At 41.0% G+C, this 114,809-nt stretch carries 115 protein-coding genes, 2 tRNA genes, 3 pseudogenes, 1 riboswitch and 2 other annotated features (1 of these 123 running past the window's edge); of the genes and pseudogenes, 88 read left to right on the top strand and 32 right to left on the bottom strand.

Going from position 1 to position 114,809, the window contains the following annotated elements; all coding sequences use genetic code 11:
* A protein-coding gene (gene birA / locus N8L33_RS02765) for a bifunctional biotin--[acetyl-CoA-carboxylase] ligase/biotin operon repressor BirA (RefSeq protein WP_153193023.1) crosses the window boundary here: on the bottom strand, positions 1-552 show its 5' portion. The gene continues 384 nt to the left of window position 1, outside the view; the window shows 552 of its 936 coding nt (coding positions 1-552); the start codon lies at positions 550-552; the stop codon falls past the left edge of the window.
* A gap of 283 nt (positions 553-835) precedes the next feature.
* Here birA and N8L33_RS02760 point away from each other — a divergent pair, with 283 nt between their 5' ends.
* The 10 genes and pseudogenes from N8L33_RS02760 to pnuC all read left to right on the top strand — a co-directional run.
* Positions 836-2,029 (top strand): O-antigen ligase family protein, encoded by a 1,194-nt coding sequence (locus N8L33_RS02760; RefSeq protein WP_023946034.1) that lies wholly within the window; start codon positions 836-838, stop codon positions 2,027-2,029.
* Positions 2,030-2,173: 144 nt separating this feature from the next.
* Complete coding sequence (locus N8L33_RS02755; protein WP_153193025.1) at positions 2,174-2,617, top strand: MarR family winged helix-turn-helix transcriptional regulator; 444 nt, start codon at positions 2,174-2,176, stop codon at positions 2,615-2,617.
* Between the two features lie 31 nt (positions 2,618-2,648).
* A pseudogene (locus tag N8L33_RS02750) lies at positions 2,649-2,843 on the top strand (nuclear transport factor 2 family protein); the annotation flags it as partial.
* Positions 2,844-2,857: 14 nt separating this feature from the next.
* Complete coding sequence (locus N8L33_RS02745) at positions 2,858-3,586, top strand: ATP-binding cassette domain-containing protein (RefSeq protein WP_060805822.1); 729 nt, start codon at positions 2,858-2,860, stop codon at positions 3,584-3,586.
* Positions 3,579-5,099 (top strand): ABC transporter permease/substrate-binding protein, encoded by a 1,521-nt coding sequence (locus N8L33_RS02740; protein ID WP_203176719.1) that lies wholly within the window; start codon positions 3,579-3,581, stop codon positions 5,097-5,099. Before N8L33_RS02745 ends, N8L33_RS02740 begins: the two co-directional genes overlap by 8 nt.
* Before the next feature lie 339 nt (positions 5,100-5,438).
* Positions 5,439-6,041 (top strand): ECF transporter S component, encoded by a 603-nt coding sequence (locus N8L33_RS02735; protein ID WP_101786471.1) that lies wholly within the window; start codon positions 5,439-5,441, stop codon positions 6,039-6,041.
* The gene (locus tag N8L33_RS02730) at positions 6,041-6,832 is read left to right on the top strand and encodes an energy-coupling factor transporter transmembrane component T (protein WP_180948053.1); all 792 of its coding nucleotides are present in this window, start codon (positions 6,041-6,043) and stop codon (positions 6,830-6,832) included. The genes N8L33_RS02735 and N8L33_RS02730 overlap by 1 nt, the downstream gene beginning before the upstream one ends.
* Positions 6,808-7,644 carry an ABC transporter ATP-binding protein gene (locus tag N8L33_RS02725; protein ID WP_020901625.1) on the top strand — a complete coding sequence of 279 codons (837 nt, stop codon included), beginning with the start codon at positions 6,808-6,810 and terminating at the stop codon, positions 7,642-7,644. Before N8L33_RS02730 ends, N8L33_RS02725 begins: the two co-directional genes overlap by 25 nt.
* On the top strand, positions 7,631-8,431 hold the full coding sequence (locus tag N8L33_RS02720; RefSeq protein WP_101786469.1) for an energy-coupling factor ABC transporter ATP-binding protein: 801 nt from the start codon (positions 7,631-7,633) through the stop codon (positions 8,429-8,431). Before N8L33_RS02725 ends, N8L33_RS02720 begins: the two co-directional genes overlap by 14 nt.
* Before the next feature lie 320 nt (positions 8,432-8,751).
* Positions 8,752-8,955, top strand: a pseudogene (gene pnuC, locus N8L33_RS02715) (nicotinamide riboside transporter PnuC); the annotation flags it as partial.
* Positions 8,956-9,121: 166 nt separating this feature from the next.
* On the opposite strand, the gene N8L33_RS02710 reads toward pnuC, so the two are convergent.
* On the bottom strand, positions 9,122-9,658 hold the full coding sequence (locus N8L33_RS02710) for a TetR/AcrR family transcriptional regulator (RefSeq protein WP_031237576.1): 537 nt from the start codon (positions 9,656-9,658) through the stop codon (positions 9,122-9,124).
* Between the two features lie 132 nt (positions 9,659-9,790).
* On the opposite strand from N8L33_RS02710, the gene N8L33_RS02705 reads away from it, so the two are divergent.
* Positions 9,791-10,681, top strand: a complete 891-nt coding sequence (locus tag N8L33_RS02705) for a cation diffusion facilitator family transporter (RefSeq protein WP_020901629.1) — start codon at positions 9,791-9,793, stop codon at positions 10,679-10,681.
* 140 nt (positions 10,682-10,821) lie between these two features.
* Here N8L33_RS02705 and galR read toward each other — a convergent pair whose 3' ends face one another.
* Entirely contained in the window at positions 10,822-11,826 is a 1,005-nt protein-coding gene (gene galR, locus N8L33_RS02700) for a DNA-binding transcriptional regulator GalR (RefSeq protein WP_261058330.1), read from the bottom strand.
* Between the two features lie 164 nt (positions 11,827-11,990).
* Between galR and N8L33_RS02695 the strand changes: the two genes are divergently transcribed.
* The 4 genes from N8L33_RS02695 to N8L33_RS02680 all read left to right on the top strand — a co-directional run bounded on the left by N8L33_RS02695 (position 11,991) and on the right by N8L33_RS02680 (position 15,798).
* Positions 11,991-13,169, top strand: coding sequence for a galactokinase (locus tag N8L33_RS02695; RefSeq protein WP_261058329.1), 1,179 nt, complete (start codon positions 11,991-11,993; stop codon positions 13,167-13,169).
* 11 nt (positions 13,170-13,180) lie between these two features.
* The gene (locus tag N8L33_RS02690; protein WP_261058328.1) at positions 13,181-13,840 is read left to right on the top strand and encodes an HAD family hydrolase; all 660 of its coding nucleotides are present in this window, start codon (positions 13,181-13,183) and stop codon (positions 13,838-13,840) included.
* A complete protein-coding gene (locus N8L33_RS02685; RefSeq protein ID WP_261058326.1) occupies positions 13,837-15,324 on the top strand; it encodes a UDP-glucose--hexose-1-phosphate uridylyltransferase in 1,488 nt (495 codons plus the stop codon). The genes N8L33_RS02690 and N8L33_RS02685 overlap by 4 nt, the downstream gene beginning before the upstream one ends.
* A 69-nt stretch (positions 15,325-15,393) precedes the next feature.
* A complete protein-coding gene (locus N8L33_RS02680) occupies positions 15,394-15,798 on the top strand; it encodes a PaaI family thioesterase (RefSeq protein ID WP_000651223.1) in 405 nt (134 codons plus the stop codon).
* Positions 15,799-15,830: 32 nt separating this feature from the next.
* On the opposite strand, the gene N8L33_RS02675 is transcribed toward N8L33_RS02680, so the two are convergent.
* From N8L33_RS02675 to N8L33_RS02660, 4 genes are all read right to left on the bottom strand, one after another.
* A complete protein-coding gene (locus tag N8L33_RS02675; RefSeq protein ID WP_261058325.1) occupies positions 15,831-17,093 on the bottom strand; it encodes a nucleobase:cation symporter-2 family protein in 1,263 nt (420 codons plus the stop codon).
* Positions 17,093-17,674 carry a xanthine phosphoribosyltransferase gene (locus N8L33_RS02670; protein WP_261058324.1) on the bottom strand — a complete coding sequence of 194 codons (582 nt, stop codon included), beginning with the start codon at positions 17,672-17,674 and terminating at the stop codon, positions 17,093-17,095. The genes N8L33_RS02675 and N8L33_RS02670 overlap by 1 nt, the downstream gene beginning before the upstream one ends.
* 129 nt (positions 17,675-17,803) lie before the next feature.
* Positions 17,804-17,899: riboswitch (purine riboswitch) on the bottom strand.
* 217 nt (positions 17,900-18,116) lie between these two features.
* Positions 18,117-18,503 (bottom strand): bleomycin resistance protein, encoded by a 387-nt coding sequence (locus tag N8L33_RS02665; RefSeq protein WP_000386233.1) that lies wholly within the window; start codon positions 18,501-18,503, stop codon positions 18,117-18,119.
* Positions 18,504-18,514: 11 nt separating this feature from the next.
* Positions 18,515-19,342 (bottom strand): exodeoxyribonuclease III, encoded by an 828-nt coding sequence (locus tag N8L33_RS02660; protein ID WP_261058323.1) that lies wholly within the window; start codon positions 19,340-19,342, stop codon positions 18,515-18,517.
* A 220-nt stretch (positions 19,343-19,562) separates the two neighbouring features.
* Here N8L33_RS02660 and N8L33_RS02655 point away from each other — a divergent pair, with 220 nt between their 5' ends.
* From N8L33_RS02655 to trpA, 17 genes are all read left to right on the top strand, one after another.
* Entirely contained in the window at positions 19,563-20,462 is a 900-nt protein-coding gene (locus tag N8L33_RS02655; RefSeq protein WP_000066796.1) for a CPBP family intramembrane glutamic endopeptidase, read from the top strand.
* The gene (locus tag N8L33_RS02650; RefSeq protein ID WP_000006509.1) at positions 20,446-20,733 is read left to right on the top strand and encodes an autorepressor SdpR family transcription factor; all 288 of its coding nucleotides are present in this window, start codon (positions 20,446-20,448) and stop codon (positions 20,731-20,733) included. Before N8L33_RS02655 ends, N8L33_RS02650 begins: the two co-directional genes overlap by 17 nt.
* Positions 20,714-21,355 carry an SdpI family protein gene (locus N8L33_RS02645; protein ID WP_000694118.1) on the top strand — a complete coding sequence of 214 codons (642 nt, stop codon included), beginning with the start codon at positions 20,714-20,716 and terminating at the stop codon, positions 21,353-21,355. The genes N8L33_RS02650 and N8L33_RS02645 overlap by 20 nt, the downstream gene beginning before the upstream one ends.
* 126 nt (positions 21,356-21,481) lie before the next feature.
* On the top strand, positions 21,482-21,937 hold the full coding sequence (locus N8L33_RS02640; protein WP_000675332.1) for a DUF3290 family protein: 456 nt from the start codon (positions 21,482-21,484) through the stop codon (positions 21,935-21,937).
* Positions 21,934-22,569, top strand: a complete 636-nt coding sequence (locus tag N8L33_RS02635) for a DUF421 domain-containing protein (RefSeq protein WP_261058322.1) — start codon at positions 21,934-21,936, stop codon at positions 22,567-22,569. Before N8L33_RS02640 ends, N8L33_RS02635 begins: the two co-directional genes overlap by 4 nt.
* A gap of 159 nt (positions 22,570-22,728) precedes the next feature.
* A complete protein-coding gene (locus N8L33_RS02630) occupies positions 22,729-24,474 on the top strand; it encodes an ABC transporter ATP-binding protein (RefSeq protein WP_261058321.1) in 1,746 nt (581 codons plus the stop codon).
* A complete protein-coding gene (locus N8L33_RS02625; RefSeq protein WP_261058320.1) occupies positions 24,464-26,206 on the top strand; it encodes an ABC transporter ATP-binding protein in 1,743 nt (580 codons plus the stop codon). Before N8L33_RS02630 ends, N8L33_RS02625 begins: the two co-directional genes overlap by 11 nt.
* A 183-nt stretch (positions 26,207-26,389) precedes the next feature.
* Positions 26,390-27,082, top strand: a complete 693-nt coding sequence (locus N8L33_RS02620; RefSeq protein WP_223340538.1) for a sugar transferase — start codon at positions 26,390-26,392, stop codon at positions 27,080-27,082.
* 42 nt (positions 27,083-27,124) lie between these two features.
* The gene (locus N8L33_RS02615) at positions 27,125-28,354 is read left to right on the top strand and encodes a DegT/DnrJ/EryC1/StrS family aminotransferase (protein ID WP_261058319.1); all 1,230 of its coding nucleotides are present in this window, start codon (positions 27,125-27,127) and stop codon (positions 28,352-28,354) included.
* A gap of 40 nt (positions 28,355-28,394) precedes the next feature.
* Positions 28,395-28,620 (top strand) — a binding site (T-box leader).
* A gap of 66 nt (positions 28,621-28,686) precedes the next feature.
* Complete coding sequence (gene trpB, locus N8L33_RS02610; RefSeq protein ID WP_033676443.1) at positions 28,687-29,865, top strand: tryptophan synthase subunit beta; 1,179 nt, start codon at positions 28,687-28,689, stop codon at positions 29,863-29,865.
* Positions 29,862-30,087 (top strand) — a binding site (T-box leader). (Overlaps the previous gene by 4 nt.)
* 374 nt (positions 30,088-30,461) lie before the next feature.
* Positions 30,462-31,823, top strand: coding sequence for an anthranilate synthase component I (gene trpE, locus N8L33_RS02605; protein WP_261058318.1), 1,362 nt, complete (start codon positions 30,462-30,464; stop codon positions 31,821-31,823).
* Positions 31,820-32,386: an aminodeoxychorismate/anthranilate synthase component II gene (locus N8L33_RS02600; protein WP_261058317.1), complete on the top strand. Its 567-nt coding sequence runs from the start codon at positions 31,820-31,822 to the stop codon at positions 32,384-32,386. The genes trpE and N8L33_RS02600 overlap by 4 nt, the downstream gene beginning before the upstream one ends.
* 10 nt (positions 32,387-32,396) lie before the next feature.
* Positions 32,397-33,401: an anthranilate phosphoribosyltransferase gene (gene trpD / locus N8L33_RS02595; RefSeq protein ID WP_033676450.1), complete on the top strand. Its 1,005-nt coding sequence runs from the start codon at positions 32,397-32,399 to the stop codon at positions 33,399-33,401.
* On the top strand, positions 33,398-34,165 hold the full coding sequence (gene trpC, locus N8L33_RS02590; RefSeq protein ID WP_261058316.1) for an indole-3-glycerol phosphate synthase TrpC: 768 nt from the start codon (positions 33,398-33,400) through the stop codon (positions 34,163-34,165). Before trpD ends, trpC begins: the two co-directional genes overlap by 4 nt.
* Positions 34,152-34,751 (top strand): phosphoribosylanthranilate isomerase, encoded by a 600-nt coding sequence (locus N8L33_RS02585; RefSeq protein WP_261058315.1) that lies wholly within the window; start codon positions 34,152-34,154, stop codon positions 34,749-34,751. The genes trpC and N8L33_RS02585 overlap by 14 nt, the downstream gene beginning before the upstream one ends.
* A complete protein-coding gene (gene trpB / locus N8L33_RS02580) occupies positions 34,729-35,952 on the top strand; it encodes a tryptophan synthase subunit beta (RefSeq protein ID WP_261058314.1) in 1,224 nt (407 codons plus the stop codon). The genes N8L33_RS02585 and trpB (N8L33_RS02580) overlap by 23 nt, the downstream gene beginning before the upstream one ends.
* Positions 35,945-36,721, top strand: coding sequence for a tryptophan synthase subunit alpha (trpA, locus tag N8L33_RS02575; protein ID WP_261058313.1), 777 nt, complete (start codon positions 35,945-35,947; stop codon positions 36,719-36,721). The genes trpB (N8L33_RS02580) and trpA overlap by 8 nt, the downstream gene beginning before the upstream one ends.
* Here the strand turns inward: trpA and N8L33_RS02570 are convergent.
* Entirely contained in the window at positions 36,693-37,352 is a 660-nt protein-coding gene (locus N8L33_RS02570) for a prepilin peptidase (protein ID WP_061588674.1), read from the bottom strand. The genes trpA and N8L33_RS02570 overlap by 29 nt on opposite strands.
* A gap of 69 nt (positions 37,353-37,421) precedes the next feature.
* Here N8L33_RS02570 and N8L33_RS02565 point away from each other — a divergent pair, with 69 nt between their 5' ends.
* Complete coding sequence (locus N8L33_RS02565) at positions 37,422-37,877, top strand: GNAT family N-acetyltransferase (RefSeq protein WP_061588673.1); 456 nt, start codon at positions 37,422-37,424, stop codon at positions 37,875-37,877.
* A 48-nt stretch (positions 37,878-37,925) separates the two neighbouring features.
* Here N8L33_RS02565 and N8L33_RS02560 read toward each other — a convergent pair whose 3' ends face one another.
* The gene (locus N8L33_RS02560) at positions 37,926-39,071 is read right to left on the bottom strand and encodes a low temperature requirement protein A (RefSeq protein ID WP_261058312.1); all 1,146 of its coding nucleotides are present in this window, start codon (positions 39,069-39,071) and stop codon (positions 37,926-37,928) included.
* Between the two features lie 802 nt (positions 39,072-39,873).
* Between N8L33_RS02560 and N8L33_RS02555 the strand changes: the two genes are divergently transcribed.
* Together N8L33_RS02555 and N8L33_RS02550 are read left to right on the top strand one after the other, a co-directional pair.
* On the top strand, positions 39,874-41,163 hold the full coding sequence (locus N8L33_RS02555; RefSeq protein WP_084927218.1) for a hypothetical protein: 1,290 nt from the start codon (positions 39,874-39,876) through the stop codon (positions 41,161-41,163).
* Between the two features lie 9 nt (positions 41,164-41,172).
* On the top strand, positions 41,173-42,261 hold the full coding sequence (locus N8L33_RS02550; RefSeq protein ID WP_004256071.1) for an AI-2E family transporter: 1,089 nt from the start codon (positions 41,173-41,175) through the stop codon (positions 42,259-42,261).
* Positions 42,262-42,401: 140 nt separating this feature from the next.
* Here the strand turns inward: N8L33_RS02550 and N8L33_RS02545 are convergent.
* The 4 genes from N8L33_RS02545 to N8L33_RS02530 form a co-directional block, all read right to left on the bottom strand.
* Positions 42,402-42,474: transfer RNA gene (locus N8L33_RS02545), tRNA-Lys, on the bottom strand.
* Between the two features lie 62 nt (positions 42,475-42,536).
* Complete coding sequence (locus N8L33_RS02540) at positions 42,537-43,052, bottom strand: DUF308 domain-containing protein (protein WP_153193055.1); 516 nt, start codon at positions 43,050-43,052, stop codon at positions 42,537-42,539.
* Between the two features lie 346 nt (positions 43,053-43,398).
* Positions 43,399-43,471 (bottom strand) — tRNA-Lys (locus tag N8L33_RS02535).
* A 264-nt stretch (positions 43,472-43,735) separates the two neighbouring features.
* A complete protein-coding gene (locus N8L33_RS02530) occupies positions 43,736-45,007 on the bottom strand; it encodes a replication-associated recombination protein A (protein ID WP_153193067.1) in 1,272 nt (423 codons plus the stop codon).
* 115 nt (positions 45,008-45,122) lie between these two features.
* Here N8L33_RS02530 and N8L33_RS02525 point away from each other — a divergent pair, with 115 nt between their 5' ends.
* The 8 genes from N8L33_RS02525 (at position 45,123) to N8L33_RS02490 (ending at position 52,412) form a co-directional block, all read left to right on the top strand.
* On the top strand, positions 45,123-45,593 hold the full coding sequence (locus tag N8L33_RS02525; RefSeq protein WP_084927215.1) for a DUF3013 family protein: 471 nt from the start codon (positions 45,123-45,125) through the stop codon (positions 45,591-45,593).
* 18 nt (positions 45,594-45,611) lie between these two features.
* On the top strand, positions 45,612-46,679 hold the full coding sequence (locus N8L33_RS02520) for a M50 family metallopeptidase (protein ID WP_261058310.1): 1,068 nt from the start codon (positions 45,612-45,614) through the stop codon (positions 46,677-46,679).
* A gap of 1 nt (position 46,680) precedes the next feature.
* Entirely contained in the window at positions 46,681-47,109 is a 429-nt protein-coding gene (locus tag N8L33_RS02515; protein WP_261058306.1) for an NUDIX hydrolase, read from the top strand.
* A 136-nt stretch (positions 47,110-47,245) separates the two neighbouring features.
* Complete coding sequence (prmA, locus tag N8L33_RS02510; RefSeq protein WP_261058337.1) at positions 47,246-48,196, top strand: 50S ribosomal protein L11 methyltransferase; 951 nt, start codon at positions 47,246-47,248, stop codon at positions 48,194-48,196.
* Position 48,197: 1 nt separating this feature from the next.
* Positions 48,198-48,941, top strand: a complete 744-nt coding sequence (locus tag N8L33_RS02505) for a 16S rRNA (uracil(1498)-N(3))-methyltransferase (RefSeq protein WP_261058305.1) — start codon at positions 48,198-48,200, stop codon at positions 48,939-48,941.
* Positions 48,942-48,951: 10 nt separating this feature from the next.
* Positions 48,952-50,748, top strand: a complete 1,797-nt coding sequence (gene pepF, locus N8L33_RS02500; RefSeq protein WP_261058302.1) for an oligoendopeptidase F — start codon at positions 48,952-48,954, stop codon at positions 50,746-50,748.
* Positions 50,749-50,776: 28 nt separating this feature from the next.
* Positions 50,777-51,559 carry a deoxyribonuclease gene (locus tag N8L33_RS02495; protein ID WP_261058301.1) on the top strand — a complete coding sequence of 261 codons (783 nt, stop codon included), beginning with the start codon at positions 50,777-50,779 and terminating at the stop codon, positions 51,557-51,559.
* Between the two features lie 61 nt (positions 51,560-51,620).
* Complete coding sequence (locus tag N8L33_RS02490; RefSeq protein ID WP_261058300.1) at positions 51,621-52,412, top strand: DUF2785 domain-containing protein; 792 nt, start codon at positions 51,621-51,623, stop codon at positions 52,410-52,412.
* 107 nt (positions 52,413-52,519) lie between these two features.
* Here N8L33_RS02490 and N8L33_RS02485 read toward each other — a convergent pair whose 3' ends face one another.
* On the bottom strand, positions 52,520-53,284 hold the full coding sequence (locus tag N8L33_RS02485) for a (S)-acetoin forming diacetyl reductase (RefSeq protein ID WP_000048147.1): 765 nt from the start codon (positions 53,282-53,284) through the stop codon (positions 52,520-52,522).
* 255 nt (positions 53,285-53,539) lie between these two features.
* Between N8L33_RS02485 and N8L33_RS02480 the strand changes: the two genes are divergently transcribed.
* Positions 53,540-54,208: an MIP/aquaporin family protein gene (locus tag N8L33_RS02480; RefSeq protein WP_261058298.1), complete on the top strand. Its 669-nt coding sequence runs from the start codon at positions 53,540-53,542 to the stop codon at positions 54,206-54,208.
* A gap of 214 nt (positions 54,209-54,422) precedes the next feature.
* On the opposite strand, the gene queF is transcribed toward N8L33_RS02480, so the two are convergent.
* The 7 genes from queF to N8L33_RS02445 all read right to left on the bottom strand — a co-directional run bounded on the left by queF (position 54,423) and on the right by N8L33_RS02445 (position 57,971).
* A complete protein-coding gene (queF, locus tag N8L33_RS02475) occupies positions 54,423-54,914 on the bottom strand; it encodes a preQ(1) synthase (RefSeq protein ID WP_261058297.1) in 492 nt (163 codons plus the stop codon).
* An 18-nt stretch (positions 54,915-54,932) separates the two neighbouring features.
* Positions 54,933-55,649, bottom strand: coding sequence for a 7-carboxy-7-deazaguanine synthase QueE (queE, locus tag N8L33_RS02470; RefSeq protein ID WP_261058295.1), 717 nt, complete (start codon positions 55,647-55,649; stop codon positions 54,933-54,935).
* A complete protein-coding gene (queD, locus tag N8L33_RS02465; RefSeq protein WP_000464573.1) occupies positions 55,642-56,085 on the bottom strand; it encodes a 6-carboxytetrahydropterin synthase QueD in 444 nt (147 codons plus the stop codon). Before queD ends, queE begins: the two co-directional genes overlap by 8 nt.
* Positions 56,085-56,738: a 7-cyano-7-deazaguanine synthase QueC gene (gene queC / locus N8L33_RS02460; RefSeq protein ID WP_261058294.1), complete on the bottom strand. Its 654-nt coding sequence runs from the start codon at positions 56,736-56,738 to the stop codon at positions 56,085-56,087. The genes queD and queC overlap by 1 nt, the downstream gene beginning before the upstream one ends.
* A gap of 201 nt (positions 56,739-56,939) precedes the next feature.
* The gene (gene trxA / locus N8L33_RS02455) at positions 56,940-57,254 is read right to left on the bottom strand and encodes a thioredoxin (RefSeq protein ID WP_001029581.1); all 315 of its coding nucleotides are present in this window, start codon (positions 57,252-57,254) and stop codon (positions 56,940-56,942) included.
* Between the two features lie 15 nt (positions 57,255-57,269).
* Complete coding sequence (locus tag N8L33_RS02450; RefSeq protein ID WP_000570255.1) at positions 57,270-57,491, bottom strand: DUF4649 family protein; 222 nt, start codon at positions 57,489-57,491, stop codon at positions 57,270-57,272.
* 99 nt (positions 57,492-57,590) lie between these two features.
* The gene (locus N8L33_RS02445; protein WP_261058292.1) at positions 57,591-57,971 is read right to left on the bottom strand and encodes a MarR family winged helix-turn-helix transcriptional regulator; all 381 of its coding nucleotides are present in this window, start codon (positions 57,969-57,971) and stop codon (positions 57,591-57,593) included.
* A 282-nt stretch (positions 57,972-58,253) separates the two neighbouring features.
* Here N8L33_RS02445 and N8L33_RS02440 point away from each other — a divergent pair, with 282 nt between their 5' ends.
* A complete protein-coding gene (locus tag N8L33_RS02440; RefSeq protein WP_000781322.1) occupies positions 58,254-58,628 on the top strand; it encodes a CidA/LrgA family protein in 375 nt (124 codons plus the stop codon).
* Positions 58,625-59,320: an LrgB family protein gene (locus N8L33_RS02435; protein ID WP_001288952.1), complete on the top strand. Its 696-nt coding sequence runs from the start codon at positions 58,625-58,627 to the stop codon at positions 59,318-59,320. The genes N8L33_RS02440 and N8L33_RS02435 overlap by 4 nt, the downstream gene beginning before the upstream one ends.
* Before the next feature lie 51 nt (positions 59,321-59,371).
* Here the strand turns inward: N8L33_RS02435 and gggC are convergent, their stop codons facing one another.
* The 5 genes from gggC to N8L33_RS02410 form a co-directional block, all read right to left on the bottom strand.
* Positions 59,372-60,919, bottom strand: a complete 1,548-nt coding sequence (gene gggC, locus N8L33_RS02430) for a streptosactin export ABC transporter GggC (protein WP_023943807.1) — start codon at positions 60,917-60,919, stop codon at positions 59,372-59,374.
* Between the two features lie 274 nt (positions 60,920-61,193).
* Complete coding sequence (locus N8L33_RS02425; RefSeq protein WP_023943805.1) at positions 61,194-62,276, bottom strand: N-acetylmuramoyl-L-alanine amidase family protein; 1,083 nt, start codon at positions 62,274-62,276, stop codon at positions 61,194-61,196.
* Positions 62,277-62,288: 12 nt separating this feature from the next.
* Complete coding sequence (locus tag N8L33_RS02420) at positions 62,289-63,401, bottom strand: caspase family protein (RefSeq protein WP_261058336.1); 1,113 nt, start codon at positions 63,399-63,401, stop codon at positions 62,289-62,291.
* A gap of 501 nt (positions 63,402-63,902) precedes the next feature.
* On the bottom strand, positions 63,903-65,051 hold the full coding sequence (locus tag N8L33_RS02415; RefSeq protein ID WP_261058290.1) for an N-acetylmuramoyl-L-alanine amidase family protein: 1,149 nt from the start codon (positions 65,049-65,051) through the stop codon (positions 63,903-63,905).
* A gap of 12 nt (positions 65,052-65,063) precedes the next feature.
* The gene (locus N8L33_RS02410) at positions 65,064-66,176 is read right to left on the bottom strand and encodes a caspase family protein (RefSeq protein ID WP_261058335.1); all 1,113 of its coding nucleotides are present in this window, start codon (positions 66,174-66,176) and stop codon (positions 65,064-65,066) included.
* Positions 66,177-66,400: 224 nt separating this feature from the next.
* Here N8L33_RS02410 and N8L33_RS02405 point away from each other — a divergent pair, with 224 nt between their 5' ends.
* Positions 66,401-67,255 (top strand): helix-turn-helix domain-containing protein, encoded by an 855-nt coding sequence (locus tag N8L33_RS02405; RefSeq protein ID WP_261058289.1) that lies wholly within the window; start codon positions 66,401-66,403, stop codon positions 67,253-67,255.
* A gap of 105 nt (positions 67,256-67,360) precedes the next feature.
* On the opposite strand, the gene N8L33_RS02400 is transcribed toward N8L33_RS02405, so the two are convergent.
* The 3 genes from N8L33_RS02400 to N8L33_RS02390 are packed head-to-tail and all read right to left on the bottom strand — an operon-like array spanning position 67,361 to position 69,209.
* On the bottom strand, positions 67,361-68,128 hold the full coding sequence (locus tag N8L33_RS02400) for a hypothetical protein (RefSeq protein ID WP_261058288.1): 768 nt from the start codon (positions 68,126-68,128) through the stop codon (positions 67,361-67,363).
* A gap of 15 nt (positions 68,129-68,143) precedes the next feature.
* Positions 68,144-68,839, bottom strand: coding sequence for an ABC transporter ATP-binding protein (locus N8L33_RS02395; RefSeq protein WP_261058287.1), 696 nt, complete (start codon positions 68,837-68,839; stop codon positions 68,144-68,146).
* Between the two features lie 4 nt (positions 68,840-68,843).
* Positions 68,844-69,209, bottom strand: a complete 366-nt coding sequence (locus N8L33_RS02390) for a GntR family transcriptional regulator (protein WP_000119149.1) — start codon at positions 69,207-69,209, stop codon at positions 68,844-68,846.
* 139 nt (positions 69,210-69,348) lie between these two features.
* Between N8L33_RS02390 and nrdR the strand changes: the two genes are divergently transcribed.
* The 16 genes from nrdR (at position 69,349) to recG (ending at position 85,188) form a co-directional block, all read left to right on the top strand.
* Entirely contained in the window at positions 69,349-69,822 is a 474-nt protein-coding gene (nrdR, locus tag N8L33_RS02385) for a transcriptional regulator NrdR (RefSeq protein ID WP_001203672.1), read from the top strand.
* Positions 69,823-70,992 carry a replication initiation and membrane attachment family protein gene (locus N8L33_RS02380; RefSeq protein WP_261058286.1) on the top strand — a complete coding sequence of 390 codons (1,170 nt, stop codon included), beginning with the start codon at positions 69,823-69,825 and terminating at the stop codon, positions 70,990-70,992.
* Positions 70,993-71,889, top strand: a complete 897-nt coding sequence (dnaI, locus tag N8L33_RS02375) for a primosomal protein DnaI (RefSeq protein ID WP_261058282.1) — start codon at positions 70,993-70,995, stop codon at positions 71,887-71,889.
* Positions 71,886-72,599, top strand: coding sequence for an NADPH-dependent oxidoreductase (locus N8L33_RS02370; RefSeq protein ID WP_261058280.1), 714 nt, complete (start codon positions 71,886-71,888; stop codon positions 72,597-72,599). Before dnaI ends, N8L33_RS02370 begins: the two co-directional genes overlap by 4 nt.
* A 13-nt stretch (positions 72,600-72,612) precedes the next feature.
* Complete coding sequence (gene der, locus N8L33_RS02365) at positions 72,613-73,923, top strand: ribosome biogenesis GTPase Der (RefSeq protein ID WP_001207696.1); 1,311 nt, start codon at positions 72,613-72,615, stop codon at positions 73,921-73,923.
* 85 nt (positions 73,924-74,008) lie between these two features.
* Positions 74,009-74,344, top strand: coding sequence for a hypothetical protein (locus tag N8L33_RS02360; RefSeq protein ID WP_033677744.1), 336 nt, complete (start codon positions 74,009-74,011; stop codon positions 74,342-74,344).
* A 128-nt stretch (positions 74,345-74,472) separates the two neighbouring features.
* Positions 74,473-75,264: a hypothetical protein gene (locus N8L33_RS02355; RefSeq protein ID WP_261058279.1), complete on the top strand. Its 792-nt coding sequence runs from the start codon at positions 74,473-74,475 to the stop codon at positions 75,262-75,264.
* Complete coding sequence (locus N8L33_RS02350) at positions 75,257-75,898, top strand: hypothetical protein (RefSeq protein ID WP_261058332.1); 642 nt, start codon at positions 75,257-75,259, stop codon at positions 75,896-75,898. Before N8L33_RS02355 ends, N8L33_RS02350 begins: the two co-directional genes overlap by 8 nt.
* Before the next feature lie 3 nt (positions 75,899-75,901).
* Positions 75,902-76,552, top strand: coding sequence for an ABC transporter ATP-binding protein (locus N8L33_RS02345; RefSeq protein ID WP_261058278.1), 651 nt, complete (start codon positions 75,902-75,904; stop codon positions 76,550-76,552).
* Between the two features lie 10 nt (positions 76,553-76,562).
* Complete coding sequence (locus tag N8L33_RS02340; protein ID WP_261058277.1) at positions 76,563-76,850, top strand: hypothetical protein; 288 nt, start codon at positions 76,563-76,565, stop codon at positions 76,848-76,850.
* A 145-nt stretch (positions 76,851-76,995) separates the two neighbouring features.
* Positions 76,996-79,509 (top strand): preprotein translocase subunit SecA, encoded by a 2,514-nt coding sequence (gene secA, locus N8L33_RS02335; RefSeq protein WP_261058275.1) that lies wholly within the window; start codon positions 76,996-76,998, stop codon positions 79,507-79,509.
* A gap of 80 nt (positions 79,510-79,589) precedes the next feature.
* The gene (locus N8L33_RS02330) at positions 79,590-80,621 is read left to right on the top strand and encodes a 3-deoxy-7-phosphoheptulonate synthase (protein ID WP_261058273.1); all 1,032 of its coding nucleotides are present in this window, start codon (positions 79,590-79,592) and stop codon (positions 80,619-80,621) included.
* Position 80,622: 1 nt separating this feature from the next.
* Positions 80,623-81,654, top strand: a complete 1,032-nt coding sequence (locus N8L33_RS02325; RefSeq protein WP_000864042.1) for a 3-deoxy-7-phosphoheptulonate synthase — start codon at positions 80,623-80,625, stop codon at positions 81,652-81,654.
* Between the two features lie 44 nt (positions 81,655-81,698).
* Entirely contained in the window at positions 81,699-82,061 is a 363-nt protein-coding gene (gene acpS, locus N8L33_RS02320) for a holo-ACP synthase (RefSeq protein WP_261058271.1), read from the top strand.
* Positions 82,051-83,154: an alanine racemase gene (gene alr, locus N8L33_RS02315; RefSeq protein WP_261058269.1), complete on the top strand. Its 1,104-nt coding sequence runs from the start codon at positions 82,051-82,053 to the stop codon at positions 83,152-83,154. The genes acpS and alr overlap by 11 nt, the downstream gene beginning before the upstream one ends.
* An 18-nt stretch (positions 83,155-83,172) precedes the next feature.
* The gene (gene recG, locus N8L33_RS02310) at positions 83,173-85,188 is read left to right on the top strand and encodes an ATP-dependent DNA helicase RecG (RefSeq protein ID WP_261058267.1); all 2,016 of its coding nucleotides are present in this window, start codon (positions 83,173-83,175) and stop codon (positions 85,186-85,188) included.
* 558 nt (positions 85,189-85,746) lie between these two features.
* On the opposite strand, the pseudogene N8L33_RS02305 reads toward recG, so the two are convergent.
* Together N8L33_RS02305 and N8L33_RS02300 are read right to left on the bottom strand one after the other, a co-directional pair.
* A pseudogene (locus N8L33_RS02305) lies at positions 85,747-86,223 on the bottom strand (Rpn family recombination-promoting nuclease/putative transposase); the annotation flags it as partial.
* Positions 86,216-87,145, bottom strand: coding sequence for an Rpn family recombination-promoting nuclease/putative transposase (locus N8L33_RS02300; protein WP_261058263.1), 930 nt, complete (start codon positions 87,143-87,145; stop codon positions 86,216-86,218). The gene N8L33_RS02300 and the pseudogene N8L33_RS02305, both read right to left, overlap by 8 nt.
* Before the next feature lie 394 nt (positions 87,146-87,539).
* On the opposite strand from N8L33_RS02300, the gene N8L33_RS02295 reads away from it, so the two are divergent.
* The 11 genes from N8L33_RS02295 (at position 87,540) to N8L33_RS02245 (ending at position 97,705) form a co-directional block, all read left to right on the top strand.
* On the top strand, positions 87,540-88,238 hold the full coding sequence (locus N8L33_RS02295; protein ID WP_001135679.1) for an N-acetylmannosamine-6-phosphate 2-epimerase: 699 nt from the start codon (positions 87,540-87,542) through the stop codon (positions 88,236-88,238).
* A 24-nt stretch (positions 88,239-88,262) separates the two neighbouring features.
* Positions 88,263-88,715: a YhcH/YjgK/YiaL family protein gene (locus N8L33_RS02290; RefSeq protein ID WP_223330393.1), complete on the top strand. Its 453-nt coding sequence runs from the start codon at positions 88,263-88,265 to the stop codon at positions 88,713-88,715.
* An 18-nt stretch (positions 88,716-88,733) separates the two neighbouring features.
* Complete coding sequence (locus N8L33_RS02285) at positions 88,734-90,071, top strand: ABC transporter substrate-binding protein (RefSeq protein ID WP_223330392.1); 1,338 nt, start codon at positions 88,734-88,736, stop codon at positions 90,069-90,071.
* Between the two features lie 78 nt (positions 90,072-90,149).
* On the top strand, positions 90,150-91,034 hold the full coding sequence (locus N8L33_RS02280; RefSeq protein ID WP_000237988.1) for a carbohydrate ABC transporter permease: 885 nt from the start codon (positions 90,150-90,152) through the stop codon (positions 91,032-91,034).
* A complete protein-coding gene (locus tag N8L33_RS02275) occupies positions 91,034-91,867 on the top strand; it encodes a carbohydrate ABC transporter permease (protein WP_000730332.1) in 834 nt (277 codons plus the stop codon). The genes N8L33_RS02280 and N8L33_RS02275 overlap by 1 nt, the downstream gene beginning before the upstream one ends.
* A 16-nt stretch (positions 91,868-91,883) precedes the next feature.
* The gene (gene nanB, locus N8L33_RS02270) at positions 91,884-93,977 is read left to right on the top strand and encodes a neuraminidase NanB (protein ID WP_101782322.1); all 2,094 of its coding nucleotides are present in this window, start codon (positions 91,884-91,886) and stop codon (positions 93,975-93,977) included.
* A gap of 12 nt (positions 93,978-93,989) precedes the next feature.
* Positions 93,990-95,093 (top strand): Gfo/Idh/MocA family protein, encoded by a 1,104-nt coding sequence (locus tag N8L33_RS02265; protein WP_000241736.1) that lies wholly within the window; start codon positions 93,990-93,992, stop codon positions 95,091-95,093.
* 68 nt (positions 95,094-95,161) lie between these two features.
* A complete protein-coding gene (locus N8L33_RS02260) occupies positions 95,162-96,079 on the top strand; it encodes a dihydrodipicolinate synthase family protein (protein WP_261058261.1) in 918 nt (305 codons plus the stop codon).
* Between the two features lie 17 nt (positions 96,080-96,096).
* On the top strand, positions 96,097-96,981 hold the full coding sequence (locus tag N8L33_RS02255; protein ID WP_261058255.1) for an ROK family protein: 885 nt from the start codon (positions 96,097-96,099) through the stop codon (positions 96,979-96,981).
* Positions 96,982-97,077: 96 nt separating this feature from the next.
* Positions 97,078-97,365, top strand: coding sequence for a type II toxin-antitoxin system RelB/ParD family antitoxin (relB, locus tag N8L33_RS02250; protein ID WP_261058254.1), 288 nt, complete (start codon positions 97,078-97,080; stop codon positions 97,363-97,365).
* The gene (locus N8L33_RS02245; RefSeq protein WP_261058253.1) at positions 97,355-97,705 is read left to right on the top strand and encodes a type II toxin-antitoxin system RelE/ParE family toxin; all 351 of its coding nucleotides are present in this window, start codon (positions 97,355-97,357) and stop codon (positions 97,703-97,705) included. The genes relB and N8L33_RS02245 overlap by 11 nt, the downstream gene beginning before the upstream one ends.
* 61 nt (positions 97,706-97,766) lie before the next feature.
* Here the strand turns inward: N8L33_RS02245 and N8L33_RS02240 are convergent, their stop codons facing one another.
* Complete coding sequence (locus N8L33_RS02240; protein ID WP_261058252.1) at positions 97,767-98,618, bottom strand: MurR/RpiR family transcriptional regulator; 852 nt, start codon at positions 98,616-98,618, stop codon at positions 97,767-97,769.
* Positions 98,619-98,811: 193 nt separating this feature from the next.
* Here N8L33_RS02240 and pbp2b point away from each other — a divergent pair, with 193 nt between their 5' ends.
* From pbp2b to ileS, 14 genes are all read left to right on the top strand, one after another.
* Positions 98,812-100,869: a penicillin-binding protein PBP2B gene (pbp2b, locus tag N8L33_RS02235; RefSeq protein ID WP_261058251.1), complete on the top strand. Its 2,058-nt coding sequence runs from the start codon at positions 98,812-98,814 to the stop codon at positions 100,867-100,869.
* Between the two features lie 10 nt (positions 100,870-100,879).
* The gene (recR, locus tag N8L33_RS02230) at positions 100,880-101,476 is read left to right on the top strand and encodes a recombination mediator RecR (RefSeq protein ID WP_000966748.1); all 597 of its coding nucleotides are present in this window, start codon (positions 100,880-100,882) and stop codon (positions 101,474-101,476) included.
* A gap of 175 nt (positions 101,477-101,651) precedes the next feature.
* Positions 101,652-102,695: a D-alanine--D-alanine ligase gene (locus tag N8L33_RS02225; protein ID WP_061087706.1), complete on the top strand. Its 1,044-nt coding sequence runs from the start codon at positions 101,652-101,654 to the stop codon at positions 102,693-102,695.
* A gap of 84 nt (positions 102,696-102,779) precedes the next feature.
* Positions 102,780-104,153, top strand: coding sequence for a UDP-N-acetylmuramoyl-tripeptide--D-alanyl-D-alanine ligase (locus N8L33_RS02220; RefSeq protein WP_261058250.1), 1,374 nt, complete (start codon positions 102,780-102,782; stop codon positions 104,151-104,153).
* Positions 104,140-104,751 (top strand): NUDIX hydrolase N-terminal domain-containing protein, encoded by a 612-nt coding sequence (locus N8L33_RS02215; protein ID WP_261058249.1) that lies wholly within the window; start codon positions 104,140-104,142, stop codon positions 104,749-104,751. The genes N8L33_RS02220 and N8L33_RS02215 overlap by 14 nt, the downstream gene beginning before the upstream one ends.
* Positions 104,752-104,841: 90 nt before the next feature.
* The gene (locus N8L33_RS02210; protein ID WP_261058248.1) at positions 104,842-105,546 is read left to right on the top strand and encodes a YwaF family protein; all 705 of its coding nucleotides are present in this window, start codon (positions 104,842-104,844) and stop codon (positions 105,544-105,546) included.
* Positions 105,547-105,764: 218 nt separating this feature from the next.
* Positions 105,765-107,138: a cell division protein FtsA gene (gene ftsA, locus N8L33_RS02205; RefSeq protein ID WP_000090384.1), complete on the top strand. Its 1,374-nt coding sequence runs from the start codon at positions 105,765-105,767 to the stop codon at positions 107,136-107,138.
* Positions 107,139-107,154: 16 nt separating this feature from the next.
* Positions 107,155-108,414, top strand: coding sequence for a cell division protein FtsZ (gene ftsZ, locus N8L33_RS02200; protein ID WP_000144273.1), 1,260 nt, complete (start codon positions 107,155-107,157; stop codon positions 108,412-108,414).
* Between the two features lie 4 nt (positions 108,415-108,418).
* Positions 108,419-109,090: a YggS family pyridoxal phosphate-dependent enzyme gene (locus N8L33_RS02195; protein WP_261058246.1), complete on the top strand. Its 672-nt coding sequence runs from the start codon at positions 108,419-108,421 to the stop codon at positions 109,088-109,090.
* A 9-nt stretch (positions 109,091-109,099) separates the two neighbouring features.
* Complete coding sequence (locus tag N8L33_RS02190) at positions 109,100-109,639, top strand: cell division protein SepF (protein WP_261058244.1); 540 nt, start codon at positions 109,100-109,102, stop codon at positions 109,637-109,639.
* Positions 109,639-109,902: a YggT family protein gene (locus tag N8L33_RS02185; protein WP_153195717.1), complete on the top strand. Its 264-nt coding sequence runs from the start codon at positions 109,639-109,641 to the stop codon at positions 109,900-109,902. Before N8L33_RS02190 ends, N8L33_RS02185 begins: the two co-directional genes overlap by 1 nt.
* A complete protein-coding gene (locus tag N8L33_RS02180) occupies positions 109,899-110,684 on the top strand; it encodes a YlmH family RNA-binding protein (protein WP_050203631.1) in 786 nt (261 codons plus the stop codon). Before N8L33_RS02185 ends, N8L33_RS02180 begins: the two co-directional genes overlap by 4 nt.
* Before the next feature lie 8 nt (positions 110,685-110,692).
* The gene (locus N8L33_RS02175; RefSeq protein ID WP_307877694.1) at positions 110,693-111,574 is read left to right on the top strand and encodes a DivIVA domain-containing protein; all 882 of its coding nucleotides are present in this window, start codon (positions 110,693-110,695) and stop codon (positions 111,572-111,574) included.
* Between the two features lie 252 nt (positions 111,575-111,826).
* On the top strand, positions 111,827-114,619 hold the full coding sequence (gene ileS, locus N8L33_RS02170) for an isoleucine--tRNA ligase (protein ID WP_261058242.1): 2,793 nt from the start codon (positions 111,827-111,829) through the stop codon (positions 114,617-114,619).
* Positions 114,620-114,809 lie beyond the last annotated feature (190 nt).

Here is a 114,809-nt window from a genome sequence, read left to right as displayed (position 1 = left end):
GAGAATTCCTCCAATTTTATGATTGTTTAGGTAGATATCATTGACCCATTTTATGTCGACATCTATTAAAGTTAGGTTCTTAATGGCTTTGTAGACAGCTCCGGCTACAAGTAGTGTGTAGGAGGGTAATTTGTCGTAGGGGAGATTTGGTTTAAGATGGAGCGTCATATAAATGCCACCTTGTGGTGAGTAGAAAGAACGTTGAAATCGACCTCGACCTGCTGTTTGATAGGAAGCTATATAGAGGGTGTTTGCTTCATTCCCTAAATCAATTGCTTCTTTTGCATCGAGTTGTGTTGATCTTGTTTCGGGTTTAAAGCTGACTTTAATTGGAAGATTTTCTTCTAGAATCTCTGGAAGAATAAGGTCTCCATTCACCAGTTTATAGCCTTTGTTTTTGATACTATCAATTTCAATGCCTTCTTGTTCTAGCCGCTTGATGGCTTTCCAAATTGATGTTCGGCTGAGGGATAGTTCTTCTGCGATTTTTTCTCCGCTGATATAATCGGTTTCTTTTGCTAGAATTTGGTAGACAGCTTGGTAGGATTTCATAGTGTTTCCTTTCTTTAGGAATTGTAAATGATTTAAATATAGTTTGGATAGTTCCTTCTAATCTTTATTTTATTACTACTATTTTAACATATGCCTAGTATTTTCGGCACGATTTTTTGGAGTGAATCTAGTCATTAAGCTTGAGTTGTGAAATCTCAGTATTTTTGCTCACTTTTTTACCTAGGGAAACGTTTCCTTTGTTTTCAAATTGCTAAAAAAGTGGTACAATAAAGGGTAGCTTACTATTATCTGAATCAATTGATTTGGAGAGAAAGGATTCATTTTGAAATCAATAGGCTTTATTGAAAAGCTGAAAGGGTTGTCTAGTAAAGAGCTGATTTTATTGGGGATTATCCTGAGTATCTTTTTACCCTTTTATCTTTTTGTAGTTGTATTCTGTTTATATATTATCAGTTTAATTTTCACAGGAGACATGAAAAGTATTCTTCAGAAAATGGGGGAGCATCCGATGCTGCTTCTTTTTCTTGGCTATAGTACTGTTATATCCGTTTTTGCACAAAATTGGATGGGTCTTGTGGCTTCGGTAGGAATTTTTCTATTTACTGTTTTCTTTTTGCATTATCAGTCGATTTTATCACATAAATTCTTTCGATTGATTTTGCAGCTCGTCTTGTTTGGTAGCGTCTTGTCAGCTGCTTTTGCGAGTTTAGAACATTTCCAAATTGTGAAGAAATTCAACTATGCTTTTCTTTCACCCAATATGCAGGTGTGGCATCAGAATCGTGCAGAAGTGACCTTCTTTAATCCTAATTATTATGGAATTATTTGTTGTTTCTGTATCATGATTGCCTTCTATCTGTTTACAACGACCAAGTTGAATTGGTTGAAAGTATTCTGTGTGATTGCAGGCTTTGTGAATCTCTTTGGATTGAACTTTACTCAAAATCGAACTGCCTTTCCTGCTATTATCGCTGGAGCAATCATCTATCTCTTTACGACCATTAAAAACTGGAAGGCCTTTTGGCTTAGTATTGGGGTCTTTGCGATTGGCTTGAGCTTCCTCTTTTCCAGTGATTTGGGAGTTCGGATGGGGACTTTAGATTCTTCTATGGAAGAACGCATTTCTATCTGGGATGCTGGGATGGCCTTGTTTAAGCAAAATCCTTTTTGGGGTGAGGGGCCATTGACCTATATGCACTCTTATCCTAGAATAAATGCTCCTTATCATGAACATGCTCACAGTCTATATATCGATACGATTCTGAGTTACGGAATTGTGGGGACTATTTTATTAGTTTTGTCTTCTGTTGCTCCTGTTCGCTTGATGATGGATATGAGTCAGGAGTCGGGGAAACGCCCGATTATCGGTCTTTATCTATCTTTTCTTACAGTGGTTGCTGTGCATGGAATCTTTGACTTGGCCCTCTTCTGGATTCAGTCAGGTTTCATTTTCTTGCTAGTTATGTGCAGTATTCCATTGGAGCATCGAACTTTGGTATCAGATATGACGGATTAAGTTTATAAGATTGAAATCTTCTACCTTGAGTAGGAGATTTTTTTACTGGGAAAAATTATTTCCAAATCGAAATAGTTGACAGTTGGAACGATGAGTGTTACAATTGTTTTATTCATTTCGATATGGAAATAAATTGGAGGTGTCATGAAAGATAGTCATTTGGTAGCCCATCATATTCGTTTGTTGAATGGGCGGATTTTTCAAAAGTTACTGAGCCAAGACCCTGAAGCTCTTTATAGGAGTGAGCAGGGAAAGATTTTAGCGGTTTTATGGAATAGTGAAACTGGCTGTGCAACTGCGACAGATATTGCTCTGGAAACTGGGCTTGCTAATAATACACTGACGACGATGATTAAAAAACTAGAGGAACAAAATCTTGTAACGATTAGTCCATGTGGAGAAGATAAGCGTAAGAAGTATTTGGTTTTAACAGAGTTGGGGCTGGCCCAAAAAGAAGTGGGGGATCGAGTCAGTCAGAAATTGGATACGATTTTTTACAAAGGATTTTCAAAGGAAGAAATTCGTCAGTTTGAAGGTTTTCAAGAAAGAATTTTGGCTAATTTGAAAGAGAAGGAAAATGAGGTTTAAGATAGATCAAATTAGCTGTTTATAAGCAAAGGTCACTTTTTACTTTGTTTTCCAACTCTTAGGATAAGGAAACTATGTGGTTAGCTCTGGTCAGACTCAGATTGATGGAGTTGCTTATGCCCAGTACGATATCTTCCGTCTAGAAAACGGGAAAATTGTGGAACATTGGGACAATAAGGAAGTCATGCCTAAGGTAGAAGACTTGACCAATCAAGGAAAGTTTTAAATTGAGGACAAAGAATGATTGAATACAAAAATGTAGCCTTGCGCTACAAAGAAAAAGATGTTTTGAGAGATGTCAATTTACGGATTGAGAATGGGGAGTTTATGGTTTTAGTAGGGCCATCTGGGTCAGGTAAGACGACCATGATTAAGATGATTAACCGTCTCTTGGAACCAACTGATGGAAATATTTATATGGATGGAAAGCGCATCAAAGACTATGATGAGCGTGAACTCCGGCTTTCTACTGGATATGTTTTACAGGCTATTGCTCTCTTTCCCAATCTAACAGTTGAGGAAAATATTGCTCTGATCCCTGAAATGAAGGGTTGGACTAAGGAAGAAATTGCTCAAAAAACAGAAGAGCTTTTGGCAAAAGTTGGATTACCAGTAGCTGAGTATGGGCATAGACTTCCGAGTGAATTATCTGGTGGAGAACAGCAACGAGTTGGTATTGTTCGAGCTATGATTGGTCAACCCAAGATTTTGCTCATGGATGAACCCTTTTCAGCCTTGGATGCTATTTCGAGAAAACAGTTGCAGGTTCTTACTAAAGAATTGCATAAAGAGTTTGGGATGACAACTATTTTTGTAACCCATGATACGGATGAGGCCTTGAAGTTGGCGGATCGTATTGCTGTCTTGCAGGATGGAGAGATTCGTCAGGTGGCGAATTCCGAGACTATTTTAAAAGCTCCTGCCACAGAATTTGTAGCAGACTTGTTTGGAGGTAGTGTTCATGACTAATTTAATTGCAACTTTTCAGGATCGTTTTAGTGATTGGTTGACAGCTCTATCTCAACATTTGCAGTTGTCGCTTTTGACCCTGTTACTAGCTATTTTTATTGCAGTCCCCTTAGCGGTATTTCTTCGTTATCATGAAAAGATGGCGGACTGGGTTTTGCAGATTGCAGGGATTTTCCAGACTATCCCGTCTCTTGCCTTGTTGGGACTCTTTATCCCCTTGATGGGAATTGGAACCTTGCCGGCCTTGACAGCATTAGTGATTTATGCGATTTTTCCGATTTTGCAAAATACCATCACTGGACTCAAGGGAATTGATCCAAGTCTGCAGGAGGCTGGGATTGCCTTTGGGATGACTAGGTGGGAGCGTCTCAAGAAGTTTGAAATTCCACTTGCTATGCCCGTTATGATGTCTGGGATTCGGACGGCAGCGGTCTTAATTATCGGTACGGCAACTTTGGCGGCCTTGATTGGGGCGGGAGGACTGGGGTCCTTTATCCTTTTGGGAATTGACCGTAATAATGCCAGTCTGATTTTGATTGGGGCCCTTTCTTCTGCAGTGCTTGCCATTGCCTTTAACTTCCTGCTAAAAGTGATGGAAAAAGCAAAATTGCGGACGATTTTTTCTGGCTTTGCCTTGGTGACTATATTGCTCGGTCTGTCTTATAGCCCAGCTCTATTGGCTCAAAAAGAGAAAGAAAACTTGGTTATTGCTGGGAAATTGGGACCGGAACCAGAAATTTTGGCCAATATGTATAAACTCCTTATTGAAGAAAATACCAGCATGACTGCGACTGTTAAACCAAATTTTGGGAAAACAAGTTTCCTTTATGAAGCTCTGAAAAAAGGTGATATTGACATCTATCCTGAATTTACTGGTACGGTTACTGAAAGTTTGCTTCAACCATCACCCAAGGTGGGTCATGAGCCAGAGCAGGTTTATCAGGTGGCGCGTGATGGCATTGCCAAGCAGGATCATCTAGCCTATCTCAAACCCATGTCTTATCAAAATACCTATGCTGTAGCTGTTCCGAAAAAGATTGCTCAAGAATATGGTTTGAAGACCATTTCGGACTTGAAAAAAGTGGAAGGGCAGTTGAAGGCAGGTTTTACGCTTGAGTTTAACGACCGTGAGGATGGAAATAAGGGCTTGCAATCAATGTATGGTCTCAATCTAAATGTAGCGACTATGGAGCCAGCTCTTCGTTATCAGGCTATTCAGTCAGGTGATATTCAAATCACGGACGCCTATTCGACTGATGCGGAATTGGAGCGTTATGATTTACAGGTCTTGGAAGATGACAAACAACTCTTCCCGCCTTATCAAGGGGCACCACTGATGAAAGAAGCTCTTCTCAAGAAACATCCAGAGTTGGAAAGAGTTCTTAATAAATTGGCTGGTAAGATTACAGAAAGTCAGATGAGCCAACTTAACTATCAAGTGGGTGTCGAAGGCAAGTCAGCAGAACAAGTAGCCAAGGAATTTCTACAAGAACAAGGTTTGTTGAATAAATAACTTAAAAATGCTGAACCCAACTTCCTTAAACGACTAACTAGAAGAATGCTCAGACAATTTCGTCTGGGCTTTTTTGGTGTCAGAATTAATGATTTTCATTTTTAAATGGAAAATAAGAGGAAATTTTCAGGATTTTCTAAAATTTTACTGTAAATACACTTGACTATTCACAAAATTGGTGTATAATGTGTTGTGAACTACTTAACAAATAAGGATTTTCCAGCTCATGTCGACTAAGGATGGAAATCTTGTGTATAGACAGTTCAGTAGATATATAATAGAGCGTTGCGTCCGAAAGTCTATCCAGACACGGCTCTTTAAAAACAAAAGGAGAAGATTATGAAAACAGAACCGATTCATCGTACCAGTATGTGGAAATTTAAGTTAAGTGCTGCCACCATGACTTTGATTCCCGCTGCCGTGGGGATTAACTATGTTGCCAAAGCCTTGGCGGAGGGGTTAAAGTTGCCCGTTTGGCTGGGGTCTTTGGGAACCTTTCTTACCAGCATGTTGGCTGGGCCGGTTGCCGGTGCCATTAGTGGTTTCATCAACAACGTGATCTATGGGCTGACCTTATCGCCAATTTCAACCGTGTATGCGATTACCAGTATCGGAATTGGGATTGCTGTCGGAGTTTTGCACGCCAATGGGTGGTTCTCGTCAGCGCGACGAGTATTTGTTTCTTCTATTATTGTTGCCATCGTTTCAGCTGTCATTTCAACGCCTCTCAATGTCATCTTTTGGGGTGGTCAGACCGGTATCGCTTGGGGTGACTCATTGTTTGCGGTAATGGTTGCCAATCATGTACCAGTGTGGCTGGCCTCATTTACCGATGAGTTTGTCTTGGATATTTTGGATAAAGTCTGCGTGGCCTACCTGGCATTCTTCATCTATCGTCAGCTGCCGAAGCGGATGGAGCACTTCTTTAGAGATGATAAATGATGACTGATAAAACATTGATTTCTGGAGCGCCACGGGTCAAGCTCAAGTGGTACCAGGTGATCGATCCGATTACTAAGCTCTTGTTCATCTTGGACATGACGTTGTTGAGCTTTGCCAGTATGAATTTATTGCTTCAGGCCGGATTAATTCTTGTCGCAACACTGCTATTGTTATTTTCCAAATTGAGTTCTACCACCTTTAAGGCGCTGGGATTCAGCCTGTTTCTGATTTGCACCATGCTGATCATCCAAGGGTTATTTTACAGTCAGAATCAAACTGTGCTGTTTTCTGTGCTTGGGGTGTCGTTCTACAAAGAAGGCCTGATTTACGCCACCACTCTGGGTTGTCGAGTATTGGTGATTATTTTGACCAGTGGCTTTTTTATGGTGACCACGAGTATTTCAGAAAACGCGGCCTATTTGGAACTGTCCGGATTGTCTTATAAAACCGTCTACGTTCTGATGTCGGTGTGTTATATTTTGCCGGAAATGATGCGCAATATGCGGAAAATCCAGCAGGCACAAAAAGTTCGCGGAACCAATCCGCAAAAAACGTTGATTCAGAAATTAAAGTCAGTCCTGCCGGTTCTGATTCCATTGGTGATTAAGACCTTGGATCAATCGATGACGCGGTCGATTTCTCTCCAACTGAGAGGTTTTGATAATCTCAACCGGACTGTCAGAACCTCCCAGCGCGTGTATCGCCTGTCGCGGACGCTGCACATTGGTCTGACTGGATTGGCAATTTTATTGATTGGGTGGAAGATATGGACGAAGATAAACGGATTGTAATTGAAAATTTGACCACCCGTTATCCGGGTACTGAGCAACCACAACTGCGTCAGATTAACGCGGAGGTTCATACCGGCCAGGTGGTTGGGATTATCGGGAATAGCCACTCCGGCAAATCGACTTTGTGCCGTGTACTGGCAGGGGTCATTCCCAAAATTGTGTCTGCTGAGATTGAGGGCGACTGGCACATGTTTGGCCAGCGAGTGTCCGACAATTGGCCCGTTTATAATGCCATGAATGGAGTTGTACTGCAAAATCCAGCTGGCCAACTAAGCGGGTTGGCAGACACGGTTGCCGATGAAATCGCCTTTGACTTGATTAATCAGGGAATGGCTGAAGGACTGATTCAAAAACGGGTTGAAGAAGTTGCCACGCAAATGGGGTTGATTGAACAGCTGAATTTGCGTCCCGAGAGCCTTTCCGGTGGTCAGATCCAGCGGTTGGCAATTGCCACGGCGATTGTGGCTAATCCGGCTGTTTTGATTATGGATGATCCGACCAGTGAGATGGATCCCCTTGGCCGCCGGCAATTTTTCCAATGGCTGGCCCAAGTCAAAGAGACGACTGTCTTCATTGTCACCAGTGAAATTGACGATTTGTGCGAAGTCGCCGACGTTGTGTGGGTGCTGCACGAGGGTCAAATGGTAGCCCAGGGCAGGCCGGGTGAGGTGTTTAATCATTTGGTAGCTGACTGGCAGATTCCAGCCCCGACAATCCAGCAACTTGCTCAAAAAATGGATTGGCACTTGGCTGATGGCCGGTATCCGGTGAATTACGCTGATCTGAAGGAGGTTCGTTATGTCCACAATTGAACTGAGCCACTTGACGTTCACTTATCCGGAACGGTCCTTTAGCTTGGATGTTGAAGACAAACACTTCACCGATCCGATGGTGGCGATTGTCGGTCAAAATGGTGCCGGCAAATCAACGCTCTTCAAATTGTTGACGGGCTTACTGACACCACAAACCGGTGTGATTAAGATCGATGGAGAAAATTTTAATGATCTTAAACCAGTCGAAAAGTTACTGAAGGTTGGGATTACTTTTCAGAATCCTGACGATCAGCTTTTCAATCCGACCGTTCAACGAGAGGTGGAGTGGAGTGTTGCGCAGGTCATGGATGACCACGACACGATTACGAGGCGGGCTTTAGAGGCTCTAAAAAGAGTTGGCTTGGATGATAAAACAGCTGAAAGTCCATATGACCTGTCATTGTCGGAACGCAAGCTGTTGAGCGTTGCCACAGTTTTGGCAGTGGATCCGGCGATTTATTTATTTGATGAGCCGATGATGTCGCTTGATTGGGAAAGCCGGCGCAAGTTGACCGCAATTTTCCATCAGTTGGCTGATTCGGGCCACCAAGTTGTGACCATCACCCATGACATGGATTGGGTCGCCGCCGAGTTTGAGTCGGTATATGTTATGGAACACGGGAAGTTTAGCTTCGCCGGCAATCCACGGGAATTGTTCAGCGATCGCGAACTTGTCCAGCGAGTGGGATTACTACCACCACGGATTATGGACATAGCGGAGTCGCTGGGTGATTCACAGACATATTTATCGGTTAATGATTATTGCCAGAAAAATCGAGATGTATAGAAAAAGTCACCTCTGCGGGTTTTCCAGGTTGAAGGATTAACTTCAGCTTCTGGCAAGAACTCACATGGGTGACTTTTGTGTTTAATAACGTTTCATGATCATCGGGTGCTTCCTCAGATCACTCGGTTTGATTTTACTTTGTTTCATGGTCATAATCATATACCATTTCTTTTGGATTTTTTGTTTGACTAATACAAAATAGGTCTTCATAGGTCTTCGCATTTTTAGCGCCCATTAGGATCATCAGTATAATTTTCTGAATTAGGAGACTGTCCCATCACTATTCGAACTTCGTCTCCCAACTTACGCTGTTCTCATTCAATGGTGTAGGCCAAATCCTCATGACAGCTGTTTACCGTGAACAATGGATATTCTGGGCAGCAACTAATGTCTTTTCAATCTATCTCTGGTGGGGAGAAAGCCTGCAAATCCAAGGGAAATACTTGATTTATCTCATTAACAGTATAGTTGGTTGGTATCAATGGAGCAAGGCTGCTAAGCAGAATACGGATTTACCTAACTAAGAATAGATGTTTGAAAGTACTGTTTTAAGTTTTGGGATAAAACAGACAGAGTTGATAATCAAGGATTTTATATTATGAAAAAGAGGATCGGCGGGTCCTCTTTTGTTGTTGAAAAGATAAAAAACTCAGTAACCAAGAAATAAGGCAACTGAGCTCTATTTGCTATTCAATTTTTAGGAATGAGAAGGTCTAGATAAAATTGGACAACTTCCTGGTCTGTAAAGTCTTGTCCTTTTTTGAGCCACCAGGTCAATGTCTCGACAAAGTTGGACACGACTAAGTGTTGGAGGTAAGAAGTAGGTAGATTAGGGTGAGCTTCTTTTAAATCATTAGCCATCAGGGAATAGACATGGTGTTCTAGCTCTTTATGGAGTTGACGGAGGAAGTAGTCATTTTTGGAAAATAGCAGACTGGTGATATGGTCTTGATTTTTCTGAAAATGCAGAAAGAGGTGGGCGAGATAATCCTCGGTTGAAATGGACTCCTCTCTTTCAAAGAGGTGATGGAAGAGGTAGCGGCAAAGCTCGTCCAGAAGTAGTTCCTTGCTCTCATAGTGACAGTAAAAGGTGGATCGTCCCACATCTGCGAGATCAATGATATCCTGAACTGTAGTGGATTCGTAGCCCTTCTCGTTCAAAAGTTGTAGAAAAGCTTGATAGATGGCTTTTTTTGTTTTGCTGATACGGCGGTCAATATTAGTCATATGGACATTTGAGGCAAATTGTTCAGAACTGAATAAAGCTGACATTTTGCTTCTATCCTTTCTTTGAGTTTTAGTAGATAATAATAATGAACAAGGTGTTCATAAATCTATTATAACAAAGGAATGAGAAAGATGAAGGCAAAATATACTGTTTGGGTAGCTTTTTTCTTAAATTTAAGCTATGCTATTGTTGAGTTTATCGCAGGAGGCATCTTTGGTTCGAGTGCTGTTCTTGCTGATTCTGTCCATGACTTGGGAGATGCTATAGCTATTGGCATATCGGCCTTTTTAGAAACAATCTCAAATAGAGAAGAAGATAGGCAGTACACCTTGGGTTACAAGCGATTTAGTCTTTTAGGGGCACTTGTGACTGCTGTGATTCTTATCACAGGATCCATCCTAGTGATTTTGGAAAATATAACTAAACTTTTTAATCCACAGCCCGTTAATGATGAAGGTATCCTCTGGCTAGGGATCATTGCAGTCAGTATTAATGTGCTAGCTAGTCTAGTAGTTCGCAAGGGAAAGACAAAGAACGAGTCAATTCTCAGCCTGCACTTTTTTGAAGATACTCTTGGTTGGTTGGCTGTCATTCTAATGGCGATTATCCTCCGATTTACAGATTGGTATATTCTTGATCCGCTCTTATCTCTTGTCATTTCCATCTTCATTCTAACAAAAGCCATTCCACGTTTTTGGTCTACACTCAAGATTTTCTTGGACGCTGTGCCGGAAGGAGTAGAGACTGGTGATTTGGAGAAGGATTTGGATGCTCTGACCAATGTCAAAAGTGTCAATCAACTTAGTATTTGGTCCATGGATGGTCTGGAAAATAATGCCATTATCCATCTCTGTTTAGAAGATTGGGAGCAGATGACGGAAACAAAGAATCAAGTGCGTCAGCTCTTAGAAGAAAGAGGTGTGCAGAATATTACAATCGAAGTGGATACCAGCCAAAGCAATCATGCGCAACATAAGCGGAGGGTAACAGCCTTAGAGCAACCCCATGGGCATCAACACTAGAAAAGAGGCTGGGGAAAAGTCTTTAAAAGTGAAAAGCGCATAGTGTCAGGCATTAAAAAAACTTGATACTATGCGTTTTATTGTGGGGACATTTACTTCATTTTATCTTGAAATTTAGTTTTTGCCTAGATTCTAATATCTTAATCATTCCTTGTACTCTCTCTCAATGTCAGTCTGGTTCCCAGCATGGTCAGGCTAGGGATTTTGCGACCGTGGAGTACTTCCTTATTAAGAATATCCATACCTGCCCGGCCCATTTCCTCGGTATAGACCGTGATGCTAGAAAGGGGTGGATAGACCTGCTTGGTCAGACTAGTGTCGTTAAAGGAAATAAGACTGACGCGGTCTGGCAGGCTGATTCCAGCTTCTTGGAGGGCACGGAGGGCACCGATGGCTAAACTATCGCTGGCTGCGAAAAAGGCTGGTGGGAGTTGGTCTCCCAAGCTCTGAATGGCCTCTTTCATTAAGTCATAGCCAGACTGGGCAGTAAAGCTACCTTGAAAGACCAGTTCATCATGATAGATTCCTTTTGTTTGACTGTAGTTCTTAAAGTTTTCCAGACGCTTGTCCTGAATGATTTCTTCTTGGTCTGTTGTTTCCTCAAGCCCTGTTAGAATTCCGATACGGTCCATCCCTTGGCTGAGAAAATAATCAACAACCTGTTTCATGGCAGTATAAAAGTCCGTGATAATGCAGGTGTGTCCCAGCGAGAGGGTATCGCTGTCTAGAAAGACAAGAGGTTTTTGGTATTCTTCAAAGGCAGAAATCTGCGCTCGGCTAAACTTTCCGATGCAAAGAATCCCAATCACTTCCTCGCTTAGGGTAAAAGGATGGTCATTAAAATAGCGCAAGATATCATAGTCCAGTTCTTGGGCTCTTTTTTCTATGCCTAGGCGAATCTGGTAGTAGTAGAGGTCGTCCAGCTCTCCTTGTTCGCTGACCCATTGGATAATGGCAATCTTTTGCTTGGGCTTATGGGACTCGCCTGTCTTGAGGTGCTTGGTGTAGCCCAGCTCTTCAGCAACGGTTAAAATACGGTGTCTGGTTTCTTCTGTGACAGATAGACTCTGGTCGCGATTGAGGACACGAGATACGGTCGCGATAGATACAGAGGCTAGCTGTGCAATGTCTTTTAAGGTAGCCATAAATCCTCCTTCTTTTAGGTTAGTATATCATATTTTTCTGCTTTTTACTGATAGTTTAGTAAAATTTTAGTAAAAAGGATTGACCTTGGCAAAAGCCTTGGATACAATAGAAGAAAACGATTACACGTTAAGGTGATTTAACGGACAGTCAAAGGAGAATTCATATGACACAACATCTTACTGCAGAAGCCCTTCGCAAAGACTTTCTTGCTGTTTTTGGTCAAGAAGCAGACCAAACTTTCTTCTCACCAGGTCGTATCAATCTGATTGGTGAGCACACAGACTACAACGGCGGGCACGTTTTTCCAGCTGCTATTTCTTTGGGAACATACGGTGCAGCTCGCAAGCGTGACGACCAAATCTTGCGTTTCTACTCAGCTAACTTTGAAGATAAGGGGATCATCGAAGTCCCTCTTGCTGACCTCAAATTTGAAAAAGAGCACAGCTGGACCAACTATCCAAAAGGGGTTCTTCATTTCTTGCAAGAAGCTGGACATGTGATTGACAAGGGTTTTGATTTTTATGTTTATGGGAATATTCCAAATGGTGCTGGTTTGTCTTCATCAGCATCCTTGGAACTCTTGACAGGAGTCGTGGCAGAGCATCTCTTTGATTTAAAATTAGAGCGTCTCGATTTGGTTAAAATTGGAAAACAAACAGAAAATAACTTTATCGGAGTCAACTCTGGTATTATGGACCAGTTTGCTATCGGTATGGGGGCTGACCAACGTGCTATTTACTTAGATACTAACACTTTAGAGTATGATTTGGTACCACTTGATTTGAAGGACAATGTCGTTGTTATTATGAACACCAATAAACGTCGTGAACTGGCGGATTCTAAATACAATGAGCGCCGTGCTGAGTGTGAAAAAGCAGTGGAAGAATTGCAAGTTTCCTTGGATATTCAGACCTTGGGTGAGTTGGACGAGTGGGTCTTTGACCAATATAGCTATCTGATTAAAGACGAAAATCGTTTGAAACGTGCTCGCCATGCTGTGCTTGAAAACCAACGTACCCTCAAAGCTCAAGCAGCCCTTCAAGCAGGTGATTTGGAAACCTTTGGTCGCTTGATGAATGCATCTCACGTTTCTTTGGAGCATGACTATGAAGTAACTGGCTTGGAATTGGATACTCTTGTTCACACAGCTTGGGCACAAGAAGGAGTTCTCGGTGCTCGCATGACAGGGGCTGGTTTTGGTGGCTGTGCTATTGCCTTGGTGCAAAAAGATACTGTTGAGGCCTTTAAGGACGTTGTTGGTAAGTACTACGAGGAAGTAGTCGGATATGCTCCAAGCTTCTATATCGCTGAAGTTGCAGGTGGCACTCGCGTTTTAGACTAGGAGAGCAGTAAATGGACGCTGTAATATTTGATTTAGATGGCTTATTAGCTGATACTGAGATCATTTCTCTAAAAGTTTATCAAGAATTGCTTGAGGATTTTGGAATTCCTTTCACAGAAGAAACATATTCTAGAGAATACAGTGGACATAGGGAAGAGGAAAATGTTCAACGATTTTTGGATACCTATGATTTACCTTGGAACTTTGACCAAACCTTGGAAAAAGTTTATGAACTGGAAGCTCGAATATTAGCTAAAGGTGTAAATTTAAAAAAAGGTGCTAAAAATTTGCTTGCTTTTTTGCAAAGAGAAGGTATTCCAATCGCTTTAGCAACTTCAAGTGTTGAATCTAGGGCTAGAATGATTTTGGATAGTAATGGTATACTGTCCCTATTTGACCATCTAGTTTTTGCAAAAGATGTAAAGCGAAGCAAACCTTACCCCGACATATTTTTAAAGGCCTGTAGTGATTTGAATGTTTTACCAGAGAATTGCTTAGTACTAGAGGATAGTGAAGCAGGGATTGAAGCAGCCTATAGAGCTGGGATACCAGTTATTTGTATTCCAGACTTAAAAATGCCAGCACAGTCTTTCTTAAATAAAACAGAACAAGTTTTTCAGGATTTAGATGCTGTCAGAGATTATTTAAAAAGTAGGAAGGAGAATCAATGAGTCAGGGAATTCTAGATGCATTTATCACGGAAGTCATTGCAGAAAGTACCTTTGAGGAAATGGATCGAATCTACCTAACCAATCGTGTCTTGGCACGAGTGGGAGATGGTGTTTTGGAAGTTGAGACCAATCTGGATAAATTGATTGACCTCAAGGACCAGCTGGTTGAGGAAGCCGTTCGATTAGAGACAATTGAAGATAGTCAGACTGCGCGTGAAATCCTTGGTGCTGAACTGATGGACTTGGTGACTCCTTGTCCAAGTCAGGTCAATCGTGACTTCTGGGGGACTTACGCCCAATCTCCTGAGCAGGCGATTGCAGATTTTTACCAACTTAACCAGAAAAATGACTACATTAAACTCAAGGCCATCGCAAAGAATATTGCTTATCGTGTTCCATCTGATTACGGAGAACTTGAGATTACTATCAACCTCTCTAAGCCTGAAAAGGATCCGAAAGAGATTGCGGCGGCTAAGTTGGTGCAAGCTAGCAATTATCCCCAGTGTCAGCTTTGTATTGAAAATGAAGGCTACCATGGTCGGGTAAACCACCCAGCTCGCAGCAATCACCGCATTATCCGTTTTGAAATGGCTGGTCAGGAGTGGGGTTTCCAGTATTCGCCTTATGCTTATTTTAATGAGCACTGTATTTTCTTAGACGGCCAGCATCGTCCTATGGCTATTAGTCGTCAGAGTTTTGAGCGTCTGCTGGCTATCGTAGAGCAGTTTCCGGGCTATTTTGCTGGATCTAATGCTGACCTGCCAATCGTGGGGGGATCTATTCTAACTCATGACCACTATCAGGGAGGCCGTCACATATTTCCTATGGAATTGGCTCCCTTGCAAAAGACTTTCTCTTTTGCTGGCTTTGAACAGGTTAAGGCAGGGATTGTCAAGTGGCCCATGTCAGTGCTACGTTTGACTTCGGATTCTAAAGAGGATTTGATCAACTTGGCTGATAAGATTTTGCGAGAATGGCGGCAATATTCAGACCCAAGTGTGCAAGTCTTGGCAGAAAGTAATGGAACATCACATCATACCATTACACCGATTGCCCGTAAACGCGATGGTCAGTTGGAGTTGGACTTGGTCTTGCGGGACAATCAGACATCGCCAGAGCATCCTGATGGCATCTATCATCCCCACAAGGATGTCCAACATATCAAGAAGGAAAATATTGGCTTGATTGAGGTCATGGGCTTGGCTATTTTGCCACCTCGCTTGAAAGAAGAAGTGGAGCAAGTCGCTAGCTATCTTGTAGGAGAAACTGTTACAGTTGCCGATTATCATCAGGAATGGGCAGACCAGCTTAAAGCCACATATCCAGACCTAGCTGATAAAGAAAAAGCCCTTGAAATCGTCAAGGCCTCTGTAGGCGCTATCTTTGCACGTGTTTTGGAGGACGCAGGGATTTACAAGCAGACAGAACAAGGACAGGCAGCCTTTATACGCTTTGTGGAGCAGGTAGGAATTTTGCTAGACTAGGAGCTTTCTCCTTGCACAGTCCTATAAAAAGTAGTATCATAGTGTCGTTTGAAATATCAGGAGGAAACGATGAAAGATTTTCATTTTGACGCTATATCTGCCTTTGAAAATTACGAAATTGAACAAATGAGAGATGGCCACGTTGTGGTGACGACCAAAGTAGTGGACTCGTCGCTCAACTACTATGGCAATGCCCATGGTGGCTATCTTTTTACCCTTTGTGACCAAATCAGTGGTTTAGTGGTTATCTCGCTGGGGCTTGATGGGGTGACACTCCAGTCCTCTATCAACTACCTCAAGGCAGGAAAACTTGACGACGTGTTGACCATTAAAGGAGAATGCGTCCATCAAGGTCGCACAACCTGTGTAGTGGATGTCGATATCACTAATCAAGAAGGCAGAAATGTCTGCAAAGCAACCTTTACCATGTTTGTCACAGGCCAGCGGTCAGAAGACAGACAGGTGAGGATATAGATAAACAAAAAAGAGGCTCACACCTCTTTTTCTTATTTCTTTTTATGATTTAATACGGCGTTGAGGACAATGGCAAGTAGGCTGGCTACGACGATTCCGTTTGAGAAGAACATTTGGAAGGCTGTCGGCATGCTGACAAAGAGATTACTGTTATTGAGTCCTACACCTGCAGCGATGGATACAGCTGCGATAAGGAAGTTGTGTTCATTGTTGGCAAAGTCAACACGAGCGAGGATTTGCATCCCTTGAATTGATACAAAACCAAACATCACCAGCATGGCACCACCGAGGACAGGGCTCGGAATGATTTGGGCAAGTGCGCCAAACTTAGGAAGGAGTCCAAGGAGAATCAGGAAACCAGCTGCGTAGTAGATTGGCAGGCGTTTCTTGATACCTGACAATTTAACCAACCCAACGTTTTGTGAAAATCCTGTGTAAGGGAAGGTGTTAAAGATTCCTCCGAGAAGTACGGCTAAACCTTCTGCGCGGTAACCGTTGCGAAGGCGTGTGCTGTCGATTGGATCCTTTGTGATATCAGACAAGGCCAGATAAACACCAGTTGACTCAACCATAGAAACCGTTGCGATAATACACATCATGACAATAGATGAGATTTCAAAGGTTGGCATCCCAAAATAGAGTGGAGTTGGGACATGGACAAGCGGTGCTGCCGCAACAGGAGAGAAGTCCACCAAGCCCATAGTAGCAGCAATGGCTGTTCCAACAACTAGACCAATCAAAATGGAGATAGACTTGATAAATCCTTTGGTAAAGATGTTAATCAAGAGGATAATCAGAACAGTAATAGCGGCAAGCAAGAGACTTTGACCAGTTGGCTCTGGAACGTTATTTCCCATATTTCCAATAGCGACAGGAATCAAGGTTAATCCAATCGTGGTAATAACAGAACCTGTTACGATAGATGGGAAGAGATTGGCCACTTTTGAGAAGATGCCTGAAACAAGAACCACGTAAATACCTGATGCGATAAGTGCACCAAACATAGCTCCACTACCATGGCTGTGACCAATCATAATCAAGGGAGCGACTGATTGGAAAGCAACTCCGAGAACGACTGGTAGTCCAATTCCAAAGTATTTGTTGAGTTGGAGTTGGAGGAAGGTTGCTACCCCACACATGAAGATATCTGTAGAAATCAGGTAGGTCAACTGCTCAGTTGAATAACCAAGGGCTGTTGCAATCATGATGGGAACTAGGATAGATCCTGAGTACATGGCTAATAAGTGCTGCAAGCCAAGAATGGCTGCTTGCGAGTGTTTTTCTTGAGTTTGCATTAGAGATCTGCCTCCTTAAATACGACCTGACCATTTTCAAAACGATCCAAACGAGCAAGTGATAGGACGGGGTAACCTGCTTTTTCAAGCAAATCACGACCATCTTGGAAGGATTTTTCAATCACGATACCGATAGCTTCGACTCTAGCACCGGCTTGTTCGATGATTTGAATCAAACCTTTAGCTGCTTGGCCGTTAGCAAGGAAATCGTCAATAATCACGACCTTGTCCTCGGGTGAGAGGAATTTTCCAGCGATGGAAACGGTGCTGGTCACCTGCTTGGTAAAGGAGTAGACTTCGGCAGTTAAGATACCTTCGTTCATGGTAATGTTCTTAGCTTTTTTGGCGAAAATCATGGGAACGTTTAAGGCTTCAGCTGTAAAAACAGCTGGGGCAATTCCCGACGCTTCAATAGTTACGACCTTGGTAATACCAGCAGAAGCAAATTTTTCCGCAAAAACCTTACCAATCTCTCGCATCAAGCTAAAGTCAACTTGGTGGGTTAAAAAGGAATCCACCTTGAGGATGTTATCACCCAAGATATGCCCATCCTTGAGGATGCGCTCTTCTAATAATTTCATAAGACCTCCTAAAGTCTAAAAGCCAATAAATTTCCTTGTTTCTTTTTTCTATCCAGTAAAACGGATAGAAAAAAGACCTACTTAAGCTCTAAGCAAGTCCCCAAAATAGGCATGGCAAAAAAGACCATCCCCTCAAGCTAACTTACTTATTGTTAGGTGTTCCGGCACCTTGTAGAAACGTCGTGCCAATTCACGACATAAACAAGTAAAACGATATTCAATTTTAAATAGGCTTGCGCCAATGTTTTTATTTTACACTAAATAACTTTAGAAATCAAATTTTTTGTCAGTGTTTTGGAATAAAAAACGAACAAATTGAAGAAAGATGGACAAATTCTCAATTATATACTAACATTTAGAAGTATTTTTCATCATAAAAGACATATTATCAAGATTCTTTAAGACCTGACAATATGCCTTTTTCTGATTTGAAAGATTTTCTCTATTCGCTAAATCTTAAAAAATAGCCATCTGGATCCAAAACTGCAAATTCGTGAGGGTAAATAAAGCTATCTCCCACTCGAAATTCTCTTTTGGTCAGCGGACGATGGATAGGATAGTCAGCTTCCAGCAGTTTTTGGTGGAGCTGAGGGACATCTTCAATGCCAAAGGAAATATTGACACCGCGCCCGAAAGGATAGGTTAGTTGGGCTAATTCTTCTGTGCTGCCTTCTTCTAGCATAAGTTGGCAGTCTTCAAGCGAGAGGAAGAGAAATTTCTCCTCTGGCCGCTCGTATTCGACAGAAAATCCCAGCAAGTCGCAGTAGAAGTGGCGTGACTTTTCGAGGTCAGATACTACAAATTCAGGAATGACAGCTTGATAGTCCATTAGCTTTCTCCTTAGAGTTCAATTTCCAAGACAATGGGTGTATGGTCTTGGCGAGCTCCTGAGTCAATCATGTCAGACTTGGTCACCTTGTCAGCGATTCGGTTACTGGTGAGCCAGTAGTCGATTCTCCAGCCTGTATTGTTGATTTTAGAAGTCTTGCTGCGCTGTGCCCACCAAGTGTAGCGTTCTGGAACATCGCCGTGAATGTGGCGGAAAGTATCTGTAAATCCAGTTGCCAAAAGGTTGGTAAATCCAGCACGTTCCTCGTCGGTAAATCCAGGTGAACGGCGGTTGCTAGCAGGATTTGCAAGGTCGATTTCATTGTGGGCTACGTTATAGTCACCGGTCGCAAGGACTGGTTTTTCTTTGTCTAGTTGAGCCAAATACTCCGCATATTTGACATCCCAGATTTGGCGTTCTTCCAAGCGTTTGAGACCGTCGCCAGCGTTTGGTGTGTAAACTTGCGTTACGAAAAATTCATCAAATTCCAGGGTGATGATGCGACCTTCCAAGTCCATGGTAGAAGGGGCACCTATTTCTGGGAAGCTGATAGTTGGTGTGAGTTCTTTCTTATAGAGGAACATGGTTCCAGCATAACCTTTGCGGGCAGGCTCTTGAGAAGAGCGCCACGTGTTTTCGTAGCCTGGGAAGAGTTCCTCTAAAATTTCCAAGTGTTTCTTTGTAGGACCCTTGGCAGAAAGCTTGGTTTCTTGGATAGCGATGACATCAGCATTTTCAGCGACCAAGGTTTGTAGGACTTCTTGGGACAATTTCGCGCGAGCTGAGTCACTAGTTAGGGCTGCGTTAAGGGAATCAATATTCCATGAGATAAGTTTCATAAAGTTACCTTTTTCATTCAGATTATAGATTTTATTATACCAAAAAAAGGTCTATTTCCCCAACGTATGGTTTGAAAAATCACTCTTTAGACTTTATCCTGAGAAAATAAAAATTCCCTAAACTATTTAGAAAAAAATCTAAATAGTTCTTGTATTTAGAATGGAAAGGTGTATAATGTTATTTAGAAAAACATCTAAATAGAAAGTGAAGTGTACAAATATGTCAAATAAGAGAACAATCCTTCTTTTTGTGGTCTTGGCTTATGCCCTTGCTTGGATAATATGGTTGGCACTATGGCTAAGTGGTGTTGGTCTAAATTCTCCATGGAGTCAGCTTGCTAGTATTGTAGCCATGTGGATGCCTGCACTTGCAGTCTTTCTCTTAGGGAAAATCACGAATCAACCTGGTGGAATCAAATCTAAATTAGTTGTGAATCTCAAGAGCAACTGGCGCTTTTACTTACTAGCTATCTGGTTACCAGCAGTCATCAGTTTTTTAGGAGCAGGACTTTATTTTCTTGTATTCCCTAGCAATTTCAGCCTTGGTTTTGAATCTATTCAAGCCATCTTACAAGAAAAAGGTGTCTCTCAATCAACCATTCCCTTATCTTTCTTGGCCTTGATTCAAATCTTAGCTAGTTTGACCTACGCTCCTTTTCTTAATAGTTTCTTTGCATTGGGGGAGGAAATTGGTTGGCGTGGCTATCTTTACCCAGCTCTAAGAGGACGCTTTTCAATAGTCCAGACTCATGTCTTGCTTGCTCTCATTTGGAGTCTATGGCATTTACCAATCAATTTACAAGGCTATAATTATGGAATATCTTATTTTGCTTATCCTGTTTTGGGAGTTGTCGCCATGTTTCTATTTTGTTTTAGCCTAGGAATATTGTTAAGCTGGTTGTTGGAAAAGACAGGCTCTATCTGGGCTTCAGCCCTATTTCATGGGGCAATCAATGCAACTGCAGGTCTTGGGTTACTATTTCAATTACCAGGAGAAAAAGTTTCAATCCTCTTGATTTTAGGCCCATCACCGACCGGAATGCTATCAGTTCTACCTTGCTTATTCCTAGCCCTACTAATATTACAAAGGGAAAGGAGTCATTATGAGTTTTGCAAATAGTTTTAAAGCCTTATCTCATCCAGTTAGGAGAGAGATTTTAAATTTACTCAAAGCAGGTAGATTATCTGCTGGAGAAATTGCCAGTCAATTCGAGTTGACAGGTGCAACTATTTCACACCATCTCACGATTTTGAAAGCAGCGGATTTGATTCATGAAATGAAAGAAAAAAACTTTATTTATTATGAGTTAAATACATCGGTTTTAGAGGATATAATGGTTTGGTTAGCAGATCTGAAAGGAGATCATTTTGATGAAGATAAAAATCAATAAGAAATTGGTATTATTTACGAGCATTCTCATCCTACTACCTTCCCTTGTAGGTTGTGTTTTCTGGAATCAATTACCAGAGGAGATACCCACTCATTTTAATCTACTGGGTCAAGCAGATGGCTACAATCATAAAATGTTTGCTATCTTTGGATTACCTACTCTCATGCTTTTGATGCATTGGTTGCTTCTATTTTTAATGATTAAGGATCCTAAATCTAGCAATATCAGTTCAAAAATACAAGTTTTGATTTACTGGATTATTCCTTTTGTATCTTGTCTATTAATGATTTCTATCTTCGGAGAATCTTTGGGTTATTCCATGATGAGTGGGCTACTAGCTCAGATTTTTATGGGAGTCGTTATGATCGTAATTGGAAATTATCTACCAAAAACACACCGAAATTATATAATCGGTATTCGACTTCCGTGGACCTTGGAGAGTGATAAAAACTGGAGAAAAACACATCGATTAGCTGGAAAAATTTGGGTGTTAGGAGGATTGTTATTGTTTCTAAATTCCTTTGTTCAAATATATGTTTACTGGGTGTTTTTCTTGACACTTCTACTTGTGGTGTTGATGCCTGGTGTTTATTCATATCAATTATCAAAATCAGAATCTTGAAATAGCTACTGGAGTCATTAGTTTGAGAAGTTGGTCTGATAAGTCTATTTACCCAACGTATGGTTTGAAAAATCACCCTCTTTCGTTTATAATAAAGAATGATTTTATGAAAGGGAGTGAAAATAAATGAAATTTTACTCATATGACTATGTGCTTAGCCAAATCAGTCAACAAAATGGAATCATGATTGGCTTTGGGATTGTGCTCCTAGCTATCACAGGATTTTTTGCTTTTAAGGCCTATCGAGATAAAAAGGGGACTAAGTTTCGGGAATTGGTCATGATTTTGGCCTTGACCTTAGTAGCCATGCTTTTGGTGACAATTTCAAAATACCAGACCAATCAAGCCTCTAACAATCAATTTCAAACTTCACTTCATTTTATAGAGGTTGTTTCCAAAGACTTGGGGGTGGATAAATCAGAAGTCTATGTCAATACTTCTGCAGCCACTGATGGAGCGCTTGTCAAGGTAGGTCCAAATTTCTACCGCGCCATGAACGGGAGCCAACCAGACAAGTATCTTTTAGAGAAATTAGAATTGAATCAAACAGACGCTATTGAATTGGTGGAGGTAAACAAATGACACTCAACTATATGGAAATTTTAATCAAACTGGCCTTGGGTCTTTTCTCTCTTGTTTTTGTTATTAATGTGACAGGAAAGGGGAATCTAGCACCTAACTCTGCTACAGACCAAATTCAGAACTATGTTCTTGGTGGTATCATCGGTGGGGTAATTTACAATAGTTCAATCAGTATCCTGCAATACACAGTGATTTTGATGATGTGGACGATTTTGGTTTTGACCCTAAAGTGGCTCAATAACAATGTTCGCTTTGTCAAACGCTTGATTGATGGGAAACCAACTCTCCTCATCAAAAATGGGCAGATTGACCCAGAAGCCTGTCGTTCAGTTGGCTTGTCTGCATCGGATGTAGCCCTCAAACTTCGTAGCCAAGGAATTTTCCAGATGAAACAGGTCAAACGAGCTGTGCAGGAGCAAAATGGCCAACTCATCGTGATCCAAATGGGAGATGAAAATCCTAAGTATCCAGTTGTGACTGACGGTGTGATCCAAGTCGATGTTTTGGAATATATTGGCCGTAGCGAAGAGTGGTTGCTTGATAATCTCAGCAAACAAGGGCATGACAATGTGGCCAATATCTTTATCGCTGAGTATGACAAGGGTGCCGTCACAGTTGTAACCTATGAATAAGAAAAACCTGGGGTCTTGTACTCTTCGAAAATCTCTTCAAACTGCGTCAACGTCGCCTTGCCGTACTCAAGTACAGCCTGCGGCTAGTTTCCTAGTTTGCTCTTTGATTTTCATTGAGTATTGGCCTCAGGTTTCCATTTGCAATCAGAAAGGGATGTTATGTCCATTATTCAAAAACTTTGGTGGTTTTTCAAGTTAGAAAAACGCCGTTATCTAGTCGGGATTGTGGCCCTGGTCTTGGTTTCCGTCCTTAATCTCATTCCCCCCATGGTTATGGGGCGGGTCATTGATGCTATCACATTGGGGCAATTAACCCAGCAGGTCCTCCTTATTGACCTATTTTACTTGCTTCTTGCAGCCTTTGGGATGTACTATCTGCGCTATGTTTGGCGTATGTATATCCTTGGGACTTCCTACCGTCTGGGGCAGATTATGCGGTCTCGCTTGTTTGAACATTTCACAAAAATGTCGCCAGCCTTTTATCAGACCTATCGGACGGGGGACCTGATGGCGCATGCCACCAACGATATCAATGCCTTGACTCGTCTGGCAGGGGGCGGTGTTATGTCTGCCGTGGATGCCTCAATCACAGCTTTAGTGACCTTGTTGACCATGCTCTTTAGCATTTCTTGGCAGATGACCTTGGTTGCCATTCTACCCCTGCCTTTTATGGCTTATGCGACCAGTCGTTTGGGAAGAAAGACCCACAAGGCCTTTGGCGAATCCCAAGCTGCTTTTTCTGAACTCAATAACAAGGTACAGGAGTCTGTATCAGGTATTAAAGTGACCAAGTCTTTCGGGTATCAGGTGGACGAGTTGAAGTCTTTCCAGGCAGTCAATGAATTGACCTTCCAAAAGAACCTCCAAACCATGAAATATGATAGTCTCTTTGACCCCATGGTTCTCTTGTTTGTTGGTTCATCCTATGTTTTAACCCTCTTGGTCGGCTCCTTGATGGTTCAGAAAGGGCAAATCACGGTTGGAAATCTGGTCACCTTTATCAGCTACTTGGATATGTTGGTCTGGCCTCTTATGGCTATTGGCTTCCTCTTTAATATCACCCAGCGAGGAAAGGTTTCTTACCAGCGTATTGAGGAACTTTTGTCTCAGGAATCTCCAGTAAAAGACCCTGAATTTCCTCTGGATGGTATTGAAAATGGGCGCTTGGAGTATGCCATTGACAACTTTGCCTTTGAAAATGAGGAAACATTGACGGATATTCACTTTAGTTTAGAAAAAGGGCAAACTCTGGGCTTAGTCGGTCAGACAGGCTCTGGAAAAACGTCCTTGATTAAACTCCTCTTGCGTGAATATGATGTGGATAGGGGTGCTATTTACCTAAACGGTCATGATATTCGGGACTATCGTCTGACAGAGCTTCGCAGTCTCATGGGCTATGTTCCTCAGGACCAGTTCCTCTTTGCGACTTCGATTTTAGACAATATTCGTTTTGGAAATCCTGATTTGCCTCTTTCAGCAGTCGAGGAAGCGACCAAGTTAGCCCAAGTTTATCAAGATATTGTAGCCATGCCCCAAGGATTTGATACGTTGATTGGTGAAAAGGGAGTCAGTCTCTCAGGTGGTCAAAAGCAACGTCTGGCCATGAGTCGGGCCATGATTTTAGACCCTGATATCTTGATTTTAGATGATTCCTTGTCGGCCGTGGATGCCAAGACAGAGTATGCCATTATTGACAATCTAAAGGAAACGCGAAAGGACAAGACAACCATCATCACGGCCCATCGCCTCAGTGCTGTTGTCCATGCAGATTTGATTTTAGTTCTGCAAAATGGTCAAATTATCGAACGGGGTCCGCATGAAGACCTGCTAGCCATGGATGGCTGGTATGCCCAGACCTACCAGTCTCAGCAGTTGGAAATGAAAGGAGAAGAAGATGCAGAATAAACAAGAACAATGGGCTGTATTGAAGCGCTTGATGTCCTATCTCAAGCCCTATGGACTCCTGACCTTTTTGGCACTCAGTTTTCTCCTAGCGACTACGGTCATTAAAAGCGTCATTCCCCTTGTGGCTTCCCACTTTATCGACCAGTATCTCAGCAATCTCAATCAACTCGCTGTGGCCGTTTTGCTGGTCTACTATGGCCTTTATATCCTACAAACTATGGTTCAGTATGTCGGTAATCTTCTCTTTGCACGGGTGTCCTACAGTATTGTTAGAGATATTCGTCGGGATGCCTTTGCCAATATGGAAAAACTGGGCATGTCCTATTTTGACAAGACGCCAGCAGGCTCTATCGTCTCTCGTTTGACAAATGATACCGAGACCATCAGCGATATGTTTTCAGGGATTTTGTCCAGCTTTATCTCAGCAGTTTTTATTTTTCTGACAACCCTTTATACCATGTTGGTGTTGGATTTTCGTTTGACAGCATTAGTATTGCTCTTTCTCCCCTTGATTTTCCTTTTGGTCAATCTCTATCGGAAAAAATCAGTGAAAATCATTGAAAAAACCAGAAGTCTCTTGTCTGATATCAATAGCAAGCTTGCTGAAAATATCGAAGGAATCAGGATTATCCAGGCCTTTAATCAAGAGAAGCGCCTGCAAGCAGAATTTGATGAAATCAACCAAGAACACTTGGTCTATGCCAACCGTTCTGTAGCCTTGGATGCCCTCTTTTTGCGTCCTGCCATGAGTTTGCTGAAACTCTTAGGTTATGCTGTCTTGATGGCCTATTTTGGCTACCGTGGTCTTTCTATCGGAATAACAGCTGGAACCATGTATGCCTTTATCCAGTATATCAATCGTCTCTTTGACCCTTTGATTGAGGTGACGCAAAACTTTTCAACCCTGCAAACGTCTATGGTTTCTGCAGGCCGTGTCTTTGCTCTGATCGACGAGAGGACCTATGAGCCCCTTCAAGAAGATGGGCAGACTAAAGTCAAAGAAGGCAATATCCGTTTTGAACACGTATGTTTCTCTTATGATGGAAAGCACCCGATTCTGGATGATATTTCCTTCTCCGTTAACAAGGGTGAAACCATTGCCTTTGTAGGTCATACAGGTTCAGGGAAATCGTCTATTATCAATGTCCTCATGCGCTTTTATGAATTCCAGTCAGGCCGAGTTCTCTTGGATGATGTGGATATTAGGGACTACAGTCAGGAAGAGTTGAGAAAAAACATCGGTCTGGTCTTGCAGGAACCCTTCCTCTATCATGGGACCATTAAGTCCAATATCGCCATGTACCAAGAAATCAGTGATGAGCAGGTCCAGGCTGCAGCTGCCTTCGTGGATGCAGATTCCTTTATTCAAGAACTTCCTCAGGGTTATGATTCCCCTGTTTCCGAGCGTGGTTCGAGTTTTTCAACTGGTCAGCGTCAGCTTCTTGCCTTTGCTAGAACAGTCGCCAGTCAGCCTAAAATCCTGATTTTGGATGAAGCGACAGCCAATATTGACTCTGAAACAGAAAGTCTGGTTCAAGCTTCTCTGGCGAAGATGAGACAGGGGCGGACAACTATTGCCATCGCCCACCGCCTTTCTACCATCCAAGACGCCAACTGCATTTATGTTTTGGACAAGGGGCGCATTATTGAGAGTGGAACCCATGAGGAACTCTTGGATCTTGGAGGAACTTACCACAAGATGTATAGCTTGCAGGCAGGGGCCATGACCTAATACTCTTTGAAAATCTATTCAAACCAGGTCAGCTTTATCTGCAACCTAAAAGCTGTACTTTGATTTTCATTGAGTGTAAGAAGGAAATCCTTCAAATTACAGATTTCTTTCACCGCCTTTTCCATTTTGTGGTATAATGAAAAATGTTGACAAATAGTATAATAAAAACAAAGGAGAAACAGCATGCTGAAATGGGAAGACTTGCCCGTGGAAATGAAATCAAGCGAGGTTGAGTCTTACTACCAGCTTGTCTCTAAAAGGAAGGGTTCGCTGATTTTCAAGCGTTGCTTGGACTGGGTTCTGGCTTTGGTCTTACTAATTTTGACCTCACCAGTCTTTCTCATCTTGAGTATTTGGATCAAGTTGGATAGCAAGGGGCCAGTGATTTATAAGCAAGAGCGTGTGACCCAGTACAATCGACCTTTCAAGATTTGGAAGTTCCGTACCATGGTGACGGATGCAGACAAAAAAGGAAGTTTGGTGACTTCTGCTAACGATAGTCGCATTACCAAGGTTGGCAATTTTATCCGCCGTGTCCGTTTGGACGAACTGCCTCAGCTGGTGAATGTCCTTAAAGGCGAAATGTCCTTTGTCGGTACACGACCTGAAGTGCCACGCTACACAGAGCAGTATAGCCCTGAAATGATGGCGACCTTACTTTTACCAGCAGGGATTACCTCTCCAGCCAGCATCAACTACAAGGATGAGGACACTATTATCAGTCAAATGACCGAAAAAGGCCTGTCAGTTGACCAAGCCTATGTCGAACACGTCCTCCCTGAAAAGATGCGCTATAACCTCGCCTATCTCCGAGAGTTTAGTTTCCTTGGAGACATCAAAATCATGTTTCAAACCGTGTTTGAAGTGCTAAAATAAAGTAGTCATGAGAAAATGAGTACAGATAAAAGGAGCAAATCAATGCCAAATTACAATATTCCATTTTCACCACCCGATATCACGGAAGCAGAAATTGCTGAAGTAGCGGATACCCTGCGTTCTGGTTGGATCACAACAGGTCCTAAAACAAAAGAACTGGAGCGTCGCTTGTCTCAATACACAAAGACGCCTAAGACTGTCTGTCTTAACTCTGCAACTGCCGCGCTTGAGTTGATTTTGCGTGTTTTGGAAGTGGGTCCTGGAGATGAAGTCATCGTTCCAGCTATGACTTATACAGCTTCATGTAGTGTCATCACTCACGTAGGAGCGACCCCTGTCATGGTGGATATTCAAGCAGATACTTTTGAGATGGATTATGACCTGCTGGAGCAAGCTATCACTGAGAAAACTAAGGTGATCATCCCAGTAGAGCTTGCAGGGATTGTTTGCGATTATGACCGTTTGTTCCAAGTTGTGGAGAAGAAACGTGATCTCTTTACCGCTTCAAGCAAGTGGCAAAAAGCCTTTAACCGTATCGTGATTGTTTCTGATAGTGCCCATGCTTTGGGATCTACTTATAAAGGACAACCAGCTGGTTCTATCGCTGACTTTACCTCCTTCTCATTCCATGCCGTTAAGAATTTTACAACTGCAGAGGGTGGAAGTGCCACTTGGAAAGCCAATCCAGCGATTGACGACGAAGAGATGTACAAAGAATTCCAAATCCTTTCCCTTCACGGGCAAACTAAGGATGCTCTTGCTAAGATGCAACTGGGTTCATGGGAATACGATATCGTCACACCAGCCTACAAGTGCAACATGACCGATATCATGGCGTCACTTGGTTTGGTACAATTGGACCGTTACCCTAGCTTGCTTGACCGTCGTAAGGAAATCGTGGACCGTTATGATCGTGGTTTTGCAGGTTCTCGTATCCATCCATTGGCACACAAGACTGATAGTGTCGAATCTTCACGCCACCTCTACATCACCCATGTAGAAGGAGCAAGCTTAGAAGAACGCAACTTCATCATCCAAGAATTAGCTAAAGCGGGAATTGCAAGTAACGTCCACTACAAACCACTTCCGCTCTTGACAGCCTATAAGAATCTTGGCTTTGACATGGCGAATTATCCTAAGGCCTATGCCTTCTTTGAGAATGAAATTACGCTCCCTCTTCACACTAAATTAAGCGATGAAGAAGTGGACTATATCATTGAGACTTTCAAAACAGTTTCTGAAAAAGTGCTAACTTCATCAAAAAAATTGTAAAAAAGTCTTGACAAAGAAAAAACAAAGTATTAAAATAAGTTCAACAAATCAGAAAAGTAACTATTTTTGATCTTCAGGGAGCCTGTGGTGATTGTGAACAGGTGGTTAGAAGTAGTGAAAGTGGGCTGATTTTAAAAATGAATTTGAAACAATGAAAATTCGGTGCGCACACCTTACAGTGCAACTTGTTGTTAGACAAGACAGAGATGTAAAGGGGAATAGTCCCTTTATAATTGAGGTGGCACCGCGTTACCAACGCCCTCACATGGAAGTATATTCTGTGTGTGGGCTTTTTTCATATATTGAAATCAATACTGAAAGAGGAAAATTTTATGACAACTAAAGGTTATTTTGGACAATTTGGTGGTAGTTTCGTACCGGAGCCGATTCAGGCTTTGTTGGATGAGTTGGAAGTGACATTTGAAAAGTACAAAGATGATCCAGAGTTTTTGGCAGAATTTCGTCATTATTTGAAGGACTATTCAGGTCGCGAAACACCGCTCTATTTTGCAGAAAGTTTGACAGAGCACCTAGGTGGAGCTAAGATTTATCTCAAACGTGAAGACCTTAACCACCTTGGTTCTCACAAGCTCAACAACGTTTTAGGACAAATCCTTTTGGCTAAACGCATGGGCAAAAAACGAGTAATCGCAGAAACAGGAGCTGGTCAGCACGGTGTTGCGACAGCAGCGGCCGCAGCCAAGTTTGGGATGGCCTGTGATGTCTACATGGGAGCAGAGGATGTGGAACGTCAACGTCTCAATGTTTTCCGCATGGAGATGATGGGAGCAACTGTTCACGCAGTTGAAACAGGGACTCGTACCCTCAAAGATGCTGTTGATGCAGCCTTTGGAGCATGGATGAATGACCTTGAAGCCTTTTATGTTCTGGGATCTGCTGTGGGACCTCACCCATATCCAACCATTGTTCATGAGTTCCAAAAGGTCATCAGTGAAGAATCTCGCCGTCAAATCTTAGAAAAAGAAGGTCGTTTACCAGACTACGTTATTGCCTGTGTAGGTGGTGGTTCTAATGCCATCGGTGCTTTTTCTCAGTATGTGGCTGATGAAGAAGTTAAATTGGTTGGGGTCGAAGCTGCTGGTCATGGACTTGACACAGACAAGCACGCAGCTACTATGACAAAAGGTAGTATCGGAATTGTCGATGGCATGAAGACTTATGCAGTCTTTAAGGAAGATGGAGAGCTAGCTCCAGTTTACTCTATCTCAGCTGGATTGGACTATCCAGGGGTTGGCCCAGAACACGCCTACTTCAAAGATTCAGGTCGCGTGGAATATGTTGCAGCGACGGATGAAGAAGCTGTTCAGGCTCTCCTCCTTCTCAGCAAGACAGAAGGAATTATCCCAGCGATTGAAAGTTCGCACGCTATCGCAGAAGCGGTTAAACGTGCACCGAAACTAAGTAAAGATGACATTATCATCATCAATGTCTCTGGTCGTGGAGACAAGGACGTAGCTGCGATTGCAGACTACCTAGAAGCTAAAAAATAATAGATGGAAAAATTACAGTCTTTTCTCTCACAGAGAGCTTGTGGTTGCTGGAAACAAGCAGAGAATGCTGTAAGGTTGGGTCCATCTGAAACGAGAGAAGAAAACATAATTCTCAAGGGAGTGCCCTTTATCGCACAGCCTGTTACAGGAAGGTTCTGAGACAGGAATGAGAGATAGGAGAAATCCTATAATTGAGGTGGCACCGCGAATTTCGTCCTCACGCAAGTTATTTTGCGTGGGGATTTTTATATATTTATCGTAGATATGGCTATTAGTTTTAAATTATGCTTCATCACTAGATAAATTTCTATAAAATATTTGCGAACGAAGTGAGCATTAAACCGCTATTTCTCGCCATAGTGGTATTCTAGAGAAGCAAAGATGCTTCTCTAGAACGGAATTTTTGAGAGTAAAATAGTTCGGGGAACTATTTTAGCCTGAGCCTAGAAATGAATGAGCGAGGAACTCAAAAATTAGGTCTTTCATTTCATGGTTTTCTAAAATCATCCACTGGATAATTTTACCTCCCGTCCGCACTATTTAAGGGAAATAGAAAAAGATAAAAATTAAAAATAAGGAACTGAAGGGAAATTACAATGGAACGAATCATTCATGGAGATGTCTTATCACCAATCTTGGCTTATATGCGCCTAAAGGGGCAACACAAGGTTATCTTAGAGAGTATTCCGAGAGACAAGGAAACAGCTCGTTTTTCTATCCTAGCCTATAATCCTGTTTTTGAGATTAAGTTTGAAAATGGAGTCCTTTATCAAAATGGTCAAGTGATTGATCGTGATCCCTTGGATTTTCTTTATGAAGTGACTCATAAGAGACAGCACCATTCAGATCTACCTTTTGGTGGTGGGGCAATTGGTTTTGTTGGTTACGATATGATTTCGCTTTATGAAGAAATTGGTCAAATCCCTCAAGATACGATTGGAACGCCAGACATGCATTTCTTCGTCTATGAGAGTTACATGGTCTTTGACCACAAGAAGGAAAAAATCCATGTCATCGAGGATGCTCTTTATAGTGAGCGTAGCCAAGAAGACTTGGAAGAAGCCTTGAACCAAGTGCTTGAGGAATTACGCATTCCTGCTCCAAATGAATTTGAAGACTTGGATTTATCTCCGCTAGACTTCAAACCCCATATTGCTCCTCAGAAGTTTGAGGAAATGGTGGAAACCGCTCGTGACTTGATTCGTAACGGGGATATGTTCCAATGTGTACTCAGTCAACGCTTCTCAGCAGAAGTTACTGGAAATCCATTTGACTTTTACAGAAATCTTCGTGTGACCAATCCATCCAATTACCTTTATTTTTATGATTTTGGGGATTATCAAATCATCGGTGCCAGTCCTGAAAGTTTGGTTTCTGTCAAAAATGGCATCGTGACAACCAATCCGATTGCGGGAACGAGACCAAGAGGGGCTACGGATGAAGAGGACAAGGCTTTGGCGACAGACCTCTTGTCTGATGAGAAGGAAACAGCAGAACATCGGATGTTGGTAGACTTGGGACGCAATGATATCGGCCGCATCTCTGAAACAGCAAGTGTCCAAGTCACCAAGTATATGGAAGTGGAGCTCTTCCGCTATGTCATGCATTTGACCAGTGTGGTGAAAGGGCGTTTGCTTCCAGAACTCACTGCTATGGATGCTTTAAAATCAACACTTCCAGCTGGAACAGTTTCAGGAGCACCAAAGATTCGGGCCATGAGACGCATCTATGAACTAGAAACGGAAAAACGAGGCGTATACGCAGGAGCAATTGGCTACTTGTCAGCGACGAGTGATATGGATTTCGCTATTGCCATCCGAACTATGATTCTCAAAAATCAAACAGCCTATGTGCAGGCTGGGGCAGGGATTGTCTACGACTCTATCGCCCAAAACGAATACCAAGAAACCATTAACAAGGCTAAATCTATGACTAGAATTGGAGAACTAAGACCATGATTTTATTGATTGACAACTATGATTCTTTTACCTATAACTTGGCGCAATACATTGGGAATTTTGCAGAAGTGCAGGTCTTGAGAAATGATGATCCCAAGCTGTATGAAGAAGCTGAAAAAGCAGATGGTCTGGTCTTTTCTCCGGGTCCTGGTTGGCCAGTTGATGCTGGAAAGATGGAAGACATGATTCGTGATTTTGCCGGCAAGAAACCGATTCTAGGAATTTGTTTGGGCCACCAAGCTATCGCAGAAGTCTTCGGTGGTAAGCTAGGTTTGGCTCCGAAAGTCATGCATGGGAAACAGAGCAATATCAGCTTTGAAGCACCATCTGTTTTGTATCAAGGAATCGAGGATGGCCGTGCGGTCATGCGTTACCACAGTATTTTGATTGAAGAAATGCCAGAAGACTTTGAAGTGACAGCTCGTTCGACTGATGACCAGGCTATTATGGGAATTCAACACAAATCCCTTCCAATTTTTGGATTCCAGTACCATCCAGAAAGTATCGGAACGCCAGATGGCTTGTCTTCTATTCGGAATTTTATCGAGAATGTTGTAAAGTGAGGAAACTAGGATGAAAGAGATTATTGAAAAATTAGCAAAATTTGAAAATTTATCAGGTGTGGAAATGACGGATGTTATTGAGCGTATCGTTACTGGACGTGTAACCGAAGCTCAGATTGCTTCTCTCCTCTTGGCTCTTAAGATGAAGGGGGAAACACCTGAAGAGCGCACAGCCATTGCTCAAGTCATGAGAGGACATGCCCAACATATTCCAACTGAAATCCATGATGCCATGGACAACTGCGGTACAGGTGGGGATAAGTCCTTCAGCTTTAACATCTCTACAACTGCAGCCTTTGTCTTGGCTGGTGGCGGTGTTCACATGGCCAAACACGGTAACCGCTCGATTTCTTCTAAATCTGGTTCTGCAGATGTCCTCGAAGCCTTGGGTATCAACCTAGACCTCAAACCAGCTGAACTAGGTAAGGTTTTTGATAAAACTGGCATCGTCTTTCTCTTTGCTAAAAATATGCACCCAGCAATGAAATACATCATGCCAGCTCGTTTGGAATTGGGAATTCCAACGATTATGAACTTGACTGGTCCACTGATTCATCCAATGGCTTTGGAAACACAGCTTCTTGGAATTAGCCGTCCAGAACTTCTAGAAAGTACAGCTCAGGTTTTGAAAAATATGGGTCGCAAACGTGCCATCGTGGTTGCTGGGCCAGAAGGATTGGATGAAGCTGGTTTGAATGGAACAACCAAGATTGCTCTCCTTGAAAATGGTGAAATCACCTTGTCAAGCTTTACTCCAGAGGATTTGGGGATGGAGCGCTACGCTATCGAAGATATCCGTGGTGGTAATGCTCAGGAAAATGCAGAAATTTTGCTCAGCGTTCTTAAAAACGAACCAAGTCCATTCTTGGAAACGACAGTTTTAAATGCTGGTCTTGGTTTCTATGCTAATGGTAAGGTAGATAATATCAAGGACGGAGTTGCCTTGGCTCGTCAAGTGATTGCTAGTGGCAAGGCCCTTGAAAAACTCAGACTGTTACAGGAGTACCAAAAATGAGTCAAGAATTTTTAGCACGAATCTTGGAGCAGAAGGCGCGTGAGGTTGAGCAGATGGAGCTGGAGGAAATCCAGCCCTTGCGCCAGACCTATCGCTTGGCTGACTATCTAAAACAACACCAAGACCGGTTACAGGTAATCGCTGAAGTCAAGAAGGCTAGCCCTAGTCTGGGAGATATCAATCTAGATGTGGATATTGTGCAACAGGCCCAGACTTATGAAGCGAATGGCGCAGTGATGATTTCTGTTCTGACAGATGAAGTTTTCTTTAAAGGGCATTTGGATTATCTACGGGAGATTTCCAGTCAGGTAAACATTCCGACGCTTAACAAGGATTTTATTATCGATGAAAAGCAAATCATCCGTGCTCGCAATGCAGGTGCGACAGTCATCTTGCTCATTGTGGCAGCCTTGTCCGAAGAACGCCTCAAGGAACTTTATGACTATGCGACAGAGCTTGGTCTGGAAGTTTTAGTGGAGACTCACAATCTATCTGAACTAGAAGTGGCCCACAGGCTTGGTGCGGAGATTATTGGGGTCAATAACCGTAATTTGACCACCTTTGAAGTTGACTTGCAGACCAGTGTAAACTTGGCTAAACATTTCAAAGATAATTGCTTATACATTTCTGAATCTGCTATTTTCACAGGGCAGGATGCGGAACGAGTAGCACCATACTTTAACGGAATTTTAGTAGGGACAGCTCTCATGCAGGCAGAAGATGTAGCCCAGAGAATCAAGGAGTTGCAGATTGACAAAGGTTAAAATTTGCGGACTATCTACCAAAGAAGCGGTGGCAACAGCCGTATCAGCAGGAGCAGACTACATCGGTTTTGTCTTTGCACCTAGTAAAAGACAGGTGACCTTGGATCAGGCTGTTGAGCTGGCAACGCTTATTCCTGCAGATGTCAAAAAGGTTGGTGTATTTGTTTCACCAAGTCGGGCTCAACTGCTAGAAGTCATTGACAAAGTTGGCTTGGACTTGGTTCAAGTTCACGGTCAGGTGGCAGATGATTTGTTTGAGAATTTGCCTTGTGCCAGGATTCAGGCTGTGCAGGTGGATGGAGAGGGTCATGTACCCAATTCTCAGGCAGACTATCTACTCTTTGATGCCCCTGTGGCAGGAAGTGGCCAACCCTTTGATTGGGGTCAACTGGATACGACAGGATTAACTCAGCCCTTCTTTATCGCAGGTGGGCTTAATGAAGACAATGTAGTAAAAGCAATTCAACACTTTACTCCCTATGCAGTTGATGTATCAAGCGGAGTGGAGACAGATGGAAAAAAAGATCAGGAAAAGATTAGAAGATTTATAGAGAGGGTAAAGAATGGCATATCAAGAACCAAATAAAGATGGATTTTACGGAAAATTCGGTGGACGTTTCGTCCCAGAAACATTGATGACAGCAGTTTTGGAGTTGGAGAAGGCTTATCGTGAAAGTCAGGCAGACCCAAGTTTCCAAGAGGAATTAAACCAACTTTTGCGCCAGTATGTAGGACGTGAAACTCCCCTTTACTACGCAAAAAACTTGACCCAGCATATTGGTGGAGCTAAGATTTATCTCAAACGTGAAGATCTCAACCATACAGGGGCTCACAAGATTAACAATGCCTTGGGACAAGTTCTTCTGGCTAAACGCATGGGTAAAAAGAAAATTATCGCTGAGACGGGTGCTGGTCAGCACGGTGTGGCAACTGCAACTGCTGCAGCCCTCTTTAACATGGAATGTACTATCTACATGGGTGAGGAAGATGTCAAACGCCAAGCCCTCAATGTGTTCCGTATGGAGCTTTTGGGAGCCAAGGTTGAGGCAGTGACAGACGGTTCGCGCGTGCTCAAGGATGCGGTCAATGCAGCCCTTCGTTCATGGGTAGCTAATATCGATGATACCCACTATATCCTTGGTTCTGCCTTGGGGCCTCATCCATTCCCAGAAATCGTTCGTGACTTCCAAAGTGTCATCGGTCGAGAAGCTAAACAACAGTACCGTGACTTGACAGGTCAAGATCTGCCAGATGCCCTAGTAGCCTGTGTTGGTGGTGGTTCTAATGCTATCGGGCTCTTCCATCCATTTGTAGAAGATGAGTCTGTAGCTATGTATGGGGCTGAAGCAGCTGGACTTGGTGTAGATACGGAGCACCACGCAGCTACCTTGACCAAGGGTCGTCCGGGTGTCCTTCACGGTTCCCTCATGGATGTGCTCCAAGATGCCCATGGTCAAATTCTTGAAGCCTTCTCTATCTCAGCAGGTTTGGACTATCCTGGTATCGGTCCAGAACATTCTCACTACCACGATATCAAACGTGCCAGCTATGTTCCTGTGACAGACGAAGAAGCTTTGGAAGGATTCCAGCTCTTGTCTCGCGTGGAAGGAATTATCCCAGCCTTGGAATCAAGCCATGCTATCGCCTTTGCGGTGAAATTGGCCAAAGAACTCGGACCAGAAAAGTCTATGATTGTCTGCCTATCAGGTCGTGGGGACAAGGATGTGGTTCAAGTCAAAGACCGCTTGGAAGCAGATGCAGCAAAGAAGGGAGAAACTCATGTCTAAGACACTAACAGAAAAATTAAAGGCTATAAAAGCAGCTGGAAAAGGAATTTTTGTTCCCTATATCATGGCTGGAGACCATGAGAAAGGTTTGGACGGTCTTGCTGAAACAATTCGCTTTTTAGAAGACTTGGGTGTTTCTGCCATTGAAGTGGGAGTTCCCTTTTCAGATCCTGTCGCAGATGGACCTGTTATCGAAGAAGCTGGCTTGCGCAGTCTGGCCCACGGAACTTCTACCCAGGCTTTGGTTGAAATCTTGAAAGCCATTCAGACTGAAGTACCACTGGTCATCATGACCTACTTCAACCCCCTCTTTCAGTACGGTGTGGAGAACTTTGTCAAAGATTTGGCAGATACAGCGGTTAAGGGCTTGATTATCCCAGACCTTCCTCATGAGCATGCCAACTTTGTAGAACCATTTTTGTCAGACACAGACATCGCCTTGATTCCTCTAGTTAGTTTGACGACAGGAATTGAGCGCCAGAAAGAGTTGATTGATGGGGCAGAAGGATTTGTCTATGCGGTTGCCATCAATGGGGTGACAGGGAAATCTGGCAATTACCGTGCAGACTTGGATAAGCACTTGGCACAACTTCATCAAGTGGCCGACATCCCCGTCTTGACAGGTTTTGGTGTATCTAGTCAAGCCGATGTTGAACGATTCAATGCGGTGTCAGATGGCGTTATCGTCGGTTCAAAAATCGTAAAAGCTCTCCACCAAGGAGAGCCGATTGAGGACTTTATCAAACAAGCAGTAGCTTACCAAAAATAATTACACAGGCAGCGAGTAAGAGGAAAGGCACGAAAGGAAGTCTTTCCTTTTTCTTTTGCAGTAGAAAGGCCAGGATGCCCGTCGCAGAAGCAAACTGAATCAAGATGAGTAATTCGGTTGCGCTAAAGACGATAGCACAAGAAGCTAAAAAGAGAAAATCCCCTGCACCCATGCGGATATCGATAAAATGAGCCACAATTCCAAGAGCAAGGAAGAAGACCATGACTAGATTCCAGCCAGAGGAAGCCATGAGGATTAGGTGGAAAGTCATCCAGACCAGTAGGGGATATTCCTGATGGCGAAAGTCGTAGATACCCAAGGTCAAACCGGCAGTTATGAGGACGACTTGTACCAAGGAAAGCCAGCCCCATGACCAAGCCAGAAAGAGGAGTCCTAAACCTAGTTCAAAGAGGGCATACCAAATAGGATAAGGAGCCTTGCAGTAGCGACAGCGAAAGCGATTGAGCACCTGCGAGAGAATAGGAATCAAATCTAAGGGACGCAAGCGAGTCTGACAGGAATCGCAGTGACTAGCAGGTTGGATAATAGATTGCTCTGGAAAGCGGTCAATGACCAAACCAAGAAAGGAAGCGAGAATGCTCCCGACAAGAAAAAAATAAATATCAATCATACTTATCTATTCGTAAAAAATAGGAGAAGTAGTATAATGGAGAAACATAGATAAGATGGTGAGGCAAAGATGATAGTTCGTTTTGAAGAAAAGGTGAGCACAGAAAACGCTCAGCTCGTATGCAAATGGTCCAACTCCCTAGGCAAATCCTTTCAAGAACAATGGATGGGACCAATGATTCCTTTTCCCTTGACAATTCAAGTTTTGCAAGATTTGGAAGGATTCTTTTCAATCTTTGATGGATACGAGTTTGTGGGGCTTATCCAGAAAATCAGGCAAGAAGACAGCAATCTTCATATTGGAAGATTTTTTATCAATCCCCAGAAACAGGGACAAGGCTTAGGTAGGCAGGCTTTAAGGAAATTTGTTAGTTTGGTCTTTGAAAATGGAGACATAGATAGTATTTCTCTAAATGTCTTCGAGGCAAATCAAGCAGCTCAGCACCTTTATCAAAAAGAAGGATTTGAAATCGTTCAAATAGTTGAAGCACCTGCACGAAAATACCTTATGAAAAAGTTTAGATAGAAATCAAAAAAGCCTTGGTTCCCAAAGCTTTTTTATGTTATAAACTCATTAAAAGAGCCCCCAGTTAGATTTGGAATATTTTTTATTCTGTGTCATATAAAAATAAATAAAATGAATGGCTATAGCTAGAGCTAAAATGGTTGTTATACTCACTACTATTATAGGATTAGAAGCAAAGATTAAAGAGAGAATCAAGGCAGCCAGATAGAGTGTCGCTTGGACACAGTAGTAACTTTTCGAATAGCGAAGATAGTGTTTGTTATGGGGCCCATTTACTAGGACAGCAGCTTGAAAGAGGCCAAATCCGATATAAGAGAAGCTGGTTGCAAAGAGACGATTAGCTTCAGGATTCAGAAGAAAACTCATCGAAACGGTCATCATAAGAAGTCCAATGAAAATAGGATAGTGACTGTAAATTAGAAATAGTCCCTTTTGATTAGATTTTTCATCAATAGCATGGTCGAATTGACCAAAATAAAACAAGAACAGAGAAATCATAATAATGAAATAAAGAACCGAATAAATCGAGAAATTCTCGATTGTAAAGAAGTTAGCTAGCTCCGTAATCATCTCTCCAAACATAATAATGACAAGAAGGGAGATGCGCTCGATTAAATGGGGGAGATTTACCTGGTAATGCTTATCTTTATTAAGCAAGATACTTGGCATAATAAATGTTAGCAGAATACTAGCAAATAAGATATAGACTCTAAGGTAAATAGGAAGAAGAGCTGCTAGATAGAATCCTAAACTTCCTAGACCTGTTATCCATAGAAAACCTTTGATACTTTCCCGATTAGCATCATCGGTTGATTTTCTAAAAAATTCAACCAAATATTGAAAAAATAAGGTAAGGGTTAATGAACCAATAGCCCAACAGACATAATGAAAATATTGTTGCCAATCATCTTTAATCATATTGGATATAAAGAGTAAAAGTCCCATATTGATAAACATGATTAGCATGTTAAATAAAGAGTTCTTTCCATAGCGATTGGTATAAACGGTTTGAATCATCCAGGCATTGATGAGAAGCAAGACAGCCATGAAAAAATCAAGGAAAGAATTCCAAGTCAAAATACCGTTATGAAGATGGTCAATTAAAGTAGTTACTTTTGAAATTGCAAAAACAAAAACTAGGTCATAAAAAAGTTCTGAATAATTTACACGTTTATGTTTAATAAGAGTTGTCATCTTAAGTCCTTTCTATTCTATAAGTCCGATTTATTATAACAGAAAATAGCAATAAAAGAAAAAGAGATTCTTAAATAACTTTATGTGGCGCTAATGAACTGCGCCACAAAAGTTAGGTTTTTTCTGTCCAACTTTTGGGGTCAGTACAGAAGGGCCGCTTTTTCTATCGTTTTTTAGTGCTAAGACTACACAAAAAAGCCTTGATTCCAAGGCTTTTTCCTGTTGATTTAGATGCCCCCTACAGGGATTTGGAAAGGACTTTCATATTGAGAGCAATTAAAAATATTGAAATATAAGTGATTTTAGGTATTTTCAATGTCATGATTTAAAAATGGGACAAAAGTGGGGCAAAAACCATACAGATTCTAAACTGTATGGTTCTTTTTTTATCTAACCAAGAAAGGTTAAAACTTATTAAAACAAATGCAATCAACTGTTGAAAACTTTTTAGTCCGTGTAATATAAAAACAAGTAAAAAGTTGAACTATAGGGAATATTGTGTCATAATAGGTAATAGATGAATAATTAATAGATTGGAAATAATGCTTTCTTACCTTAACAAGTTGAATTGGTTATACATTTTTTCGTCGCAATTGTGTCTATCTCTCGAGTTTAGCTAGTTTTTATAAGCTCTGGTTTCTAATCAATATAACAAATTTTAGAAGTGCATAAGACAAGATGGTGACATTACTACAGTCATTTCTAGTCACCATATGTTGCTGGCACAGGCTGTTTGTAGTGTTGGCTATTTACTAGTCAGTTTAATCGGAGTGTTTAATTTTTATTGTTGAAAGGTTTTTATATGGCGAAAATTCTATCTTTAGGTCTGACAGGTAAGAAATTACTTGCTCAGGGGTTCTTGTTTGTTCTGCTAGGTCTCATCTTGATGGTCACGGGGACTTGGTTGCCAGTAAAGGTTATTCGACTGGTTCTGTTTTTAGCTTGGATAGCAACGGTCTTAGATTTAGTATTACGTATTTTCAAAAAAAGTCAGTCAACGGACACCTTGGGAGTTGCACTGGTTAAATTGTTAGTGCTGGGATATTTGCTTGGCTCCAATCTTGCGACGGATGTGCCGATTTATATTTTGGCTCTTGTGATTGGAGTTTATCAGATTTTTCATGCTAGTATTAACCTTGTCACCTATGTTCTCTACCGCAAAAACAAAATTCGACCTCGTTTTCGTCTCTTACTAGATGGACTCGTACTAGTTTTTCTTGGTGGGACTAGTCTTTTGTCCTCTACAGGAAATTCTGTCTTTCAACTCTTTGTATTAGGGGCTTATTTTTTCCTTTATGGTCTGTCCAATATCCGTGATGGTTTCTTGTTTGAGGAGGAAATTGGGAAAAACCATCTCAAACGTCGTGTAAGAATGAGCTTACCTATTGTCCTAGCCGCTCTCATCCCTGCAAGAACTTTAGCAAAAATCAACAAATTCATGCAGGAAAATGCTGATGAGAGAGAGGATATCCATCTTGGAATGGTGAAGTCTGGTAAGACAGCGGAGCTTGAAATTTTTGTTCATACAGCTGAGACCTCTCTGTTTTCGGCAATTGGTCATGTGGATATCTGCTATCAAGGCCGTGTTATTTCTTATGGCAACTATGATCCGTCTTCTGAGACCTTATTTGGCATGGTAGGAGATGGTGTCTTATATTTCTGTGATCGTGACAAGTACATTGACCTATGTAAACGTGAGAGTCAAAAAACGCTTTTTGGTTATGGGATAGATTTGACGCCTGAAATGGAAAAAGCAGTTCAGAAAAAGTTGGCTGAATTGAAACAACTGACGATTCCATGGGAGCCAAGTGCAGATAAAATCATGACAGGTGATGGTAAGGAAGACTACACCTACGCTTATAAAATCAGACATGAGACAGATGGGGAACTTTATAAATTTATCAAATCTAAGTTTAAATCCTACTTTGTCTTATCTACAAACTGTGTGCTCTTGGCTGATACCATAGTCGGTCAGGCTGGCACCGATATCCTCTCACCCAAAGGATTTATCGCTCCAGGAACTTACCAAGCCTACCTTAATCGAGAGTTTGAAAAACCAAATAGTATAGTCGTATCTAAACATGTTTATTAAGGAGAATTTATGAACTTAGTAAAAAAATACACCCCGTTAATACTTTTTATAGGGCTGGTTGCTCTTGTAATTCTGAATGCATCGAGCTTTATATCAGGAGCAATCTCTCTCTTTGATGTAATATCAACCTTGATTTATGGTGCTGTTATTGCTTTTGTGCTTAATGTTCCTATGAAAAAAATTGAACAGTACTTAGTTAAATTGAAGGTAAAGGCAGAGTTGCGTCGTCCGATTGCCATGGTACTTGTTTTCCTAGCTCTTATCTTAATCGTGATTGCTCTTTTGGTTTTGGTGCTGCCAACCCTAGCCCAGACTATTAGTCAGCTGGGAACAGTCCTTTCAACAGTCCTTACTCAACTTGGGAAATTGCTAGGCAGCTCGGAATTTGTAACCAAAGACATGTTGTCAACTATCGTATCAGGCATACAGGGACAATCTAGTTCTATTAGCCAAGCTTTGATAGGTTTTTTATCAGGTCTGACTAGTAATATCGGCAATATTTTTTCAAGTTTGATGAATGCCTTTTTGATTATAGTCTTCACCTTTTTATTTTTATCCAGTAAGGAACATTTGGCAGCGATGACGAGTCGACTTCTAAAAGTTTTTCTTCCAGAGAAGGTGGTGATAAAGTTGACTTACATTGGACAAGTAGCACTAGAGACTTATGACCAATTTTTGATGAGTCAGCTGATTGAAGCAGTTATCATAGGAGTTATGATAGCGGTTGGTTACAGCGTGTTTGGGATACCCTATGGAGTAATGACAGGTATCTTTGCAGGAGTGCTATCGTTCATTCCTTATGTAGGGCCTATGATTGCTTGTGTTGTGGGAGCGATTTTTATCTTCACAGTGAGTCCTACTCAAGCCTTACTTTCTCTTCTTCTATATCAAGTTATACAGCTGATTGAAGGAAACCTTATTTATCCTAGAGTTGTAGGTCAGTCTATTGGTTTGCCAGCTATTTTCACGCTTGCGGCTGCTAGTATTGGAGGCAATCTCTTTGGCTTACTTGGGATGATATTCTTTACACCGATATTTGCTGTTATCTATCGATTGGTTAAGGAATTTGTCGTTGCAAAGGAAAATCAGCTAGATTAAGAAAAACTAAATTTAATAAGATATACTGAGAAGAGAGTGAGAGATTCTCTTCTCTTTTATTTTTAAATACTTTTCTACAAAAAGCTATTAGACGTTAAAAAAAGCCTTGGTTTCAAGGCTTATTTCTGTTGATTTAGATGTGCCCCCTGCAGGGCTCGAACCTGCGCCCCATAGCTTAAGAGTCTACTGCTCTACCAACTGAGCTAAGGAGGCAACAGAAAAAGCTGAGAATGTAACTTCCCAGCTATTTTAATATGCCCAAAATGGCAGCTAGATTATTTACGAAAGGCATCAAGGATATAGGTGAAACCAACAATTAAAAATGCAAAGGCAACGACATAAACGACAAAGACACTTGTAGCTACTGGATTGAACAAAATCACTAGACCTAGTAAAAATGCAAGCAACGCTATCCACATGATATGGTTGCCAATAATAGGGAAAATCAATCCCAGACGATTGCCTTTAAAGAAAACTATAATGGCTTCTACAATTAACCAAATTCCTAAAATAGTTGGAATGACAACTGGCAGCGTCACAAAGCCATAGGCAACGAGGTAAAGAGCTAAGAGAAGATTAACAATCCCTTTGAAAAGATGAGCTGGTGAGCGAAGCTCTTTTGGTGCAGAGAAATAGCCTAAAATATCTGCTATAGAAGAAACCAGTAAACCAAATGCAATCCACCAGCTGTAAGCAACAAGATTAGCTACTGGGTTTGTAAATAGGAAAAGTCCTAAAAGGACAAAAACAACTCCTGCAAGGAATAGCAGTAAACGATTGGAAAATTTCATTTCAATACCCCTTATATAGTATATTTTGATTGTGAAACTATTTTACCTCTTGTTATAGAAAATGTCAATAAAATAAATAAACAATTTGGAAGTTTCGGTCTGATTCATGAAAAGAAAATCAGTTTTTATTATTTTGAAAATAAAAAGAGAAGATAAAATTTGTCTTCTCTACATGAAAATATTGTATGGCATCAAAGCAAAAGTAACTGGCTTTACACTATTTGTTAAGATGTAATTTGATTCAAAAAGAAAAGATAGATTTAAAAGTGGGGCAAATGATGAGGCAAATTAGTTATAGACAAGCAAAAAAGCCTTGGAACTCAAGGCTTTTTCCTGTTGATTTAGATGCCCCCTACAGGGATCGAACCTGTGACCCACGGATTAAGAGTCCGCTGCTCTGCCAGCTGAGCTAAGGAGGCAAAGAAAAAAGCTGTATTGGTGCCGAAACTTCACGGTTTGTATTGAACCCGCGCAATTAAGCAGGTGGGCAACTCGCTCTAACTGAAGCTGTTTCCGTGTGAGACGGCCTACATGCTGTTAGAAGACTTTTGTTTCCCTAATAATACAAAAAATAGTCGGTCAACACTTAAGTGTGAAGTCGTACACCACAGCGTTTCTATGTTTATATGATACCACTTTTTCAAAAAAAATCAAGAGGAAAATGCAATTTTTTGAAAAGGATTTCAGATTTTTCGCAAACGGTCGATAGCTTCCTTTCTTTGAGCCAAAGCCCGTTCATATTTACCAGTATCTTCTGCTTGGAAATAGTGATGATTACGAATTTTTTCTGGTAGATAGTCTTGCTTGACCCAATTTCCAGGATAGTTGTGTGGATAGAGATAGTCTTGGGCATTCCCCAGTTCCTTGCTTCCACTGTAGTGCCCATCACGCAGGTGTCGCGGAATAGGCAAGTGCCCTGATGTTTTGAGGTCAGCAAGTGCCTTATCCATAGCTACATAGGCTGAGTTGGATTTTGGAGAAAGGGCCAAATCAATGACGACATTGGCAATGAGAATGCGGGCTTCTGGGAAACCAATCCTTTGTGCAGCATCCAGAGCAGTCACGGTGTGAATCTGGGCTTCAGGATTGGCCAAACCGATATCTTCATAAGCGATAACAGTCAAACGACGAGCGAGACTAGGCAGATCCCCAGCCTCAATCAAGCGGGCAGCATAGTGGAGACTGGCATCGACATCTGAACCGCGAATAGACTTTTGAAGGGCAGATAGAACATCGTAATGTCCATCTCCATCCTTGTCCATAGTGATGTAGCTTCTCTGAAGACTATTTTCCATGATGTCAAGCGTGATATGACGGATGCCGTCATCATTTTCTGGGGTGGAGAGAACTGCCAAATCAAGTGAGTTAAAGGCAGAACGGAGGTCTCCGTTGGTAGATGTTGCGATAAAATCAAGGGCATCATTATCTAACTCAACAGGGAAATCAAAACCTCGTTCAGGGTCAGTCAGGGCTATTTGAATGGCTCCTTTGACATCTTGGTTAGACAAGGGTTCCAACTCAAAAATCTGAACACGGCTACGAATGGCTGGAGTGACAGAAAAGAAGGGATTTTCAGTCGTCGCCCCAATCATGATGACCAGTCCGCTTTCCAAGAGAGGCAAGAGGAAGTCTTGTTTAGTCTTGTCAAGACGATGAATCTCGTCTAGTAGCAGTACAAGACCACCTGAGAATTTAGCCTCTTCAGCTATTTCTTGGAGTCTTTTTTTACTATCTACTGTCGCATTGAAAGTTCGAAAGGCATACTTGGTCGTCCCTGCGATGGCAGAGGCAATACTGGTCTTGCCGATTCCCGGAGGTCCATAAAGAATCATGGAGGACAGGCGGTTGGCTTCCACCATGCGGCGGATAATTTTTCCAGGCCCGACCAGATGTTCCTGACCAATGACCTGGTCGATAGTTTTAGGGCGCATGCGAAGCGCGAGATTGTCTGGCATAGCAGTCCTTTCTAGCGTGGATTTTCTGATGTATATGTGGTAAGATGGTAGTATCTATTTTAGCATATTTCCGAGCAATCGGGGCGATTTAAGAGTCGCATAGAAAGAGGACAAAATGGCAACATATGGATTTTTAGATGTTTTAGAGGAAGAGTTGGAGAAGAACTTTCCCTTTGACTTTGAGATTAGTTGGGACAAGCGCAACCACGCGGTTGAAGTGAGTTTTCTATTGGAAGTGCAAAATGCTGCAGGTGTGGAGATGGTGGATGAAGACGGAGAGGTTTCGTCGGACGATATCCTATTTGAGGAAGCGGTACTCTTTTACAATCCTGCTAAGTCAACCGTCAATGAGGAAGACTATTTGACGGTTATTCCTTACTTACCAAAGAAAGGTTTCTCTCGCGAATTTTTAAACTATTTTGCACTATTCCTTAAAGATACTGCCGAGGTTGGGCTAGATGCCCTTATGGACTTTTTGGAAGACCCAGAAGCAGAGGAATTTGTCATGGAATGGAACCAAGAAGTCTTTGAAGAGGGAAAAGTTGGATTGGAAGAGGGAGAATTTTATCCTTATCCGAGATACTAGGGATTATTGGGAGAGTTTATGAAAAAAATTGTGACGTATTTGATTCAGACAGTGTCTGTTCTTGTGATGATGCTAGCTTTTTCTTGTGGAACCATCGCATTTGCAGAGTTGGGCTATTCCGCAGTTTTAGTCTTTACTTTTGGTTATGCCTTCGCTCTTCTAAGCATGTACTTAATCCTTATTCTTCATGAGCTGGGACATGCTTTTTGTGGCTACTTGACAGGCTATCGGCTGGTGGCTTTTGGATTAGGGAACTTTCTTTTAACCAAAAAGTCAGGAAGGCTTCATCTTAGTCGAACAGCAGTTATAAAAAATGTTGGTGCTCAGTATATTGGTTTAAAAGAGAATGAAAGTGATCAAAGAACCATCTTGATGCTTTCAGGAGGCTTGATAGTTCACCTTTGCTTGATATTATTGGCAACACTTTTTGGTTTTTTGACAACAAACTGGTATTTTGCAGGCACTTGGATTTGTCTAAATTTATCTCTTCTTCTATTCAATGCTCTGCCAGTTGGGATTACCGATGGAGCAAAAATTTGGGAATTACTACAACACCCTGAAAATACCAAATACGCCTACATGATGTTGAGGCATTCTGCCCAGACCTTGCTAGCTCCTCAAGAATATGATTTAAAAGACTTTATCATGTCTGTTGATGAGGATGTGAGAGGGAGTTTTGCAGAAAGTGTTCAGAATCTTCAGGGATTGGTATTCATATTGGATGATAATATAGAGCTTGCAAAGCAACAGTCTCAGTCTGTGCTAGAGAAAACAGATAATTCAATGTCTAAAACTATTTCTCAATTATACCTTCTTCAAATTGCTTTGATAGAAGGAGATAATAAGAAAGCGGAAGAATATGCAAGTATTCGAGGGGTCAAATCCTTTTTATCTATAAAAACAGCAGATATGCAGATCATTCAAGCTTGGTATCAATTTAAGGTAAAGAAAGATGTAGTTCAAACTCACAAGGCTATGAAGATTGCTAGACAGAAAATGAATAGCAGCCGGATGTTACGGGATGAGAAAAGCTATTATCAAAACTGGTTAGCCGAGCTGGAAAAGGAATTAACCGAAGGAGTCTAATATGGAAATAGAAATTTCTGATTTCACAGGCTGCAAGATTGCTTTGTTTTGTGGGGATAGGCTCTTGACTATCTTACGCGATGATAAGGCAAGCATTCCCTGGCCCAATATGTGGGAGTTGCCCGGTGGTGGACGCGAAGGTAATGAAAACCCTTTTGAGTGCGCGGCGCGTGAAGTTTATGAAGAACTAGGCATTCATTTGACTGAGGATTGTCTGATTTGGGCGAAGGTTTATCCAAGTATGCTCTATGAAGGTCGGCACTCTGTCTTTATGGTTGGTCAGATAAGTCAAGAACAGTTTGAGAGTATTGTCTTTGGTGATGAAGGACAGGGCTATCAGCTGATGAATGTTGAGGAATTTCTTAGTTTCAGTCAAGTTGTACCTCAACTGCAAGAGAGATTAAAAGATTATTTAAAAGTAAGTGATTAGAAAGGATGGTTCAGTTACATTTCTAAACTGAACTCGCCCTAAACACTGTTCCAAAAAGAGAAACTTCTCCTAGACATAAGCGTCTTCAGAGAATTTCCTATTTGGCTGTGTGTTTTATGGGCTTGGTATCTTAATGATGGAAACATGGCAAGAGTTAAAAGTTACAGTGAAGCGTGAGGGAGAGGAGTTGATTTCCAACCTCTTGATTGAGCTGGGAGCGCAAGGCGTTGCGATTGAAGACAGCATGGACTATGTGGGAAATGTTGACCGCTTCGGTGAGATTTTCCCTGAGGTCGAGCAGCAAGAAGAAATCGTTGTAACAGCCTACTATCCTGATACGGTTGATGTGGCAGTGGTTGAGGCGGATTTGCAGGCTCGCCTGGCAGAATTGACAGACTTTATGGATCTGGGAGAGGTCAAGATGGGCACGACTGCCTTGGCTGAGGAAGACTGGGCTGATAACTGGAAGAAATACTATGAACCAGCTCGTATTACCCATGACTTGACCATCGTGCCGTCTTGGACAGACTATGAGGCGACTGCGGGAGAAAAGATTATCAAGCTGGATCCTGGTATGGCCTTTGGTACGGGTACTCATCCAACGACCAAGATGAGCCTCTTTGCCTTGGAGCAGATTCTTCGTGGTGGCGAAACGGTGCTGGATGTGGGGACTGGTTCAGGTGTCCTCTCTATCGCTAGCTCGCTTCTTGGTGCCAAGGAAATCTTTGCCTACGACCTAGATGATGTGGCAGTTCGTGTCGCTCAGGAAAATATTGAGCTCAACCCTGGCATGGAAAACATCCATGTGGCTGCTGGAGATTTGCTCAAGGGTGTTGAGATCGAGGCAGATGTCATCGTGGCTAATATCTTAGCGGATATTCTCATTCATCTGACAGAGGATGCTTATCGTTTGGTCAAGGATGAAGGCTACCTCATCATGAGTGGGATTATCAAGGACAAGTGGGACATGGTGCGCGAGTCGGCTGAGTCAGCTGGATTTTTCCTTGAAACTCACATGGTTCAAGGGGAATGGAATGCCTGTGTCTTTAAGAAGACCAAGGATATTTCCGGTGTGATTGGAGGCTAGCATGCAGCAGTATTTTGTCAAAGGTAGTGCAATCTCTCCTGTCACCATCGAGGACAAGGAAACCAGCAAGCATATGTTTCAGGTTATGCGCCTGAAAGAAGAGGATGAGGTTACTTTGGTCTTTGATGATGGCATCAAGCGCTTGGCGCGCGTTCTGGATGTGGAAAATCGTCAGTTTGAGTTGGTCCAAGAATTAACTGACAATGTAGAACTACCAATCCAAGTGACCATAGCATCAGGATTTCCCAAGGGGGACAAGCTGGAGTTTATCACTCAAAAAGTAACCGAACTGGGCGCCAGCCAGATTTGGGCCTTCCCTGCCGATTGGTCGGTAGCCAAGTGGGATGGCAAGAAATTGGGTAAAAAAGTTGAAAAACTAGAAAAAATTGCCCTTGGAGCGGCAGAACAAAGCAAGCGTAATCTGGTCCCAAGCATCAAGCTGTTTGAGAAAAAGGCAGACTTTCTAGCCCAACTAGACCAGTTTGACTCTATTGTAGTAGCCTATGAAGAATCGGCAAAAGAAGGTGAAGCCGCTGCGCTCTTACAAGCGGTATCTGGTCTTGCAAAAGGAGCCAAATTGCTCTTTATATTTGGACCAGAAGGTGGTCTCTCACCTGCAGAAATCGAGAGTTTTGAAGCTAAAGGAGCCGTCTTGGCAGGACTTGGCCCTCGCATCTTGCGAGCGGAAACAGCTCCACTTTACGCCTTATCAGCCCTTAGTGTTTTATTAGAATTAGAGAAATAAGAGGAAGAAAATGGAACAAAAACACCGTTCAGAATTTCCAGAAAAGGAACTCTGGGACTTAACAGCCCTATACCAAGACCGTGAGGATTTCTTGCGTGCAATCGAAAAGGCCCGCGAAGATATTAACCAATTTAGTCGTGACTACAAGGGCAATCTACATACTTTTGAAGATTTCGAGAAGGCTTTTGCGGAATTGGAGCAAATCTACATTCAGATGAGCCATATTGGCAACTATGGCTTTATGCCTCAGACGACAGACTATAGCAACGAAGAATTTGCTAATATTGCCCAAGCTGGGATGGAATTTGAAACGGATGCCAGCGTAGCTTTGACTTTCTTTGATGATGCCTTGGTGGCTGCAGACGAGGAAGTCTTGGACCGTTTGGGTGAATTGCCTCACTTGACGGCAGCTATTCGTCAGGCCAAAATCAAAAAAGCCCACTATCTAGGGGCTGATGTGGAGAAGGCTTTGACCAATCTGGGCGAAGTTTTCTACAGTCCACAGGACATTTACACTAAGATGCGAGCTGGGGATTTTGAAATGGCTGATTTTGAAGCCCATGGAAAAACCTACAAAAACAGCTTTGTGACCTATGAGAATTTCTACCAAAACCACGAGGATGCTGAAGTTCGTGAGAAATCCTTCCGTTCCTTCTCAGAAGGACTTCGTAAGCACCAAAATACGGCTGCAGCAGCCTATTTAGCCCAAGTTAAAGCAGAAAAACTATTGGCAGATATGAAGGGTTACGACTCTGTCTTTGATTATCTTCTGGCTGATCAAGAAGTGGATCGTGCTATGTTTGACCGTCAGATTGACCTCATCATGAAGGATTTTGCACCAGTTGCCCAGAGATACCTCAAGCATGTTGCCAAGGTGAATGGTCTTGAAAAGATGACTTTTGCAGACTGGAAATTGGACTTGGATAGCGCCCTTAATCCTGAAGTGACTATTGACGATGCCTATGATTTGGTCATGAAGTCGGTAGAGCCTTTGGGACAAGAATATTGTCAGGAAGTTGCTCGCTATCAAGAAGAACGCTGGGTGGACTTTGCTGCTAACAGTGGCAAGGATTCCGGCGGTTATGCGGCGGATCCATATCGCGTGCACCCTTATGTCCTCATGAGCTGGACAGGTCGTTTGAGCGATGTCTATACCTTGATTCATGAAATCGGGCATTCTGGTCAGTTCATCTTTTCAGATAATCACCAGAGTTACTTCAACGCCCACATGTCTACTTACTATGTCGAAGCGCCGTCAACCTTCAATGAATTGCTTCTCAGTGACTACTTGGAGCACCAATCTGACGACCCTCGTCAAAAACGTTTCGCCCTTGCTCACCGTTTGACAGATACCTATTTCCATAATTTCATCACCCACCTTTTGGAAGCAGCCTTCCAGCGTAAGGTTTATACATTGATTGAAGAAGGGGAGACCTTTGGAGCAAGCAAGCTTAACAGCATTATGAAGGAAGTCTTGACAGATTTCTGGGGTGATGCCATTGAAATTGATGACGATGCGGCTCTGACTTGGATGCGCCAAGCTCACTACTACATGGGCTTGTATAGTTACACTTACTCTGCTGGACTTGTCATCTCGACTGCTGGTTACCTTCATCTGAAACATTCAGAAACTGGAGCTGAAGATTGGCTCAATCTCCTCAAATCAGGTGGTAGTAAGACACCGCTTGAGTCAGCCATGATTATCGGAGCAGATATTTCAACAGATAAACCACTTCGTGATACCATTCAGTTCTTGTCAGACACAGTTGACCAGATTATCGCCTACAGTGCTCAGTTGGGAGAGTAAAGATTGGACAGAGTTTTAGGAGAATAATATGAATAGAATCAAAGAATGGCTAGAGCAAGATCCCAAAAGAATGAATTTTATCAAAATTGGTCTAGTTTTGTTGGGAATCATTTTATTGATTGCTCTACCTACTCTCTATCTTGTATTGAGTGGAGTCGGTATTTGGTATTTTATAAAGAAAGCACCAGATATTCGAAAAAGAAATTTAATGATAGGGCTTTTCATTGTCAGTTTTGTTGCAATTGCTCTCCAAACTCCAACTGTTACAAAGAAAACTCCATCTTCTCAGTCAGAAACTAAGCAGACTATGACATCTACTACTTCGACATCTTCAACGACGGATACTTCATCTAGCATAGAGGAGGCGAAACGAATCGAAGACGAGAAAAAAGCTAAAGAAAAAGCAGAAGAAGAGAGAATTGCCAAAGAAAAAGCTGTAAATGAGTTGCAAGAAAAAGGTGAAAACTTAGTCAAACAATTGGAAGAAAGTCAAGATGCGAGTCAAGTGCAGTCTGCTAAAGAAACAGTTAATCAAATTGAAAATAACGATAAAAAGGCAGAATTGCTCGATAGGATAGGTGCAGTTGAGTCATTAATTTCTCAAAAAGAAGAAGAGAAAAGAATTGCTCATGAAGCTGAGACTAAAGCCCAACAGCAAGAGAGAGTTGTCTATGTTGCAAACCATGGGAATGCGAAAGTTTATTGGTATAGTAAGGATAGAATGCCTTCAAAAACTAATAAAGCCAACGTTGTCGAGATGACAGAGGCTGATGCAATTGCTGCAGGAAAACGTCCATCTAAAAAAGAATAAGATAGAAAGTTATCTTGGACTGGTTTTTTGAACAGCTGCTAGAAATGTAGAGGTATTGCCCATGTATCAAGAGTTACTAGGAAAAATAGCAGAAGAAAAACCAAGTTATCATCAGGAAGAAATCCAGTGGTTGCTTGACCATTTGGGAGATCCTTCTCCAGAAATTCGCGATGACCTTGTTTTTACAAGCTTTGCTAGAGGGATTCAGGAAGAGCTATTTACACAGGAACAATTTCATTTCATTGCTGATGTGGTCTCAGCTGATGGAGGACTAGACAAAGAGATTGATAAGATAGGCCTGCCAACACTCGAACGTTCTTTTAGGGCGCTTATTTATGCAAATCTCTTGTCTGCTGATGCCAACCAGCAATCGATTTTTTATCAGGGATTACAATCAGAAATTCGCAATGTCCTTTTACATCAAGGTTTGTACTATCTTTCAAAAGAAAAGGATACAACGGGTTTTTCAAGTCAGTATGGTTGGATTCACTCTTTTGCACATGGATCCGATTTACTGACAGAGGTGGTTTGTCATCCGGGCTTTCCTAAAAACAGAGTTCATGAAGTATTTGAGATACTTGGCCAACTATTTAAAAGAATGTCCATTCGTTTTACAGATGATGAGGATTGGCGTTTAGCCAGAGTAATCTATGAACCTATTTTACAAGGGAAGTTGGAGCAAGAGCAAGTAGCTTCTTGGATAAAAGCTGTTGACTTTCCGATAGAAGAAAGGGAAGATTTTTATAAATTTTCCAACTTTAGATCCTGTCTGTTGGAAGTTTATGTCCAACTTGACCAGAGAAATAGTTTACAAGATGACTTGAAAGAAGCTATCCAGTCTTTTCAATACTAGGGATAAGCTAATATTGCCTATTGAGAGAGTTTCTATTTTATCCTCCTAACTAATAATGAAGACTAATAAAAGAGGTTGAATCATTTTCCAACCTCTTTTTGTGTATCTTAATGGAATTGCATACCACCATCAACGATAATGGTTTGTCCTGTAATGTAGTTTGAATCTGGTCCTGCAAGGAAGCTGACAGCAGCAGCCACATCTTCTGGTTCAGATAGACGTTTTAGAGTAATATCTTTTGCAAATGTCTGCATACCCCACTCGTCATCTTTTCCTGCATTTTTACCAACTTCATGAGCGATGTCGTACATCATTGGTGTTTTCACAATACCTGGTGCGTAGGCGTTAACAGTGATGCCTGAGTCTGCTAAATCACGCGCCAATGTTTGAGTAATACCACGAACAGCGAATTTTGTACCACCATAAACAGTCAAGTTTGGATTGCCCACTACACCGGCTTGAGAGGTTGCGTTGATAATTTTACCTCCGTGGCCAAGTGCTTTAAATTGCGCTTGTGCAGCTTGTGAACCCCAAATGACACCACCAACGTTGATACCGAAAGTGCGTGTAAATTGTTCCTCAGTAATTGTATCAAGAGGAGTAGTGGGAGCAACACCAGCGTTATTTACGACAACATTCAAATCACCAAAATGGTCAACAACCTTTTGAAATGCTTGTGCAACTTCTGCCTGTTTCGAAACATCGGCCACGACAGCGAAGGCATTTTCAGCTGATAATTCGGCAACAGCCTTTTCAGCTGTTTCGGGATTGTAGTCTAAGACTCCTACCTTAAAGCCATCTTGAACCAATCGTTTTGCGATTGCAAAACCGATTCCTTGACCTGCACCTGTGACAATAGCAACTTTAGACATATGATTCCTCCTTGGTATCCACGATACCATTCAAACGTTCATAAAAGAACAGCAAAGTTGTGAAGATTAGTTCAAATTAGGGAATAAATAACATATCTGAACTATATTGATAGTATATACCTTTAGAAAAAATGTTTCAAATAAACACTACCGTTTTTATAGAATTTTATCCTGAAAATTTCCAAACAATTTTCTTGAAACCCTTTCCCTCTTTTGATAGACTAGTATCTAGTTTTTGAAAAAAGGAGAAAGAAAATGAAAAAATTTGTCGCTGAGTTAATCGGTACGTTCATGCTTGTGTTCATCGGAACAGGAGCTGTTGTTTTTGGAAATGGTCTTGATGGCCTTGGTCACCTTGGAATTGCCTTTGCCTTTGGTCTGGCAATCGTAGTTGCAGCTTACTCAATCGGAACTATTTCAGGTGCTCACTTGAACCCAGCTGTTTCGATTGCTATGTTTGTAAACAAACGTTTGTCATCTTCAGAGCTTGTAAACTACATCCTTGGACAAGTAGTTGGAGCTTTTATTGCTTCTGGCGCTGTCTTCTTCCTCTTGGCTAACTCTGGTATGTCAACTGCTAGCCTTGGTGAAAATGCCTTGGCAAACGGTGTCACTGTCTTTGGTGGTTTCTTGTTTGAAGTCATTGCAACCTTCTTGTTTGTCTTGGTTATCATGACCGTGACATCAGAAAGCAAGGGAAATGGCGCGTTTGCTGGTTTGGTAATTGGATTGTCATTGATGGCGATGATTCTTGTTGGATTGAACATTACTGGACTTTCAGTAAACCCAGCTCGTAGCTTGGCACCAGCTGTCTTGGTAGGTGGCGCAGCCCTTCAACAAGTATGGATTTTCATCCTTGCCCCAATCCTTGGTGGTGTTCTTGCAGCCCTCGTTGCAAAAAACTTTCTTGGAACTGAAGAATAATTGAAACTCAAAAAGCCTTGCTCCTCATTTTGAGGAACAGGGCTTTTTCGTATCTGTTTATACTCAATGAAAATCAAAGAGCAAACAAGGAAGCTAGCCGCAGGTTGCTCAAAGCACTGCTTTGAGGTTGTAGATGAAACTGACGAAGTCAGTAACCATACATACGGCAAGGTGAAGCTGACGTGGTTTGAAGAGATTTTCAAAGAGTATGAGTTTAACGGTTGTCAATTTTCTCTGGATAAAGGTCGTGTTGGAAGAGGCGTTGTTCTGCCAAACCTTCATACTTGGTTCCAGGCTTACCGTAGTTGTAGTAGGGGTCAATTGAAATGCCACCGCGCGGAGTGAATTTTCCCCAGACTTCTAAATAGCGAGGGTCTAGCAAGTTGACCAAGTCTTTCCCGATGGTGTTGATACAGTTTTCGTGAAAATCTCCGTGGTTTCGGTAGCTAAAGAGGTAGAGTTTGAGGGATTTTGATTCGACACAGAGCTTGTCAGGAATGTAGGAAATATAAATCGTCGCAAAGTCTGGTTGAGACGTAATAGGACAAAGCGAGGTAAATTCAGGACAGTTGAATTTGATGAAATAGTCATTTTCCACATGACGATTGTCAAAGGATTCGAGGACTTCTGGTTGATATTCGAAAATGTAGTTGGTTTCTTTGTTGCCTAGTAGGCTTAGGTTTTTCATTTCTTCTTGTTGTGACATGATTTTTTCTTTCTAATCTTAAACACCACGTTGGTTATCGTAGAGGAGGGTATGCAGTTGAGGAAGGACGCGGACATTGCCCCAGCTATCGTCAGTAGCGACTCGTTCCCAGAGTTCTTTGAGGCGGTCCAGTTGGTCTTGGACAATATTACCCGTAGCCTTGGGCTCAGGATTTCCTGCCGATAAGAAGAGAACATCTGGTTGGTAGCGTTCTTGAATTCCTTTGGCAAAGGCCAAATCTGCATCATCAAAGACAGGGATTTTAAAGGTAACCTTATCTGGATCCAGTTGGGAAACGATAAAGTCCAGGGTCTCAAAGTTGACTTCCATCTTGGATGAAGGAGGTTTGGGACTCAGAGTGACCTGGTCGATGTCTTTCAACCAATTTTGCCAGCGAGAGCCTTGAGTTTCAACAGCCAGAGTGACACCACGTTCCTTGAGTTTGGTGACTAGCTCAGCCATGTTGGCTGCTAGGATAGCAGGATTTCCCCCAGATAGGGTTACATAGTCGTAGCTCCCTAATTTATCCAACTCAGCAATGACCTCGTCAGCTGTCATGCGAGTTGGTTTTTCAGAACCATCCCAAGTAAAGGCAGAATCGCACCAGTCGCAGTGGTAGTCGCAACCAGCAGTGCGGACAAACATGGTTTTCTGCCCGATTGCACGACCTTCGCCTTGAAAGGTTGGGCCAAAAATTTCTAGAACTGGTAGTTTGAGGACACGTTCCCTAGTCATCTAACCACTCCCGTCTAAACTCTGCAAAGGCAGTCGGAGTTTCATAGAGGCGAACATATTCCAAACGGAGACCACGTTCGTCAGGCAACTCTTGGTTCATGGTTTGGAAAATCCAGTAAACCATATTTTCAGCAGTCGTGTTCATATAGGGAAGAGTTTCATTGAGATAGCGATGATCCAAGTGGGGTTCTAAGTAGTTCTTGTAGATTGCTTTGATGTCTCCGAAATCGTAGGTCATGCCACGTTCATCTAAAAATCCACTGACAGCAATCTGCAGATGATAGGTGTGACCATGAAGGGATTTGCATTTTCCCTCATAGTGAAAGAGGTGGTGGGCAGCATCGAAGGTAAACTCTTTTGATACCAAGGTTCTGTGTGGATTGTAGACAAGAGACTCCCCGGTTTCCTGTTTGATTTCTTTGGGTGCAAAAAACATTAGTCCTCTCCTTTCTGTGAGAGATAAACATCTAGACCATGCTGACGTAGATGGCAGGCTGGGCAATTTCCGCAGCCACTTCCGATAATACCGTTGTAGCAGGTCAAGGTCTTTTCACGAACGTAGTCAAAGGCACCGAGTTGGTCGGCTAATTCCCAAGTTTCAGCCTTGTCTAGCCACATGAGAGGTGTTTGGATCACAAAGTCGTAATCCATGGCAAGGTTGAGGGTAACATTAAGGGATTTGACAAAGATATCTCGACAATCGGGGTAGCCTGAGAAGTCTGTCTCGCAGACACCTGTCACGATATCTTTAATGCCTCGTTGCTTAGCAAGAACTGCCGCAAAAGACAGAAAGAGGTGGTTGCGACCGTCAACGAAGGTATTGGGAACCTCCCCCTCTTTTTGCTCAATCTCCATATCAGAGGTCAGGGCATTTTCAGTGATTTGCCCCAGCAGAGACATATCTAGGATATGATGAGGAATCCCCTGTTCCTTGGCGATTTCTCTAGCGACTTGAATTTCGAGGTGATGGCGTTGACCGTAGGCAAAGGTAACGGCTTCGACCGTTTCATAGTGTTCTTTAGCCCAAAAGAGGCAGGTTGTAGAATCTTGACCGCCACTAAAGACGACCAATGCTGATTGACGTTTCATAGTACTCCTTCCAAAATGGGAAATGTTCAGAGCACGCAAAAAGCTCCCTTGAGGGAGCTAAAAAATACCAAGTAGAGGTTTTTTTTAGCGATGGCATGTCCCAAACATCGTAATATTCAACTTACAGTCTAGCATATTTTTTGAAAAATGGCAAAGGGCAAGAAAAAAGAGACCAAAGCAAGTACTTGGTCTCTAGTATGATTAGCTCAATTCAGCAACGATGGCCTTGATTTGTTCTGCTGTGTGAACACCTGCAACTTGTTTCACTACTTGGCCGTCTTTTTTGAAGAGAAGAGTTGGGATAGACATGATTCCAAAAGCACGAGCTGTGTTTGGATTTTCATCAACGTCCATTTTAACGATTTTCAAAACATCTTCTGAAAGTTCTTCAGACAATTTATCCAAGATTGGACCTTGCATACGACATGGACCACACCAAGTTGCCCAGAAGTCTACCAAGACCAAACCGTCTTTAGTTTCTTGTTCGAATGTTGCATCTGTAATTGCTTTTGCCATTGTATTTCTCCTTTTTTAGTTATATTGGCTTAAATCTTGTTTCTTGAGATAGAAGAAGATATCTCCATAAGTCCCATGGTAGTCCAAATCATGACCGTTGTAAGTTAATTTTTGGACGGGGTAGTAGTCTGCGACGCCGATAAGGCAAGCTTGTTGTGAACGATCAAAATCTTCATAAGATTCGAAAGTTACAGTTCTTTCGTTCTTGCTGGCATCTAGATAGGTAATTTCAATCATGTTTAAAACTCCTTTGTTTAATGATGACTTTATTTTACTCCTTGTAAAAGAGAATGTCAAGAAAAATGATTGCGCACGCAACTTTTTTCTAAAATCATCTTAAATCAAGAAATCCAAACCAGTTTCCAAGCTTTCTTCGACAGCTTTCTGTAGAGAGGCCAGTGTCTTTTGCCCATCACCTGTCAGGCAGATAAAACTAGAGCGTCTATCTTGATCACAACACCTGCGACTAAGTAGACCACAATTTTTGGCTTCCAAGCGAGCCACCATCCGAGAAACAGCGCTCGGGCTCAGATGAAGTTTATCTGGCAGGTCAATCTGTCGTAGAGATTTTTCTTGAGCCAAGTCCAGATAGTAGAGGAGGTAGAACTCTTTCAAGGTCAGACTTTGTTCACTCTGCAGGGCAATGGTCTCTTCCAAGAGACCTTCAATTTCTTTCTGCCGACGATTGAAGTCAAACCATTTTTCCAAATAGGTCATAGTATCTCCTTTCTTTTTAGAGTCATACATAGAAGAAAGTCCATTCACGGACAGTTTCTGCATCACAAGATGATTGCGCATGCAATAATTATACTACTTTTCAAGAAAGCTGGCAAGAAGAACACTGACATCTCTTATCCTAAATCATGCCTGTTTTACCAAGTCAAGAATTGTTTGTATCCCCTTTCCTCTCTGATTTTCATTATCTCTTGTGTATTTCCTTGAAATTTTCTGAAAAAAGAGTAAACTGGTAAGCAAGAAGTCTATTTCGTGGAGTTTAGGATGAAATTATATGTTCAATTAATGATTCTCTTTGTGATTTCTCTAATCGGAGAGGGGATTTCCAGTTTCTTTCATTTGCCCATCCCAGGCAGTATTATCGGTTTGATTATTCTTTTTCTAGCCCTACAATTCAAGTGGCTGAGAACCAGGCATGTCAACATGGTTGGGAATTTCTTGCTGGCCAATATGACCATTCTCTTTTTGCCGCCAGCAGTGGGAATCATGGAAAAGTTTGATGTGATTGCTCCCTATCTTTTGCCCATTGTTTTGATTATCTTTTTTGCGGCTGTCATCAATATTATCCTCATTGCCTTGGTTGTTCAGTTTATCAAGAGACGATTTGAGGGAGATTATGAGAAAGGAGATGCCAAATGAGTGAATTTGTTTCCAATCCCCTATTTGGGCTTGCCCTGTCTATCCTAGCTTACCTGGTGGGAATGCTGATTTACAGACGTTTTCCTCATCCATTGACAACGCCCTTGCTTTTGTCAGCTGTTTTCATTATCATCTTTCTAAAGGTGACGGGTATTTCTTACCAAGATTACTACCAAGGTGGGGTTTATCTGAACAACTTAATTGTCCCATCGACCGTGGCTCTAGGGATTCCGCTTTATAAGAGTTTTCACTTGATGAAGCACCATGCTCGGAGTATTCTCTTTGGTAGTCTGTTAGCAGTAGTTGTTAATACCTCTTTCACAGCTCTTGTAGCTAAGATTTTTGGAATGGACTTTTTCCTAGCTATTTCTCTCTTTCCCAAGTCAGTGACAACCGCCATGGCAGTTGGGATTACAGAAAAATTGCAAGGTTTGACGACTGTGACCTTGGTGGTTGTAGTGGCGACTGGGATTTTAACCAGTGTCATCGGCCCAACCCTCTTGAAGTGGTTGAAAATTGACGACCCAGTAGCTGTTGGTCTTTCCCTTGGAGGAACAGGCCACGCAGTTGGAACAGGTACAGCCTTTCGATACGGTTCTGTAGCAGGAGCTATGGGTGGTTTGGCTATCGGTGTTACCGGTATTCTCTATGTTTTTGTTAGCCCTATCGTAGCCAGTTTGATATTGAGTTAAAAAGCAAGGAATTCGAGTTCCTTGCTTTTTAAAATCGTATGTTATAGACTATTACTTTTCTTTGCTTAAGTGAATGACTTGGTCATAGTGTTTTAAGTCTTCTTCAGTGTAGTGGTGAATGACTTCAATGACTGTTTGAGGTAGGGAGAAGAGTAAGTCGCTAATTTTTCTGCTATTTTCCGAGTCAAGATTGGCCTTAATCTCATCTGCTAAGATGAGTTGGCTATCATGGTAGAGGGCGCGAGCGATTTCTAGGCGTTGTTTCTCGCCACCAGATAGACTGTCATTGCTGAGCGTTCGATTTTTCAAATGTTCTAAACCTGTTTTTTTGAGGATATGATTTAAAGTCTCTGGATTTTTATCCAGTCCTAGAAGGATATTGTCTTCCAGAGATAGCGTGTCAAAGTAATGGCTATCTTGGAGAATATAGGAACTAATACTTGTGATTTCTTTACGTGACAGGTTTTGCCCAGCAAAGCTAATCTGTCCACTTGTCGGTGTCTCTTCTCCATGAATGATATTGAGCAGGGTTGTCTTACCAGAGCCACTTTCCCCGATAATGGCAATTTTTTCTCCTTGCTTGATGTGCATGGAAATCGGAGACAGAAGGCTATTTCCATCTTTTTCAAGGGAGATGGTATCAAGCTGGATAGGGAAAATGTTTTCTATGCTTCTAGGCGAGTTGGAGTCAGACTGGTCCAAAAGTTTTTGGTATTTGTTGAGAAGAGTTCGAGTCGCTTTTCGGGTGTTGGTAAAGTAAGCCAACTCTTGGAATTGATAGCCGATATTATGGGAAACCAGATAGATGGCCACAAAACTCGCCGCATCTAAATAATTATAGTAGGTCATAAAGCCACCGATGACGATTGGTGTGACAGAACAAAAGGCATCGATGCTATTGATAAAAAGACTGTTTAAAGTTCGTTGTTTTTCATAGTTGATTTCGGCATCCAGACTGGTTTGTAATTGCTTTTGGTAGCGAGCAAAAAAGAAATCTTGTCCCTGATAATGGCGAATTTGTTGGCTGCCACCAATAAAATTTGTCAAGCTTGATAAGTAGCTCTGGTTAACAGTTGACCGCTTTTCAGAAAGTGAATCCAAGCGCTTTGATCCGATAGCACTGCAGAGTACAGGAAAGGAGTAGAAGAGGATGAAAATCAAGCCTAAGTAAAAATTGGTCCACAAGGCATAGAGAATGGACACAGTGGTGAAACCAAGAGAAGAAATGATGATGACGGTTGGCTCGATATAGCTTTCTTCTAGTTGCTTGACGTCGTTTTCTAGGTCAGACAAAATATCCTTTTCATCAATCTCATAACTGCTTAAAAATCGCTTGAAAATAGCACTCTTGATTCCATATTTAAAGTCAGTAATCAAACGGGCGTAGTAATAGCGTTTCCCAGCTAAGCCTAGTAATAGAATGAGGTTTCCAAGGATTCCCAAAATCAAAACTTTCCAAAGAAGGCCTAGTTCTTGATTGGTAAAACTAGCAACAATGTTCTGAACAAGGGCTGGTGTGATAATCGCTTCCAGCCAGGTAACGGCAATAGAAAAGAAGTAAAGTATGAGGTGTTTCTTAGTAACAAATCTTCTCAGCATAAAGAGTTGACCTCCTTATCGATATACATGTAATTAGTTTTAAAGTCATTATACTCCTTTATCTCAAATACTTCATATAAAAATATAATTTTTGGTGGATATACAATTAAATGACAATGTCAAAATGTAACAGATTAAATAAAAAGCGAACAAAACAGAATTTGTTGTTTCGATTCGCTTTTTGTATTATCATCTAGATTTTTCTTGTAGCTCTGATAACATTTAGTCTGAGCAGGTACACTAATAGCTGATGGAATAAAATGTGTACATTAGATTATTTCCAAGCGCCACTGGCATCTACATAGTAGCCATCTGGTGTGTAGGTATTGTGAAGCATCTTACCTGATGAAGCGAGGTAGTACCAAGATCCACTATCTTTTACCCAGCCTGTTGCCATAGAACCTGAGTTGTTTAGATAATACCAAGATCCACTATCTTTGATCCAACCTGTCGCCATAGAACCTGAGTCTTTTAGGTAATACCAAGAGTGATTATCATATAGCCAGTCACTAGCAATCATAGCTCCTGATGATTTAAAGGCATACCAGTTGCCACCTTGATAGAGCCAAGTTTGATTGAACATGACTCCTTTATCATTCATAAAGTACCAAGTTCCCTTGTCCTTAACCCAAGCATTTTTAACTAATTGCCCTTGTTTTTGATAGTACCAGCTTTCACTGTAATTCTTTTTTAGCCAACTTTCTGCTTTTAGAATCGGATAAAGTATTTTGAAGGCTCCTGCCCCCCTGTAGGAATGACTGATAACTCCTGGTTTTTGAAGTTTCAATTCTTCATAGTCGTCTGCCCAAGCAAAGACTTTTTGACCATTGACAGTCTCTGGTAAGGTAGCAGTGTAGGTCTTAGTTTGATAGTCCCATTTTGCATCAAGGTAGGTGTGTTGATCATTTGATTCGTCAATACGGAAGTAACCACTCTTTCCACCGTCATTATATACATCATCTACTACTTTAGTGGACCAGGTCTTTACTTCATTTCCACTCTTGGCTTCTACCTTGATATCCCCTCTATAGCCATAAGGAACGTAGAAATTCAGGTAACGCCCCTCTACACCCATCATAGACTTGTCCTTTTCTTGACCTAGGAAATTGACAGTTTGATCTTGACCATTGAGACTAACCGTCCACTCGATTTTCTCAGTTTTTGGCAAATCCAATACTTTGATATCTACTTCATTGCCATTGTCAAATTGAAGAATTTTGCCATCTTGATACTTAATACCACCCTTGACAACCCATTCTTCTTTCAATTCGAAGGCCTTTCCTGAATGAGGGAAAGCTAGTAAAGCTAAACCTGCTAGAGATAAACCAAATAATGTGATTTTTTTTGATACTTTCATTTTCTTAACCCCTTATTTTTGGAATAAAACAAATTGACTGTTTTCTGGATAAACTGATACATGTTGCTCCTTATTACTGCTTGATGCAGCTTCAAGGACTAGAGGATAAGAGTATTGATACAGTTCCTCTAAAGTGATTTTTCCGTTAGTATTGGTGTCTGCCATAGGCGAAATCATTCTATTTTGAAGTGAATCCCAACCTGTACCCATTGCCCAGTATCTGGTGGCAAGACTACCTACTCCGACTGCACTATACGATTTTTCACCTTTCCAAGAGGCACATAGTACGAGGAATTTAGAATCAAGCATTTCACCATTCTTACTTGCTGGATCTCCTGTTGAAAATCCTGCCAAAAATGCTTGTTCATCAAATCTTTCTTCAGAATTGGAGACGGCCTTTTCATCTGATTTACCTACATCTATAATTTTTCCTGAATAGCAACAATCCAGCATAACCACAAACTTACCTTTATATTGTTTCAGTATAGATGCTAATTCCCAGCCTGAAAATGTCTGACCATCGCTACCAAGATAGATTCTTCCGTCTCTTCCTCCATGACAAGTAAGGTAAAGATAGTTCACATCGCTTTCGCTAGAAGATTTGAAAAGCTCTTCCATTTTTGCAATAATCTCAGCTTTTGTTTTATCTGGGAAACGAACAACTTTACTAAAGTTTTGGTTGCTAAAAACCCTTTCCATAGCATTAACGTCTTCGATAGGTACTTCTATCGTTGATGTTTCACCAAGAACTAAAGCACGGCGATTAATCGTTTGTCTTGCTCCACTAGTAGCAAAGAAATAAGTATCATCTCCAATATTGTGCCAACCTGTCTGCATAGCACCGCTATCAGCTAAATAATATTGTTTTCCTTCGATAGTCTGTAGGCCAGTTTGCATGACACCGCTAGTATTTAAATAGTACCAACTACCAGAAATCAAACACCAGCCTGTTTTCATAGCACCACTATCATCTAGATAATACCAATTTCCATACTCATTGAACCAACCTGTTTTCATCCAACCTTCACTATCAAAATAGTACCAGGTTTCATTAATCTTTTCCCACTCGTTTTTAGTGTAAGAACCGTCAGAATGTTTATACCACCAACGGCCATTCGATTGAATCCAACTGCCATTAGAGTGGCTATAAGCTTAGGGAGAAATAGATTCTTGAGCAGAAACTGGTTTATTTACTGCTAGTGTTGTCACTAGGCTCAGTAAAGCAACTGATGACAATAAAATTTTTTTCATAATCATATTGTCCTTTCTGTTTTATTTTTGTATAATCATAATCATATCACAAATAAAAAAACAGGTTTAATTTTTTGCAGAAATGGAAGAGGAATACTATGGAAAATTTTGGAGCAGTTTTAAAGTGCTTGCCTTTTGTAGTATAATTGTCTTGCATCTCTGTGCCTTTCTTATGTTTTTGACTGAATAAAAGTCTAATAAGTAGGAGAGGTTCTTTTCCATAATTTCTCGAATAGAATACAAAAAGCGAACAAAACAGAATTTGTTGTTTCGATTCGCTTTTTGTATTATTAAATAGATTTTTCTTGTAGTTCTGATAACATTTAGTCTGAGCAGGTGCACTAATAGCTGATGGAATAAAATGTATACTTTAGCTTATTTCCAAGCGCCACTGGCATCTACATAGTAACCATCAGGTGTATAGGTGTTGTGAAGCATCTTACCAGTTGAAGCAAGATAGTACCACTGACCGCCATCTTTTACCCAACCAGTCGCCATAGCACCTGAATTGCTTAGGTAATACCAAGAGTCACTATCTTTTACCCAGCCTGTTACCATAGTACCTGAATTGTTTAGGTAATACCAAGAGCCACTATCTTTGAGCCAGCCTGTTGCCATAGCACCTGAGTCTTTTAGGTAGTACCAAGAGTTATTATCATATAGCCAATCACTAGCAATCATGGCTCCTGATGGTTTAAAGGCATACCAGTTGCCACCTTGATAGAGCCAAGTTTGATTGAACATGACACCTTTATCATTCATAAAGTACCAGCTTCCATTGTCCTTAACCCAAGAATTTTGAACTAATTGACCTTGTTTTTGATAGTACCAGGTTTCATCGTCACTATTTTTTCGATTTAGCCAGCTTTCTGCTTTTACAATCGGATAAAGTGTTCTGAAGGCTCCTCCCCCCTTGTAGGAATGACTGATAACTCCTGGTTTTACAAGTTTCATACCACCAGACTCCTCTGCCCAAGCAAAAACTTTTTGACCATTGACAGTCTCTGGTAAGGTGGCAGTATAAGTCTTGGTTTGATAGTCCCATTTGGTATCAAGGTAGGTGTATTGATCATTAGATTCTTTAATATGGTAGTAGCCTCTCTTTCCACCGTCATGATATACATCATCAACCACTTTAGTGGACCAGGTCTTCACCTCATTTCCGCTCTTGGCCTCTACCTTGATATCTCCTCTATAGCCATATGGAACATAGAAATTCAGGTAACGTCCTTCTTCACCGATATTGGATCTATCCACTTCTTGAGCTAGGAAATTGACAGTCTGGTCTTGACCATCTAAAGTAACTTTCCACTCGATTTTCTCAGTTTTTGGCAAATCCAAGGCTTTGATATCTATGTCATGGCCATTGTTAAATCGAAGAATTTTACCATCTTGATATTGAACACCACCCTTAATACGCCATACCTCTTGTAGCTCAAAAGCTTTGGCAGATTGAGGAAGAATAAACATAGCCAACCCTGCCAATGACAAACTAAATAGTGTGATTTTTTGTGATATTTTCATTTTATGAACTCCTTATTTTTTGAATAAAACAAATTGACTGTTTTTTGGATAAACTGATACATGTTGCTCTTCGTGAATTTGTGATGCAGCTTCAAGGACTAGAGGATAAGAGTATTGATACAGTTCCTCTAAAGTAATTTTTCCGTTAGTATTGGTGTCTGCCATAGGCGAAATCATTCTATTTTGAAGTGGATCCCAACCTGTACCCATTGCCCAGTATCTAGTGGCAAGACTACCTACTCCGACCGCACTATACGATTCTTCACCCATACAAGAGGCACATAGTACGAGGAATTTAGAATCAAGCATTTCGCCATTCTTGCTTGCTATATCTCCTGTTGAAAATCCTGCCAAAAATGCTTGATCATCAAATCTTTTTTCAGACTTGGAGGCAACCTTTTTGTTTGGCTTATCTACATCTATAATCGTTCCTGAATAGCAACAATCCAGCATAACAACAAACTTACCTTTGTATTGTTTCAGTATGGATGCTAATTCCCAACCTGAAAATGATGTTTTATCGCTACCAATGGCTATCGTCCCATCTTCTCCACCATGACAAGTAAGGTAAAGGTAGTTCACATCGCTTTCGCTAGAAGATTTGAAAAGCTCTTGCATTTTTGCAATAATCTCGGACTTAGTTTTATCTGGGAAACGAACAACTTTACTAAAGTTTTGGTTACTGAAAACCTTCTCCATAGCATTAATATCTTCGATAGGTACTGCTCTCGTTGATGTTTCACCAAGAACTAAAGCACGGCGATTAATCGTTTGTCTTGCTCCACTAGTGGCAAAGAAATAGGTATCATCTCCAATATTGTGCCAACCTGTCTGCATAGCACCGCTATCAGCTAAATAATATTGTTTCCCTTCGATAGTCTGTAGGCCAGTTTGCATGACACCGCTAGTATTTAAATAATACCAACTACCAGAAATCAAACACCATCCTGTTTTCATAGCACCACTATCATCTAGATAATACCAATTTCCATACTCATTGAACCAACCTGTTTTCATCCAACCTTCACTATCAAAATAGTACCAGGTTTCATTAATCTTTTCCCACTCGTTTTTAGTGTAAGAACCGTCAGAATGTTTATACCACCAACGGCCATTCGATTGAATCCAACTGCCATTAGAGTGGCTATAAGCTTAGGGAGAAATAGATTCTTGAGCAGAAACTGGTTTATTTACTGCTAGTGTTGTCACTAGGCTCAGTAAAGCAACTGATGACAATAAAATTTTTTTCATAATCATATTGTCCTTTCTGTTTTATTTTTGTATAATCATAATCATATCACAAATAAAAAAACAGGTTTAATTTTTTGCAGAAATGGAAGAGGAATACTATGGAAAATTTTGGAGCAGTTTTAAAGGATATCCGTATTTCAAAAAATTTTCGTCTTAAAGATTTGGCTTGTGATAAGATTAGTGAGTCAACTATTTCTCGTTTCGAAAATGGGATTACAAAATTATCTATTGATCATTTTTACATGTTGTTAAATCGCCTGGGGATATCATTTTCGGAATTTGAAGAATTAGTTCATTGCTATTATTCTAAAAAAGAATGTTTTTTTGAAGAATTAGAACATGCTGTAAACTCTTCAGATATCATTTTGTTACAAGAACTAATAAAGAAAATAGAACTAAAACAAAAGCAGGAAAAAAGTTTATGCAATTGTCACATAAAATTGATTGCTGAACAACAGATTAATCGCCTTGCAAACCTTCCTTACAATACTTCTAAATGTAATGAGCTAATCAAGTATTTGCTTTCTGTAGATAATTGGATGGAGTATGAACTGAAAATTTTCTATAATTCGGTGTTTTTTATGAACACTAAAACCATAAGCTTACTATATAGAGCGGTAATCAAGAAAACACGACATTTTTTAAAAACAGATATGGGAACGCATAGAGTAATTCCTTTATATTTATTTAATTTAGAATTATTATTAAAAAATAATTTGTTAGATAGCGCTCAATTTTTTATAGATGATTTAGAAAATTTACTGACCAGACAAGGATATTATTTTGAAAAGACTTATTTGCTTTTTTTAAAAGGTATTTATCTCATAAAAACGAATCAAGTAGAGTTAGGTAAAAAAGAATGTTCCAAAGCTATGAAAATATGTAAGGAATATAATGATAGTGTCACAATAGAGAAATTAAACAAGACCTTTAAATCAGATCTTGTCATTTAATTGGTTAGAAGGATTCGTCTGTAAGATAAAGTTAGACAGAAAATGAGATCAAAGAAAAAAGGATAGCCTCTCTGCGATGAGATGTTATCCTTTTTGATTTTAAAACTATTGCAAATTAACTTTGTTTCTCAAAATATAGTAGGTTCCGAGGTAAAAGATAGCTATGAAAATGAGTTCTTCAATAATGCCTATGCTTGCTCCCATATAGAAATTGTCATTAAATCCTGCAAGTGAATTGACATAGAAGTTAGTACTGGTATTGAAGAAGACTTCAATAAATCCAATGACGACTAGGATTCCAATGTAGGCTACAATAGCGAGTGCTGTACGGTATTCATTGAACAGTTGTCCAATAGAAATGGCCAAGTAAATGCAGAGGATTCCTGAGATTGTACTAAGCAGGAAGGCTGCCCCCATAAGAGAGAGTTGAGGAAGGTATGTTCCTACAAGTGGAATCAACTCAGAATTTGATATCCATTCTGGAACCGTTATAGTCACAATAAGAAAAGCACTTAGAGCCAGTACAGCCGAGCTAAGGATAGACCAGATGAAGGCTCCGACTAATTTAGCAGTGATGATATAGTGCTCAGAAACTGGCAAGGTCAAAGTCAGATAGCCTTGTCGGTCATAGACACTACCTTTGAAGCGTTTAATGATTAAGAAAAGAGTTGAAATCCCCAGTGTAATTATCAAGCCACCAAAGACGAGAGCCAGAAAGATAAATAGGAAAGGTTGGCTATCTTTGAAAGATACATAAGAATAGTAGTGTCCTTGCATTCCTATGGGGACGGAAAGGACTAGAACAGCAGCGTAGAGGGCTAAATACCACTTGTTAACATTTTTAAATTCGTAGCGAACTAAATTCCAAAACATAATAATCTCCTTTGCTTAGGCCTTAAATTCCTGACGGAAGAGCTGGTCAATGGATTCACCAGACTCATAGCGAATATCATCTACATTGCCTTGACGGACGACTTTACCGTCTTTGAGAAAGACAATTTCATCCAAGATTGGCTCAATATCAGAAATCAAGTGGGTAGAAATCAAAACGGTAGAAGTTGGGGAGTAGTTGTTGATAATGGTATTGAGGATATACTCACGGGCTGCTGGGTCCACTCCACCAATGGGTTCGTCTAGAACGTAGAGGCGGGCATCACGGCTCATAACCAAAATCAGTTGTACCTTTTCCTTATTCCCTTTTGATAATTTCTTGAGACGACTATTTTCATCAATGCCGAGGTCTTCAAGTAGATGATGGGCGCGTTCAAGATTGAAATCTTTATAGAAGGTCTTGAAGTAGGTTAGGGCTTCTTTGACCTTCATTTGTTCATTGAGATAGGTTGTATCCGGCAAATAAGCTACGATAGCCTTGGTTGCTGGGCTTGGGTCCATATCGTTGATAAGGACGCGTCCTTGATCTGGTTGTAAGAGGCCATTGATTAGTTTAATCAGGGTTGTTTTTCCTGAGCCGTTTGGGCCAAGGAGACCAACAATTTTTCCAGCTGGAATGTCAAGAGAAACATTTTCAAGGGCTGGTGTTGCTCCATAAGATTTGGATACATTTTCAAATGCTAGTAATGACATAGGCTTAAACTCCTTTAATATAATCACCGACTACGCCTGGTAGTTCTTCTTTTTCATAGCCGAAATGGGTCATGGAGGAAACGAAGTGTTCCAATTCTTCTTCTGATAATTGTTTGCGCGATTGGGCGATCAGTTCTTTATCCTCAGTCACAAATCGTCCAGTTGTTCGCTTGCTGTAAACAAATCCTTCTCGTTCGAGGTCTGACAAGGCTCTTTGGATGGTGTTGGGATTGACACCAGCCTCGCTCGCCAGCTCTCTCACAGTTGGAAGTTGTTGATTGGGTTCCAGCGTATGGGAAACAATCTGAAGCTTGATTTTCTCCATAATCTGTAAATAGATGGGTTTTTTGTTGTCAAATGTCCAGGACATCTTGGTCTCCTTTCTTTTATCCTTTTGTCTTAATTAAATAATACAATAAAACAAAAAACTTGTCAAGCAAAAAGAAGAATTGTTTTGGGAATCGCTTAAAAAATGGTATAATGAAAAGAAAACGATAAGGAGGGAAAGGATGCGTTGTCCAAAATGTGGGGCTACCAAGTCAAGTGTTATCGATAGTCGCCAAGCAGAAGAAGGGAACACTATTCGTAGAAGACGTGAGTGCGACGAATGCCAGCACCGTTTTACAACCTACGAACGAGTAGAAGAAAGAACCTTAGTGGTTGTTAAAAAAGATGGCACACGGGAACAATTCTCCAGAGATAAAATCTTTAATGGGATTATCCGCTCAGCCCAGAAACGTCCTGTGTCAAGTGATGAAATCAACATGGTAGTCAATCGTATCGAACAGAAACTCCGTGGTCGAAATGAAAATGAAATTCAAAGTGAGGACATTGGTTCACTCGTCATGGAGGAATTGGCTGAACTGGACGAGATTACTTATGTACGTTTTGCCAGTGTCTATCGTAGTTTTAAGGATGTCAGTGAGTTAGAGAGCCTGCTCCAACAAATCACCCAGTCCTCTAAAAAGAAAAAGGAAAGATAAATGAAGCCAATTGACCGTTTTTCTTATCTAAAGAATAATCGGGTGTCGCAAGATACCTCATCTCTGGTACAGTGCTACCTCCCGATTATCGGTCAGGAGGCACTGAGCCTTTATCTTTATACGATTAGTTTTTGGGATAATGGCAGAAAGGAATACCTCTTTTCAAGCATTCTCAATCATCTCAATTTTGGGATGGATAGACTTTTAAAATCCTTGAAAATCCTATCTGCTTTTAATCTCTTGACCCTCTATCAAAAGGGTGATACCTATCAGATAGTTATCCATGCTCCTCTTTCAAGTCAGGATTTCTTGAAACATCCTGTTTATCGCAGACTTTTGGAGAAAAAGATTGGCGATGCAGCGGTGGAGGATTTGAAACTTGAAAATACGGAGGGAGAAGAAATACCTGTCTCACTCAATCAAGTCTTTCCAGACTTGGCAGAACTGGGAAGTCAAGAAGACCTTGGTCTCAAGAAGAAAGTGGCCAACGATTTTGACTTAGACCATTTTCGTCAGCTGATGGCTCGAGATGGGCTTCGTTTTGCGGATGAGCAGTCCGATGTTTTGAACTTATTTGCTATTGCTGAGGAGAAGAAATGGACTTGGTTTGAGACCTATCAATTGGCCAAGTCGACAGCTGTTTCCCAGGTCATTTCAACCAAACGCATGCGGGAAAAAATTGCTCAAAAACCAGTTTCCTCTGACTTTAATCCTAAGGAAACGACCATTATCAAAGAAGCCAAAAGTAAAACGGCCTTGCAGTTCTTGGCAGAAATCAAGCAAACACGCAAGGGGAACATTACCCAAACAGAAAGAGAACTCTTGCAACAGATGGCTGGCTTGGGCTTGCTGGATGAAGTCATCAATATCATTCTCTTGTTGACCTTTAATAAGGTAGATTCGGCAAATATCAATGAGAAATATGCCATGAAGGTAGCCAATGACTATGCCTATCAAAAGATTCATTCGGCAGAAGAGGCAGTCTTGCGCATCCGTGAACGTGGGCAGAAGAGTCAGGCTCAAAAAAGCAGTAATCCCAGTCCTACCAAGTCCAATGTACCCAAGTGGAGCAATCCAGATTATAAGAATGAAACCAGCGAGGAAACTCGTCTGGAATTAGAACGTAAGAAACAAGAACTATTAGCTCGATTAGAAAAAGGAGGAGATTAGATGGAAAGTGTCGGAGACGTACTCAAACGTCAACCTAGCCGTTTTCATTATCAAGATTTGGTCCAGAAAATCATGAAGGATCCTGATGTTGTGGCCTTTATCCAGCAAGAATCCCTTACTCCAGAGGAATTGAATCGCAGTATCTCCAAGTTTAATCAGTACATCACCGAGCGTGACAAGTTTCTTCGTGGGGATACGGATTATATTGCCAAAGGTTATAAGCCTATTTTGGTCATGAACCATGGCTATGCGGATGTTTCTTATGAAGAAACTCCTGAACTAATCGCAGCGGAAAAAGAAGCGGCTATTAAGAACCGTCTCAAGTTAATCAATCTGCCAGCCAGTCTCAAGAAAGCTAGTTTGGCTCAAGTCGACTTGGATGATTTGGGTCGCTTGCCAGTTTTTGAAAAGCTATTAGCCTTCGTAGAGCAATATCCAGCTATTCGAAAAGGTCTTTATTTATATGGAGACTTTGGTGTGGGGAAAAGTTTCATGGTGGCTGCCTTAGCCCATGATTTATCAGAAAAACGTGGTGTTTCATCAACTCTCCTCCACTATCCTAGCTTTGTCATTGATGTCAAAAATGCTATCGGTGATGGCAATGTCAAGACCTTGGTGGATGAGATTAAGCTGTCTGAAGTCCTGATTTTAGATGATATTGGTGCCGAGCAATCAACAGCTTGGGTGCGGGATGAAATCCTGCAAGTCATTCTCCAATATCGGATGCAGGAAAACTTACCGACCTTTTTCACTTCCAACTTCAACTTTGAAGACTTGGAGCTGCATTTCGCTAAAGGGAAGCATGGAAATGACGAAACCTGGGAAGCTAGACGGGTCATGGAACGCATCCGTTATTTGGCTGAGGAGACTCGTTTAGAAGGAGTGAACCGTCGATGACAGAAACGATTAAACTGATGAAAGCTCATAAGTCTGTGCGAAGATTTAAGGAGCAAGTCATCCCTCAGAAGGACTTGACTGAAATCCTGACAGCAGCTCAGATGGCCTCGTCTTGGAAGAATTTTCAATCCTACTCTGTGATTGTGGTACGAAGTCAAGAAAAGAAAGATGTCTTGTATGAATTGGTGCCTCAAGAAGCTATTCGCCAGTCTGCTGTTTTCCTTCTCTTTGTCGGAGATTTGAACCGAGCAGAAAAGGGAGCCCGACTTCATACTGACACCTTCCAACCTCAAGGTGTAGAAAGTCTCTTAATTAGTTCGGTCGATGCGGCTCTTGCTGGTCAAAATGCCCTGCTGACAGCTGAAAGTTTGGGCTATGGTGGTGTTATCATTGGCTTGGTTCGTTACAAGTCAGAAGAAGTGGCAGAGCTCTTTAACCTGCCTGACTACACCTACCCTGTCTTTGGGATGGCACTGGGTCTTCCAAATGAAGAACATGAAGTTAAACCTCGCTTGCCATTGAATCAAGTGGTATTTGAGGAAGAATATCAGGAACAGACAGTTGATGTGATTGAGGCTTATGACCGTGTACAGGCTGACTATGCTGGGGCGCGTGCGACCACAAGTTGGAGTCAACGCCTAGCAGAACAGTTTGGTCAAACTGAACCAAGCTCAACTAGAAAAAATCTTGAACAGAAAAAGTTATTGTAGAAAGTGAGAAATTATGGCCCTACCAACTATTGCCATTGTAGGACGTCCCAATGTTGGGAAATCAACCCTATTTAATCGGATCGCTGGTGAGCGAATCTCCATTGTAGAAGATGTTGAAGGAGTGACACGTGACCGTATCTATGCGACGGGTGAGTGGCTCAATCGCTCTTTTAGCATGATTGATACAGGAGGAATCGATGATGTCGATGCTCCGTTCATGGAACAAATCAAGCACCAGGCAGAAATTGCCATGGAAGAAGCAGATGTTATCGTCTTTGTCGTGTCTGGTAAGGAAGGAATTACCGATGCGGACGAATACGTGGCCCGTAAGCTTTATAAGACCCATAAACCAGTTATCCTCGCAGTTAACAAGGTGGACAACCCTGAGATGCGAAATGATATCTATGATTTCTATGCTCTCGGTTTGGGTGAACCACTGCCTATCTCATCTGTCCATGGTATCGGTACAGGGGATGTGCTAGACGCTATTGTAGAAAATCTTCCAAATGAATATGAAGAAGAAAATCCAGATGTGATTAAGTTTAGCTTGATTGGTCGTCCTAACGTCGGAAAATCAAGCTTGATCAATGCTATTTTGGGAGAAGATCGTGTCATTGCCAGTCCCGTTGCTGGAACCACTCGTGACGCCATTGATACCCACTTTACAGATACAGATGGCCAAGAGTTTACCATGATTGATACGGCTGGTATGCGCAAGTCTGGTAAGGTTTATGAAAATACCGAGAAGTACTCTGTCATGCGTGCCATGCGTGCTATTGACCGTTCAGATGTGGTCTTGATGGTCATCAATGCGGAAGAGGGTATCCGTGAATACGACAAGCGTATCGCTGGATTTGCCCATGAAGCTGGTAAAGGAATGATTATCGTGGTCAACAAGTGGGATACACTTGAAAAAGACAACCATACTATGAAAAACTGGGAAGAAGATATTCGTGAGCAGTTCCAATACCTGCCTTACGCACCGATTATCTTTGTATCAGCCTTGACTAAGCAACGACTCCACAAGCTTCCTGAGATGATTAAGCAAATCAGCGAAAGTCAAAATACACGTATCCCATCAGCTGTCTTGAACGATGTCATTATGGATGCCATTGCCATCAACCCAACACCGACAGACAAAGGAAAACGCCTTAAGATTTTCTACGCGACCCAAGTGGCAACTAAACCACCAACCTTTGTTATCTTTGTCAACGAAGAAGAACTTATGCACTTTTCTTACCTACGTTTTTTGGAAAATCAAATCCGCAAGGCCTTTGTCTTTGAAGGAACACCGATTCATCTCATCGCAAGAAAACGTAAATAAAAAAGCAGAATCTGGAATGACATTTCCAGATTTTTTTGATAGAATGAAGATAAAGAAAGCGCTGTCAAATCGAGAGGGGCTGGTGATGAAACATTTGTTTAAATTGATAATCTTATTTCCCTGGTTTTACTTTTTCAGCTGGATTGAAAAGGCCGATAGAGATAGTAAATTTTTCCCAATTTTTTACTATTTTTACTGGTTTTACATCCCCCTCTATGCTCTTTTTAGCCTTGCTTGGACAGTTATTTCAGTTCTGTTTTTCAATATCGTCTTGAGAAATGTGACAGATATCAAGTTATGGGGCATTTGGTTTCTTTTTATTCTGCTAGCTATTGGTCTGAATAGGTTAACTTATTTCTGTTTCAAAAAAATGCTTCGCTTGAGACGGGAGCTAGGGAAGTCTAAAGGAGGCAAGCATTGATTTATACTCTTCGAAAATCTCTTCAAACCACGTCAACGTCGCCTTGCCGTACTCAAGTACAAGTTTCCTAGTTTGCTCTTTGATTTTCATTGAGTATTATATTACTTTCTATTTGTAGGAGGTGGCTTATGAAGATTCCTCTCTTAACTTTGGCAAGGCATAAATTTGTTTATGTCTTGCTTACTTTGATTTTTCTTGCTTTGGTTTATCGTGATTTTTTGATGACTTATTTCTTTTTTGATATTCATGCGCCTGACCTAGCCCAATTCGATGGACAAGCAATTAAAAATGACTTATTAAAATCAGCTTTAGATTTTCGTATTCTCCAGTTCAACTTAGGTTTTTATCAATCATTTATTATTCCAATTATCATTTCTTTACTAGGTTTTCAATACATTCAGCTGAAAAATAAAGTTTTACGATTGAGTATTGGAAGAGAAGTGAGTTATCAACGGTTAAAAAGAAAGTTGACTCTTCAACTTGCAAGTATCCCTTGTGTGATATATTTAGTGACTGTGCTGATAATTGCAATCATAACCTATTTCTTTGGGACTTTTTCGCCTCTGGAATGGAATTCTTTATTTTCTGATGGAAGTAGTTTACAAATGCTCTTGGATGGAGAGATAAAAAGTTATCTATTTTTTATAGGTGTCCTTCTAATCGGTATCTTCATCAATACGGTCTATTTTTTAAAAATAGTTGATTATTTAGGGAATGTGACTCGTTCGGCAATCGCCTATTTGATGTTTCTTTGGCTTGGTTCTATGTTACTCTATAGTATCTTGCCATACTATATGGTTCCTATGACGAGTTTGATGCAATCTAGCTATGGAGATGTAAGTTTGATGAAACTCTTTACTCCTTACATCCTTTACATCGTCTCTTATATGGTGCTTGAAAAATATGAAGATAATGTTTAAGAATTTTAACAATATTTGGCTAAAGAGAAAGATCGTTTTACTACTTCGTATAGTTCTGATGATGATTTTGATCAACTATCTATTGTCAATAGCGGTTCAAAAGCAGGATGTTTTTCTCTTTTTCAAGAGGGAATTGATTTCAATCTTTTCCTATAATGACTATTCTGAAGCGAATTTAGAAATCCCCAAACTCTTGTTAAACCTTTCGCTTTTCATGGTAGGATGGCTCTCTGTCATTTTGCTTGAAAGTGATTTGGCAGACCATTACCATCACTTGATTCGCTATCAATCAACCTCCTTTTTCGATTATACAAGGAAACGATTGGTTCTTATTTCTAAATTTTTTACTCAAGATTTAGTTGTCTGGTTTCTTGGTTTACTTCCTCTAGGAATTCATTTTAAAACAGTTGCTCTCTTCTTTTTACTTGCTCAGTTAATGATGTTGTATTTGTTACTGTCTTATCTGATAGCACTTATTAGTGTAGGCGCTGGCTTTTCGTTTTTTCTATACTTTTTAGCATTTGTGGGACAAGAATGGATGATGGATCATATTGTAATAGTATATTTAGGACTCTTAACTCTATTAGTTATTTTGATTGCTAGTCGGTTAGAAGAGTCGTTTAAGAAAGGATAAACGATGAGACTTGAAATTATAAACGGACAGAAAAATTACGGGAAAAGACCTATTTTAAATGAGTTAAATCTGGTCTTTCAATCAGGAAATATTTACGGTCTTAAAGGTGATAATGGATCTGGTAAGACAGTTCTTTTAAAGATACTTGCTGGTTATATTAAGCTTGATAAAGGAAAAGTTCTTCAAGACGGGAAAGTCTACGGGATAAAAAATCATTATATTCAGGATGCAGGGATTTTAATTGAAAAAGTCGAGTTTTTATCTCATTTATCTCTGAGAGAAAATTTGCGATTGTTAAGGTATTTTTCATCTGACATTACTGAAAAAAGAATTGCCGATTGGATCCAATATTATGATTTAAAGGAATTTGAAGACGTTGAGTACCGTCATTTATCCCTAGGAACGAAGCAAAAAATGGCCTTGATTCAAGCCTTTATTGCCGAACCATCTATACTCTTTCTCGATGAACCTATGAATGCTTTAGATGAGAAGAGTGTGGGGTTAACCAAACAGGTCATTTTATCTTATCTGAAAAAAGAAAATGGTTTGGTTATCCTGACGTCGCACATATCGGAAGATATTTCAGATCTTTGTACAGAGGTATTATTTGTCGAGAATGGGCATATACAGTATTCAAAAGATATACAAGCTTAGGAGGTAGCTTATGGCACATCTAAAATCATTTATTACACGCTATTCCAAGGTCTATATTGGTTTAGTTCTGTTGATCTGGATTGCTTTCTTCTTTCTTCCTTGGGGCAGTCCGATTCTGGGGGGAAAGATTGACCTCCTCAGTATGCAGAAAGTCTTGCTAGTTTTTGGTATTCTGTCTATTTTGATGGCCTTGCTGTCCAAGAAAGTCAGTCTCTTTGTTTTTGGACTTATCTGCTGTCTTTCTCTTTGGATTAATCTATTTATCCTATTTGCCATTTTGCCGATTTTTGGCAATTAAAGTATCATAAAAGTCAGAGAGGTTAGCTTGGAAACTAGCCTCTTTTTCCTTTTCAAAATGGGGATTCTTCCTTGAAAATAATCAGTAATTGTGCTAAAATTAAAAGAACATTCTAAAATATTCGGAATTTAAAGTAAGGAAAAACATGGCTAATATTTTAAAAACAATTATCGAAAATGATAAAGGAGAAATCCGTCGTCTGGAAAAGATGGCCGACAAAGTTTTCAAATACGAAGACCAAATGGCTGCTTTGACTGACGACCAACTAAAAGCAAAAACAGTTGAATTTAAAGAACGTTATCAAAATGGAGAATCTCTGGATTCATTGCTTTATGAAGCATTTGCGGTTGTCCGTGAAGGTGCCAAACGTGTCCTAGGACTCTTCCCATATAAGGTTCAGGTCATGGGGGGAATCGTTCTTCACCATGGTGACGTGCCAGAGATGCGTACAGGGGAAGGGAAAACCTTGACTGCGACTATGCCCGTATACCTCAATGCCCTTTCAGGCAAAGGGGTCCACGTAGTTACGGTCAATGAATACCTGTCAGAACGTGACGCGACTGAGATGGGTGAATTGTACTCATGGCTTGGTTTGTCAGTAGGGATTAACTTGGCTGCTAAATCTCCAATGGAGAAAAAAGAAGCCTATGAGTGTGATATTACATACTCAACCAACTCAGAAATCGGATTTGACTACCTTCGTGACAACATGGTCGTTCGTGCTGAAAACATGGTACAACGTCCGCTCAACTATGCCTTGGTCGATGAGGTTGACTCAATCTTGATTGACGAAGCCCGTACGCCATTGATCGTATCAGGTGCTAATGCAGTTGAAACTAGTCAGCTCTACCACATGGCAGACCACTATGTAAAATCTTTGGATAAAGACGACTACATCATCGATGTGCAGTCTAAGACTATTGGTTTGTCTGATTCAGGTATTGACAAGGCTGAAAGCTACTTCAAGCTTGAAAATCTCTATGACATCGAAAACGTAGCTCTGACTCACTTTATCGATAACGCCCTTCGTGCCAACTATATCATGCTTCTCGATATTGACTATGTGGTGAGCGAAGAGCAAGAAATCTTGATCGTTGACCAATTTACAGGTCGTACCATGGAAGGTCGTCGTTATTCTGATGGATTGCACCAAGCTATTGAAGCTAAAGAAGGTGTGCCAATTCAGGATGAAACCAAGACATCTGCCTCAATCACTTACCAAAACCTTTTCCGTATGTACAAGAAATTGTCTGGTATGACAGGTACAGGTAAGACTGAGGAAGAAGAATTCCGTGAAATTTACAACATTCGTGTTATTCCAATCCCAACCAACCGTCCTGTTCAACGTATTGACCACTCAGACCTTCTTTATGCAAGTATCGAGGCTAAGTTTAAGGCGGTTGTCGAAGACGTTAAGGCTCGTTACCAAAAAGGTCAGCCTGTCTTGGTTGGTACAGTAGCGGTTGAAACCAGTGACTACATTTCTAAGAAATTAGTCGCAGCTGGCGTTCCTCACGAAGTCTTGAATGCCAAAAACCACTATAAAGAAGCCCAAATCATTATGAATGCTGGTCAACGTGGTGCTGTTACCATTGCGACTAACATGGCCGGTCGTGGTACCGACATCAAGCTTGGTGAAGGGGTTCGTGAATTGGGTGGACTTTGTGTGATTGGTACAGAACGTCATGAAAGCCGTCGTATCGATAACCAGCTTCGTGGACGTTCAGGTCGTCAAGGAGATCCAGGTGAGTCACAATTCTACCTATCTCTTGAAGATGATTTGATGAAACGTTTTGGTTCTGAACGCTTGAAGGGAATCTTTGAACGCTTGAACATGTCTGAAGAGGCGATTGAGTCTCGTATGTTGACACGTCAGGTTGAGGCAGCGCAAAAACGTGTTGAAGGAAATAACTACGATACCCGTAAACAAGTCCTTCAATACGATGACGTCATGCGTGAACAACGTGAAATTATCTACGCTCAACGTTACGACGTTATCACTGCAGATCGTGACTTGGCACCTGAAATTCACTCTATGATCAAACGCACGATTGGTCGTGTCGTTGATGGTCATGCGCGTGCCAAACAAGATGAAAAACTAGAGGCAATTTTGAACTTTGCTAAGTACAACTTGCTTCCAGAAGATTCGATTACGATGGAAGATTTGTCTGGCTTGTCTGATAAGGCCATCAAGGAAGAGCTCTTCCAACGTGCCTTGAAGGTTTACGATAGTCAGGTTTCAAAATTACGCGATGAAGAAGCAGTTAAAGAGTTCCAAAAAGTCTTGATTCTACGAGTGGTAGATAACAAGTGGACAGATCATATCGATGCCCTCGATCAATTGCGTAACGCGGTTGGACTTCGTGGTTATGCTCAGAACAACCCTGTTGTTGAGTATCAGGCAGAAGGTTTCCGTATGTTTAATGATATGATTGGTTCGATTGAGTTTGATGTGACACGCTTGATGATGAAAGCACAAATTCATGAACAAGAAAGACCACAAGCAGAACACCATATCAGTACAACAGCGACTCGCAATATCGCTGCCCACCAAGCAAATATGCCAGAAAATCTGGATTTGAGCCAGATTGGACGGAATGAACTTTGCCCATGTGGTTCTGGTAAGAAGTTTAAAAACTGTCACGGTAAAAGACAATAAAATGAGATAGTTTAGAGGCGGATACCTTGTGAAAAGTAAATTTTTACTTGGTATCCGTTTGATTTATAAGGAGATGAGTTATGGTATTTACAGCAAAAAGTCCTAAAATTAATATTGAAGAAGTTCGTGCCTTATCAAAATTAGAAGGCCAAGCTTTGGAGAGAAAATCACAGCGCGATCAAGAGCTAGAAGCCATTATACGTGGAGAAGACCAGCGGATTCTCTTGGTAATCGGGCCATGCTCATCTGACAATGAAGAAGCTGTTCTTGAGTACGCTAAACGTTTGGCAGCTTTGCAAGAAGAAGTAGCAGACCGTATCTTTATGGTTATGCGTGTTTACACTGCCAAACCTCGTACCAACGGAGATGGCTATAAGGGCTTGATTCACCAGCCTAACGCGACAGAAGCGCCTAGTCTTATAAATGGAATCAAAGCCGTTCGCCATCTTCATTATCGTGTCATCACGGAAACAGGTATGACTACTGCTGATGAAATGCTTTATCCTGAAAATCTTCCGCTTGTAGATGATTTGATTTCTTACATGGCGGTTGGTGCCCGTTCAGTTGAAGACCAGCAACACCGCTTTGTGGCAAGTGGGGCAGATTTCGCGACTGGTTTTAAAAATCCAACCTCTGGAAATCTCAATGTCATGTTTAATGGGATTTATGCTGCTCAAAACAAACAAAGCTTCCTTTTCTTAGGAAAAGAAGTGGAAACAACTGGGAACCCGCTTTCCCACGCCATTCTTCGTGGTGCTCTTAATGAGTATGGTAAGAATATTCCTAACTACTACTATGATAATTTGATGGATACCATTGCCCAGTATGAGAAAATGGGCTTGGAAAATCCCTTTATCATTGTGGACACCAATCATGACAACTCTGGTAAGCAATATATGGACCAGATTCGAATTGTCCGCCAGACCTTGATTAATCGTGATTGGAATGAAAAAATCAAGCAGTACGTTCGTGGCTTTATGATTGAGTCTTATCTAGTAGACGGCCGTCAAAACGAACCGGAAGTATTTGGCAAGTCTATCACAGACCCTTGCCTAGGCTGGGAAAATACAGAAGCCCTTGTCAGAGAAATCTACCAAACGCTAGGAGAATAAGATGGCATTTATTGAAAAAGGTCAAGAAATCGATATTGAAGCAATCAAGGCAGAAACCCAATTGTCTGCGGAAGCCTTGCGACTAAAGGAGCGCCGTGATAGAGAATTGGCAGACATTATTTCAGGAGAAGATGACCGTATCCTTTTGGTGATTGGTCCTTGCTCTTCTGATAATGAAGAGGCTGTCTTGGAATATGCTCGCCGTTTATCCGCCTTGCAGAAGAAGGTGGCGGACAAGATTTTCATGGTTATGCGTGTTTATACTGCTAAACCTCGCACCAACGGAGATGGCTATAAAGGTTTGGTTCACCAACCAGATACTTCTAAGGCTCCAAGCCTGATTAACGGCTTGCAGGCTGTGCGCCAGTTGCACTACCGCGTGATTACAGAGACTGGTTTGACAACGGCAGATGAGATGCTTTATCCGTCAAATCTGGTCTTGGTAGATGATTTGGTCAGCTACCATGCTGTTGGGGCTCGTTCTGTGGAAGACCAAGAGCACCGCTTTGTGGCTTCAGGGATTGATGCACCAGTAGGGATGAAAAATCCAACCTCTGGAAATCTTGGGGTTATGTTTAACGGTATTTATGCTGCTCAAAACAAACAAACCTTCCTCTTCCATGGCCAAGAAGTTGAGACTTCAGGAAATCCCTTGGCTCACGTCATCCTTCGTGGAGCAGTTAATGAATATGGGAAAAATGAGCCTAACTTTTACTATGAAACCCTGCTAAATGCTATTGAGCGCTATGAAACCATGGGACTTGAAAATCCCTTTATCCTCATTGACACAAACCATGATAATTCTGGCAAGCAATATATGGAGCAGATTCGAATTGTTCGTCAGACCTTGCAAAATCGTGATTGGAATGAGAAGATTAAAAAGACAGTTCGAGGCTTTATGATTGAATCTTACCTAGCAGATGGTCGTCAAAATCAACCAGAGGTCTTTGGTTGCTCCATTACCGACCCTTGCCTAGGTTGGGAAAATACAGAGGCCTTGGTAGAAGAAATCTATGCTACCTTGACAAAATAAGTGAAAAGGATGGAGTTGGGGAATCTCAACTCCTTTTGATGAGAATGATAGTTGGACACGGAATTGACATCGAAGAATTGGCTTCGATAGAAAGCGCAGTTACACGACATGAAGGATTTGCCAAGCGCGTGCTGACAGCTAAGGAAATGGAGCGATTTAACAGTCTTAAAGGGCGCAGACAAATCGAATATTTGGCAGGTCGCTGGTCGGCTAAGGAGGCCTTTTCCAAGGCCATGGGAACTGGTATTGGCAAGCTCGGTTTTCAGGATTTGGAAATCTTGAATAATGAACGCGGGGCGCCTTATTTTAGTCAGACACCATTTTCAGGAAAGATTTGGCTGTCTATCAGCCACACAGATCAGTTTGTGACAGCCAGTGTCATTTTGGAGGAAAATCATGAAAGCTAGTCCACATAGACCAACTAAGGCTCTGATTCATTTGGGAGCTATTCGACACAATATTCAGCAAATGGGGGCTCATATCCCTGAAGGAACGCTCAAATTTGCAGTGGTCAAGGCTAATGCCTATGGGCATGGGGCTGTTGCTGTTGCGACGGCTATTCAAGATGATGTAGATGGTTTTTGCGTTTCGAATATTGATGAGGCCATTGAACTCAGACAGGCTGGACTCAGCAAACGAATCCTCATTTTAGGAGTTTCTGAAATCGAAGCTGTTTCTCTTGCTAAAGAATACGACATCACCTTGACAGTAGCTGGATTGGAGTGGATTCAAGCACTCTTAGATAGGGAAGCAGATCTATCAGGTTTGACAGTCCACCTCAAGATTGACTCAGGAATGGGACGGATTGGTTTTCGAGAGGCTCGAGAGGCTGAGCAGGCTCAAAATTTACTCCAACAACACGGTGCTGGTGTTGAAGGAATCTTTACCCACTTTGCGACTGCTGATGAAGAGTCAGATGACTACTTTAATGAGCAGTTGGAACGGTTTAAAACTATTTTAGCTAGTATGAAAGGTCTTCCAGAGCTGGTTCATGCCAGTAATTCGGCAACGACCCTTTGGCATGCAGAGACTATTTTCAATGCGGTCCGTATGGGAGATGCTATGTATGGTCTTAATCCTAGCGGAGAGGTTTTGGACTTGCCTTATTATTTGACACCAGCCTTGACCTTGCAATCTGCCCTGGTCCATGTCAAGACAGTTCCAGCTGGAGCTTGCATGGGCTACGGAGCTACCTATCAGGCGGACAGCGAGCAAGTCATCGCGACCGTACCGATCGGCTATGCGGATGGATGGACACGAGACATGCAAAATTTCGCTGTCTTGGTAGATGGCCAAGCTTGCCCAATCGTTGGGCGGGTTTCTATGGACCAAATCACCATTCGTCTGCCTAAGACTTATCCCTTAGGAACAAAAGTCACCCTCATTGGTTCTAATGGGGGCAAGGAGATCACAGCTACTCAGGTAGCGACCTACCGTGGAACTATTAACTATGAAGTGGTTTGTCTCCTCAGCGATCGCATTTCGAGAGAATATTATTAAAGAAGAAAGGAGTGGAGCATGAATCTACATCAATCCTTGCATGTCTTACCTGGTGTGGGACCAAAGTCAGCAGAAAAATACGCCAAATTAGGAATTGAAAACTTGCAAGACCTCTTGCTCTACTTTCCTTTCCGTTATGAAGACTTCAAAACCAAGCAAGTATTGGAACTAGAGGACGGGGAGAAGGCAGTCCTATCTGGTCAAGTCGTGACTCCTGCCAGTGTCCAGTATTATGGTTTTAAGCGTAATCGCCTGCGTTTTAGCCTCAAGCAGGGAGAAGTTGTTTTTGCGGTAAATTTCTTTAACCAGCCCTATCTAGCAGATAAGATAGAGTTGGGAGCAACCCTTGCTGTCTTTGGAAAATGGGACCGCGCCAAGGCTAGCCTGACAGGGATGAAGGTTCTGGCTCAGGTGGAAGATGACCTCCAACCTGTCTATCGCTTGGCTCAGGGAATCAGTCAGGCCAGTCTGGTCAAAGTTATCAAGACAGCCTTTGATCAGGGACTGGATCTCTTGATAGAGGAAAATCTTCCCCAGTCTTTGCTCGATAAATACAAACTCATGTCCCGTTGTCAGGCAGTTCGTGCTATGCATTTCCCCAAGGATTTGGCAGAATACAAGCAAGCCATTCGCCGTATTAAATTTGAGGAACTCTTTTATTTCCAAATGCAATTGCAGACGCTCAAGTCTGAAAATAGAGTTCAGGGAAGTGGTCTGGTCCTGAATTGGTCTCAGGAAAAAGTGACAGCAGTCAAAGAAAGGCTGCCTTTTGTCCTGACCACAGCTCAGGAAAAGAGTTTGCAGGAAATTTTGACCGACATGAAGTCGGACCACCACATGAATCGTCTCCTACAAGGGGATGTGGGGAGTGGAAAAACGGTAGTCGCTGGTTTGGCTATGTTTGCGGCAGTGACAGCTGGCTACCAATCAGCCCTCATGGTACCGACAGAAATCCTTGCAGAGCAACACTTTGAGAGTTTACAGAACCTCTTTCCAGACTTGAAACTGGCTCTTTTGACAGGTTCCTTGAAAGCTGCAGAAAAGAGAGAAGTCTTGGAGACTATTGCCAAGGGTGAGGCTGATTTGATTATCGGAACCCACGCTCTGATTCAGGATGGGGTAGATTATGCTCGTCTGGGCTTGATTATCATCGATGAGCAGCACCGATTTGGTGTAGGGCAAAGGCGTGTTTTGAGAGAAAAAGGCGACAATCCAGATGTACTCATGATGACAGCGACTCCCATACCACGAACCTTGGCCATCACAGCCTTTGGCGATATGGATGTTTCCATTATCGACCAGATGCCAGCAGGGCGGAAGCCTATTGTGACTCGCTGGATCAAACATGAGCAATTACCTCAGGTCTTGACTTGGTTAGAGGGGGAAATTCAAAAAGGTTCTCAAGCCTATGTCATCTCTCCCTTGATTGAAGAATCAGAAGCTCTAGATCTGAAAAATGCTATTGCCTTATCAGAGGAGTTGACAGCTCATTTTGGAGGCAAGGCAGAAGTGGCTCTTTTACATGGTAAGATGAAGAGTGATGAAAAAGACCATATTATGCAGGAGTTCAAAGAACGAAAAACGGATATTCTGGTTTCGACAACGGTTATCGAGGTTGGGGTTAATGTTCCAAATGCGACAGTTATGATTATCATGGATGCCGATCGCTTCGGTCTCAGCCAGCTTCACCAGCTTAGAGGTCGTGTGGGTCGGGGAGACAAGCAGTCCTATGCGGTTCTCGTTGCCAATCCCAAGACGGATTCTGGGAAAGACCGCATGCGTATCATGACAGAAACCACCAATGGATTTGTCCTTGCGGAAGAAGATTTGAAAATGCGTGGTTCAGGTGAGATTTTTGGAACCAGACAGTCAGGTCTCCCAGAGTTCCAAGTGGCTGATATTATCGAAGATTTTCCGATTTTAGAAGAAGCCAGAAAGGTTGCTAGCTACATTAGTTCGATAGAAGGCTGGCAAGAGGATCCAGAATGGCGCATGATTGCCCTTCATTTGGAAAAGAAAGAACATTTAGATTAAGCTTTCTTTAGGGAAAACTTAAGCTAGCTTTCAGGTTTGACCCTTATACTAGAGTCATCAAAAAGAAACGAGGACTCTCATATGACAGTAACGATTAAAGTAAATTACCAAACCACTTTCCAAAAGAAAGAAGCAAAAAATTAAGATTGAACAGGAGAAAAAGGGCGGAGATGCTCTTTTTTCGTTTTTAAAAGCACAATTTATTGAATCTAAAATAGCACATTGCGGATTCTAAAAAAATTCTAGAAATTATAGTAGATTGAATCCGAAATAGTCCACCGAGTTTTCTAAAACGTTGCTAGAAATTAGCTTGAATTCCGCAATCAATTTGTTCAGTTTTTATTTCATTTAACTATAATTTGACTTTCCTAATTTCTTTGTTCATATCTTATTTCAATACACTATATCTTACTATTTCAGAGCCCACATCTAGCATAACTAAAAAACAGATTCTTCCATCTATTACGGAAAAATCTGTCATTGATTTAATGATTTACAAAAACTCCAACCACGGCTTGAGAGCCTTATTTTTGCTGGTTTCTCTATATTTTTTAGTTCTTATTTATGATGCTTTTTCAATAGTTCTTCAAACTCAGAGACAGTCATACTCAACTGTTGACTGGCAACTTCAGAAGGCAAAAGACCTTGACGGACTAGATTTAGTAGCATAGACAAACTTCCTTCAACTTTTCCACGCTCCAGTCCCTGTTCAAGACCACGTTCCAACCCCTGTTCAATCCCTTCTGCCCTAGCAGTTTCCAAGGCATAATCATGAGCCAATAATGCCTGTTCTTCACGCATACGTAGTTGACTAAACATTTTCCTGTCCTCCTCGGACCAGCTCTTGTAGTCTAGCAGTTGGTCTGCCTGGCTGATGGCTCGCTCGGGTTCCTGAGTAAAGGGTTTATTCCCAAAAAACTCCAACCATGGTTTGCGAACCTCGTCTTTGCTGGTTTCTCTGTATTTTTTTAGTTCCAAGAATGCCATCTTGACTAAGTGGTTTTCTTGACCGTTATTTGTGATGGTCTTAATCTTTCAATAACGCCTCAAACTCAGCGACAGTCATGCCCAATTGATCACTTGCAAATTCGGAAGTTAAAACATGTTGGCGTACCATATCCAGAAATGCAAAAAGTTTCCCTTCTTCCCTTCCTTCAACTTTCCCACGCTCAAGACCACGTTCCAACCCCTGTTCAATCCCTTCTGCCCTAGCAGTTTCCAAGGCATAATCATGAGCCAATAATGCCTGTTCTTCACGCATACGTAGTTGACTAAACATCTTCCTGTCCTCCTCGGACCAGCTCTTGTAATCTAGCAGTTGGTCTGCTTGGCTGATGGCTCGCTCGGGTTCTTGAGTAAAGGGCTTATTACCAAAAAACTCCAACCACGGTTTACGAACCTCGTCTTTGCTGGTTTCTCTGTATTTTTTTAATTCCAAAAATGCCATCTTGACCAGATGGTTTTCTTGTCCATTATTTGTGATAGTTAAGACCTCACCTGTCGTATCCTCTCGCATGCTAAAGCTATGAAAAGCCAGGTCATCTGAGAAATAATTACTATCCACAATAGCGATTGTGTAAACAGGAGCGATATGCTTGTAACTCTGGTGGGTGTCACCTTCACGTTGGCGAATTTTCTCAAGATTCTGATTGACCTGACTACATAGATAAGCCCACAAGCGATTGATGAAAAAATTCTGATGATGTACTTGTATTTCGATAATAACCTGTGTTCCATTGTCCAACTCTGCCAAAACGTCTATACTAGTGTAAAAATCCTGAGCCGAGTAGGGCAGGGAAGGTAAGACATGAATATTGCTCCCCTCCAAAATGGTCACATTTTTGGCTGGCAAGTCCAGCATATCGCGAATAAATTGACAAGTGATTTCTGGATTGCTAAAGATTTTCTTAGCAACCAAGTCATTGGTTGGGCTGATGCCCGGATGTCTTAAAATCATCCATTTCCTCCTTCTATTATACCATAGTTTGAAATCTAATTTTGTTAGATTCGATGGTTCTATCTATTTATTCGGAAAAAAGCGTAACTTTTCAAAGTAACTTCCATCTCTCTCCCAAAACTGGAAATTAGTTTTAGAAGTTACCCAATGAAAATCAAAGAGCAAACTAGGAAACTAGCCGCAGGCTGTACTTGAGTACTGCAAGGCAACGTTGACGTGGTTTGAAGAGATTTTCTAAGAGTATAAGATAGATGACTTCTCTGAAACTACTTTCAGAAACAGCTGTTCTATAAAATACTTTTGAAACTGTAATCTATCCTACTACAAAGTATTGAAAGCGCTTCATAAATGATATATAATCAACTCATAAGAACAAAGAAAAGGAGGAAAGAGGATGCCACAGATTACTAAAGAAGCTTTGATTGCACAAATCAAAGATGGAATCATCGTTTCTTGTCAGGCCCTTCCTCACGAACCGCTTTATACAGAAGCGGGAGGAGTCATTCCCTTGCTGGTCAAAGCGGCTGAGCAAGGTGGAGCAGTCGGTATCCGAGCAAACAGTGTTCGCGATATCAAGGAAATCAAGGAGGTTACCAACCTTCCAATCATTGGGATAATTAAACGAGATTATCCACCACAAGAACCCTTCATCACTGCTACTATGAAAGAAGTTGATGAATTGGCAGAACTGGACATCGAGGTGATTGCTCTGGATTGTACCAAGCGTGAACGCTATGATGGTTTGGAGATCCAAGAGTTCATTCGTCAGGTTAAGGAGAAATATCCTAACCAGCTCTTGATGGCTGATACAAGTACTTTCGAGGAAGGATTGGCAGCTGTTGAAGCAGGAATTGACTTTGTCGGAACAACCTTATCAGGATACACGTCTTACAGTCCAAAAGTGGATGGTCCCGATTTTGAATTAATCAAAAAACTCTGTGATGCCGGTGTAGATGTCATTGCAGAAGGGAAAATTCATACACCAGAACAAGCCAAACAAATCCTGGGATACGGAGTGCGAGGCATCGTTGTTGGTGGCGCCATTACTAGACCAAAAGAGATTACAGAACGCTTTGTTGCTGGTCTTAAATAACAAATAAAGAAAGGGGGATTGAGTATGATTATCACTAAAATCAGTCGTTTAGGAACTTATGTGGGAGTCAATCCACATTTTGCAACATTAATAGATTTTCTAGAAAAAACAGGACTAGAAAATTTAACAGAAGGTCCGATTGATATCGATGGTGATCGATTGTTTGGAAATTGCTTTACTTATCTAGCAGACGGTCAAGCAGGAGCCTTCTTTGAAACTCACCAAAAATATTTGGATATTCATTTAGTTTTGGAAAACGAAGAAGCCATGGCTGTTACGTCGCCGGAAAATGTAAGCGTTACCCAAAAATATGATGATGAGAAAGATATTGAATTATACACAGGGGAAGTGGAACAGTTAGTTCATTTGAGAGCTGGCGAATGCCTCATCACTTTTCCAGAAGATTTACATCAACCGAAGGTTCGTATAAATGATGAACCTGTGAAAAAAGTTGTCTTTAAAGTTGCGATTTCTTAATGTAGAAAGGGAAGAACAATGAAAAAAATGAGAAAGTTTTTATGTCTAGCTGGAGTTGCGCTAGCAGCCGTTGCCTTGGTAGCTTGTTCAGGAAAGAAAGAAACTACAGCTGACACTGAACCGCCGACAGAATTATCTGGTGAGATTACAATGTGGCACTCCTTTACTCAAGGACCACGTTTAGAAAGTATTCAAAAATCAGCAGATGCTTTCATGCAAAAGCATCCAAAAACGAAAATCAAGATTGAAACATTCTCTTGGAATGACTTCTATACTAAATGGACTACAGGTTTAGCAAATGGAAATGTGCCAGATATCAGTACAGCCCTTCCTAACCAAGTAATGGAAATGGTAAACTCAGATGCTTTGGTTCCACTAAACGATTCTATCAAGCGTATTGGACAGGATAAATTTAACGAAACTGCCTTAAATGAAGCAAAAATCGGGAATGATTACTACTCTGTTCCTCTTTATTCACATGCACAAGTCATGTGGGTTAGAACAGATTTGTTAAAAGAACATAATATTGAGGTTCCTAAAACTTGGGATCAACTCTATGAAGCTTCTAAAAAATTGAAAGAAGCTGGAGTTTATGGCTTATCTGTTCCGCTTGGAACAAATGACTTAATGGCAACACGTTTCTTGAACTTCTACGTACGTAGTGGTGGTGGAAGTCTCTTAACAAAAGATCTTAAAGCAGATTTGACAAGTCAACTTGCTCAAGATGGTATTAAATACTGGGTTAAAATGTATAAAGAAATTTCACCTCAAGATTCTTTGAACTTTAATGTCCTTCAACAAGCTACCTTGTTCTATCAAGGAAAAACAGCATTTGACTTTAACTCTGGCTTCCATATTGGAGGAATTAATGCCAACAGTCCTCAATTGATTGATTCGATTGATGCTTATCCTATTCCAAAAATCAAAGAATCTGATAAGGACCAAGGAATTGAAACCTCAAACATTCCAATGGTTGTTTGGAAAAATTCAAAACACCCAGAAGTTGCTAAAGCATTCTTAGAATCACTTTATAACGAAGAAGACTACGTTAAATTCCTTGATTCAACTCCAGTAGGTATGTTGCCAACTATTAAGGGGATTAGCGATTCTGCAGCCTATAAAGAAAATGAAACTCGTAAGAAATTTAAACATGCTGAAGAAGTAATTACTGAAGCTGTTAAAAAAGGTACTGCTATTGGTTATGAAAATGGACCAAGTGTACAAGCTGGTATGTTGACTAACCAACACATTATTGAACAAATGTTCCAAGATATCATTTCAAATGGAACAGATCCTATGAAAGCAGCAAAAGAAGCAGAAAAACAATTAAACGATTTATTTGAGGCTGCTCAGTAGATGTAAAAGACTAGAAAATAGGTGGGCTAGTGAGCTGAAAAGCCCTAGCCCAATCTTGTAAAAGAAGGGAGAAGGAGAATGGTTAAAGAACGTAATTTAACTCGCTGGATATTTGTTTTGCCAGCTATGATTATCGTAGGATTACTCTTTGTTTATCCGTTTTTCTCGAGTATTTTTTATAGCTTTACCAATAAGCATTTGATTATGCCTAATTATAAATTTGTTGGTTTAGCTAACTATAAAGCTGTGCTATCAGATCCCAACTTCTTTAATGCGTTCTTTAATTCAATTAAGTGGACCGTTTTCTCATTAGTTGGTCAAGTTTTAGTAGGATTTGTATTGGCTTTAGCTCTTCACAGAGTACGCCACTTCAAGAAATTATATAGGACCTTATTGATTGTTCCTTGGGCATTTCCTACAATCGTTATTGCCTTTTCTTGGCAGTGGATTCTAAACGGAGTTTATGGCTACTTACCTAATCTAATCGTAAAATTAGGTTTAATGGAACATACGCCTGCATTTTTGACAGATAGTACATGGGCATTCCTATGTTTGGTGTTTATCAACATTTGGTTTGGAGCGCCGATGATTATGGTTAATGTGCTTTCAGCTTTGCAAACAGTACCAGAAGAACAATTTGAGGCTGCTAAGATAGATGGTGCTTCAAGTTGGCAAGTGTTCAAATTTATCGTTTTTCCACATATTAAAGTGGTTGTAGGGCTTCTAGTTGTTTTGAGAACTGTATGGATCTTTAATAACTTTGACATTATCTACCTAATTACAGGTGGTGGACCAGCCAATGCTACAACGACGCTTCCAATTTTTGCCTACAACCTAGGTTGGGGAACTAAATTGTTGGGTCGTGCTTCAGCAGTTACAGTATTGCTCTTTATCTTCTTGGTGGCAATTTGCTTTATCTACTTTGCTATCATCAGTAAGTGGGAAAAGGAGGGTAGAAAATAATGAAGAAGAAATCCGGTATTTATTTAGATATTCTCTCACATGTACTCTTGATTGGTGCGACCATTGTTGCAATTTTCCCATTGGTATGGATTATTATATCTTCTGTCAAAGGTAAAGGGGAATTAACTCAGTATCCAACACGATTTTGGCCTGAACAATTTACATTGGATTATTTCACTCATGTTATCAACGATTTGCACTTTATTGATAACATTCGAAACAGTTTAATCATTGCCTTAGCTACAACTGTTATTGCGATTATTATTTCTGCTATGGCAGCTTATGGTATTGTTCGATTCTTCCCTAAATTGGGAGCAATCATGTCGAGATTACTTGTCATTACCTACATTTTCCCACCAATTTTGTTAGCAATTCCCTATTCAATTGCCATTGCTAAAGTTGGGTTAACAAATAGTTTATTTGGCTTGATGATGGTTTATCTATCTTTTAGTGTTCCATATGCAGTTTGGCTCTTAGTTGGATTTTTCCAAACAGTTCCAATTGGAATTGAAGAAGCAGCTCGAATTGATGGTGCAAATAAATTTGTTACGTTTTATAAAGTTGTGCTACCGATTGTAGCACCAGGTATTGTAGCAACAGCTATTTATACATTTATCAATGCTTGGAATGAATTCTTGTATGCTTTGATCTTGATTAATAATACAGGAAAGATGACAGTAGCAGTAGCTCTTAGATCTCTTAACGGTTCAGAAATTTTAGACTGGGGAGATATGATGGCAGCATCTGTTATTGTAGTTCTTCCATCAATAATTTTCTTCTCTATCATCCAAAATAAAATTGCAAGTGGATTATCAGAAGGATCTGTGAAGTAGACGAAAGAAGGAAAAAATGAATAAGAGAGGTCTTTATTCAAAACTAGGAATTTCTGCTGTAGGAATTAGTCTTTTAATGGGAGTACCCACTTTGATTCATGCGAATGAATTAAACTATAGCCAACTGTCCATATCTCCTATTTTTCAAGGAGGTTCATATCAACTGAACAATAAGAGTATAGATATTAGCCCTTTGTTATTAGATAAATTATCTGGAGAGAGTCAGACAGTAGTAATGAAATTTAAAGCAGATAAACCAAACTCGCTTCAAGCTTTGTTTGGTCTATCTAATAGTAAAGCAGGCTTTAAAAATAATTACTTTTCAATTTTCATGAGAGATTCTGGTGAGATAGGTGTAGAAATAAGAGACGCCCAAAAAGGAATAAATTATTTATTTTCTAGACCAGCTTCACTATGGGGAAAGCATAAAGGACAGGCAGTTGAAAATACACTCGTATTTGTATCTGATTCTAAAGATAAGACATACACAATGTATGTTAATGGTATAGAAGTGTTCTCTGAAACAGTTGATACATTTTTGCCAATTTCAAATATAAATGGTATAGATAAGGCAACACTAGGGGCTGTTAATCGTGAAGGCAAGGATCATTACCTCGCAAAAGGAAGCATTGATGAAATCAGTCTATTTAATAAAGCAATTAGTGATCAGGAAGTTTCAACTATTCCCTTGTCAAATCCATTTCAGTTAATTTTCCAATCAGGAGATTCTACTCAAGCTAACTATTTTAGAATACCGACATTGTATACATTAAGCAGTGGAAGAGTTCTATCAAGTATTGATGCACGTTATGGCGGAACTCATGATTCTAAAAGTAAGATTAATATCGCGACTTCTTATAGTGATGATAATGGGAAAACGTGGAGTGAGCCAACTTTTGCTATGAAGTTTAATGACTATGAGGAGCAGTTGGTTTACTGGCCACGAGATAATAAATTAAAGAATAGCCAAATTAGTGGAAGTGCTTCATTTATAGATTCATCCATTGTTGAAGATAGAAAATCTGGGAAAACAATATTATTAGCTGATGTTATGCCTGCTGGTATTGGAAATAATAATGCAAACAAATCTGATTCAGGTTTTAAAGAAATAAACGGTCATTATTATTTAAAACTAAAGAAGAATGGAGATAATGATTTCCGTTATACAGTTAGAGAAAATGGAGTTGTTTACGATGAAACGACTAATAAACCTACAAATTATACTGTAAATGATAAGTATGAAGTTTTGGAGGGAGGTAAGTCTTTAACAGTTGAACAATATTCGGTTGATTTTGATAGTGGTTCTTTAAGAGAAACACACAATGGAAAACAGGTTCCTATGAATGTTTTCTACAAAGACTCTTTATTTAAAGTGACTCCTACTAATTATATAGCAATGACAACTAGTCAGAATAGAGGAGAAAGTTGGGAACAATTTAAGTTATTGCCTCCGTTCTTAGGAGAAAAACATAATGGAACTTACTTATGTCCCGGACAAGGTTTAGCATTAAAATCAAGTAATAGATTAATTTTTGCAACATATACTAGTGGCGAACTAACTTATCTCATTTCTGATGATAGTGGTCAAACATGGAAGAAATCCTCAGCTTCAATTCCGTTTAAGAATGCGACAGCAGAAGCGCAAATGGTTGAAATGAGAGATGGTGTGATTAGAACATTCTTTAGAACTACTACAGGTAAGATTGCCTATATGACTAGTAGAGATTCTGGAGAAACATGGTCAGAAGTTTCGTATATCGATGGAATTCAACAAACTTCATATGGTACACAAGTATCTGCAATTAAATACTCTCAATTAGTTGATGGAAAAGAAGCAGTCATTTTGAGTACACCAAATTCTAGAAATGGCCGTAAGGGAGGTCAATTAGTTGTCGGTTTAGTCAATAAAGAAGATGATAGTATCGATTGGAAATACCACTATGACATTGATTTGCCTTCGTATGGTTATGCTTATTCTGCGATTACAGAATTGCCAAATCATCACATAGGTGTATTGTTTGAAAAATATGATTCATGGTCAAGAAATGAATTGCATTTAAGCAATGTAGTTCAGTATATAGATTTGGAAATTAATGATTTAACAAAATAAAGGAGAAAAAACATGGTTAAATACGGTGTTGTTGGAACAGGATATTTTGGAGCTGAGTTGGCTCGTTATATGCAAAAGAATGATGGAGCAGAGATTACTCTTCTCTATGATCCAGATAATGCAGAGGCTATTGCAGAAGAATTGGGAGCAAAAGTAGCAAGTTCCCTAGATGAGTTGGTTTCTAGCGATGAAGTAGATTGTGTTATCGTCGCAACTCCAAATAATCTTCATAAGGAACCGGTTATTAAGGCTGCACAACATGGTAAAAATGTTTTCTGTGAAAAACCAATTGCGCTTTCTTATCAAGATTGTCGTGAGATGGTAGATGCATGTAAAGAAAATAATGTAACCTTTATGGCAGGACATATTATGAACTTCTTTAATGGTGTCCATCATGCAAAAGAACTAATTAATCAAGGAGTCATCGGAGACGTTCTATATTGTCACACAGCTCGTAATGGTTGGGAAGAACAACAACCGTCAGTATCATGGAAAAAAATTCGTGAAAAATCAGGTGGTCACTTGTATCACCATATTCATGAATTGGATTGCGTACAATTCCTTATGGGTGGCATGCCTGAAACTGTAACCATGACAGGTGGAAATGTGGCCCACGAAGGTGAAAATTTCGGTGATGAAGATGATATGATTTTTGTCAATATGGAATTTTCTAATAAGCGATTTGCTTTGTTAGAATGGGGTTCAGCTTATCGTTGGGGTGAACATTATGTCTTAATCCAAGGAACGAAAGGTGCCATCCGTTTAGACTTATTCAACTGTAAAGGAACTCTTAAGCTAGATGGACAAGAAAGTTATTTCTTGATTCATGAATCGCAAGAAGAAGATGATGATCGTACTCGTATCTATCATAGTACAGAGATGGATGGAGCAATTGCTTATGGTAAACCAGGTAAACGTACTCCATTATGGTTATCATCTGTCATTGATAAAGAAATGCGCTATTTGCATGAGATTATGCAAGGAGCTCCAGTATCAGAAGAATTTGCAAAACTATTGACAGGTGAAGCTGCTCTAGAAGCAATTGCTACTGCAGATGCTTGTACCCAATCGATGTTTGAAGATCGCAAAGTAAAATTGTCAGAAATTGTAAAATAAACAGAATATAAAGGGGATGAAAAATTTATTTTCTCCCCTCATTTCGGAAATAAGTTAGGAGAAAATCTATGTCAGATTTAAAAAAATACGAAGGTGTCATTCCAGCCTTCTACGCATGTTATGATGATCAAGGAGAAGTAAGTCCAGAGCGTACACGTGCCTTGGTTCAATACTTCATTGATAAAGGTGTTCAAGGTCTTTATGTCAATGGTTCTTCTGGTGAATGTATCTACCAAAGCGTTGAAGACCGCAAGTTGATTTTGGAAGAAGTCATGGCAGTTGCCAAAGGTAAATTAACTATTATTGCCCATGTTGCTTGCAACAATACAAAAGACAGTATGGAACTTGCTCGCCACGCTGAAAGCTTGGGTGTAGATGCCATTGCGACGATTCCACCTATTTATTTCCGCTTACCAGAATACTCAGTTGCTAAGTACTGGAACGATATTAGTTCTGCAGCTCCAAATACAAACTATGTGATTTACAACATTCCTCAATTGGCAGGAGTTGCTCTGACTCCAAGTCTTTACACTGAAATGTTGAAAAATCCTCGTGTTATCGGTGTTAAGAACTCTTCTATGCCAGTTCAAGATATCCAAACCTTTGTGAGCCTTGGTGGGGAAGACCATATCGTCTTTAACGGTCCAGATGAGCAGTTCCTAGGAGGACGCCTCATGGGTGCTAGGGCTGGTATCGGTGGTACTTACGGTGCTATGCCAGAACTCTTCTTGAAACTCAATCAATTGATTGCTGATAAAGATTTGGAAACAGCGCGTGAATTGCAGTATGCTATCAACGCTATCATTGGCAAATTGACTGCTGCACATGGAAATATGTATGGTGTTATTAAAGAAGTCTTGAAGATCAATGAAGGTTTAAATATTGGTTCTGTTCGTTCACCATTGACACCAGTGACTGAAGAAGATCGTCCAGTTGTAGAAGCAGCTGCTGCCTTGATTCGTGAAACCAAGGAGCGCTTCCTCTAATTCATAAGGAGGTATTTATGACACACTACGTTGCAATTGATATCGGTGGAACCAACATCAAATATGGTTTGATCGACCAAGAATGCCAACTTGTTGAATCGCATGAAATGCCAACAGAGGCGCATAAGGGTGGACCTCATATCTTACAAAAGACCAAAGATATCGTAGCTAGCTATTTAGAAAAAGGATCAGTAGCAGGTGTTGCCATTTCTTCAGCAGGAATGGTGGATCCTGACAAGGGTGAGATTTTCTATGCTGGGCCTCAAATTCCTAACTACGCAGGAACCCGGTTCAAGAAGGAAATCGAGACTAGCTTTGCGATTCCTTGTGAGATTGAAAATGATGTCAACTGTGCAGGTCTAGCTGAGGCAGTATCTGGTTCAGGTAAGGGAGCGAGTGTCACCCTTTGCTTGACCATTGGAACAGGTATCGGAGGTTGCTTGATTATGGATGGGAAAGTCTTCCATGGTTTTAGTAATTCAGCCTGTGAAGTCGGTTATATGCATATGCAGGATGGAGCATTCCAAGACTTGGCTTCTACAACAGCCTTGGTAGAGTATGTAGCGGCAGGTCATGGAGATCCAGTTGATCAGTGGAATGGCCGACGCATCTTTAAGGAAGCCACTGAAGGCAACAAGATTTGTATGGCTGGTATTGACCGTATGGTAGACTATCTAGGAAAAGGTCTGGCAAATATTTGCTATGTGGTCAATCCAGAAGTAGTCATTCTCGGTGGCGGTATCATGGGACAAGAGGCTATTCTCAAACCCAAGATCCGCACAGCCTTGAAAGAGGCTTTGGTACCAAGCCTAGCTGAAAAAACACGATTAGAATTTGCTCATCATCAAAATACAGCAGGGATGTTGGGTGCTTATTATCATTTCAAGACAAAACAATCCTAGTTTGGCTCAGCCAAACTAGGATTTTCAAATCAAAGCCTCTTGACTTTCTTTATAATTATGAGATAATAAAGAAAATATATAAGGGAGTTATATAAAATGGCTATAGTAAGTTCAAATAAAATTGTGACCTTCCAAGCTAATAGAGAATTAGTAAATGATGCCATGGAAGTGTTAAAAGAAAAAAATCTCTCTCTTTCATCGGCACTCAGATTATTTTTAAAGAATGTTGCCGTAACAAATGAAGTAGATTTACTGAGTGAAGAGGAATTAGAGAAGGAGTATTTGTTTAGACAATTACAAGCAGAAGTTCAAGAAAGTTATGCCAAGATTGAGGCTGGAAATTACTTGACAGATGAGGATGTCGTGACACGCTATGGATTATAAAAGATATAGGATTTTGTATTCTCCTAGAGTGATTGATAGTCTGGATAAAATATATCAGTATATAGCGGAGGAAATCGGTTCTGTAGAGGCTGCGAGACGAAAAGTGGCGAGTATCAGAAAAGATATTAATCGGCTAGAAATTTTCCCCCAAGCTGGATTTGATGCCGATGAAAAATTTGGTAAGAAATTAGACCCTCGCTACCAAACGCGAGGATTGACCTTGAGTAAGGATTACATCGTATTATATACAATTGTTGATGATACCGTCAGACTTGCTTATTTACTCCCTTCAAAAAGTGATTACATGAAATTATTCAAGACTAAGTCAAGATATGACTAATTCATAATCTTGAAGAGGTATATTTGGTGATGAATAAAAATCCTAGTTTGACTCAACCAAACTAGGATTTTCTCACACGTTTTTGTCTACGATAGCCGTTGAGTTTTTTATTTTCCCAGTAGCTATTAAAAATTTTCTCCTTACTTTCACGATTGATTTCCAAAAAGTAGGCGTAAATCAAATCGATAAAGAAGAGCATAGGAAGTTGAGCGGATATTCGTTGGATATAGGAAGGCTGGCTGTGGGTAGCTACAAGAACAGTCTCTGTATAGGTCTGGATATCTTTACTAGGAACACTTGAAAAGAGTACAGTCTTTGCCCCCATCTCCTTGGCATCTAATAGACTATCTAAAATAGAAGGTGTTGTGCCAGAAAGTGAGAAACCAAGTACGAGACAATTTTCATCCATAATACTGGTTGTCCAGGCAAAGCCGTCTTGGTCAGTTAAGGCTTCGCAGACCACACCCAGACGCATGAAGCGCAATTTCATTTCACGAGCGACAAGGCCAGAACTACCTGTTCCGAAGAAGTAGACACGCTCAGCATCTTCGATTAATTGGGCAATTCGTTCTAGTTGGACTTCGTCAATCAAGTCTTGTGTTTGTTCCCTCATATTGCTATAGCTTCTGAGGACTCGTTTGGTCAGTGGACTGTGCTTGGAGACTTGGTTAGCTTGATTTTCTGCCTGATGTTGGTATTGGAAAATGAATTCTCGGTAGCCAGTAAAGCCACACTTTTTAGCAAAGCGAGTTAGTGCAGCCTGAGAGATATGTAATTTTTGAGTGACTTGTTGAGAAGATAAATCATCTGTAATCGTTTCAGCTTGCAAAAAATAGCGAGCGATTTCTTGCTCTAGGTCTGTCATTTCTTCAAAATGTGAATCAATGACAGTTGCGATATCTGGTTTGTCCATAGGGAAGGCTCCTTTAAATGAGTCGTATTGGAAAAAGGATAGATTATTGAACTTTTACATTCATTATAACATATAATATAGGGATGAATAAATAAAAACGTATCTTACTGTAAAAACGAAAAAAAGCTTCTTACTTTTCCATAATTTTCTGCTCAAATTATGGTACAATGAAGAGTAAGATTTTAAGTTAGAAATGAGACTGATTTGTATGAGAAAATTTAACAGCCATTCGATTCCGATTCGGCTTAATTTATTGTTTTCAATTGTCATTTTACTCTTTATGACCATTATTGGTCGTTTGTTGTATATGCAGGTTTTGAACAAGGATTTTTACGAAAAAAAGCTAGCCTCAGCTAGTCAGACCAAGGTCACAACCAGTTCTGCCCGTGGGGAAATTTATGATGCTAGTGGAAAACCTTTGGTAGAAAATACGTTAAAGCAGGTTGTTTCCTTTACGCGTAGTAATAAAATGACGGCTAAAGATTTAAAACAGATTGCTAGTCAGTTACTGGGATATGTGAGCATCAGTTCGCCAAATTTGACAGAACGCCAGCTGGCAGATTACTATTTAGCTGATCCTGAAATCTATAAAAAAACAGTGGAGGCTCTCCCAAGTGAGAAACGCTTGGATTCAGATGGTAATCGCCTATCCGAATCAGAACTGTATAACAATGCGGTCGATAGCGTTCAAGCGAGTCAACTAAACTATACAGAGGATGAAAAGAAAGAAATCTATCTTTTTAGTCAGTTAAATGCCGTTGGAAACTTTGCGACAGGAACCATTGTGACAGATGCCTTGACAGATACCCAGATTGCTCTGATTGCCTCTGCTTCGAAACAATTACCCGGTGTCAGTATTTCAACTTCATGGGATCGAAAAGTTCTAGAGACTTCCCTTTCTTCTATAGTAGGTAGTGTATCGAGTGAAAAAGCTGGTCTCCCAGCGGAAGAAGCAGAATCCTATCTTAAAAAAGGCTATTCTCTAAATGACCGTGTTGGAACCTCCTATTTGGAAAAGCAATATGAAGAGACCTTACAAGGAAAACGCTCGGTAAAAGAAATCCATCTGGATAAATATGGCAATATGGAAAGCGTGGACACAATTGAGGAAGGTAGTAAGGGAAACAATATCAAACTGACCATTGATTTGGCCTTCCAAGATAGCGTGGATGCTTTGCTGAAAAGTTATTTCAATTCCGAGCTAGGAAATGGTGGAGCCAAGTATTCTGAGGGTGTGTATGCAGTCGCCCTTAACCCCAAAACAGGTGCTGTTTTGTCTATGTCAGGACTCAAACATGACCTGAAAACGGGAGACTTGACGCCTGATTCCTTGGGAACGGTAACCAATGTCTTTGTCCCAGGGTCAGTAGTTAAGGCCGCTACCATCAGCTCAGGTTGGGAAAATGGTGTTTTATCAGGAAACCAAACCTTAACAGATCAGCCTATTGTTTTCCAAGGTTCAGCTCCAATTTATTCTTGGTATAAATTGGCATATGGATCTTTTCCTATTACAGCTGTGGAAGCCTTGGAGTATTCATCTAATGCTTACATGGTTCAAACCGCTCTTGGAATCATGGGCCAGACCTATCAACCAAATATGTTTGTTGGAACCAGCAATTTGGAAACAGCTATGGGAAAACTTCGTGCGACCTTTGGCGAATATGGCTTGGGGGCTGCGACCGGAATTGACCTACCAGATGAATCTACTGGATTTGTTCCCAAAGAGTATAGCTTTGCTAATTACATCACCAATGCCTTTGGGCAGTTTGATAACTATACGCCCATGCAGTTGGCTCAGTATGTAGCAACTATTGCAAATGATGGTGTTCGTGTGGCTCCTCGTATTGTTGAAGGTATTTATGGAAATAATGATAAGGGTGGCCTTGGGGAATTAATCCAAGCAATAGATACCAAGGAAATCAACAAGGTCAATATTTCTGAATCAGATATGGCAATCTTGCACCAAGGATTTTATCAGGTTGCTCATGGGACTAGTGGGTTGACAACTGGCCGTGCCTTTTCAAATGGTGCCTTGGTATCCATTAGCGGAAAAACGGGTACAGCCGAAAGCTATGTGGCAGATGGTCAGGAAGCAACCAATACCAATGCGGTGGCCTATGCTCCATCTGATAATCCTCAAATCGCTGTTGCAGTGGTCTTTCCTCATAATACCAATCTAACAAATGGTGTAGGACCTTCCATTGCGCGTGATATTATCAATCTGTATCAAAAATACCATCCAATGAACTAGAAAGGAATTTATGCTTTATCCAACACCTATTGCTAAGCTGATTGACAGTTATTCTAAGTTACCAGGTATCGGGATTAAGACGGCTACGCGTCTGGCCTTTTATACGATTGGGATGTCTGATGATGATGTCAATGAATTTGCAAAAAATCTCCTTTCTGCTAAGAGAGAGCTGACCTATTGCTCCATCTGTGGTCGTTTGACTGATGACGATCCTTGCTCTATCTGTACCGATCCAAGTCGTGACCAGACAACGATTTTGGTGCTAGAGGATAGTCGTGATGTGGCGGCCATGGAAAATATCCAAGAATATCATGGACTTTATCATGTTTTGCATGGCCTGATTTCCCCCATGAATGGCATCAGCCCAGATGATATCAATCTCAAGAGCCTCATGACTCGTCTCATGGATAGTGAGGTTTCAGAAGTCATCGTAGCAACCAATGCCACGGCAGATGGGGAAGCGACTTCCATGTATCTTTCACGCTTACTCAAGCCAGCTGGTATTAAGGTTACGCGTCTGGCACGAGGTCTTGCTGTGGGGGCAGATATCGAGTATGCGGACGAAGTTACACTCTTACGAGCCATTGAAAATCGGACAGAGCTGTAAGTCTAGATAAATTAATAAACTAAATTCATTTATACAAAAAATCAAGGAGATCGATATTTGTTTTATCGGTCTCTTTTTAGATTACTTTAAGACCAGTATCGGGTTCAAGTTTCAAAAAAGAAGCAAATATGATATACTAAAGAGCGAGTATTCTAGTAGAATTAGGACAAGTAATATGAAACAAACGATTATTCTTTTATACGGTGGACGGAGTGCAGAGCGTGAAGTCTCTGTCCTTTCAGCAGAAAGTGTCATGCGTGCGGTTAACTATGATCGTTTCGCAGTCAAGACTTTCTTTATCAGTCAGTCAGGTGACTTTATCAAAACGCAGGAATTTAGCCAGACTCCTGGGCAAGAGGATCGTCTTATGACCAATGAAACCATTGATTGGGATAAGAAAGTTGCACCAAGTGCTATCTACGAAGAAGGGGCAGTTGTCTTTCCAGTTCTTCATGGTCCGATGGGAGAAGATGGCTCTGTTCAAGGCTTCCTCGAAGTTTTGAAAATGCCTTATGTTGGTTGCAATATTTTGTCATCCAGTCTTGCCATGGACAAAATCACGACCAAGCGTGTGTTAGAATCTGCTGGCATTGCTCAAGTTCCTTATGTGGCTATCGTTGAAGGTGATGATATGACTTCTAAAATCGCTGAAGTGGAAGAAAAATTGACTTATCCAGTCTTCACTAAGCCGTCAAACATGGGTTCAAGTGTCGGTATTTCTAAATCTGAAAATCAAGAAGAACTCCGTCAGGCTTTGGAACTTGCCTTTCAATATGACAGTCGTGTTTTGGTAGAGCAAGGGGTCAATGCCCGTGAAATCGAGGTTGGACTCTTGGGAAACTACGATGTCAAAAGTACGCTACCAGGAGAAGTAGTCAAGGATGTTGCCTTTTATGACTACGATGCCAAGTATATTGACAACAAGATTACCATGGATATCCCAGCTAAAATCAGTGATGATGTGATAGCTGTCATGCGTCAAAATGCAGAAACGGCCTTCCGTGCCATTGGTGGTTTAGGCTTATCTCGTTGTGATTTCTTTTATACAGATAAGGGAGAAATCTTCCTAAATGAGCTCAATACCATGCCAGGTTTCACCCAGTGGTCAATGTATCCATTACTTTGGGACAATATGGGAATCAGCTACCCAGACCTAATCGAGCGTTTGGTTGACCTTGCCAAGGAAAGTTTTGACAAGCGCGAAGCGCATTTGCTATAAAAATGAAAGAAGGGGTAGGAGCCAGAACCATCACTACAAGGTGACTAGAGTTCTCGGGCTCCGACCCTTTTTAAAGGAGTAGAAATGAAATTAACTATCCACGAAGTTGCCCAAGCTGTTGGGGTGAAAAATGATGTCAGCATCTTTGAGGACATCCAGTTGGAAAAGGCTGAGTTTGACAGTCGTTTGATTGAGGAAGGGGACTTGTTTGTGCCCCTCAAAGGTGCGCGTGATGGCCATGACTTTATCGAAACAGCCTTTGAAAATGGTGCTGCTGTAACCCTGTCTGAGAAAGAAATCGCAAATCACCCCTACATTCTAGTAGACGACGTTTTGGCTGCCTTTCAATCACTAGCTGCCTACTATCTTGAGAAAACAGCTGTTGATGTCTTTGCTGTAACGGGTTCAAATGGTAAGACGACGACCAAGGATATGTTGGCGCATTTGCTATCAACAACCTACAAAACCTACAAAACACAAGGCAATTACAATAACGAGATTGGCCTTCCTTATACAGTTCTCCATATGCCTGAAGGAACAGAAAAGTTGGTCTTGGAGATGGGTCAGGATCACTTGGGAGATATCCATCTCTTGTCAGAACTGGCCCATCCAAAGACAGCCATTGTGACCTTGGTTGGAGAGGCTCATTTAGCCTTTTTCAAAGACCGTTCGGAAATTGCCAAGGGAAAAATGCAAATTGCAGATGGTATGGCTTCGGGTTCTTTGCTTTTGGCACCAGCTGACTCCATTGTAGAGGACTACTTGCCAGCTGATAAAAAGGTGGTTCGTTTTGGGCAAGGAGCAGAGCTGGAAATAACAGACTTGATTGAGCGCAAGGATAGTCTGACCTTTAAGACTAATTTCTTGGACCAAGCCCTTGATTTGCCAGTGACTGGCAAGTACAATGCCACTAATGCTATGATTGCGTCCTATGTTGCCCTGCAAGAAGGAGTTTCAGAGGAGAAAATTCGTCAGGCCTTCCAAAATCTTGAATTGACGCGTAACCGTACCGAGTGGAAGAAAGCAGCCAATGGAGCAGATATTCTGTCTGACGTATATAATGCTAATCCAACTGCTATGAAGTTAATTTTGGAGACATTCTTTGCCATCCCAGCCAATGAAGGGGGCAAGAAAATTGCAGTCTTGGCGGATATGAAGGAACTCGGTGACCAGTCTGTTCAACTCCATAACCAGATGATTTTGAGTCTCTCGCCAGATGTGATTGATACCGTGATTTTCTATGGAGAAGATATCGCAGAATTGGCCCAACTTGCTAGTCAAATGTTCCCAATTGGCCACGTTTTCTACTTCAAGAAGACAGAAGACCAGGACCAATTTGAAGACCTAGTCAAGCAGGTCAAGGAAAGTCTAGGAGTCCACGACCAAATCCTGCTCAAAGGCTCTAACTCTATGAATCTAGCCAAGTTGGTAGAAAGTTTAGAAAATGAAGACAAGTGATTTTGTCAAGTATTTGCAAAGAATGATTGCCATTACAGATACTGGATTAACCTTTACAAAAGATCCGTTTGACCGTGAGCGCTACGAAGACTTGCGAGGCCTTTTATCTGAAATGTTGAATCAAGCATCAGACCTTGATGCCGAAGAAGTGGCAGAAGTCTTGAAGCCAACTTCTGCTTATGCGACTCCGTTAATGGACGTCCGTGCTTGGATTGTTGAGGACGAAAAGATTTGTCTGGTTAGGGGACAAGGAGAGGATAGTTGGGCTTTGCCAGGTGGCTTTGGCGAGGTCGGTTATTCACCAACTGAAAATATTCTCAAGGAAATTGAAGAAGAAACCGGTTTTAAAGCCAAAGTTGAACGACTACTAGCTGTTTTTGATACCAATCGTTTCCAACTACAGAGCAAACAGTATACAAAGTTTGTTTTTGGATGTAAGCTTCTTGATGGACAATTTCAAGAAAATCAAGAAATCGCTGAACTTCAATTTTTTGCCATTGACCAGCTGCCGAACTTGTCTGAAAAACGCATTACCAAGGAGCAAATAGAGATTCTTTGGCAGGTTTATCAAGGTCAGAGGGAGCAATATCTTGACTAAGAAGATGATTATCGTATTTCTAAATTCATTTTTCTTAAATAGCATGGTATAATAAAATGCAGGAAAATTTTGAATCATGAGGAAGACTAGATGAATTTATGGGATATTTTCTTTACGACCCAAGCAACAGAGCCACCCAAGTTTGATCTTTTTTGGTATGTCAGTATATTTACACTCTTGGCCTTGACCTTTTATACAGCCTATCGTTATCGTGAAAAGAAGGTTTACCAACGATTTTTCCAGATTTTACAGGCTGTTCAGCTAATCCTTCTTTATGGTTGGTACTGGGTCAATCATATGCCACTGTCAGAAAGCTTACCCTTTTACCATTGTCGTATGGCCATGTTTGTGGTACTCTTGCTTCCTGGTCAGTCCAAATATCGGCAGTATTTTGCATTGCTAGGGACATTCGGAACATTAGCAGCCTTTGTTTATCCAGTGCCAGATGCCTATCCTTTCCCCCATATTGCCATCTTGTCCTTTATCTTTGGGCACTTAGCTCTCTTGGGGAACTCTCTAGTTTATCTCTTGAGACAGTATAATGCGCGAGTACTGGATGTGAAGGGAATTTTTCTCATGACCTTTGTCCTAAATGCCTTGATTTTTGTGGTCAATTTGGTAACAGGTGGTGATTACGGATTCTTGACAAAACCGCCATTGGTTGGAGATCATGGATTAGTAGCTAATTATTTAATCGTTTCTCTGGCCTTGTCGGCAGCGATTACCTTGACCAAGAAAATCTTGGAACTATTTTTAGAACAAGAAGCAGAAAAAATGATTGCAAAGAAAGCTTAGAAATGAGCTTTCTTTTTTGGCAATAGACAGATTGTTGATAAAGTTTACAGTGAATGAATTTCTGAACAGAAAAACAAAAAAATTGGCTAGTAAATTTAGGAAAAAACTGAGCACGATGAGATTTTTTGTGTTATAATATTCTGTGAATAGCTATGCCCACGTTTAGCTATTGAATATTACGAAGTTAGAAACTTGGAAGATAGAGAGGATGCGATGTAATGGCTAGAGAAGGCTTTTTTACAGGTCTAGATATTGGAACGAGCTCTGTCAAGGTGCTTGTAGCCGAGCAGAGAAATGGTGAATTAAATGTAATTGGCGTGAGTAATGCCAAAAGTAAAGGTGTAAAGGATGGAATTATTGTTGATATTGATGCAGCAGCAACTGCTATCAAATCAGCAATTTCCCAAGCAGAAGAAAAAGCAGGCATCTCAATTAAATCAGTGAATGTTGGTTTACCAGCTAATCTCTTACAGGTAGAACCAACTCAAGGAATGATTCCAGTAACATCTGATACCAAGGAAATTATGGATCAAGATGTCGAAAATGTTGTCAAATCAGCTTTGACAAAGAGTATGACACCTGATCGTGAAGTTATCACATTCATTCCTGAGGAATTTATTGTGGATGGTTTTCAAGGGATTCGTGACCCACGTGGTATGATGGGGGTTCGCCTTGAAATGCGTGGTTTACTTTATACAGGCCCTCGCACTATTTTACATAACCTACGTAAGACAGTTGAACGTGCAGGTGTTCAGGTTGAAAATATTATTATTTCACCACTAGCAATGGTTCAATCTATTTTGAATGAAGGTGAACGTGAATTTGGTGCTACAGTGATTGATATGGGTGCAGGTCAAACGACTGTCGCTACAATCCGTAACCAAGAACTTCAGTTTACCAATATTCTCCAAGAAGGCGGAGATTATGTAACTAAGGATATCTCTAAAGTCTTGAAGACATCACAGAAACTAGCCGAAGGTTTGAAATTAAACTATGGAGAGGCTTATCCTCCTCTCGCAAGTAAAGAAACATTCCAAGTCGAAGTGATCGGGGAAGTAGAACCTGTTGAAGTAACAGAAAATTACTTGTCAGAGATTATTTCTGCACGAATTAAGCATATTTTTGAACAAATCAAACAAGACTTAGACAGAAGACATTTATTGGATCTTCCTGGTGGCATTGTTTTGATTGGTGGAACCGCTATTTTACCGGGTATTGTGGAACTTGCTCAAGAAGTTTTTGGTGTTCGTGTCAAGCTTTATGTTCCAAACCAAGTTGGTATTCGCAATCCAGCCTTTGCGCATGTGATTAGTCTATCAGAATTCGCGGGACAATTGACAGAAGTACATCTCTTGGCTCAACGAGCAGTCAAGGGTGATGAAGGATTATTCCAACAACCGCTTAGTTTTGGGGGAATGATTCAGAAAACAGCTCAGTTTGTACAATCAACGCCTGTTCAACCAGCCCCTGCTCCAGAAGTAGAGCCGGTGGCGCCTACAGAACCAATGGCGGATTTCCAACAAGCTTCACAAAATAAACCGAAATTAGCAGATCGTTTCCGTGGCTTGATCGGAAGCATGTTTGACGAATAAAGAGGAAAAATAAATTATGACATTTTCATTTGATACAGCTGCTGCTCAAGGTGCAGTGATTAAAGTAATTGGTGTCGGTGGAGGTGGTGGCAATGCCATCAACCGTATGGTCGACGAAGGTGTTACAGGCGTAGAATTTATCGCAGCAAACACAGATGTACAAGCATTGAGTAGTACAAAAGCTGAGACTGTTATTCAGTTGGGACCTAAATTGACTCGTGGTTTGGGTGCAGGAGGTCAACCTGAGGTTGGTCGTAAAGCTGCTGAAGAAAGCGAAGAAACATTGACGGAAGCTATCAGTGGCGCAGATATGGTCTTCATCACTGCTGGTATGGGAGGAGGCTCTGGAACTGGAGCTGCTCCTGTTATTGCTCGTATCGCCAAAGATTTAGGTGCTCTTACAGTTGGTGTTGTAACACGTCCGTTTGGTTTTGAAGGAAGCAAACGTGGACAATTTGCTGTAGAAGGAATCAATCAACTTCGTGAGCATGTAGATACTCTATTGATTATTTCAAACAACAACTTGCTTGAAATTGTTGATAAGAAAACTCCACTTCTTGAAGCTCTTAGCGAGGCAGATAACGTTCTTCGTCAAGGTGTTCAAGGAATTACCGATTTGATTACCAATCCAGGATTGATTAACCTTGACTTTGCCGATGTGAAAACAGTTATGGCAAATAAAGGGAATGCTCTTATGGGTATTGGTATCGGTAGTGGAGAAGAACGTGTGGTTGAAGCAGCACGTAAGGCAATTTACTCTCCACTTCTTGAAACAACAATTGATGGAGCAGAAGATGTGATTGTCAACGTAACTGGTGGTCTTGACTTAACCTTGATTGAGGCAGAAGAGGCTTCACAAATTGTGAACCAGGCAGCAGGTCAAGGAGTAAACATCTGGCTCGGTACTTCAATTGATGAAAGTATGCGTGATGAAATTCGTGTAACAGTTGTCGCAACGGGTGTTCGTCAAGACCGCGTAGAAAAGGTAGTAGCTCCACAAGCTAGACCTACTACCAACTACCGTGAGACAGTAAAACCAGCTCATTCACATGGCTTTGATCGTCATTTTGATATGGCAGAAACAGCTGAATTGCCAAAACAAAATCAACGTCGCTCGGAACAAGCTCAAGGATCTGCTTTTGGTGATTGGGATTTACGTCGCGAGACAATTGTTCGTCCGACTGATTCAGTAGTGTCACCGGTAGAACGTTTTGAAATTCCAAATTCACAAGATGAAGATGAGTTGGATACACCTCCATTTTTCAAAAATCGTTAAGTAAATGAATGTAAAAGAAAATACAGAACGTGTTTTTCGAGAAGTCGCAGAAGCAAGTCTGAGTGCTCATCGCGAGAGTGGCTCAGTCTCTGTCATTGCAGTTACCAAGTATGTAGATGTACCGACAGTGGAAGCATTGCTTCCGCTAGGGGTTCATCATATCGGTGAAAATCGTGTAGATAAGTTTCTAGAGAAATATCAAGCTTTAAAAGATCGAGATGTGACTTGGCATTTGATTGGTACCTTGCAAAGACGTAAGGTGAAAGATGTCATTCAATACGTTGATTATTTCCATGCATTGGATTCAGTAAAGCTAGCAGAGGAAATCCAAAAAAGAAGTGACCGAGTCATCAAGTGTTTCCTTCAAGTAAATATTTCTAAAGAAGAAAGTAAACACGGCTTTTCGAGAGAAGAATTATTGGAAGTCTTGCCAGAGTTAGCCAAACTAGATAAGATTGAATATGTTGGTTTAATGACGATGGCACCTTTTGAGGCTAGCAGTGAGCAGTTGAAAGAAATTTTCAAGGCGACCCAAGATTTACAAAAAGAAATCCAAGAAAAACAAATTCCAAATATGCCTATGACCGACTTAAGCATGGGAATGAGTCGTGATTATAAAGAAGCGATTCAATTCGGTTCCACCTTTGTTCGCATAGGTACAGCATTTTTTAAGTAGGAGAGAACCATGTCTTTAAAAGATAGATTCGATAGATTTATAGATTATTTTACGGAGGATGAGGATTTAAGTCTCCCTAATGAAAAACGAGATGAGCCCATTTTAACTCCAGTAAATTCTACACAGGAAAAGGCTCTCTCAACGAATCAAACACCAAGCACAAGTAGTACAAAAGAAAATAATATTACTAGACTGCATGCACGTCAACAAGAGTTAGCAAAGCAAAATCAGCATTCTACTGAAAAAGTAACAATTGATGTTCGTTATCCTAGAAAATATGAAGATGCAACAGAAATTGTTGATTTATTGGCAGGAAACGAAAGTATTTTAATTGATTTTCAGTATATGACAGAGGTGCAAGCTCGTCGTTGTTTAGATTATCTGGATGGAGCTTGCCATGTTCTAGCTGGAAATTTGAAAAAGGTAGCTTCTACCATGTACCTGTTGACACCAGTGAATGTTATTGTAAATGTTGAAGATATTCGTTTACCAGATGAAGATCAACAGGGTGAGTTTGATTTTGATATGAGACGAAATAGAGTACGATGATGATTTTTTTAATTCGTCTGATTTATAATGCAGTGGATATTTACTCCCTGATTTTGGTGGCCTTTGCTGTCATGTCTTGGTTTCCAGGTGCCTACGAATCAAGTTTAGGTCGTTGGATTATAGCATTGGTAAAACCAGTGCTTGCTCCTTTACAACGCCTGCCTTTACAGATAGCGGGTCTTGATTTATCTGTTTGGGTTGCGATTGTTTTGGTTCGATTTTTAGGAGAAAACCTAGTCCGTTTTCTGGCGATGATAGGATGAATAAAGGGATTTACCAGCATTTCTCCATAGAAGATCGTCCCTTTCTTGATAAGGGAATGGAATGGATAAAGAAGGTAGAAGATAGCTATGCTCCTTTTTTAACTCCTTTTATCAATCCTCATCAGGAGAAGCTATTAAAAATTTTGGCCAAAACCTATGGTCTTGCTTGTAGCAGTAGTGGGGAATTCGTCTCGAGTGAGTATGTTCGAGTTTTATTATATCCAGATTATTTTCAGCCAGAGTTTTCAGATTTTGAAATATCTCTCCAGGAAATAGTGTATTCCAATAAATTTGAACACTTAACGCATGCTAAGATTTTAGGGACAGTCATCAATCAATTGGGAATTGAACGGAAACTTTTTGGAGATATCCTAGTAGATGAAGAACGGGCGCAGATTATGATTAATCAGCAGTTTCTTCTTCTCTTTCAAGATGGATTAAAGAAAATTGGCCGTATACCCGTGTCGCTGGAGGAACGTCCTTTCACCGAGAAAATAGATAAGCTAGAACAGTATAGAGAGCTGGATTTATGCGTGTCTAGTTTTAGATTAGATGTTCTTTTATCAAATGTTTTAAAACTATCTAGGAATCAAGCAAACCAGTTGATTGAAAAGAAACTTGTCCAAGTAAATTATCATGTGGTAGACAAATCAGATTATACTGTTCAAGTTGGAGACTTGATTAGTGTGAGAAAATTTGGGCGCTTGAGGTTGCTTCAAGATAAGGGACAAACAAAAAAAGAGAAGAAAAAAATAACCGTCCAGTTATTATTAAGTAAGTGAGGAAAAATATGCCAATTACATCGTTAGAAATCAAAGATAAAACCTTTAGCACACGTTTTAGAGGTTTTGATCCAGAAGAAGTAGATGAATTTTTAGATATTGTGGTTCGTGATTATGAAGATTTGGTTCGTTCTAATCATGATAAGGATTTACATATTAAAAATTTGGAAGAGCGTTTGTCTTACTTTGATGAGATGAAAGATTCGTTGAGCCAGTCTGTATTGATTGCCCAAGATACAGCTGAGAGGGTGAAACAAACAGCACACGATCGTTCAAATAATATTATTCATCAAGCTGAACAGGATGCACATCGATTATTGGAAGAAGCAAAATACAAGGCAAATGAAATTCTTCGTCAGGCTGCTGACAATGCTAAGAAAGTTGCTGTTGAAACCGAAGAATTGAAGAACAAGAGTCGTGTCTTCCACCAACGTCTCAAATCTACAATTGAGAGTCAGTTGGCTATTGTTGAGTCTTCAGATTGGGAAGATATTCTTCGTCCAACAGCTACTTATCTTCAGACAAGTGATGAAGCCTTTAAAGAAGTTGTTAGCGAAGTACTTGGAGAACCGATTCCAGCTCCAATTGAGGAAGAACCAATTGATATGACACGTCAATTTTCTCAAGAAGAAATGACAGAGTTACAGGCTCGTATTGAGGCAGCCAATAAAGAATTGGCTGAATTTGAAGCTCAAGCTAAACAGGAAGTGGAAAACCCAACTCCTGTAGTGAGTCCTCAAATTGAAGAAGAACCAGCTCATCCAGTTGGTCCAATGTATGAAGAACCAGAAGTAGCTCCAGTGCATCCGACAGGTCCAACACCAGCTACAGAAACGTTTGATTCAGCACCAGGATTTGAAGCACCGCAAGAATCTGTTACAATTTTATAAGAAATATTCTGAGAACAATATCTTATCCTTATATTTCCAGCGAGCAGGAGATGGTGTGAGTCCTGTAATCCCTAACGATAAGATTATCCTCTCAAAAACTCAAGTCTGAATGGAGTAAGATTTGACGTTCCCCACGTTACGGGATAAGAGGGAGAAAGACTAAATCTTTTTCCGAATAAAGGTGGTACCACGATTTTCGTCCTTTTTGGCAGTCGTGGTTTTTAATTTGTTATTATTTATAAAGGAGATACCATGAAACTCAAAGATACCCTTAACCTTGGGAAAACAGCTTTCCCAATGCGTGCAGGTCTTCCGACCAAAGAGCCAGTTTGGCAAAAGGAATGGGAAGATGCAAAACTTTACCAACGTCGTCAAGAATTGAACCAAGGAAAACCTCATTTCACCTTGCATGATGGCCCTCCATACGCTAACGGAAATATCCACGTTGGACATGCTATGAACAAGATTTCAAAAGATATTATTGTTCGTTCAAAATCTATGTCAGGTTTTTACGCACCATTTATCCCGGGTTGGGACACTCATGGTCTGCCAATCGAGCAAGTTTTGGCAAAACAAGGTGTCAAACGTAAAGAAATGGACTTGGTTGAGTACTTGAAACTTTGCCGTGAATACGCTCTTTCTCAAGTAGATAAACAACGCGAAGACTTCAAACGTTTGGGTGTTTCTGGCGATTGGGAAAATCCATATGTGACTTTGACTCCTGACTATGAAGCAGCCCAAATCCGTGTATTTGGTGAGATGGCTAATAAAGGCTATATCTACCGTGGTGCAAAACCAGTTTACTGGTCATGGTCATCTGAGTCAGCCCTTGCCGAAGCGGAAATTGAATACCATGATTTGGTTTCAACTTCCCTTTACTATGCCAATAAAGTAAAAGATGGCAAAGGTGTTCTAGATACAGATACCTACATCGTTGTCTGGACAACTACTCCATTTACTATCACAGCTTCTCGTGGTTTGACTGTCGGAGCGGATATTGATTACGTCTTGGTTCAACCTGCTGGTGAAGATCGTAAGTTTGTGGTTGCTGCAGAATTGTTGATTAGCTTGTCTGAGAAATTTGGCTGGGTTGATGTTCAAGTTTTGGCAACTTACCGTGGTCAAGAATTGAACCACATCGTAACAGAACACCCATGGGATACAGCTGTAGATGAATTGGTTATTCTTGGTGACCACGTTACAACTGACTCTGGTACAGGTATTGTCCATACAGCCCCTGGTTTTGGTGAGGACGACTACAATGTTGGTATTGCTAATGGTCTTGAAGTTGCAGTGACTGTTGATGAACGTGGTATCATGATGAAGAATGCTGGCCCTGAGTTTGAAGGTCAATTCTATGAAAAGGTAGTTCCAACTGTTATTGAAAAACTTGGTAACCTCCTTCTTGCCCAAGAAGAAATCTCTCACTCATACCCATTTGACTGGCGTACTAAGAAACCAATCATCTGGCGTGCAGTACCACAATGGTTTGCCTCAGTTTCTAAATTCCGCCAAGAAATCTTGGACGAAATTGAAAAGGTGAAATTCCACTCAGAATGGGGTAAAGTTCGTCTTTACAATATGATCCGTGACCGTGGCGACTGGGTTATCTCTCGTCAACGTGCTTGGGGTGTTCCGCTTCCAATTTTCTACGCTGAAGATGGTACAGCGATCATGACTGCTGAAACGATTGAACATGTGGCTCAACTATTTGAGGAACATGGTTCAAGCATTTGGTGGGAACGTGATGCCAAAGACCTCTTACCAGAAGGATTTACTCATCCAGGTTCACCAAATGGCGAATTCAAGAAAGAAACAGACATCATGGACGTTTGGTTTGACTCAGGTTCATCATGGAATGGAGTTGTGGTAAACCGTCCTGAATTGACTTACCCAGCAGACCTTTACCTAGAAGGTTCAGACCAATACCGTGGTTGGTTCAACTCATCACTCATCACATCTGTTGCCAACCATGGCGTGGCTCCTTACAAACAAATCTTGTCACAAGGTTTTGCCCTTGATGGTAAAGGTGAGAAGATGTCTAAATCTCTTGGAAATACCATTGCTCCAAGTGATGTTGAAAAACAATTTGGTGCTGAAATCTTGCGTCTCTGGGTAACAAGTGTTGACTCAAGCAACGACGTACGTATCTCTATGGATATCTTGAGCCAAGTCTCTGAAACTTACCGTAAAATCCGTAACACCCTTCGTTTCTTGATTGCCAATACATCTGACTTTAACCCAGCTCAAGACGCAGTAGCATACGAAGAGCTTCGCTCAGTTGATAAGTACATGACTATTCGATTTAACCAGCTTGTCAAGACCATTCGTGATGCTTACGCAAACTTTGAATTCTTGACAATCTACAAGGCCTTGGTGAACTTTATCAACGTTGACTTGTCAGCCTTTTACCTTGATTTTGCTAAAGATGTTGTTTACATCGAAGGTGCCAAATCACTGGAACGCCGTCAAATGCAGACTGTCTTCTATGACATTCTTGTGAAAATCACCAAACTCTTGACACCAATCCTTCCTCACACAGCAGAGGAAATCTGGTCATATCTTGAGTTTGAAGCTGAAGACTTCGTTCAATTATCAGAATTGCCAGAAGCGGAAACTTTTGCTAACCAAGAAGAAATCTTGGATACATGGGCTGCCTTCATGGACTTCCGTGGACAAGCTCAAAAAGCCTTGGAAGAAGCGCGTAATGCAAAAGTTATCGGTAAATCACTTGAAGCACACTTGACAGTTTACCCAAATGAAGTGGTGAAAACTCTACTTGAAGCAGTAAACAGCAATGTAGCTCAACTTTTGATCGTGTCAGAATTGACCATCGCAGAGGGACCAGCTCCAGAAGCTGCCGTAAGCTTCGAAGATGTAGCCTTTACAGTTGAACGCGCTGCAGGCCAAGTATGTGACCGTTGCCGTCGTATCGACCCAACAACAGCAGAACGCAGCTACCACGCAGTTATCTGTGACCACTGTGCAAGCATCGTAGAAGAAAACTTTGCAGACGCAGTCGCAAAAGGATTTGAAGCGAAATAAGATTGAAAAGTCTAGGGAAAACTCAATTTGAGAAGAAAAGACAACTAATCTTATAGACTATAAAACGCATTGTATCACGTTTTTGAACATCTGATACGATGCGTTTTTATTTATTGGCTCTTTGTCAACTGTAGTGGGTTGATGAAAAGCTAAGCTCGAGAAAGGACAAATTTCGTCCTTTCTTTTTTGA

This window comes from Streptococcus mitis (assembly GCF_946188695.1).
Taxonomy (GTDB): Bacteria; Bacillota; Bacilli; order Lactobacillales; family Streptococcaceae; genus Streptococcus; species Streptococcus mitis_DF.
Note: the sequence above shows the minus strand (reverse complement) of the source record. Positions and strands in the feature narration are given on the sequence as shown.

Bases quoted from the DNA above. Each gene is read 5' to 3' on its own strand.
- N8L33_RS02755 (WP_153193025.1), top strand. From the start codon at position 2,174: ATGAAAGATAGTCATTTGGTAGCCCATCATATTCGTTTGTTGAATGGG.
- N8L33_RS02745 (WP_060805822.1), top strand. From the start codon at position 2,858: ATGATTGAATACAAAAATGTAGCCTTGCGCTACAAAGAAAAAGATGTT.
- N8L33_RS02740 (WP_203176719.1), top strand. From the start codon at position 3,579: ATGACTAATTTAATTGCAACTTTTCAGGATCGTTTTAGTGATTGGTTG.
- N8L33_RS02735 (WP_101786471.1), top strand. From the start codon at position 5,439: ATGAAAACAGAACCGATTCATCGTACCAGTATGTGGAAATTTAAGTTA.
- N8L33_RS02730 (WP_180948053.1), top strand. From the start codon at position 6,041: ATGACTGATAAAACATTGATTTCTGGAGCGCCACGGGTCAAGCTCAAG.
- N8L33_RS02725 (WP_020901625.1), top strand. From the start codon at position 6,808: ATGGACGAAGATAAACGGATTGTAATTGAAAATTTGACCACCCGTTAT.
- N8L33_RS02720 (WP_101786469.1), top strand. From the start codon at position 7,631: ATGTCCACAATTGAACTGAGCCACTTGACGTTCACTTATCCGGAACGG.
- N8L33_RS02710 (WP_031237576.1), bottom strand. From the start codon at position 9,658: ATGACTAATATTGACCGCCGTATCAGCAAAACAAAAAAAGCCATCTAT.
- N8L33_RS02705 (WP_020901629.1), top strand. From the start codon at position 9,791: ATGAAGGCAAAATATACTGTTTGGGTAGCTTTTTTCTTAAATTTAAGC.
- galR (WP_261058330.1), bottom strand. From the start codon at position 11,826: ATGGCTACCTTAAAAGACATTGCACAGCTAGCCTCTGTATCTATCGCG.
- N8L33_RS02695 (WP_261058329.1), top strand. From the start codon at position 11,991: ATGACACAACATCTTACTGCAGAAGCCCTTCGCAAAGACTTTCTTGCT.
- N8L33_RS02690 (WP_261058328.1), top strand. From the start codon at position 13,181: ATGGACGCTGTAATATTTGATTTAGATGGCTTATTAGCTGATACTGAG.
- N8L33_RS02685 (WP_261058326.1), top strand. From the start codon at position 13,837: ATGAGTCAGGGAATTCTAGATGCATTTATCACGGAAGTCATTGCAGAA.
- N8L33_RS02680 (WP_000651223.1), top strand. From the start codon at position 15,394: ATGAAAGATTTTCATTTTGACGCTATATCTGCCTTTGAAAATTACGAA.
- N8L33_RS02675 (WP_261058325.1), bottom strand. From the start codon at position 17,093: ATGCAAACTCAAGAAAAACACTCGCAAGCAGCCATTCTTGGCTTGCAG.
- N8L33_RS02670 (WP_261058324.1), bottom strand. From the start codon at position 17,674: ATGAAATTATTAGAAGAGCGCATCCTCAAGGATGGGCATATCTTGGGT.
- N8L33_RS02665 (WP_000386233.1), bottom strand. From the start codon at position 18,503: ATGGACTATCAAGCTGTCATTCCTGAATTTGTAGTATCTGACCTCGAA.
- N8L33_RS02660 (WP_261058323.1), bottom strand. From the start codon at position 19,342: ATGAAACTTATCTCATGGAATATTGATTCCCTTAACGCAGCCCTAACT.
- N8L33_RS02655 (WP_000066796.1), top strand. From the start codon at position 19,563: ATGTCAAATAAGAGAACAATCCTTCTTTTTGTGGTCTTGGCTTATGCC.
- N8L33_RS02650 (WP_000006509.1), top strand. From the start codon at position 20,446: ATGAGTTTTGCAAATAGTTTTAAAGCCTTATCTCATCCAGTTAGGAGA.
- N8L33_RS02645 (WP_000694118.1), top strand. From the start codon at position 20,714: ATGAAGATAAAAATCAATAAGAAATTGGTATTATTTACGAGCATTCTC.
- N8L33_RS02640 (WP_000675332.1), top strand. From the start codon at position 21,482: ATGAAATTTTACTCATATGACTATGTGCTTAGCCAAATCAGTCAACAA.
- N8L33_RS02635 (WP_261058322.1), top strand. From the start codon at position 21,934: ATGACACTCAACTATATGGAAATTTTAATCAAACTGGCCTTGGGTCTT.
- N8L33_RS02630 (WP_261058321.1), top strand. From the start codon at position 22,729: ATGTCCATTATTCAAAAACTTTGGTGGTTTTTCAAGTTAGAAAAACGC.
- N8L33_RS02625 (WP_261058320.1), top strand. From the start codon at position 24,464: ATGCAGAATAAACAAGAACAATGGGCTGTATTGAAGCGCTTGATGTCC.
- N8L33_RS02620 (WP_223340538.1), top strand. From the start codon at position 26,390: ATGCTGAAATGGGAAGACTTGCCCGTGGAAATGAAATCAAGCGAGGTT.
- N8L33_RS02615 (WP_261058319.1), top strand. From the start codon at position 27,125: ATGCCAAATTACAATATTCCATTTTCACCACCCGATATCACGGAAGCA.
- trpB (WP_033676443.1), top strand. From the start codon at position 28,687: ATGACAACTAAAGGTTATTTTGGACAATTTGGTGGTAGTTTCGTACCG.
- trpE (WP_261058318.1), top strand. From the start codon at position 30,462: ATGGAACGAATCATTCATGGAGATGTCTTATCACCAATCTTGGCTTAT.
- N8L33_RS02600 (WP_261058317.1), top strand. From the start codon at position 31,820: ATGATTTTATTGATTGACAACTATGATTCTTTTACCTATAACTTGGCG.
- trpD (WP_033676450.1), top strand. From the start codon at position 32,397: ATGAAAGAGATTATTGAAAAATTAGCAAAATTTGAAAATTTATCAGGT.
- trpC (WP_261058316.1), top strand. From the start codon at position 33,398: ATGAGTCAAGAATTTTTAGCACGAATCTTGGAGCAGAAGGCGCGTGAG.
- trpB (WP_261058314.1), top strand. From the start codon at position 34,729: ATGGCATATCAAGAACCAAATAAAGATGGATTTTACGGAAAATTCGGT.
- trpA (WP_261058313.1), top strand. From the start codon at position 35,945: ATGTCTAAGACACTAACAGAAAAATTAAAGGCTATAAAAGCAGCTGGA.
- N8L33_RS02570 (WP_061588674.1), bottom strand. From the start codon at position 37,352: ATGATTGATATTTATTTTTTTCTTGTCGGGAGCATTCTCGCTTCCTTT.
- N8L33_RS02565 (WP_061588673.1), top strand. From the start codon at position 37,422: ATGATAGTTCGTTTTGAAGAAAAGGTGAGCACAGAAAACGCTCAGCTC.
- N8L33_RS02560 (WP_261058312.1), bottom strand. From the start codon at position 39,071: ATGACAACTCTTATTAAACATAAACGTGTAAATTATTCAGAACTTTTT.
- N8L33_RS02555 (WP_084927218.1), top strand. From the start codon at position 39,874: ATGGCGAAAATTCTATCTTTAGGTCTGACAGGTAAGAAATTACTTGCT.
- N8L33_RS02550 (WP_004256071.1), top strand. From the start codon at position 41,173: ATGAACTTAGTAAAAAAATACACCCCGTTAATACTTTTTATAGGGCTG.
- N8L33_RS02540 (WP_153193055.1), bottom strand. From the start codon at position 43,052: ATGAAATTTTCCAATCGTTTACTGCTATTCCTTGCAGGAGTTGTTTTT.
- N8L33_RS02530 (WP_153193067.1), bottom strand. From the start codon at position 45,007: ATGCCAGACAATCTCGCGCTTCGCATGCGCCCTAAAACTATCGACCAG.
- N8L33_RS02525 (WP_084927215.1), top strand. From the start codon at position 45,123: ATGGCAACATATGGATTTTTAGATGTTTTAGAGGAAGAGTTGGAGAAG.
- N8L33_RS02520 (WP_261058310.1), top strand. From the start codon at position 45,612: ATGAAAAAAATTGTGACGTATTTGATTCAGACAGTGTCTGTTCTTGTG.
- N8L33_RS02515 (WP_261058306.1), top strand. From the start codon at position 46,681: ATGGAAATAGAAATTTCTGATTTCACAGGCTGCAAGATTGCTTTGTTT.
- prmA (WP_261058337.1), top strand. From the start codon at position 47,246: ATGGAAACATGGCAAGAGTTAAAAGTTACAGTGAAGCGTGAGGGAGAG.
- N8L33_RS02505 (WP_261058305.1), top strand. From the start codon at position 48,198: ATGCAGCAGTATTTTGTCAAAGGTAGTGCAATCTCTCCTGTCACCATC.
- pepF (WP_261058302.1), top strand. From the start codon at position 48,952: ATGGAACAAAAACACCGTTCAGAATTTCCAGAAAAGGAACTCTGGGAC.
- N8L33_RS02495 (WP_261058301.1), top strand. From the start codon at position 50,777: ATGAATAGAATCAAAGAATGGCTAGAGCAAGATCCCAAAAGAATGAAT.
- N8L33_RS02490 (WP_261058300.1), top strand. From the start codon at position 51,621: ATGTATCAAGAGTTACTAGGAAAAATAGCAGAAGAAAAACCAAGTTAT.
- N8L33_RS02485 (WP_000048147.1), bottom strand. From the start codon at position 53,284: ATGTCTAAAGTTGCTATTGTCACAGGTGCAGGTCAAGGAATCGGTTTT.
- N8L33_RS02480 (WP_261058298.1), top strand. From the start codon at position 53,540: ATGAAAAAATTTGTCGCTGAGTTAATCGGTACGTTCATGCTTGTGTTC.
- queF (WP_261058297.1), bottom strand. From the start codon at position 54,914: ATGTCACAACAAGAAGAAATGAAAAACCTAAGCCTACTAGGCAACAAA.
- queE (WP_261058295.1), bottom strand. From the start codon at position 55,649: ATGACTAGGGAACGTGTCCTCAAACTACCAGTTCTAGAAATTTTTGGC.
- queD (WP_000464573.1), bottom strand. From the start codon at position 56,085: ATGTTTTTTGCACCCAAAGAAATCAAACAGGAAACCGGGGAGTCTCTT.
- queC (WP_261058294.1), bottom strand. From the start codon at position 56,738: ATGAAACGTCAATCAGCATTGGTCGTCTTTAGTGGCGGTCAAGATTCT.
- trxA (WP_001029581.1), bottom strand. From the start codon at position 57,254: ATGGCAAAAGCAATTACAGATGCAACATTCGAACAAGAAACTAAAGAC.
- N8L33_RS02450 (WP_000570255.1), bottom strand. From the start codon at position 57,491: ATGATTGAAATTACCTATCTAGATGCCAGCAAGAACGAAAGAACTGTA.
- N8L33_RS02445 (WP_261058292.1), bottom strand. From the start codon at position 57,971: ATGACCTATTTGGAAAAATGGTTTGACTTCAATCGTCGGCAGAAAGAA.
- N8L33_RS02440 (WP_000781322.1), top strand. From the start codon at position 58,254: ATGAAATTATATGTTCAATTAATGATTCTCTTTGTGATTTCTCTAATC.
- N8L33_RS02435 (WP_001288952.1), top strand. From the start codon at position 58,625: ATGAGTGAATTTGTTTCCAATCCCCTATTTGGGCTTGCCCTGTCTATC.
- gggC (WP_023943807.1), bottom strand. From the start codon at position 60,919: ATGCTGAGAAGATTTGTTACTAAGAAACACCTCATACTTTACTTCTTT.
- N8L33_RS02425 (WP_023943805.1), bottom strand. From the start codon at position 62,276: ATGAAAGTATCAAAAAAAATCACATTATTTGGTTTATCTCTAGCAGGT.
- N8L33_RS02415 (WP_261058290.1), bottom strand. From the start codon at position 65,051: ATGAAAATATCACAAAAAATCACACTATTTAGTTTGTCATTGGCAGGG.
- N8L33_RS02405 (WP_261058289.1), top strand. From the start codon at position 66,401: ATGGAAAATTTTGGAGCAGTTTTAAAGGATATCCGTATTTCAAAAAAT.
- N8L33_RS02400 (WP_261058288.1), bottom strand. From the start codon at position 68,128: ATGTTTTGGAATTTAGTTCGCTACGAATTTAAAAATGTTAACAAGTGG.
- N8L33_RS02395 (WP_261058287.1), bottom strand. From the start codon at position 68,839: ATGTCATTACTAGCATTTGAAAATGTATCCAAATCTTATGGAGCAACA.
- N8L33_RS02390 (WP_000119149.1), bottom strand. From the start codon at position 69,209: ATGTCCTGGACATTTGACAACAAAAAACCCATCTATTTACAGATTATG.
- nrdR (WP_001203672.1), top strand. From the start codon at position 69,349: ATGCGTTGTCCAAAATGTGGGGCTACCAAGTCAAGTGTTATCGATAGT.
- N8L33_RS02380 (WP_261058286.1), top strand. From the start codon at position 69,823: ATGAAGCCAATTGACCGTTTTTCTTATCTAAAGAATAATCGGGTGTCG.
- dnaI (WP_261058282.1), top strand. From the start codon at position 70,993: ATGGAAAGTGTCGGAGACGTACTCAAACGTCAACCTAGCCGTTTTCAT.
- N8L33_RS02370 (WP_261058280.1), top strand. From the start codon at position 71,886: ATGACAGAAACGATTAAACTGATGAAAGCTCATAAGTCTGTGCGAAGA.
- der (WP_001207696.1), top strand. From the start codon at position 72,613: ATGGCCCTACCAACTATTGCCATTGTAGGACGTCCCAATGTTGGGAAA.
- N8L33_RS02360 (WP_033677744.1), top strand. From the start codon at position 74,009: ATGAAACATTTGTTTAAATTGATAATCTTATTTCCCTGGTTTTACTTT.
- N8L33_RS02355 (WP_261058279.1), top strand. From the start codon at position 74,473: ATGAAGATTCCTCTCTTAACTTTGGCAAGGCATAAATTTGTTTATGTC.
- N8L33_RS02350 (WP_261058332.1), top strand. From the start codon at position 75,257: ATGTTTAAGAATTTTAACAATATTTGGCTAAAGAGAAAGATCGTTTTA.
- N8L33_RS02345 (WP_261058278.1), top strand. From the start codon at position 75,902: ATGAGACTTGAAATTATAAACGGACAGAAAAATTACGGGAAAAGACCT.
- N8L33_RS02340 (WP_261058277.1), top strand. From the start codon at position 76,563: ATGGCACATCTAAAATCATTTATTACACGCTATTCCAAGGTCTATATT.
- secA (WP_261058275.1), top strand. From the start codon at position 76,996: ATGGCTAATATTTTAAAAACAATTATCGAAAATGATAAAGGAGAAATC.
- N8L33_RS02330 (WP_261058273.1), top strand. From the start codon at position 79,590: ATGGTATTTACAGCAAAAAGTCCTAAAATTAATATTGAAGAAGTTCGT.
- N8L33_RS02325 (WP_000864042.1), top strand. From the start codon at position 80,623: ATGGCATTTATTGAAAAAGGTCAAGAAATCGATATTGAAGCAATCAAG.
- acpS (WP_261058271.1), top strand. From the start codon at position 81,699: ATGATAGTTGGACACGGAATTGACATCGAAGAATTGGCTTCGATAGAA.
- alr (WP_261058269.1), top strand. From the start codon at position 82,051: ATGAAAGCTAGTCCACATAGACCAACTAAGGCTCTGATTCATTTGGGA.
- recG (WP_261058267.1), top strand. From the start codon at position 83,173: ATGAATCTACATCAATCCTTGCATGTCTTACCTGGTGTGGGACCAAAG.
- N8L33_RS02300 (WP_261058263.1), bottom strand. From the start codon at position 87,145: ATGATTTTAAGACATCCGGGCATCAGCCCAACCAATGACTTGGTTGCT.
- N8L33_RS02295 (WP_001135679.1), top strand. From the start codon at position 87,540: ATGCCACAGATTACTAAAGAAGCTTTGATTGCACAAATCAAAGATGGA.
- N8L33_RS02290 (WP_223330393.1), top strand. From the start codon at position 88,263: ATGATTATCACTAAAATCAGTCGTTTAGGAACTTATGTGGGAGTCAAT.
- N8L33_RS02285 (WP_223330392.1), top strand. From the start codon at position 88,734: ATGAAAAAAATGAGAAAGTTTTTATGTCTAGCTGGAGTTGCGCTAGCA.
- N8L33_RS02280 (WP_000237988.1), top strand. From the start codon at position 90,150: ATGGTTAAAGAACGTAATTTAACTCGCTGGATATTTGTTTTGCCAGCT.
- N8L33_RS02275 (WP_000730332.1), top strand. From the start codon at position 91,034: ATGAAGAAGAAATCCGGTATTTATTTAGATATTCTCTCACATGTACTC.
- nanB (WP_101782322.1), top strand. From the start codon at position 91,884: ATGAATAAGAGAGGTCTTTATTCAAAACTAGGAATTTCTGCTGTAGGA.
- N8L33_RS02265 (WP_000241736.1), top strand. From the start codon at position 93,990: ATGGTTAAATACGGTGTTGTTGGAACAGGATATTTTGGAGCTGAGTTG.
- N8L33_RS02260 (WP_261058261.1), top strand. From the start codon at position 95,162: ATGTCAGATTTAAAAAAATACGAAGGTGTCATTCCAGCCTTCTACGCA.
- N8L33_RS02255 (WP_261058255.1), top strand. From the start codon at position 96,097: ATGACACACTACGTTGCAATTGATATCGGTGGAACCAACATCAAATAT.
- relB (WP_261058254.1), top strand. From the start codon at position 97,078: ATGGCTATAGTAAGTTCAAATAAAATTGTGACCTTCCAAGCTAATAGA.
- N8L33_RS02245 (WP_261058253.1), top strand. From the start codon at position 97,355: ATGGATTATAAAAGATATAGGATTTTGTATTCTCCTAGAGTGATTGAT.
- N8L33_RS02240 (WP_261058252.1), bottom strand. From the start codon at position 98,618: ATGGACAAACCAGATATCGCAACTGTCATTGATTCACATTTTGAAGAA.
- pbp2b (WP_261058251.1), top strand. From the start codon at position 98,812: ATGAGACTGATTTGTATGAGAAAATTTAACAGCCATTCGATTCCGATT.
- recR (WP_000966748.1), top strand. From the start codon at position 100,880: ATGCTTTATCCAACACCTATTGCTAAGCTGATTGACAGTTATTCTAAG.
- N8L33_RS02225 (WP_061087706.1), top strand. From the start codon at position 101,652: ATGAAACAAACGATTATTCTTTTATACGGTGGACGGAGTGCAGAGCGT.
- N8L33_RS02220 (WP_261058250.1), top strand. From the start codon at position 102,780: ATGAAATTAACTATCCACGAAGTTGCCCAAGCTGTTGGGGTGAAAAAT.
- N8L33_RS02215 (WP_261058249.1), top strand. From the start codon at position 104,140: ATGAAGACAAGTGATTTTGTCAAGTATTTGCAAAGAATGATTGCCATT.
- N8L33_RS02210 (WP_261058248.1), top strand. From the start codon at position 104,842: ATGAATTTATGGGATATTTTCTTTACGACCCAAGCAACAGAGCCACCC.
- ftsA (WP_000090384.1), top strand. From the start codon at position 105,765: ATGGCTAGAGAAGGCTTTTTTACAGGTCTAGATATTGGAACGAGCTCT.
- ftsZ (WP_000144273.1), top strand. From the start codon at position 107,155: ATGACATTTTCATTTGATACAGCTGCTGCTCAAGGTGCAGTGATTAAA.
- N8L33_RS02195 (WP_261058246.1), top strand. From the start codon at position 108,419: ATGAATGTAAAAGAAAATACAGAACGTGTTTTTCGAGAAGTCGCAGAA.
- N8L33_RS02190 (WP_261058244.1), top strand. From the start codon at position 109,100: ATGTCTTTAAAAGATAGATTCGATAGATTTATAGATTATTTTACGGAG.
- N8L33_RS02185 (WP_153195717.1), top strand. From the start codon at position 109,639: ATGATTTTTTTAATTCGTCTGATTTATAATGCAGTGGATATTTACTCC.
- N8L33_RS02180 (WP_050203631.1), top strand. From the start codon at position 109,899: ATGAATAAAGGGATTTACCAGCATTTCTCCATAGAAGATCGTCCCTTT.
- N8L33_RS02175 (WP_307877694.1), top strand. From the start codon at position 110,693: ATGCCAATTACATCGTTAGAAATCAAAGATAAAACCTTTAGCACACGT.
- ileS (WP_261058242.1), top strand. From the start codon at position 111,827: ATGAAACTCAAAGATACCCTTAACCTTGGGAAAACAGCTTTCCCAATG.